Genomic DNA, 114,153 nt, shown 5'->3' with positions numbered 1-114,153 from the left:
TCGCAACCGGCCAGCGAAGCGGCCAGCGCACCGACCAGCCCGATCAGGGCCGTACGGCCCAGCCACGTTGCCCGCGTGTGGAGCATGTCTGCACCCCTTGTACGTCGAGTTCCCGTGCCGATCGGGCGCGGGGAACGTATTCATCGGCGCAGACACTAGCGCTAACCGTTCGTTCAGTTAACCACTTGAGGTCACGATCCGGCTACGGAGTGGCACAACCGTGCCGCTGTCCGGAATGGGCATACCATAGTCGGGTTGCGCGCGGGAATCCTGGATACTCGTAACTGGGAAGCAGGCAGGCCACCGCCCGCAACGCGCTACAGCGTGCGGCGGCCCGACAACGCGCGACCGAGCGTGAGCTCGTCGGCGAACTCCAGGTCCCCGCCCATCGGCAGCCCGGAGGCCAGGCGGGTGACCCGCAGCCCGGGGAAATCGCGCAGAACCCGCACGAGGTACGTCGCGGTGGCCTCCCCCTCGGTATTGGGGTCGGTGGCGATGATGACCTCGGTCACCTCGTCCGAGGAGATCCGCGCCAGGAGTTCCCGCATGCGGAGCTGATCAGGCCCGACACCGGAGAGCGGATCCAGCGCACCGCCGAGCACGTGGTAGCGGCCCTTGAACTCCCTGGTGCGCTCCACCGCGAGCACGTCCTTGGGTTCCTCTACCACGCAGATGACGCCGACTTCCCTGCGCTCGTCGCGGCAGATCCGGCACTGCTCACGTTCGGCGACATTGCCGCAGGTCTCGCAGAACTGCACGCCCTTGGCGACCTTGCCAAGCACGTCGGCGAGCCGGGTGATGTCGGCCGGATCCGAGCTGAGCAGGTGGAACGCGATTCGCTGCGCGCTCTTCGGCCCGACCCCGGGCAGCCTGCCCAGCTCGTCGATCAGGTCCTGGACGACGCCCTCGTACACTGTCCGCTCCGCTCTACCGGCGGATTACCTGGACGAACCAGGAAGGCCGGGATCGCCACCCGGCCCGGCGAGACCGCCCAGATCCATGCCGCCACCGAGGCCACCGGCCAGCGGCCCCAGCTTCTCCTCGGTAACCTTCTGCGCGGCCGACATGCCGTCCCGCACCGCGGCGACGACCAGGTCGGCGAGGGTCTCGGTGTCGTTCGGGTCAACCACGCTCGGATCGATGGTCAGGCTCTTGAGCTCCAGCCCGCCGGTGACCACGGCCTGCACCATGCCGCCACCCGATGAACCGGTCACCTCGGTCTCCGCGAGCTCGGCCTGCGCGTGCTGCAGCTGCTCCTGCATCTGCTGTGCCTGCTGCAGGATCTGCTGCATGTCCGGCATTCCACCGCCTGGCTGCACCATGATGACGCCTCGATTCTGTCGCCGTTGTCTCGCTTGCTCGCACGTCCGTCTGCCCTGCGTCCAGCCTAACGGCCGGTTCCCGAGCGGAGCCGCCCCGACTACTCCAGCGGCCGAGCCCCGAGGTGCTCGGACAGCAGCCGGTGCGCCGACGCGGCGGCACCGGCGGCACCGGCGGCACCACCGGTCCCGGCTGGGCCGCCTGGGCCACCTGGTTCGCCACCGTCTGCCTGCCCAGGGTCGACCTCCTCGGGTGGTTCCGGGGGCGGGGGGATGTCGTCCTCGGCCACCGGCATGTGATCACCAGCCGCTTCGGCGACCTGCCTCGGGGGGTGTCCTGGATTACCGGAAGGTGGTGCCTCCGACTGCCCGGGATCGCCCGCATCCGGAGCGTGGCCTCGCTCGCTGCCCGCCCCCGGCTGGGGTGCCTTGTCGGGCTGCGGTCCCTGGGACCGGCTGGGCTGCTGCGCGGGCCGTGGCTGCGCCGACGTTCGCTGCTTCCCACCACCCTGCGGTGCCGATCCGGCGTGTACGCAGCTGACCTGCCACTGGCCACCGAGCACCTGGTGCAGCGCCTCAGCGATGGCTTCGGCGTTGCGCGGCTCGGACAACCGGCGCGCCAGGGGTTCGGCCGTGTGCGAGAGCACGACCGAGCTCCCGTCGACGCTGTGCACCGTGGCGTTGGTCAACATCGCCTCGGTGCTCCTGCTGCTGGCGCGCACCGCGGCCAGCAGCTGCGACCAGATACCGCGCAGCGCTGCCGCATCGATGCTGCCAGGGGCGTTGCCCTGACCCGAGGGCGCAGGGGCAGCCTGCTCGCCCTCCCAGGCAGGCCGTTCCGGCTCCTCGGCGGGCTGTGCCGGTTCCGGTTCCGGCGCGGGTGGCTGCTCCTGTTCCGCCGCGGACCGCTGCAGGGAGGGCTCGGCCCGCACGGTCCTTTCGGCCTGCACATCCGCCTCTTCCCGCCCGTGCGGGGGCTGCCAGCGTGAGGCTTGCTCAGGCGGGGTTTGCTCGGCCGGGGCCGTGCTCGTCCCGGCGGCGATACGGCGTTCCAGCCGCTCCAGCCGCTGCAGCACGGCGCCCTCCTCGTCGGACGCCGCGGCTGGCAGCATCATGCGCGCGCAGAGCAACTCGAGCAGCAGCCGCGGAGCGGTCGCGCCGCGCATCTCGCGAAGGCCATTGTGGATGGTCTCGGCGTACCGGGTGAGGGTGGCTGGGCCGATGCGCTCGGCCTGTGCGGCCATTCTGGTCAGCTCCTCCTCGGGAGCCGCGACCAGTCCCTGCTCACCGGCATCGGGCACCGACCGCAGCAGCACCAGATCGCGCAACCGCAGCAGCAGGTCGGTCGCGAACCTCCTCGGGTCGTGCCCAGCCTCGGTGAGCCGCTCGACGGTACCGAACACGGCGGAGGCGTCCCCGGAAGCCAGACCATCGATCATCTCGTCGAGCAGCGAGGCGTCGGTGAACCCCAGCAGCGCGACGGCTCGCTCGTAGGTCACCCCATCCGGGCCCGCCCCGGCGAGCAGCTGGTCCATCACCGACTGCGCGTCACGTGCCGATCCACCGCCCGCACGGACCACCAGCGGGTACACCGCGGGCTCGACGGTGGCGCCCTCCTCGGCCACATTGCGTTCGAGCAGCTCGCGCATCGCGCCGGGCGGCACCAGTCGGAACGGGTAGTGGTGGGTCCGCGACCGGATGGTGGTCAGCACCTTGTCAGGTTCGGTCGTGGCGAAGATGAAGATCAGGTGCTCCGGCGGCTCCTCCACGATCTTGAGCAGGGCGTTGAAGCCCTGCGGGGTGACCATGTGCGCCTCATCGATCACGAACACCCGGTACCGTGACTCGGCGGGCGCGTAGAAAGCGCGGTCACGCAACTCCCGCGCGTCGTCCACACCACCGTGGCTGGCGGCGTCCAGCTCGATCACGTCGACGCTGCCCGCCCCCTCAGGGGCCAGGTTCACACAGGAATCACACTCACCACAGGGTTCGTCGGTCGGCCCGTTGGCGCAGTTCAGCGAGCGCGCCATGATGCGCGCCGACGATGTCTTGCCGCAACCACGGGGCCCGGAGAACAGATACGCGTGATTGATCCGCCCCGCGGCGAGCGCCGCCCGCAGCGGGACCGTCACGTGATCCTGTCCGACGACCTCCCCGAAAGTCGCCGGGCGGTACTTGCGGTATAGCGCGAGAGCCACGCCGCCAAGATACCGGCTCGCGTGCCGCCGGATACCGCGGCGGGGTGGAAGACAGCATAAGGAGGACCCCGCGCACCCGTCAGAGCCTGCTTATCCTTGCTGCCTTCCGGCCCTGGGGAGGTTCACAGGATGGACGCCGCGCGGGGCCCACTTTCCAGTCTAAACGCACCGACTACCCCGCCGCCCGGCGGGGCCGAGGCCCACCTACGACTGGCCGAGCAGGCTGCGGGCTTCCTGCGCGGCGGGACCGGCCGAGGCCAGGTGCCGCAGGTTCTCCGGCAGCGGCTCGCCCCGGTGGTGCTTGGTCTGGGCGTAGAGCTTGCCCGCGCGGTAGGACGAGCGCACCAACGGACCTGCCATGACGCCCGCGAAGCCGATCCGCTCCGCGGCCTCGGTGTGCTCGACGAACTCCTCGGGCTTGACCCACCGGTCCACCGGATGGTGCCGCGCCGAGGGGCGTAGGTACTGGGTGATCGTAACGATCTCGCAGCCCGCCTCGTACAGGTCCCGCAGCGCGGGCTCCACCTCGTCCGGCGTCTCGCCCATACCGAGGATCAGGTTCGACTTGGTCACCAGACCCGCCTCGCGGGCGGCGGTCAGTACCGACAGCGACCGGTCGTACCGGAAACCCGGCCGGATCGACCGGAAGATCCGTGGCACCGTCTCGGTGTTGTGCGCCAGCACCTCCGGCTCCGCGGAGAACACCTCCGCGAGCTGCTCCGGATTGGCGTTGAAGTCCGGGATCAGCAGCTCCACCCCGGTGCCCGGGTTGAGTTCGTGGATCTGTCGAACCGTCTCGGCGTACAGCCACGCCCCACCGTCGGCCAGATCGTCCCGGGCGACGCCGGTCACCGTGGAGTAGCGCAGCCCCATGGCCTGCACGCTCTCGGCGACGCGGCGTGGCTCCGTGGTGTCCAGCTCGGCGGGCTTGCCAGTGTCGATCTGGCAGAAATCGCACCGCCGGGTGCACTGGTCCCCGCCGATGAGGAAGGTGGCCTCCCTGTCTTCCCAACACTCGTAGATGTTGGGACAGCCTGCCTCCTCGCACACCGTATTCAGGCCCTCACGCCGCACCAGCCCCTTGAGTTCCTGGTACTCCGGGCCCATGCGCGCCCTGGTCTTGATCCACGAGGGTTTCCGCTCGATCGGCGTCTGGGCGTTGCGGACCTCGAGACGCAGCATCTTCCGGCCCTCAGGCGCGACACTCACGGTTGACAACCTCCAGGGACATAGCGGGGACCTGCCAGGGATCTACCTCAGGTCCGGGTACAGCGGGTGCTTCTTGGCCAGCAGCTCGACCCGCTCGGCAAGCGACTGTCGGATCGCGTCGTCGAAGTCACGGTGCAAAGCCGTGGCGATGATGTCGGACACCTCGGTGAAGTCTTCCTCACCGAAGCCCCGGGCCGCCAGGGCGGGGGTGCCGATCCGCAGCCCGGAGGTGACCATCGGCGGACGCGGGTCGAACGGCACCGCGTTGCGGTTGACGGTGATCCCGATCGAGTGCAGCCGGTCCTCGGCGTTCTTGCCGTCCAGCTCGGAGGCCACCAGGTCGACGAGCACGAGGTGGACGTCGGTACCGCCGGAGAGCACCTTGACGCCCGCCTCGGCGCAGTCCTTGGCCGACAGCCGCTCGGCGAGGATACGCGCGCCGTCGAGGACCCGCTGCTGGCGCTCCCGGAACTCCTCGCTGGCGGCGATCTTGAAGCCGACCGCCTTCGCCGCGATGACGTGCTCCAGCGGTCCACCCTGCTGGCCCGGGAACACCGTGGAATTGATCTTCTTGGCCAGGTCCTGCACGGAAAGGATGACGCCGCCTCGCGGGCCGCCGAGCGTCTTGTGAGTCGTGGTGGTCACCAGGTGGGCGTGCGGCACCGGGTTGGGGTGCAGTCCAGCGGCCACCAGACCGGCGAAGTGTGCCATGTCGACAAGCAGGTAGGCATCGATCTCATCGGCGATCCGGCGGAACTCGGCGAAGTCCAGCTGGCGCGGGTAGGCCGACCAGCCCGCGATGATCATCTTCGGGCGGTGTTCCCTGGCCAGCCGCGCGACCTCATCCATGTCGATGCGACCGGTCTCCTTCTCCACCTGGTAGGCCACCACGTTGTAGAGCCTGCCGGAGAAGTTGATTTTCATGCCGTGCGTGAGGTGACCACCGTGCGCCAGGTCGAGGCCCATGATCGTGTCACCCGGATCCAGTACCGCGGCCATGGCGGCGGCGTTGGCCTGCGCACCCGAGTGCGGCTGCACGTTGGCGTGCTCCGCGCCGAACAGCTCCTTCACCCGATCGATTGCCAGCTGCTCCACGACGTCGACGTGTTCGCAACCCCCGTAGTACCGCCTGCCGGGGTAGCCCTCCGCGTACTTGTTGGTCAGCACCGAACCCTGGGCCTCGAGCACCCCGACCGGCGCGAAGTTCTCCGAGGCGATCATCTCCAGCGTGGTCTGCTGGCGGGTCAGCTCGGCATCGATCGCCGCGGCGACCTCCGGGTCCACGGTGGCCAGCTGTGCATCAAACGAGTTCATGCTTGTCGACCTCTACTCCTCGATCGGTTCTGCGGTTGTTGACGGTTCTGCAGCCCTTTGGCCTGCGTGCGCCTGCGGCCTCCTGCGCTCACGATCGACGGTAGAAGGGCAGTGTGACAACCTCCACAGGCGCACTCTTGCCTCTGATATCGACCGCCAGCTCGGTTCCCGACTCGCTGTACTCGGTAGGGACGTAAGCCATGGCGATGGGGTAGCCGAGGGTGGGCGACAGCGCCCCGCTGGTCACTTCCCCGATCGAGGCCCCGCCGGACGGCTCGACCACGGCGTAGCCCGAGCGCGGCGCGCGCTTGCCGGTGCCGGTCAACCCGACAAGAACCTGCCGTGCCTCGGCCTCGGCGCGCGCGGCCAGCGCGTCGCGGCCCACGAAATCGCTGGGTTTGTCGAACTTCACCAACCGGCCGAGACCAGCGTCGAAGGGGGTGATGTACTCCGAGAGCTCGTTGCCGTACAGCGGCATGCCCGCCTCGAGGCGCAGCGTGTCCCGGCAGGCCAGCCCGGCCGGGAGTAGGCCGTGCTGCTGCCCGGCGTCGGTCAACGCACGCCACAGCGCGGGCGCCTCGCCAGGCGCGCAGTACAGCTCGAAGCCGTCCTCGCCGGTGTAGCCGGTGCGGGCGAGCAGGAGATCGGTGCCGGCGACCGTGGCGTCCATGCTCGCGTAGTACCGCAGCGAATCCAGGTCGGCGTCGCTGACCGCGCGAACGATCTCGGCGGCGGCGGGACCTTGGACCGCGAGCAGCGCGTACTCGGTGGAGCGTCCCGCGACCGCCACGTCGAACGAGGCGGCTCGCTCGGTCAGCGCCGTGGTGACCACCTCGGCGTTGGCGGCGTTGGCCACGACGAGGTAGCGGTCGTCGGCCAGCCGGTAGGTAACGAGGTCGTCGAGCACCCCGCCTGCCGTGTTGCACAGCATGCTGTAGCGGGCGCGCCCGACCTTCACGTTCGCCAGGTTACCGACGAACGCGTAGTCCAGCATGTCCGCCGCCTGCGGCCCGCGGACCTCGATCTCGGCCATGTGCGACAGGTCGAACAAGCCAGCGGCCTGCCGCACGGCGTGATGCTCGGCGAGCTCACTGCTGTAGCGCACGGGCATGGTCCAGCCAGCGAAATCGGTGAACGACGCACCCAGCTCGCTGTGCACCTCGTGCAAGGGGGAAGGGGTAGCCACGCCAGACCTCCTCAACGGGGCGATGACAAACGATGAGCCAGGTCGCGGACCAAGCTGAGACGGTTTCCGAGAATGCGCATAGGGAGCTCCCTTCAGTCCGTGCTGTGCGGAACTCCCCCTCTGTCATGAACCTGAGAGCTTCACCTGCGGCGCCGCTACCCGGCATGGCCGGTACGGATCACGCCGTCGAGGCTTGCACCGTGGGTGAGGCGCGCGACGCGCCTGCTTTCCAGAGTGGCCTGGCCCGAAGCGGTATCGGGTGCCTGAGAGTTTGGTGGGGAAACTTGCTCCTTCGGCGCCCCGCCTGATCGGCGAGAACTCTCCCGCTCCGGCTCGTACGGCCCTGGTATCCAGTTGTGGTCGATCACTAACTTACGCGCTCACCACAACGCAGTCCACCGCGATCCCGCCATTCGTTGGTTGGGACACACCCGGCCGCGCACGTCACGCGAGCGTGCCACCCCTGCGTGGCGCGTGTCACTCGCGCCGGGAACGCACGATCCAGGCGACCGCCAGCCCCACCGCGGCAGCCACCACGAGGACGGCCAGCGCCGGCAGCGCACGCTTGAGCACCGGGGTGCCGGCGACCTCCAGCAGGTTGATCGGCTCGGTCTCGTCCTGCCCGCCGCCCGCCTGCCCAGCGGCATGGGACGCGCCGGCGGCGCCACTGCCGACAGCGCCCGCGGCGCCGCCGTGTGAGCCGGTCGCGGTGCCGGGTCCCTCGGAGGCGCCGCCGAGGCGTTGCCCGAGGCAGTCCGCGAAGTCACCGAGCAACCTGCCGCCGACCTCGGAGATCATGCCGCGGCCGAACTGGGCGGGCCTGCCGGTGACGGTCAGATCGGTGGCGACGGTGCCCCTGGTCTCGCCGTCAACGTCACTGCCCTCGGTGAGGGTCACGGCGACCTCGGCCGAGGCGGTGCCCGCGCCACGGGTGTCCTTGCCGGAGGCTTTGATCACGAGCCGCCGTGCTGCCTCGTCTTTGTCCGTGAACGCACCCGTGCCCTTGTACTGCAGCGAGACCGGTCCCAGCTTGACCTTCATGGTCGCGCTGAACTCGTCACCGTCGACGCCGGTGAGCGTGGCCCCCGGCATGCACGGTGCCACCCGCTCTGGATCGAGCAGCGCCTGCCAAACCTCGTCGACCGGCGCGGGCACGGTGAACTCGTGGTCAAGCCGCACAGGCGGCCCTCCTTCCTGCGTGGGTGGGGGAGCTGAACGTGACATTCAGCGCTCTAGACGGCACGGACGTCACGTTCAGCTCCCCTCGAGTCAGCTACCTGCCGCCGCGCTGATCGCGCGGGAGGTGAGCACCTTGGCGAGGTGCCTGCGGTAGGCGACATCGGCATTGGCATCCGCCGTAGGGCTGGTGCCTTCCACCGCGTGCTCGGCGGCGTCCCTGATCGCCTCCGGAGTGGCCTCCCGCCCGACGAGTGCCTGCTCGACAGCGCGTGCCCGCACCGGAACCGAGGACATGTTCGTCAGCCCCACGCGGGCTTCGGCGATCATGTGGCCCTCGGTACGCACCGCGGCGGCCACCCCCACGATCGACCACGCCTGAGCGACGCGGTTGAACTTCTCGTAGTGGGCGTGCCAACCGGTGTACTTCGGTACCCGAACCTCGCACAGCAGTTCGTCGGCGGCCATCGCCGTGGTGAAGTAGTCCACGAAGAACTCCGCGGCCGGAATCGTCCGCCTGCCCCGCGGCCCAGCGACGACCATCTCAGCGTCCAGCGCCAGCACCGGTGCGGCCAGGTCACCTGCCGGGTCCGCGTGCGCCAGCGACCCGCCGAAGGTGCCGCGATGCCGCACCTGCGGGTCGGCCACCGTGTCAGTGGCCATCACGAGCAGCTTGGCGTGCTCGCCGATCAGCGGATCACGTTGCACCTCGTAGTGGGTGGTCATCGCCCCGATGACGAGCATGCCACCGTCTTCGCGGACACCACGCAGCTCGCTGATCCTGCCCAGATCGACCAGCTTGGCAGGCGCTGCCAGGCGCATCCGCAGCACCGGAAGCAGGCTGTGCCCGCCAGCCAGGATGGAGACTTCGTCGTCGGATTCGGCCAGGATCCGCACTGCCTCGTCGACCGTGGTCGGCGCCTCGTAGTCGAACGCTGCCGGGATCATCGCTCACCTCCGTGGATGGCCTGCCATACCCGCATCGGGGTGCACGGCATCTGGATGTCGGTAACACCCCTGTGTCGCACTGCGTCCACAATGGCGTTCACAACGGCCGGGGTGGAGGCGATGGTGCCCGCCTCACCGACCCCCTTGACGCCGAGCGGGTTGGTCGTTGCCGGTGTCTCGGTGCGGTCGGTGATAAACGACGGCAGGTCGGCCGCCGACGGCACCAGGTAATCCGCCAGCGTCCCGCTGGCCAGCGTTCCCGACTCGTCGTAGGTGGCTTCCTCGAACAGTGCCTGGGCGATACCCTGCGCCAGGCCGCCCTGAACCTGCCCCTCCACGATCATCGGGTTGACCACGTTGCCCACGTCGTCGACACAGACGTACGAGCGCAGCCGTACCCGGCCGGTCTCGGTGTCCACTTCGGCCGCGCACAGGTGGGTGCCGTGTGGGAAGGAGAAGTTCTCCGGGTCGAACGTCGCCTCCGAGTCCAGCGACGGCTCCACTCCCTCGGGCAGGTCGTGCGCGGCGAACACCGCCTGCGCCACTTCCTGGATGGTGGTGGCGGTGCCGGTGCCCCGCACGGTGAACCGACCGTCGGCGAACTCCACGTCGTCCTCGGCACATTCCATCATGTGCGCGGCGACCTTGCGTGCCTTGGCGATCACCTTGTCCGCCGCCTGCAGCACAGCCATGGCACCCACGGTCAACGACCGCGAACCGTACGTGTCCATACCTTTCGGCGAGGACTGGGTGTCCCCGTGCAGGATCTCGATGTGCTCGAACGGCACCCCGAGCCGATCGGCGACGATCTGGCTCCACGCCGTCTCGTGCCCCTGACCATGCGGGGAGCTGCCGGTGATCACCTCGACCTTGCCGGTGGGCAGCATCCGGATCGCGCCGTGCTCCCAGCCGCCCGCGCCGTAGGACAGCGAGCCGAGCACCCGGGAGGGCGCGAGCCCGCACATCTCGGTGTAAGTGGAGATACCGATGCCGAGCTGCACCGCGTCACCACGCCGCCGCCGCTCGGCCTGCTCGGCCCGCAGCGCGTCGTAGCCGAACAGCTCCTTGGCGCGCTCGGTGGCCGCCTCGTAGTTGCCCGAGTCGTAGGTAAGCGTGGATACCGTGGTGTACGGGAACTCGTCGTGGGCGATCCAGTTGCGCTCCCGCACCGCCATCGGATCCATGCCCAGCTCGGCGGCCAGCTCGTCCATCATCCGCTCGATCGCGAACGTGGCCTCCGGCCTGCCCGCGCCGCGGTAGGCGTCGGTCGGTGTCTTGTTGGTGAACACGTTGGTGCAGGAGAAGTGGTACGCCGGGATCTTGTAGATGGCGTTGAACATGAACGCGCCGAGGATCGGCACGCCGGGCGTGACCAGCCGAAGGTACGCGCCCATATCGGCGTACAGCTTCACCTTCAGACCGGTGACCGTGCCGTCCCGCCGCGCCGCGATGGTGAGGTGCTGGATCTGGTCACGGCCGTGATGCGCCGAGGTCAGCGACTCCGAACGCGATTCGGTGTACTTCACCGGCCTACCCAGCTTGCGCGCGATCAGGAACGTCATCACTTCCTCGGGCGTGACCTGGAGCTTGCCGCCGAAGCCGCCGCCGACATCGGGGGCGATGACCCGGACCTTGTGCTCGGGAACTCCGGTGGTCATCGCGAGCATCACGCGCAGGATGTGCGGCACCTGAGTGGCCGACCACATCGTGGTCTGCTCCCCGGTGGGGTCGACGACCACCGAGCGCGGCTCCATGAAAGCCGGGATGAGCCGCTGCTGGCGGAACGTCCGTTCCACGACCACCTCGGCGCCGGAGATCGCCTCGTCCGCGCTGCCGCCGGTTCCGGCGGCAGCCGAGTCGAACTCCCAGGTGGCACTGGCATTGCTGCCCAGGTCCGGGTGCACCAGGTCAGCCCCGTCGGCCAGCGCCTGCTCCATGTCAAGCACCACAGGAAGATCCTCGTAGTCGACCTCGATCGCTTCGAGCGCGTCGTAGGCCTCGGCCGCCGACCGTGCCACGACGGCGGCCACCGCTTCACCGGCGAAGTTCACCCCGTCGACAGCCATCGACGGCGCGTTCGGCGCCTTCATGTCCTCGGTGATCGGCCACGCGCACGGCAGGCTGCCCTGCTCGTCGGCGAGGTCGGCGCCGGTGACCACGGCTTCGACCCCGGACATCTCCCGCGCCGCGCTGGCGTCGATCCGCGCGATCCGTGCGTGCGCCATCGGGCTACGCAGGATCGCCATGTGCATCATTCCGGGGAGGGTGATGTTGTCGGTCCACCGGGTACGCCCGGTGATCAACCGCGCGTCCTCCTTACGGAGCCGCGCTTGCCCGACCTCACCTCCCATTCGAGAGTCGGCGGTCGCGGTCATGAGTGCCGTACCTCCGCCCGTGTCTCGCTGGTCATCGCGGTCTCGTCGGCCACCCGCTCGGCCTCGGGGCCCGCGCCGGGCCGCATCCGGTGCGCCGCGTCGCGCACCGCGCGCACGATGTTCTGGTATCCGGTGCAGCGGCAGAGGTTGCCTTCCAGGCCCTCGCGCACGGTCTCCTCGTCCGGGTCGCCGTTCTCGGCGAGCAGGTCGATCGACTGCATGATCATCCCCGGAGTACAGAAACCGCATTGCAGAGCGTGGTTGTCGTGGAATGCTTCCTGCACGGGATGCATCCGGCCATCACGGGCAAGCCCCTCGATCGTGGTGATCTCGCTGCCGTCCGCCTGAACGGCGAGCACCGAGCAGGACTTCACACTGTGCCCATCCATGTGGACGGTGCACGCACCGCAGTTGCTGGTGTCGCAACCGACGACGGTGCCGACCTTGCCGAGCCGCTCACGCAGGTACTGGACGAGCAACACCCGCGGCTCGACCTCGTCCGTGTACTGGGTTCCATCAACGGTGACGGTGATGCGCATGGGCCTCCAACTCCTTCACTCGGCAACGCCCGGCGGGCCGGATCGAGCTCGTCGGGTCGGAATCAGCAGGCCACCCAGATCGTGGCCGCCATCACACTACGAGGGTCCTCCCTCCGAGAGCCGCGTACAAGACCTACTGGCACGATTAACCGTTCGGGACTAATCAAGATCCCGGCCGCGCCACCCGACCACCCCGGGATGCCTGGCTCGCCCCGTTACCGGTCGGCTCCGGACCGTCACCCTGGGACGACGGATCTCGCGAAACGACTGCGCGGCCACCGGAGTGTGGACTAGATTGCGCGGTATGACCACTCCGCGAGACCCGCAGGATCCACAGGACCCCTGGAACCAGCAGCACCAACGGCCCGACCTGCCGCCTGCACCGCAGGCCAACCCCGGCGAGTACCAGGCTCTGCCGCGCCCGAAATCGGTGGACACCGCGTTCACGGCGTGGCTGGTTGGCGTGGCACTGGTGGTCGTCCAGACGCTGCTGACCCCCTTGGTGAGCGAGGACCTGATGGACGAGCTGGGGGCGCCGGAGGGATTCGCCATGGAAGGCGCCGCCGGGGCTGGCGAGACGGCCGGCCTGATCCTGACCCTGGTACTCGCGGCGATCTTCGCGGTGTTCGCCTACCTGATGCGCGGTGGCGCGAACTGGGCTCGCATCGTGCTCACCGTGCTTGGCGGCCTCGGGCTGCTGTTCGGGCTGTTCGGGTTGATCACGCTGCAGGTTTATTTCGCGATCGGGTTCCTCGGATCGCTGATCGGTGTCATGTCGCTCGCCCAGCTCGCGGTGACCATCGTGGCGATCGTGTTCATGTACCGGACCGACGCCAACGATTACTTCCGGTACAGCTGAAACCGGGAGGAACGGGACAACGGAACCGAACACAGGAACTGGGGGTGCTGTGACGACAGCGGCCAGTGCGTCCACTACTTCCGCTGCGCCTACTGCGGGGCACCGTGTCGAGGTATCCGGCCTCACCAAGGTCTTCGGCAGGGTGAAGGCCGTGAACGAGCTGAGCTTCACCGTGGAGCCCGGCACTGTGACCGGATTCCTCGGGCCGAACGGCGCGGGCAAGACCACGACGCTGCGCTGCCTGCTCGGGTTGATCAGCCCGAGCGACGGCACCGCGACCATCGGCGGCAGCCGCTACGCCGAGCTGGCAGCACCCACCCACACGGTCGGTGCGATGCTGGAAGCCTCCAGCTTCCACCCGCGGCGCACCGGCCGCGATCACCTCCGGGTGTACTGCCGGGCGGCGGGCATCGCACACTCACGTGCCGACGAGGTACTCGAGCTGGTGGGACTCGCCGCCGCGGCAGGGCGCAAGGCCGGGCAGTACTCGCTCGGCATGCGGCAGCGACTCGGGCTGGCCGCGGCCCTGCTCGGCGACCCGCCGGTACTGATCCTGGACGAACCTGCCAACGGGCTCGACCCGGAGGGCATCGCGTGGATGCGGCAGTTGCTCCGGCAACTCGCCGAGCAGGGCCGAACCGTGCTGGTATCCAGTCACCTGCTGCGGGAGATGCAGCAGATCGCCGACGACGTGGTGATTATCAATCGCGGCAGGCTGGTCAAGCAGGGGCAACTGGCCGAGCTCGCCAGGGAGCACCGGCACGCGGTGCGGGTGAGCAGCCCCGAGGCCGAGCGGCTGGCGAACGCCCTTGATGCCCACGCCGCCGTCGAGCGACTCGACGGCGAACGGCTCCGGGTGACCGGGGTGGACACGGCCACCGTCGGGCACCTCGCGTTCACTAACGGTGTGGAGCTGCACGAGCTGACCGCCGAGGCCAGCGACCTCGAGCAGATCTTCTTCACGCTTACCGAGAACGAAGCCGGAGATACCGGCACCGGTACTGGTGACGCGGAGCCTGCCCCGAGCCAGGCGGGAGGTCAGCCATGATCCGACTGGTCAGGGCCGAGTTCGACAAACTGTTCACCACCAAGCTGTGGCTGGGGTTGACGCTCGGCGGCTTGGCGCTGGCGAGCGCGTTCCTGGCGATCACTATCGGCCTCGACGGGATGGCCGAGAATCCCAACCCGCCCGTGTCGACCCCAGAGGGACAGCGCAACCTGTTCGCCACGGCCACCGGGGCGAGCACCTTCGCGCTGCTGCTCGGGATCATCGCGGTGACCGGCGAGTTCCGCCACCAGACCGCCACCCCGACCTTCCTGGCCACCCCGCGACGGGACCGGGTCATCGCGGCCAAGCTGGTCGCCTACGCGGTGGTCGGTGTCGTGTTCGGCGCACTGACCCTGCTCGTCGCGATCGCGATCGCCGCACCGTGGCTCGCGGCGATCGACACCGAGCTCTCGCTGACCCAGCACGGCGTACCAGGCACCATGGCCGGAGTGATCGCGGCCGTCGCGCTGTACACGCTGCTGGGGGTCGGTATCGGCGCGCTGGTGAGAAACCAGATCGCCGCGGTGGTCGGGGCGCTGGTGTACCTGTTCGTCATCGAGGCGTTCGTGCGGGGTCTGCCGGTGGTGCGCGACTACTACCCGTACTCCCCTGGTGGGGCAAGCGAGGCGCTCACTGCCACAACCGACCCGGTGATCGAGCACGTGCAGCCGTGGCAGGGCGGTCTGCTGCTGGCCGGCTACGCGCTGGTCTTCTGCGCGCTGGGAAGCTGGCTGTCGGTGCGCCGCGACATCGCGTGAGGGTGATCATCTTCACCGTACACAGCGCCGAGCGGGGGTTGTACGGTCGCCGTATGACCTCGCGATCGACCCGCCCGACCGGGCTGGGCCCTGGCCTGCCCGACGATCCCGCCCGCGCCACGGTCGACCGGCTGCTGGCCGCGCCGGAGCAGCACGGCCTGGCCTCGCGCGAGTTGCGCGGCAGTGGTGTCGCCGTGGTCCGCGGGTTCGACCGTGACAGCCGCGAGTTCCGCACCATGATCGCCACGGCCGTGCGCGAGCACGGCTGGTGGGTAACCGACCTGGCGGCGGCGCCTTCATTCGGGGCGATCCCCGACTCCGGCGACATTCGGCTCGTGGTGGCCGCCCGCGCGTCGGTGCTGCCGCTGGCCCGGCGCTGCGCCGCGCACTGGCAGGCCACCTTGCTCGACCCGAGTGGGGACGGCGGTGACGGCGGCGGTCACGAGCCCGCGCTCGTCGTGGATGTCGCCTACGCAGCGTCCGATACGGAGCCGGAACAACCGGCCGGTTACCGGACGACCGCTCGCGATGCGGTAGCGACCCGGCTCGCGATCTCCGGCCCGGTGAGCTACCGGATCGGCGCGGCGACCGCCGGGACAGCCGACACGCTAGCCGTGGAGCCGGTGGCCAACGGCAGCCTCGTGGAGACTGGCACCGACGGTCTCGGCACCAACCTGCGCATCGCCACCGGTGAGGTCACCGTGGAGCTCGACACCGCAACCGAGGCCACCCTCGACGGCCATCCACAGCTGCTTCCCGATGGTCAGTACACTGTGTCACTGCACGCGCACGCCTACCGCCGGCTGGAGCCCGAGGTCCCCGTGATTCCCGCCCGCTGACCCGACGACAGCAAGCAGGGCGGCAGCCGGGCGAGCCCGCCAGCCGGTCGGCCCGACCGCAGCGAGGACGGCAGATGCCGCGACACAGGGCACTGTCCAGGGAGCAGGGCGGGCGGACGCCCGGCGAACGGGCGCTCGCGGCAGGCGCGCTGCTCCCGATCGGCGTGGTGGCGCTCGCGCTGCTACTTGCCTGGCACGCGGGGGTGTTCGACGGCGAGCTGCATGACCTGCAGGTGTACCGGTTCGCGGTCGAGGCCTGGCGCGGGGGCGAGGACATCTACGGCCTGCTGCCGCCGACCAGCGCGGGAAACCACCTGCCGTTCCTCTACCCGCCCTTCGCGGTCGCGGTGTTCGCCCCTCTCGCGATGCTGCCGTGGGCTCAGGCGGTGGCCACGATCTTCGCGGTCAACGTGGTGTGCGTGGTGGCCACGCTCTACGTGGTGGCCCGGCGGGTCTGGCCGGACCTGGAGGTGCGGGCAGCGCTGGTGGTCGCCGCGGCCGCGCTCCCGCCCGCGCTGCTGCTCGAACCGCTCCGCGAGACGTTCACGTTCGGGCAGGTCAACCTGCTGCTGATGGGGCTGGTCGCGGTGGACTGCCTGGCCCGCGAACCCTGGTGGCCACGCGGGATCGGGGTGGGGTTGGCCGCGGCCATCAAGCTGACCCCCGCGGCATTCCTGCTGTTCTTCCTGCTCCGCAAGGACGCCCGCGCGTCGCTGGTCGCGGTGGCCACCATGGTGCTGGCCACCGCTGCCGGTTTCCTGGTCGATGCCGGGGCCTCGCTACGGTACTGGGGCGACGGCGCCGCGGCCACCTCGGGTTTCAGCGGCTCGCCGTTTCTGACCAACCAGACCGTCGAGGCGAGCCTGGCGCGCTACGACCTGGCCGAGCCCGCGCACACGTTGCTGTGGCTGCTGCTGGTCGCGGTGCTGCTGGCCGCGGTGGTCCTCGCAATGCGCCGGTCACCGCCGGAGCTGGCGCTGCTGCTCAACGCCGCGCTGGCGCTGCTGGCCTCGCCGACCTCCTGGTCGCATCACTGGGTGTGGGTCGCGCCTGCGGTCCTGGTCATGGCAGGCTACGCGGGCCGGTGGTGGCAGCGCGACAGCGTAGCTGCGCTACCGTGGTTGCTGGCCGCGACGGCCACCGCCACGCTATTCGTTCTCGGCCCGTTCCACCGGGTGCCCGGTGGTGACGATGCCGAGCTGGAGTGGACGCTCGCCGAGCAGCTCCTCGGTAACTCCTACACCTGGTTCACGGCGGCCCTGGTGATCGGCTATGCGGTGGCTCGAGCCCTGCGGGCCGGTAGCCGGACAGCCGGTTAGCGACGCGCTCGATCCGTTGCCGCGCCTCCACCCGCGCGATCCAACTCTCCGGCAGCGCCGCGACACCGTTGCGCGCGCCGGACAGCGCACCGGCCATCGCGGCGATCGTGTCGGTGTCGCCACCGGCCCGGATCGCGTAACGGACGGTGGCGACCGGGTCGTCCGGGGTGGTAAGGAAGGCCAGCAGCGCCAGCGGCACCGAGCCGAGCGCGGAGACGTCGTTACCGAGCGCCCTGGCCGCGTGCTCGGGGGGTGCCCCGGTCAGCAACAACTCGCCGATCCGGTCGAGCTTCTCGTGCCATTCCCGGGACCGCACCACCCTGGCCAGATCCTGCCGGAACTGGTCGGCGTCCAGCACCAGCGGCGCCGGGTCCCGCTCCAGCGCCAGGTAGCTCGCCGCGGCCTGCAGCTCGGCGCCGCGCTGGCCGTGTTCGTGGGCGTGGGTGAGCACCGCCTGGCGCCGCCCCAGCTCGGCAGCCAGGTGCAGCCCGTTGCCCGCGATCGCGACGGGAGCGGCCCGCATCGCCCCGCCGTTACCGTACGAGCCCGCGCCGCCGAACAGCGAGTAGGTGGCCTCCCGCCACGGCGCTCCTTCGCAGATGAGCTTGAAGATCAAGGCCGCACCCGAGCCGTAACCGCGCCACGGTTCACCGCGCCACGCGGCGGCGAACTCCCGCGCCAGCGCATCCTCGTCCAACGGGTCGGCCACCGCCGCACGGCCCGCGACGCGATCGGCGATGTGCTCGGCGAGCACCAGCGTGAGCGCGGTGTCGTCGGTGTGCACCAGTACCTCCGCCGAGGCCAACGGTGCGGTCGCCGCGTCGACCTCCGAGCCGTCGACGAAGGGCCGTCCCTCGAAGGCCGCGCCGAAGGCGTCGCCGAGCGCGGTGCCGAGCAGCAGGCCGAGGATCCGCTGCTCCCGACCGGTCATTCCTAGTTCACCTCGGGGTGAATCCGTCCACTCAGTTCGCTGAGCCTGCGGCCACTGCCGCCCCAGCGAAGGCCGATGATCTCTGCCGCGATGGAGACCGCGGTCTCCTCCGGGGTACGCGCACCAAGATCGAGCCCAATCGGTGAGGCCAGCCGCGCCAGCTCCCCGTCGGTCAGGCCCGCCGCCCGCAACCGCTCCACACGGTCGGCATGGGTGCGCCGGGATCCCATGGCGCCCACATAACCCAGTTTGGCACGCAGTGCCACCTCCAGCACCGGAACATCGAACTTGGGATCGTGGGTGAGCACCGCCACCGCGGTACGCTCATCCACCGCTTGCTGCTCCACCTGGGCGGACAGGTATCGGTGCGGCCAATCGACCACCACCTCGTGCGCCTCGGGGAACCGCGCCGTCGTGGCGAACACGGGCCGCGCGTCACACACCGTCACCCGGTAGCCGAGGAAGGCGCCGACGCGCGCCATCGCGCGCGCAAAATCGATCGCGCCGAACACCAGCAGGCGCGGCGCGGGTTCGAAGGAGTTGACGAACACGGTCATCCCCTCGCCCCGCCGCTGCCCATCGGGACCGTAGTGAAGGGTGCCGCTGCGGCCGTTGGCCAGGAGGCCACGTGCGTCGTCGCCGACCGCGTCGTCGGCACGCGCCGAGCCGAGGGAACCGTCGGCTCCCTGCGGCCAGACCACCATGCGGGCGCCCACACGGTCGGGATCGGGATGCTCGATCACGGTGGCCACCGCGACGGCGTGCTCTCCTGCCACCGAGTCGCACAGCTCGGCGTAGCCGGGAAACTCGCTCGCGGTGAATCGCTCCACGAAGATGTCGATGGTTCCACCGCAGGTCAGACCGACCGAGAACGCGTCGTCGTCGGAGACGCCGTACCGCTGCAGCGCGGGCCGCCCGTCGGCAAGCACCTGCTGTGCCACCTCGTAGACCGCGCCCTCGACGCAGCCGCCGGAGACACTGCCCGCGACGGTGCCGTCCTCGGTGACCAGCATCGCCGCACCCGCCGACCGTGGAGCCGACGAGAACGTCGCCACGACAGTACCGACCGCGACCGACTCGCCCGCGGCCAGGCGCTGACTGAGCTGGTCAAGTACGTCGCGCATCGCGGATCTCCTCAACGAGTCGATCGAGTGTGGCCAGGCTGTGCCCGGCCAGCAACCTGTCCACATGCGGCAGGGCGGCCGCCATCCCGCCTTGCACCGGCGCGTAGCCGTCCTTACCGGCGTGCGGATTGACCCACAGCACCGCGTGGGCGAGCCTACGTAGCCGCGCCACCTGCTCGCCGAGCGTGGCAGCGTCCCCCCGTTCCCAGCCGTCGGAGAAGACGACCGCGACCGACTGCCGGGCCACGCCACGTTGTCCCCAGCGGTCGAGGAAGGTCCGCAGGGTATCCCCCAGCCGGGTGCCTCCTGCGAAGTCCTCCACCGAACGGTTGGCGGCGGCCAGCGCGCGCTCGGGGTCGCGTTGCCGCAGTTGGCGGGATACGCGGGTGAGCCGGGTGCCGAGGGTGAACGCCTCTACGGCACCCGGGGTGCGGCGGGCCGTCGCGTGCGCGAACCGCAGCAGCGCGTCCGCGTAGGGCCGCATGGAACCGGAGATGTCGATCAGCAGCACGACCCTGCGGGGCCGTACGGCGTGCCCGCGGCGGGCCAACCGCAGTGGTTCGCCCCCTGTTGACAGCATGGCCCGCACCGTCCTGCGGGGATCGAGCGATCCGCGCCGGGCAGGCCGCAGCCGCAGCGAGCGGCGCATCGGCGGGGCAGGCCGCAACAGCGCCAGCATCCGGCGCAGGTGCTCCCGCTCGGCTTCGGTCAGCTCGCCGATATCGCGCCTGCGCAGCACTTCGGTGTCGCTGGCTGCCACGGCGTGTGCTCCGGGTTCGATCTCCGGCTCCTCCGGCTTGCCGGTACCGGTCCCGCCAAGCGGCACGAGCTCGGCATGCCGGGGCTCCTGGCGGCTGGCCCGCACCGAGCGAGCGGTGTCGGGGCCGAACCAGCGGGCGAACACGGCGTCGTAGGTGTCGAACTCGTCCGGGTTCGAACACAGCGTGGCCCGGCCTGCCCAGTACACCTGCTCGACATCGACGGCGTCCACGGCGCGCACCGCTGCGAGGTACGCGGCGGCGGCATCGGTTCCCACCGGTAGCCCCGCGCGGGCCAACGCGCGGGTGAACCCGACGAGCCCCGGCAGCACATCCGGCTGCGCGCGGTGCCCGTCGCGGTCACCGCCCCTTCCGGCACGGATGGTGGGTATGTGGGAGGCGTTCGACCGGGCCATGGCTACCCCGCGAGCAACGTGTCGATGCCTGCCGACCGCAAGCGGTCGGCGTCCTCCCGGTATTTCAGTACGGCGCCGAGGCTGCGCGTGGCGGTCTCGGCGTCCAGCACGCTGCAGTCGAGCGCCTGCAGCGCCCTTGCCCAGTCCAGCGATTCCGCTACCCCCGGCGGTTTCAGTAGCTCCATGCTCCTGATGCGCTGTACCGCGGTGGCGACCTGTCTCGCGAGGTCGTCACTGATGCCGGGCAGTCTGCTCCGCAGGATCGCGATCTCCCTGCTCAGCTCGGGATGCTCCAGCCAGTGGTAGAGGCAGCGCCGCTTCAGCGCGTCGTGCACTTCCCTCGTGCGGTTCGAGGTCAGCACCGCCAGCGGTGGCACCTCGGCGCGGATCTCACCGAGTTCGGGGATGGTGACTGCGTTCTCGTCGAGCAGCTGGAGCAGGAAAGCCTCGAACTCGTCGTCCGCCCTGTCGATCTCGTCGACCAGCAGCACACACGGCGCCTCGGTGAGCGCCCGAAGCAACGGACGTTCCAGCAGGAAGCGGCGCGTGTAGATCGACTGCTCGGCAGCATCGGCGTCGAGGCCCGTGTCGGTTGCCGCTTCCAGCGCGCGCAGGTGCAGCAGCTGCCTGGCGAAGTCCCACTCGTACAGCGCCTGCGTGGCGTCGATGCCCTCGTGGCACTGCAGCCGGATCAGTGGCAGCCCGAGCCCCTCGGCCAGCGCCGCGGCCAGCGAGGTCTTGCCGGTGCCCGGCTCGCCCTCGCAGAACAGCGGGCGTGCCATGGTGCGGGCCAGGAACGCGGCGGTGGCCAGCCCGGTATCCGGCAGGTAGCCGGTGCGTTCGAGCGCGGCCGCGAGCTCCTCCGGCGTGCTCGGCGCTGCTGTATCGACGGTCACACCATGAGCCTAGCCCGGCACGCCCGGGGTACACACTTGTCCGCGCCGTCCAACAGCGGCCGGGCCGCGTTGTCGGAACTGACGAACGCCGGTGACCCCCGGCCGTACCGGGACCAGCTCACCCGCACGGGAGGGTCGTTACGCGGCGGCCGTGCCCGTCAGCTCGTACCCGGCGTCCGCGACGGCCACGCGCACCGACTCCTCCGGCAGCGGCTGCTCACTGCTCACCGTCACCGCGCCCGACTCGACATCCACCGCGATCTCGGTGACGCCCGTGAGCGCACCGACCTCGTCGCGGACCGCCTGCGCGCAATGCCCGCAGGACATCCCGCTGACGGTGTAGGTCGTGGTGTGGCCGGCGCCTGTGCTGTTCTCGGTCATCGCAACGGCTCCTTTCCCGATGCTCACCCATACGTCGTGACGCCCACCAGTATACCCCGTACGGGTATACTGTACTCAGGTGGTGCGGCCGAGACGTACGAGCATCTTGCCGGTGTTGTCCCCCGCGAACAGCCCGAGGAAGGCATCCGGTGCGCTGCCGATACCCGAGTACACGGTCTCGCGCACGCTCACCTGGTCCGCCGCGACCCACCGCGACACCTCGGCGAGGAACTCGCCGGTGCGCTCACTGAAGTCGGTGACGATGAAGCCCCGCATGCGCAGCCGCTTGGTCACCGCGAGGAACAGGTTGCGCGGTCCCGGCGCAGGCTCGGTGTTGTTGTACTGCGTGATCGCACCGCACATCGCGATCCGCCCGAACGTCCGCAGCTGGGTCAGTGCGGCCTCGAGGTGGTCACCACCGACGTTGTCGAAGTACACGTCGATCCCGCCGGGCGCGGCCTCGGCCAGCTGCTCGCCGACGGGCCCGCTGCGGTAGTCGAACGCCGCGTCGAAGCCGAGCTCCTCGCGGAGGTAGGAGACCTTCTCCGCCGAACCAGCCGAGCCGATCACCCGCTTCGCGCCGCGCAACTTCGCGAACTGGCCTACCAGGCTGCCGACGGCGCCCGCGGCGCCGGAGACGAACACCGTGTCACCGGGTCGCATCGCCGCCACGTCCAGCAGCCCGAAGTACGCGGTCTGCCCCGGCATGCCGAGCACGCTCAAGTAACAACTGGCGGGAACCGCCGTGGTGTCCACCAGGCGGAAGTGGCGTGCCGGCCCGGACGCGTACTCCCGCCACCCGTAGTTGTGCAGCACGGTGTCGCCGACGGAGAGCTCGTCCGATCGGGAGGCGACCACAGTGCCGACCGCGCCACCGTCCATCACCTCACCCACCGCGAACGGCGGGACGTAGGACTTGACGTCGTTCATGCGCCCCCGCATGTAGGGATCCACCGAGAGGTAGTCGTTGCGCACGAGCACCTCGCCCTCACCGGGGTCGGGCACCGGGGCCTCCACCAGCGAGAAGTTCTCGCTGGTCGGCAGTCCGACCGGTCGGGATGCCAAGTGGATCTCGGTAGCTGTCGCTGGAATCGTCATACCGCGAGCCTGCCACAGCCGCGACCGGCGCGGCACGGCACTGCGCGTGGCCTCACCCGGCGAACCAACGCTGCGGCGCTGGCTCGGTGTTCTCGTAGATGTGCTTGGCCTGCTGGTACTCGGCCAGCCCTTCATGACCGAGCTCCCTGCCGATGCCGGAGCGCTTGAACCCGCCCCACTCGGCCTGCGGCAGGTAGGGGCCGAAATCGTTGATCCACACCGTGCCGTGGCGCAAGCTCCTCGCCACACGCTCGGCCCTGCCCGGATCGCTGGTCCACACCGCACCGGCGAGGCCGTAGTCGGTGTCGTTACCCAGCTCGATGGCGGCGGCCTCCTCGGTGAAGCGCTCCACCGTCACGATCGGCCCGAACGTCTCCTCCTGCACGACTCGCATATCGCTGCGGCAATCGTCGAACACCGTCGGGCGGTAGAAGTAACCGTCACGCAACCCGGGCTCGTCCGGGCGCTTACCGCCGGCGACCAGCCGCGCCCCCTCCCGGAGGCCGAGCTCGACGTAAGACTCGACCTTAGCCCGGTGCTCGGCCGAGACCAGCGGGCCGCACTCGGCGTCCGGGTCGAACCCGCTGCCCAGCCGGATCGCCTCGGCACGTTCGGCCAGCCCGGCGACGAAGTCGTCGTGCACCTCGTCGGCGACGATCAACCGGGTTCCCGCCGAGCACACCTGTCCCGCGTGGAGGAAAGCCGCGATCAGGGCGTAGTCGATCGCGGTCTCGAGATCGGCATCAGCGAAGACGATGTTGGGGTTCTTGCCACCCAGTTCGAGCGCCACCGTGGTCACGTGTTCCGCGGCGGAGCGCATGATCTGCCTTCCGGTGTCCAGACCGCCGGTGAACGACACCAGATCGACCCTGGGGTCGTCCACCAGTGCCGCACCGACCGTCGCGCCGGGACCGAGAACCAGGTTGACCACGCCAGCGGGCACGCCTGCTTCCTCGATCAGCCGCACCATGGCGATCGTGGTCAGCGGGGTGATCTCACTGGGTTTGATCACCAGCGTGTTGCCCGCGGCCAGCGCGGGCGCGACCTTCCAGGATGCCTGGAGCAGGGGATAGTTCCATGGGGTGATCAACGCGCACACCCCTACCGGCTCATGCACGACCCGGCTGCGCACGGCCGGGGTACCCGCGTCGACAAGGCGACCGGGATCGGCCTCGGCCCGGCTTGCGTAGTAACGGAACACCCCCGTCACGTCGTCGACGTCGACACGGCTTTCGACCAGGGTCTTTCCGGTGTCCAGGGTCTCCAGCCTGGCGATGTCCTCCCGGTCCCGCTGCAGCAGCTCGGCAACCCGCCGCAGCAGGTCGCCACGCCCGCGTGCGGTCCAGGTGCGCCAGTCGGCATCATCGAAGGCGGCCCGTGCGGCGAGAACCGCCGCACGGGCGTCCGCCTGGTCCCCCTCGTCCACCGTCCGGGCGACGGACCGGTCGTACGGGTTGATGACATCGCGGGTCGCGCCGCCCGAGGCGGTTACCCACGTTCCCTGGATGAACAAACTGGACATCGCGGGTCCCTTTCGGCGTCGGATCAAGGGACGGACTGCTCCGTTTGCGCCCGTTGCCTGCTCCTTCCACACTAGATAAGTCCAGCGGCACGCGCGCGGCGTAGAGGAGCGGGCATGAGCCGAGTGGAGTACGACTACATCATCGTGGGTGGCGGCTCGGCAGGCTGCGCGCTGGCGAACCGGCTGTCCGCGGACCCGCGAACCAAGGTCCTCGTGCTGGAAGCAGGCAGGCCGGATTGGACCTGGGACGTGCTGACCCACATGCCAGCCGCGCTGACCATGGTCATCGGCAACCGGCTCTACGACTGGTGCTACCTCTCCGAGCCGGAACCGTTCATGGGAGGTAGGCGGGTGAGCCACGGTCGTGGCAAGTTGCTCGGGGGATCGAGTTCCATCAACGGGATGATCTTCCAGCGTGGCAACCCGCTCGATCTCGAGCGCTGGGCAAGCGCTCCCGGGATGCAGCGCTGGGACTACGCACACTGCCTGCCCTACTTCAAGCGTATGGAGCACTGCGTGGCGGGTGCCGACGAGTGGCGCGGCCAGGGTGGTCCGCTGTGGCTGGAACGCGGCGCGGCGGCCAACCCGCTGTTCGGTGCGTTCCTCGAAGCGGCGCAGCAGGCGGGGTACCCGCTGACCGCGGATGTCAACGGCTACCGGCAGGAGGGGTTCGCTCGCTTCGACGCGACCATCCGGCGGGGGCGGCGGTGGTCGGCGGCACGCGCTTACCTCCATCCGGTCAAGCGGAGGCCGAACCTGACGGTGCGGTGCTTCTCCCAGGTCGACCAGCTGCTGTTCCAGGGCAAGCGGGCGGTGGGGGTCGCCTACCGCCGGTGGGGCAGGGCCCGGCGGGAAGCCTACGGCGGAGAGGTGATCCTGTGCGGCGGGGCGATCAACACACCCCAGTTGCTGCAGCTGTCCGGTATCGGCAACCCGGACGAGCTCGCGGCCCTCGGTATCGACACGGTGCAGCCGCTGCCGGGAGTGGGGGAGAACCTGCAGGATCACCTCGAGGTGTACATCCAGCACGCGTGCAAGCAGCCGGTTTCGTTCAACCCCTCACTCAAGCTCCGGTACCGCCCAAAGATCGGCTTGCAGTGGCTGCTGCGCCGCAGCGGCCCTGCTGCGACCAACCATTTCGAGGCAGGCGGTTTCGTACGCGGCAACGACGAGGTCGACTACCCGAACCTGATGTTCCACTTCCTGCCGATCGCGGTGCGCTACGACGGGACGCCGGTCGACGCCGAGCACGGCTACCAGGTGCACATCGGCCCGATGTACTCCGACGTCCGCGGCTCGGTGAAAATCACCTCAACCGACCCGAGGGTGCACCCGGCGTTGCGGTTCAACTACCTGTCGACGCCGCGCGACCGGAAGGAGTGGGTCGAGGCGGTTCGCGTGGCACGGGACATCCTCCGCCAACCCGCGTTCGCCGACTACGACGCCGGGGAACTCTCGCCCGGCGGCGAGGTGGAATCCGACGAGGAGATCCTGGACTGGGTGGCCGCCGACGCCGAGACCGCCTACCATCCGAGCTGCACCGCACGCATGGGAACCGATGATATGTCCGTTGTGGATCCTGACTCCATGGCCGTCCACGGAGTCGACGGCCTGCGCGTCGTCGACGCCTCGGCCATGCCCAGCATCACCAACGGCAATATCTACGCGCCGGTGATGATGCTCGCGGAAAAGGCTGCCGACCTCATCCTCGGCAACACCCCATTGCCGCCGTCCCCCGTGGACTTCTACCGGCACCGTGTCGATGAGGGGTAGTCAGGAGGGCCGTTACCGTGTCAGAGGACGATCAGCGTAGCCGCGACCAAGCGCCGGTCACGGCGAACACGTCGACCACCCCCGCGAAGCCACGCAAGCTCAAGCCGGTGGTCTTCTTCGGCTCCTCGGTGTTGATTCTCGCGATCTCGATCTGGGCGATCATTACGCCGATCGGCGCGGAGTCGGCCATCGGCACGCTCGTCGGTTGGATCTCCGAGGGATTCGGCTGGTACTACTTCCTCGTCGCGACGCTGTACCTCGGATTCGTGATCTTCTTCGCGGCGTCGCGTTACGGCAAGATCAAACTGGGCCCGCAACACTCCACCCCGGACTATGGCGTCTTCGCGTGGGCAGCCATGCTGTTCGCGGCAGGCATCGGGATCGACCTGATGTTCTTCTCCGTCGCCGGGCCGGTCACCCACTACCTCGCACCCCCTGAGGGGGACCCGGAGACCATCGAGGCCGCGCGGCAGGCCGTGGTGTGGACGCTGTTCCACTACGGCATCACGGGCTGGGCGATGTACGCGCTAATGGGTATGGTGCTCGGCTACTTCGCCTTCCGCTACCGCCTGCCGCTGGCGATCCGCTCCGCGCTGTACCCGCTGATCGGCAGGCGCATTCACGGACGTATCGGCGACGCGGTGGACCTCGCGGCCATCGTCGGCACGGTCTTCGGCATCTCGGTATCGCTCGGCATCGGCGTCGTGCAGCTCAACTACGGGCTGAACTTCCTCTTCGACATCCCGGAAGGGCTCGCCGCGCAGGTCGGTCTGATCGCCGTGGCCGCGATCGTGGCGACGATCTCCGCCGTGGCGGGTGTCGACCGGGGCATCCGGCGGCTGTCCCAACTCAACGTGCTGCTGGCGATCGTGCTGATGCTCTACGTGCTGATCTACGAGAGCCCCATCAGGCTGCTCAACGCACTCGTGCTCAACATCGGCGACTACGTCAGTCGCTTCCCGTCGATGACGCTGAACACCTTCGCCTACGACCAGCCGACCGAGTGGCTCAACGCGTGGACGCTGTTCTTCTGGGCCTGGTGGATCGCCTGGGCGCCGTTCGTGGGGTTGTTCCTCGCGCGGATCTCGCGCGGCCGCACCATCCGGCAGTTCGTCTCGGCCACGCTGATCATCCCGCTGCTATTCACGCTGACCTTCCTGTCGATCTTCGGCAACAGCGCGCTCAGCGTGGTCCGGGCGGGTGACACGGACTTCGGCGAAACCGCGATGAACGCGCCGGAGCAGGGTTTCTACTCGCTGCTCACGCAGTACCCCGCGGTCACCTTCAGCGCCGGGCTGGCGACGGTGGTGGGGCTACTGCTGTATGTCACCTCGGCGGACTCCGGCGCGCTGGTGATGAGCAACCTCAGCTCCCATCTGCGGACCCCGCTGACCGATGCCTCGCCGTGGCTACGGATCTTCTGGGCCGCGGCCACCGGCCTGCTCACGCTGGCCATGCTCATCGTCGGCGGGGTGGACGCGCTGACCAACGCCACCATCATCATGGGCCTGCCGTTCTCGTTCGTGATGCTGCTGATCATATGGGGGCTGTACCGGGCGCTGCGGATCGAGCGGTTCCGCGAGGAGGCGTTCCACACGACCCTGCCGACCTCGCTGTCGGAGCGGACCACGCTCGACCGGCCTGCCGCCGGCGGGAACTGGCGGCAGCGACTTGCCAGAGCGACGACCTTCCCTGGCAAGCGGGCGGCCATGCGCTTCGTCGACGAGTCCTGCCGCCCCGCGATCACCGAGGTCGCCGAGGAGCTGCGTGCGCAGGGCGCGGAGGCGACGGTGAACGAGGAGCTCGACGAGGAGGTCGGCATCCCGCACCTGGAGCTGAAGGTTCCGATGGATCCGGACGAGGAGTTCAGCTACCGCGTCTGGCCGATCGAGAACCCCAGGCCCGCCTTCGCGATGCGGTCGGTGACCGGGCAGGACACCTACGTGCGGTTCGAGGTCTACCTGACCGAGGGCAGCCAGGGCTACGACGTCATGGGCTACAGCAAGGAGCAGCTCATCGGCAACATCCTCGATGAGTACGAGCGCCACCTGGAGTTCCTGCGGCTGCACCGAGAGGCATCGGCGCGCTCGGCGCTACCCGACCACGGCCCCGGCACCGCCGAGGTACAACCGGCTGAGGACGAACCGGAGGGTGAGCAAGGCCGGGACGAGCGCTGAGCTACCAGCAGCCGGGGAGTGGCGCTGAACGTAACGTTCAGCGCCGTAGACGGAACCGACGCCGCGTTCAGCTCCCGCCCTCACCGGCGGAAATATCCAGCGTGAGCACTCCGACCAGTTCCGCTGACGCGCGCGACACATCCAGCACCAGGTCGGAGGCGAATAACCCGTCCTCGGCGTTGCTGGTGGCAGGCGCGTCCGCCGCCCGCTCGGCATACACCCCGCTGCCCAGCACCTCGTCGTTGAGCGCTTCGTCGAAGTACAGCTGCGAGGTCAGCACGGTGCGCTCGTCGAGGTGCACCTTCACGTGGAGGTGCGGCGTGCGACCCGGGTAACGCCCGGGGTAGATGGTGACGAACTCGGCGATGCCGTCGCCGTTGGTCACCTGCGCGCCGCGCAGGGCGCTGCCGGGGTGCTCGACGCTGCGTTCCCGGCGCCCCTGCTCCGCCGCGCTGAAGCCGGAGTACAGGCCGTCCGCGTCGGCCTGCCACAGCTCGACGACGGCATCGGGGATCGGCCCGCAGCCAGCGTCGAGGTCGCGCACCCGCAGCCCCACCCGCAGCGGCTCGCCGGGGAGCCCTTCGGTGAGGTCGCGGCGAACCAGCCCCGCTTCCAGGTAGAACGGCCCTTCGATCTGCTCGGCAGTTCGCCTGCAGGCGGTGACACGGTCGAATCGGGCGACGTCGAGGGTGACCGGTTCCCGTGGCAGGTCATCGAGCTCCGCGCCGCTGGGTAAGCCCCCGGGCTCCGACGGGTCTCCACACCCCGCCGGTACCAGGACGGCGGCCGCACCGCCGACAGCGCGCAGGAAGGTGCGCCGCGCGACCCGGCCAGCCGAGCCCTGCTCTCTCATACCGGGCATGGTAACGACCAGCCCTGGTAGCACGCCTGATGTTCGACGCAGCCCGGCTACCGGCCGAGGGCTGTCTCGGTGTCGAGCCGGGCCAGCTTGTGCGGGTTCCGAATCGACTAGATGCGGGTCATCCTCGACCCGCCCGCGCTACATGTTGATCATATGTCCGGCGAGGCCGTGGATGGCCTCCTTGACGGCCTCCGACAGGCTCGGGTGGGCGTGAACGTTGCGCGCCATCTCGTGGACCGTCAGGTCCCACTGCTGCGCGAGGGTGAGCTCCGGAAGCAGCTCGGTGACCTCGGGGCCGATCAGGTGACCGCCAAGCAGCTCGCCGTAGCGTTTGTCGCTGATGAGCTTGACGAACCCGGTCGTGTCACCGAGACCGTGCGCCTTGCCGTTGGCCATGAACGGGAACTTCGCGACCTCGATCTCGTGGCCCCGCTCCCGGGCGTGCTCCTCGGAGTAGCCGAAGCTGGCGATCTGCGGTTGGCAGTAGGTCGCGCGCGGGATCATATCGTAATCCAGCTCCATGGTTTCCGCGCCGCCGATGGTCTCCGCCGCGATCACACCCATCGCCTCGGCGGTGTGGGCGAGCATCAGCTTCGCGGTCACATCGCCGATGGCGTAGATGTTCGGTATGTTCGTGCGGCACCGGCCGTCCACATCGATCGCGCCGCGCTCGGTCAGCCGCACCCCGAGCGTGTCAAGGCCGTAGCCGTCCACCCGGGGCTGGAAGCCGATCGCCTGCAGCACCTTGTCGGTCTCGATCGTGCGCTGCTCGCCGTTCGTGGAGACAGTGACGGTGACGTTCTCGCCGGAGTCGTCGATGCCGTCGACCCTGGTGCCGGTCAGTACCTCGATCCCCATCCGCTTGTACCGGCGGGCGAGCTCCTTGGACACCTCCGCGTCCTCCAGTGGCACCATGCGGTCCAGGAACTCCACGATGGTGACCCGCACGCCGTAGTTGTGCAGCACGTAGGCGAACTCCACACCGATCGCGCCCGCACCGGCGATGACGATGCTCTCCGGTAGCTCGTCGGCCAGGATCTGCTCCTCGTAGGTCACCACCCGCTCGGACAGCGTGGTGCCGGGCAGCAGCTTGGTGGTCGAGCCGGTGGCGATGATGCAGTTGCCGAAAGTGACCGACTCGGTGCCGCCGTCGGTGGTGATGACGTCGATGCTGTTCGCGCCGGTGAAGGTTCCCCTGCCCTCGAACTGCGTGATCTTGTTCTTCTTCATCAGGTAGTGCACGCCCTTGACGCGCCCGTCGGCCACCGTACGGCTGCGCTGGTAGGCCACGCTGTAGTCGACGTTGACCGAGCCGTCCACGGAGATCCCGAACGTGGCTGCCTCGTGCTGGAACAGGTGCACCAGCTCGGCGTTGCGCAGCAACGCCTTCGAGGGAATGCACCCGACGTTGAGACACACCCCTCCCCAGTACTTCTCCTCGATGATGGCCACCGACAGTCCGAGCTGCGCCGCCCGGATCGCCGCCACATACCCACCGGGGCCTGCCCCGAGAACCACAACGTCGAAGTGCTTACTCATGGCTACCGAGCATATGGGACGGGGTTCGCGGGCCTGCACGGCCAGTGGCGGCCCCCACGTCCTACACGCATAGCCGCTGCGCGTCGTCGAACAACCGTCGCTGTGCAAGCGGCACCGCAACCGCAGCGGCCAGCGCCGCCGCGCCGAGGATCATGTACATCACCACGATCTGGTAGCGGATCGCGGTCAGCGGGTCGACCTCGGCCAGGATCATGCCGGTCATCGCCCCCGGCAGGCTGATCAGACCAACGACCTTGGTCGCGTCGATCGCGGGCAACAGCGCGGCGCGGGCAGCGGAACGCCGGTGCGGGGCGAACGCGTCCACCGCAGGCATGCCGAGCAGCAACCTGGCCTCGATCGAGCGGCGAGACTCGCCCACGTGCTCGACGAGCCGCAGCAGCACCAGACCAACTGCCTGCATGGAGTTCGCCACGATCATCCCGCCGATGGGCACGATCACCGAAGGGCGGCTGGGGAAGACGTCCAGCGCAAGCAGCGTCACCAGCGCAAGCCCGGAACCCACGCCCACCGACACCGTGGCGACGAGCCGCGCCGCTGGCACCCCGCGACCTCGACGCCCGGCGACCTGCCCCGCGATGACGACCATGAGTGCCACCCAGCCGAGCGCGCCCGGCACACCACCGTGCTCGAAGATCACCACGAGCACCGCCCCCACCGCGATGAGCTGCACGAACGCTCGTACCGCCGCGAGGACGATATCCCGGTTCAAACCGAGCCGCTGCCACGCGGCGACCGCGACCGCGACCGCGACCAGCAGCACCGAGGTGGCGACCTCCGGCCAGCCGAGCACCGTCCCGTTCACGGCTCCTCCAGATAGTGCAACTCGGTGGGCGGGCCGCTTGCGGTGACGCACCCACCCTCCAGCACCGCTGCGTGATCGGCGAGCCGAAGCACCTGCTCCACGGCGTGGCTGACCAGCAGGACGGTGACGCCGCTACGCAGCTGCGCCTCCACGGCCCGCTCGATCGCGGCCGCGCTGTGGCTGTCCAACGCGGCCGTCGGCTCGTCAAGCAGCAGCGTGTCCGGCTCCATGGCCAGCGCCCTTGCCAGGCATACCCGCTGTGCCTCACCGCTGGACAGCCCCGCCGTCCGGCGCGAGGCCATCCCGGCATCCAAGCCCACCCCGGTGACCAGCCCGGCTACCCGTTCCTCCGGCAACGGGCCGGTGCCTGCGGCGATCTCCTCGGCGACCGTGTCCGCCAGCAGGACCGGGTGCTGCGTCACCAGTTGGACCCGCCTGCGCAGGTCGAGCACGTCCCACTCCGGCAGCGGTACGCCCCGATAACGCACGCTGCCCGCCTCGGGCTCCGCCAGCCGGGTCAGCACACGCAGCAGCGTGGACTTACCCGACCCGCTCCTGCCGACCAGCGCGGTGCAGCGCCGTGCCGCCACGTCAAGCGAGACACGATCGAGCACGGCCCTGCCGCCGAGGCGGAGCAGGACCCCCTCGATCGCGAAGGCAGATTCTTCGGCCACCGAAACTTCCACCCGAGGCGTCGACTGCTGTGTCACCGCACGTCCCGGCAACGGCCATGCGGCACACACACCGTAACCACCGCCCGCTCGCCCCGCCTCCGCGCCGACCACGGCGTCCGGTACCCTCTTCCACGGAGGATTGGCCGAGCGGCCTAAGGCGCACGATTGGAAATCGTGTAGGGGTAACACCCTCACGGGTTCGAATCCCGTATCCTCCGCCAGCTGACCAGCAGAAACGCCGGGCACTCCGTGAGGGAGCTCCCGGCGTTTCTCGGTCCCGTCTCAGTTGCCCGCAGTGCTCCTGCGCTGCCTGTTCACTGCCCGCACAGGGCGGCTCGGACTACCGACCGGCGTCGCTGCCTGGGCTGTCGCCGCCGATCACCCGCGGCAGAATCGGGCGGCCGGTCTCGGGGTCCCGTTCGATCTCGCCGTCGTGCGCAGTCTCGAACAGCTGCTCGTTCTTGAGGATCTCGGCGGTGCCGCGTTCCTTCTCGTCGTCCTTGCCCGAGCCGCGCGCGGGAGCGCCCGCCGCGCCAGCCGCACCTCCGGGTCGCCCGGCTCCCGCCTGGTGCGCGGCGGCGGCCGGGCCCCCGCGCGCGACACCGTCACCCCGGCCCGCGGCACTGCCCTGCCCACTGCTTTGGCTGGGGGCTTGTCCAGTTCCGGGCACGCGCCCGTCACCTCCGGGGATCCTGCCCGCCGCGCCGCCACCGGCGCGGCCCGCTGAGCCACCGGAGCCCGGCCCGCCCGACACCCGCTGACCGGCATAGCCTCCACGCGGCGTGCCCGCCCGGGGGCCGCTCCGTGTCTGGTCCCCGCTACCGCCTGCAGCCGGGCCGCCGACCGGCATCCCCCCGGCCATGCCGGGCCTGCCCGCGGCCGCGGCGCCGCCTGCGCCACCGCCGGGCGCGGCGGATCCCGCACCAGCACCACCGACCGCACCGGCACCGGACTGCGCTCCCGGTGCCTGACCGGCTCCGGGAGCTCCCACCGCGCTCGCCCCGCCGGGGGCCATGGCCCCGGCACCACCCGTGGCGGCCGGTGCGCCGCCTGCCATGCCTCCGACCGTCGAGCTGGCCGTGGTCGCGCCCCCGGCACCACCGGCCACATCGGGCGGCGTGGCGAACGCGGGCTGCCGCGTGGCGGATTCGGTGTACCGCTGGTCCATGGTGTGCATCACCCGCGCCGCCTCCGCGTGCCGCTCCTGCGCCTCGGCCTGCTTTTGCTGGATCTCCACGTAGCGAGTGGCGGCGGCGATCGGGTTACCCGAGCTGGCTTCTTGCCGCATCGCCGTCAGTTCGGCCTGCTGATCGAAGCCGGTCGGCTCGGGCATGCTGTTCCGGGCTGTCGCGGCCGCTTCGGCCTGCTGAGCGTACTGGTTGGACATCAAGTGCGAGCCCTGGCCCGCGTCGCGCATCCAGGCCGCGCTACCCGCCATGAATCCACCGGCCTGCTCGGCGGCGGGGCCCTGCCACGCGACCGATTCGGCACCGATCGCCTCATCCGCCTCGCCTGCGACCTCCTGCAGCCAGTTTCCGATCTTGTTGACGAGCCGACCGCGGTCGTTGATGTCCTCCGGACTGAGGCCGTCATGCACCATGCCGTAGAGCTGCTCGTGGCTGAAACCCTCGTAATGCGCGTCGGTGTGCGGTGCGTCATTGCGGAACTCCTGCCCCTGCACGAGGCTACGTTCCTGCTCGGCACGATAGGCACTGGCCTGCCGACCCGACTCGACGAAGGCACGTGGCGCGTGGAACACACCGCTCATCAGCCCACCGGGCGCCGGGTTGGCAAGCCCCTCCCGCAGCGCCTGCTGGCGGATATCGGCCTCGTACTCGCGCGGGCCAGCTTCCGGCTCACCCATCAGCACTCACCCCTACTGCTCGCTACCCGGCAACTGCGGCTCCACCTGCTCGGCGATGCGTTCGACATCCTCACACGCCCCGTCGGTGTCACGGTCGATCTTCGTAACAAGGACCAGCGCACGCTCGGACTCGCCGACTTTCATCGAGATATCGCACTGGCCCCCACCACCACCTTCGAGGCTTTCCCTGATCAGTATCGCTTCACGCCCATTGACCTCGCCTTCGAACATCTTGTCCGGGTCTCCTTGCAGGACGTCAAAGGGGCCCTCCTGGAAACCAAGGGGCACATCGATCTCCCGAGGCTTGCTCACGTGGCAAGCATGGTCGCCTCGGATGTCCGGTGGCTCGCCCGGCTCGAAACCCTCACCCTCGACGGCGGCGTCCAGCACCTGGCAGGCGTCCAGTGCCAGCAGGCCGTCCTCCACCCCGGCGCCATCCTGGGCACCAGGCACCTCGGCCCGCTCAGGCTCGGCAGTCCCTTCCTCCTGACCACACCCGGCCAGCAGCAATCCCAGCACCGCCACCAGCAGCCCAATCTTCAACGATGCGCGCACGGACGGCTCACTCCCGCTCGAACCCGGTTAACGCCTGCTCGGCGGCGGCTTCGGTCTCGTCGTAGTTGCGCCGCGCGATCGCCAGCCCGTCCTTCATTTTCGGGAAACCCTCATACGTCAGCTCCAGGTTCGGGATCAGCAACCGCTCGTCCCCGGCGGCGACCTTGGCGTTGTACTCGGCGATCTGCTTGGCGAACTCGCTCGACCCCATCGGCGCCGGTTGAGCAAGCCATCGCGCTTCGGACCGCAGCTCGTCCCACCCGTCGATGTACTTGTCGCACACCCGGGTGTAGGCGCGCATGGCTTCCTCGTTGACCGCGAACTGGCCGTCGACCGCCAGCTGTTTGAAGGTCTCCGCGCCGTGATGAAACTGATCCACGCTCTGGGTGTCGAACGGGCTCACCATCCCCATGCCCCGCAGCGCCCCGCTCGCGACATCCCCACCTGAGGCGCCGACCGGTTCGTCGCTGAACCCCGTGTCCCCAGACATGCGTTGACCTCCCCGCCTGGCATCACTGCCTGTAACGACGTGTACACACCGCCTCCCAGGGTACCGGGGCCAGCCGTGCCAGTGGGACGGTTTCGCTCATCGCCCGCCGCGCCTGGCGAAGGCGACTTCCTCGTGCAGCCATCGCCGCAGGTGCGAGCCGTCCGAAGGAACGAAGTCAAGCCTGCGCCTGCCCGCCCCGAGCGGCTCGTCGTTGACGAGGTACCGGCCCTGCTCGGTGTCGAAGAACTGCATCGTGCCCACGTGCCGCAGCGCGTCCTGCTCCCGTAAGTGCAACTCGTAACCACCGCACAGCGTCACCGGCCACCGCGCGAACGCCCGTACCCCCTCCTGGTTCCGCTGGTCGTACCTGCGCGCCTGCTCGGCCAGTGAGGGAAGTTCCGGCTCATCCCCGTCGCCGACAGCCGGGGCGGTGCCGCCCACGACGACGGAGTGCGGCCGGACCGGCAGCGCCTGGTGCCGCGGCAACATGCCGACCACGTGGTCGATCAACCCGTCGGCCTTGAGCAGCTGGAACCGGATATCCTCGCCCAGCTGCTCGGAGAACACCCCGAGCTCGCCAGCCGCGGCCGCCCGGTAGAGCACGTGCGGCGGGTCGAAGTCCTGCTCGGCCCTGACCACCACCAGCACCTCAGGGACCGCCCACACCCGAAACGCGGCCTCGACGTCCGCGTCGATCCGGTCACGGTCGACCATTCCTTCGGCTCGCAACCACCGCCAGACCTCACCCGCGTAGGCGCGACGCTCGTCGACCGTGGTAGCCGCGGGCAACACGTCGAAAGGTTGCCAGCCTCGGGGAAGGCCCAACCATTCGGCGATCACGTCCACCGCCGTTGCCTCGAGCGTGAACTCCTCGAACACCGCCCACTCCTCACCGCAGCAACCAGCGCACCGACGGTCGCCAGGTTACCCGCGGCCCGCATCCCGGCAGGACGAGTGGCTCACCGACGCGCGCTGGTTACGGGCGGAACCGCGCCAGCGCCGGGTCGTGGTCGCTGACCTGGTCGGCGAACTCGGAGTTGACCCGGACCACCTCGAAGTCCACCTCGCCCGCGCCCTCGGAGAGCAGGATGTGGTCGAGCACCTGGGACCTGCCTTCGAAGACGTAGCTGTAGCGCTGCTCTGCGGGCAACGTCTCGATCAGCGCCCGCAGCGCGCCGTCTCCGGTGAGGGTGCGCACCACCGGCGAGAACGCGAAGTCGTTGAGATCACCGGCGACGGCCACGGTGGCTTCCGGGTCGGTGTCGAGGAGCCGGTCGACGAACCCGCGCACCACCTCGGCCTGCTGCCTTCGCTGGCGCTCCGAGGACCGCTCCGGTGGCTGGAACCGGCCGTGCAGCGGCTGGTCGGCGCGCTTCGAGGTGAAGTGGGTCCCCACCACGAACACCGGCTCGCCCGCGAACTCGAACTCCCCGGCGAGCGGTTTCCTGCTCGATTCCCAGGCTTCGTGCTGCGGCTCGACACGCCCCGGCGACACCGACAGGCGCGGCCGGTCCCCATCGCTGTCCACCGCAATCGGGGTAGTGGCGTCACCGCCCTCGCGGTCGACGAACGACACCCTGTCGGGGTCGAACAGGAACGCGACGCGGATGTTGCCGCCGGGCTGACCGCCGTCGGTGCCTTCCTCCGGGTTGATCTGCCGCCACTCGTAGCTCGGGCCGCCCACATCCGCCGCCGCGTCGACGAAGCGGTCCAGCGTGACATCCGCGTCCACCACGCCGTCGCCGCGACCTTCGGGCCCGGTGTTGTCCTGCACCTCGACGAGCGTGACGATGTCGGGGGAAGCCAGGTTGTCCACGACAATCTCGGCGTGCGCATCAAAGGTCGCTTGCGGATCCACACCGGACAGGTTCTCCACGTTGTACGTCGCCAGTGACAGCTCTTCCGACCGCGCAGCGCGCGCGGATTGCCGCTCGATGCCGCCAGGACGTACCTCGCCGAGCTCCGTGGCGTGCACCGTGTATCCGCCGAACCGCTCGTAGCGCACCGGCCCAGAGGTGACACCGTCGAGGGTGTCTCCGATATCCACGCTCGGGAAGGGGCGCTCGTCGAACGGGATGAGCGAACGAACCTTGAGCACCCCGGTGAGGTCGTTGCCGTATCCGGTGTAGACGGTTCCACCGCGCGGACTGGGGTACTGGTCCGGTTTCGTCGTCACGTAGAGCTCGTCGTGTTCCGTCGTGGGGCCGACGACCCCGGCGTCGGTCACCGACACCAGCATGCTCTCGCGCGATTCCCAGAAGTCCAGCACGTAGCTGTCCGGGTCCAGTTCGAGTTCCTCGATGGAGCCGCCGGGCTGCGGGGCGAGCTCGCCGGGAACCGTGTCCGGCTTGATCGGCTCGGCATCGGGCAGCGGGTTACCTGAGGAGACAACCGTCCACTCCGCATCGATCAACTCGGTGGTCGGCGGGTACGGGCCGTCGTGGTCACCGCGCGGGTAGCGTTCCTGCACCGTACCGCTGACGAGCACCTCGTCCCCCGGTGTCACCCCAGGGGTGTTGTCGGCGGTGAACACGAACAGGCCGTCGCTGCTGCGGGGGTCGCCGTCACCATCGGGGTCCTGGAACCAGAACCCCCTGGCGGAGCCGAACGGCCGCGCCGCCGTCACGATGCCGCCGACCTCGCTGACCTCCTCACCGTCGAACGGTGAGAGGCGGGTCGTGCCCTGGATGTCGGCGATCCGGACGTCGCCCTGCTCGCTGTCGGAACCCGCGGTGGTGCAGGCGGTGAACACCCCCGCGTGCGGGCTTGCCTGCAGTGCCGGTGCGCACATCCCGCTTGCCAGCATCACCGCCACCAGCAACGACCACCGTCGACCCGGCCGCCGTGTACGCATCGCACCCTCCCGTCACCACTCGCTTACCACGCGCATCCTCGCGTGCCGGGGTGAACGGCGGAAGGCGTCCGGTCGACGCGGTTGGACCGAACAGCCCAACGGTGCCACGGAGTGCGTTCAGCGGTCGCCGTGGCCGAGCCGCTTGCCTACGGCATTGGCGATCACGCGGCCCCAGCCGAGGGTTCCCGACGCCAGCACCGTCAGCCAGTCGAAGTAGTCGCGCCACAACACGATCCGGCCGTCGTCAACCTCGAAAGTGCCGCAGACCCAGAACCGCGCTCGCCAACTCCCCGCCTCCAGCACGTCGGTGCGCTCGGTGAGCACCACCGGCCCGTTGGCCGCGATGCGGTGCGTGTGCGCCTCGAACCCCGTCCCGTAACGCGCCATCAGCCGGAGCTGCTTGGCCACGGCGTTGATACCGCGGGCCGCGGGCAGCGGCACGTTCTGGTAGACGACCTCCGGGGCAAGGTAGGTCAGCGCCCGGTCCACGTCCAGGTCCTCGCAGGCGGAGAGGAACTCCTCTACGGTGACGATCTCGGGCGTGGTGCCGGTGCGTGTCGACTCGGGCATGGCGGCTCCCTCAGCGCGCTGGGGGTCACGGGCTCTCTGAGGTTACCGTGACGACGCGCCCGACACAGCGTGCTGGCGCGCCCGACACGGGGTGCCGGGGTGCCAGACACGGGGTGTGGGTCAGCCGCAGATGGCACCGTCGGCGGCGGAGCCGACCACCTTGGCGTACTTGCCGAGCACGCCGGTGGTGTAGCGGGGCTCACGGGGCTTCCAGTTCTCCTTGCGCCGCGCGAGCTCCTCCTCGTCCACCAGCAGGTCCAGCGTGCGCTGCTCGAGGTCGAGCCGGATCCGGTCGCCGTCTTCCACCAGCGCGATCGGCCCACCGTGAGCCGCTTCCGGGGCGACATGGCCGATGCACGGGCCGTGCGTGGCGCCGGAGAAGCGGCCGTCGGTCATCAGCAGCACGTCCGAGCCAAGCCCGGCACCCTTGATCGCCGCGGTCACCGCGAGCATCTCGCGCATGCCCGGCCCGCCTGCCGGGCCCTCGTAGCGGATCACGACGGCGTCGCCCGCGGAGATCCTGCCCGAGGTGACGGCGGCCATGGCGTCCGACTCGTCGTCGAAGACGCGGGCCGTGCCCTCGGTGACTCCCTTGGCCAGCGAGGCGCTCTTGACCACGGCGCCCTCCGGGGCGAGGCTGCCGCGCAGGATCGTCAGGCCCCCGGTCTCCGCAAGCGGGCTGCTGATCGCGGAGATGATCTTGCCGTCCGGGTCGGGTGGCGCGACGTCGGCGAGGTTCTCCGCCATGGTCTTGCCGGTGACCGTCAGCGCGTCACCGTGCAACAGACCCGCGTCCAGCAGCGCCTTCATCACCACCGGGATCCCGCCGATACCGTCCACATCGCTCATCACGTAGCGACCGAACGGCTTGACGTCGGCCAGCAGCGGGGTACGGTCACCGATGCGGTTGAAGTCGTCGATGTTCAGGTCCACCCGCGCCTCGCGCGCGATCGCGAGCAGGTGGAGCACCGCGTTGGTCGACCCGCCGAGCGCGGTGACCACAGTGATCGCGTTCTCGAACGCCTCCCTGGACAGCACCTGCCGCGCCGTGATGCCCTCGGCGATCAGCTCGACGACGGCGGCACCCGACTGCTGCGCGTAGTCGTCCCTGCGCCGGTCCGGAGCGGGCGGCGACGCGCTGCCCGGCAGCGACATTCCCAACGCCTCCGCGGCGGCTGCCATCGTGTTCGCGGTGAACATGCCGCCGCACGCACCTTCCCCCGGGCAGGCGTGCCGCTCGATCTCCTCCAGCTCGTGCTCGCTCATCTTGCCGATCGCGCACGCACCGACGCCCTCGAAGGCGTCCTGGATGGTGATGTCGTTATCGCCCAGCTTGCCGGGCAGTGTCGCGCCCGCGTAGAGGAACACCGAGGCGAGATCCAACCGGGCCGCCGCCATCAACATGCCGGGCAGCGACTTGTCACAGCCCGCGAGCAGCACCGTGCCGTCCAGCCGCTCGGCGTGCACCACACACTCCACCGAGTCCGCGATGACCTCGCGGCTGACCAGCGAGGCGCGCATGCCCTCGTGTCCCATCGAGATCCCGTCCGACACCGAGATGGTGCCGAATTCCATCGGGAACCCACCCGCTTCGCGTACACCGATCTTGGACTCGTCGGCCAGCCTGGCCAACGAGAGATTGCACGGGGTGATCTGGTTCCACGAGGACGCGATACCGATCTGCGACTTCTCGAAGTCGGAATCGGTCATCCCGACCGCCCGGAGCATCGCCCTCGCAGGCGTGCGCTCGTATCCGCTGGTCACCTCGGTACTTCTGGGTTTGTTTCCCCGCGCGGCCCGAGTTGCTTCGCCGTTGCCCATCAGTTCATCGACTCCGGTAGTTCGTGCGGCGTACGCGCGACATCGTGTGCTGTCTGAAACGAGATAACCTACTGATCGTAACGCCGGTGGTATCGCGCGCGCTCGCCACCCGGCACATCACACAACACGGACGCCGTCGCACCCGAATTCTCGGGCACGACGGCGTCCGTACGCTATTGCGCTGTGCGGTAGCGGTGGGATTCGAACCCACGGACGGGGTTAACCGTCACTCGCTTTCGAGGCGAGCTCCTTAGGCCGCTCGGACACGCTACCGTGCACCAGGCTAACGGCCGCCTCCCGAGAAGCGAGAAAGGGGGGTCCCGCCGGGGATGAGCCTGCACAGGACCAGGTGACGGGCTCATCGCCACCGGCTACCGCGCGGATTACTTCTTGTCGTCGTCGAAGGCGTCCTTCGCGTCGGCAACCGCGCCCTGCGCCTTGTCCTTGGCCTCGTCCTTCAGCTCGTGCGCGGTTTCGGCGACGTCACCGGAGACGCGGTCGGCCTTGCCGGATTCCTGCAGGTCCTCGTTGCCGGTGACCTCGCCAGCCTTCTCCTTGGCACTACCAGTGGCTTTCTCGGCCTTACTCTTGATCTTATCCAGAATTCCCATGCCGTGCTCCCTCATGTCGCGACCCGAACGGTGATCCGGGTCCTGCCACCACCATCACGCCTGAGCGGGCAGGTTTCACGGCGAGTCGGCTATCTTCACTCCGCAGAGGGAACATCACGGTGCGTGGCGAAAAAGTTCTCCAACAACGCCGCGCACTCGTTCTCGAGCACCCCGCCGACGACTTCGGGACGGTGGTTCAGCCTGCGATCACGCACCACGTCCCACAACGAGCCCACCGCACCGGTCTTGGGCTGCCACGCGCCGAAGACCAGCCGGGACACCCTGGCGAGCACCAGCGCACCGGCGCACATGGTGCACGGCTCCACCGTCACCGCGAGGGTGCAGCCGGACAGCCGCCACCCGTCACCCAAGCACGTAGCGGCGGCGCGCATGGCCAGCATCTCTGCGTGGGCGGTCGGGTCGCCGAGCGCCTCGCGGGCGTTATGCGCCCTGGCCAGCTCCGTTCCGTCCGGGCCGAACACCACCGCCCCGATCGGCACGTCCGGTCCGGCGGCTGCCCCCTCCGCGGCTTCAAGGGCCGAGCGCACCGCCGTTGCCGGTTCGACTGGCATCTCCGACTTCGCTCAGTCCTGATCCAGCAACTCGGTGAACTCCTCCCCGAAGCCGCAGCGCTGGGCGATCATCTGCAGCTGCTCGTCGGGATAGAGGTCGATCTCGCCCGCGATCAGCTCCAGCTCATCGGCAGGCAGACCGAAATCCGCCAGGATCTCCAGGTCGCCCTCGGACCACACTTCGTCGTCGTCCTCGCTGGGGGTCGGCACCCGTAGCACGTCGAGGACGTCGGCGGCGATGTCGTAGTCCAACGCCGCGGCCGCGTCGGAAAGCAGCAGTGAGATCTTGCTCGGCGCAGGCCGGATCACGATGAAGAACTCGTCGTCGACGGCCAGCAGGCCCAGCACAGCCCCGCTGCTGCGCACCTTGCGTAGCTCGGTCAGCGCGGCATCCAGTTCGGTCAGCGCGCTGGCATCCAGCGCGCTGCACTGCCAGTTGCCGTCTTCCCGCACAGCCGCGACCGCCAGCCCGGCGATCGGCTCTCGCTCCGCCATGCGCATACCGTATTCCCCCGAGCCTCTTCCCGCATACCGTTCGGCGCAGATGTCACGCCTTTCTTCACCGAGTGGCTGATGCCCGCGGGTGGACCGTTCGGCGACGAATAGTCCCCGTGGCAACGGCGAACGTGCCAAGATCACCCACCATGAATCCTACTGCGAACCCGGACCCCACCACACGGTTCGACGGCTTGCTCGCCGACGCCACCGCGCTGCGACAACGGACCGTGGCGTTGCGTCGCACCATCCACCGCAACCCCGAGCTCGGCCTGGAACTACCCGATACCCAGCGGGCCGTACTGGCCGAGCTCGACGACCTACCGATGGAGATCACCCGAGGCGAAAACACCAGCGGGATCACTGCCGTGCTGCGCGGCGACGCCGCCGGACCGGCCGTGCTGCTGCGCGGGGACATGGACGCGTTGCCGCTGCAGGAGGAAACCGGGCTGGAGTACGCCTCCGAGCGCGACGGGGTGATGCACGCCTGCGGGCACGACACACATGTCGCGATGCTCGCCACGGCGGCGCGGCTGCTCGCCGCGAGGCGCGACCAGCTCGCCGGCTCGGTCGTGCTGATGTTCCAGCCGGGCGAGGAGGGCCATCACGGGGCGCGATACATGCTCGACGAGGGGGTGCTCGACGCCGCAGGTGAGCCCGTGAGCGAGGCCTTCGCGCTGCACATCCACGGCAACACCACGTCGGGGCTGGTCTTCACCCGGCAGGGGCCGATCCTGGCCGCCGCCGACCAGTTCCACGTTCAGGTGACGGGCAGGGGCGGTCACGGCTCTGCCCCGCACGACGCCTGCGATCCGGTCCCGGCAGCCGCCGAGATGGTCGGTGCGCTACAGACCAACCTCACAAGGAAGGTCAGCGTGTTCGACCCGGCCGTGCTGAGCGTGACCCGCATCGCCGCGGGGACCACGTCGAACATCATCCCGGAACGCGCCGAACTGGAAGGCACCATCCGCACCTTGTCGGCAGGCAACCGTACGGTGGTGCGCGAGATGCTGCACCGCGTCTGCTCCGGAGTGGCCGCCGCGCACGGCTGCGAGGTCGACGTGACCGTCACACCCGGCTACGCGCCGACGGTCAACGCGGCCGCACCGGCCCAGCGCGCACTCGACCTCGCGGCAGGGGTGCTCGGACAGCGCTACAGCGAGGCAGTGGACCAGCCCATCATGGGCGCCGAGGACTTCTCCTACGTGCTCGACCGCGTACCCGGCGCGCTCGCGTTCCTCGGCGCCTGCCCACCCGATCTCGATCCGGCGCACGCGCCGTCGAACCACTCCAACCGGGTCGTGTTCGACGAGGCGGCGCTGCCGCACGGCGCGGCGATGTACGCCGCGTTCGCACTCGACGCACTCCGATAGGGCAGGATGGCCCGCGTGCGAAACGTATGCGTTGTCGGGCTCGGGTTGATCGGCGGCTCGGTGCTACGTGCGGCCTGCCGTGCGGGCCGCACGGCATGGGGCGCGGCCGCCTCGACCGAGGACGTCGCGGCCGCGGCCGCCGAAGGGTTCGAGGTGGGTGAAGACCTCGGGGCGGCGCTGCGCAAGGCGGCAGAGCGGGACGCCCTCGTGGTGCTCGCCGTGCCCCTCACGGCGCTGGATGGTGTCCTGGCCGCGGTGCGGGAGCACGCGCCCCGGTGCCTGCTCACCGACGTCATCAGCGTCAAGCGGCCGGTGGTCGACCGGGTGGCGGAGCTGGCTCCGCAGGCCCGCTACGTCGCCGGTCACCCCATGGCGGGTGCCGCCCGTTCGGGGTGGCACGCCGCGCACGCCGGGCTGTTCGACGGCGCGGTCTGGGTGGTGTGCGTCGAGCGGCACACCAACCTCGAGCTGTGGGCCGAGGTGGCGGGCCTGGCGCTGGAGGCGGGGGCCGAGGTGGTGCCTGCCTCGGCTACCGAGCACGACGCCGCGGTGGCGCGCGTATCTCACCTGCCGCACCTGCTGGCGGCCGTGCTCGCCACAGTCGGAGCCAAGGGCGGGCCGCTGGCGCTGGCGTTGGGCGCGGGATCGTTCACCGACGGCACCCGCGTCGCAGCCAGCAGGCCTGAGTTGACCAGGGCGATGACCGAGGGGAACCGGGAAGCGTTGCTGACCGCGCTGGACGAGGCGCTCGGCCTGCTCGGGGCCGCACGCGGTGCGCTGGCCTCCACCGGGTCGTTGCGCGCCACCATCGAGGCAGGGCACGAGGGCGCCATGGCGTTCAGCGCGGCGCGTTCCGCGGAACGTGCGGGCTTGCGGATCGACCTCACCGCCCCGGACGCCGTCACCGCCCTGCAGGGCCTGGCACAGCAGGGTGGCCGGATCACCGCGGTGGATGGCACCGGCGCCACGGGATCGCTCTGAGGAGGCGAGTCGCGCAGGCCGTGCTCAAGGGACGGCGCTACTGGCCGTCTCTGTAGTCGGCGCCGCGCAGTGCCTCGAACACCGACTCGACACGCTCGCTGACCCCGGCCAGCGCGGGGTTCTCCGGTAGCGGCACCCGTTCGGGCCTGGTGCCCCGGCGTGCGGCCGCGGCGAGCTCGTCCATGGCCCAGGTGAGCCGGGCGATGTCGATCTCCGGCGGCGGCACGTTCGCCTGCGGTGTTTCCCCGGCTTCCCCGGCTTCCTCTCCGGACTCGCGGGAAGCCACCGCCTCGGGGGGCGTGGCTGCCGCGCCGACCGTGCTGCCCTGCTCGGCGTGGACGCACACCTCGGTCACCGCGTCGGCGACGCGCTCCAGCCCCACAGCCACCGACCACAGCAATAGCGCCTGGCGACCTGCCGCCGAGGGCTCCACCAGCACCTGACCGAGCGCCGCGCGCAGGTCCGCCAGCGCGCGGTAGGCCTGCCGCCTGGCGCGCCGCCGCGCGACCCGGTCCGCGTCCGGCCGGGCGTTACGCAACCCGACGTCGATGTAGTCGCGTACCGCCTCGACCGACGCGGCCACTGTGGTGCCCGCACCGGGGCGCAGGCTCCCCGGCCACAGCCAGTATCCGAACACCAGCACCACCGCGCAGCCGAGCAGCGTGTGCGTCAGCCGCTCGGCGAGCAACACCGGCTCGCCGAGGTTCTGCACATCGAGCTGGATGATGATCAACGGCGTCATGCAGGCACTCAGGATGCCGTAGTTGAGCGCCTTGCCGATCGCCACACCACCGGCGAAGATCGCCGCGAGCGCGGCGAGGATCAGCCCGTGCGGGTAGGCGAGCAGCAGGGGCGCTGCCAGCCCGACACCCGCGACGGTACCGATGGCGCGCAGCACCGCCCTGCCGAACACCGATCCCAGTTCGGGTTTGAGCACCAGCGCCACGGTGAGCGGGATCCAGTGCGCATGCCCGAGCGGCATGAGCAGGCTCAGCGCTTCCGCGATCGCCATGCACAGCGCGAGCCGTGCCGACGCGCGCCAGGTCGCGCGGTCGCCGATGGTGCCCAGCCCGCCGCCGGGGCGCTCCGATGACCGCAGCCACCGCCACAACCACCGCCACGGGCTCAGCGGGCGGGGACGCGGTTGCTCGCCGGGGTCACCGAGCCTGGCCAGCCCGGAGTACAGCGCGCTCATCGCGGGCGAGGCGCTTGGGCCCTCGGTTTGTTGCGTGAACCGGGGGAGCTCGGCGTCACCGAGTACGGCCGTGGCGACGTCCATCAGGTGGTCGACGACGGGCCGGGGCGCCCGCCGCCCCCTGGCAACCATCGCCACGGCCGCTTCCACGACCGGGGTCGCCTGGGTCAGCAGCGTCAGCAGTCGCCGGTGGGTGGCGTCCCTGGCCGGTACCCACGCCCTGGCGTGCAGCAGTTGGTCGTACGCGGTGTTCATGGCCACCGTGAGCTGGTGCCGCGCCGCGCGGGCGGTGCGCTCGTCGGTGACCGACAGCAGGACCGCCAGCTCCACGAATACCTGCGCCACCGCCGCGCGTTCCGGGTCGGTGCCGCGCACCACCCAGCCAGCCAGCGTCACCGCGAGCCCCCACGCGCTACCGAGCACGAAGAGCAAGAACAGCGCCGCCCCACTCACTCCCTCCAGGTACTGGCCCGCACCAAGCACCCCGAACACCAACATGAGCATGCCCGCGATAGAGGCGTCCTCGCCCGCGGCGCTGATGTGCACCGACAGCACGGCGAGCAGCACGATCACCGCCGCGGCCAGCACGGGCATGCCCATGGTCAACAGCCCGACGCCGTAGCCAGCCGTCGCCGCGGCCGTGGCGGCGGCCATGCGCAACGCGCGCTGCCGGTACGGTCCGCCGTGCTCGGCGAGTACCACGGGAAGCGCGCCGATCGAAACCAGCACACCGTATTCCGGACGGTCGGCGGTGAATCCCACGGCCAGCGGCAGCGCCAGCGCGAGCGCGGCGCGGGCCGCCCGAGCCCACGGCACCGGGACCGGGCTGCGCCGCAGCAGCTGCACCAGCCACAGCGGGGGACCACGGCGGCGCGAGGTTTGCGCTGGGGGCGTTGCCGGCATGGGGGCATCGTCACACGACACCCGACGTGCCGGTGCCGCGACGCCCCGCCGGGTATACGGCGCGTACGCTGCAACACGAGGCGTGTCGCAGGGAAGCTCGTCACGGGGAGGTGCCCATGGCCGCACGGCGGTTCTCGTACGAGGTCGAACGTACGAGCAGTGCGGATGCCGCGACGCTGTTCGCGATGCTCAGCGACGGTTCTCGCTGGTCGGAGTGGGCTTCGCCGATCGTGCCGAGCTCGACGCTGCTCACCGAGGGCGATCCCGCACCGGGCGGTGTCGGCGCCATCCGCAAGCTCGGCGTCGGCCCGCTCGGCCTGCGCGAGCAGACCGTCGCCTACGAGCAGGACCGGCTACACGGGTACGTGATCACTTCGCCGACGCCGATGCGTGACTACCGGGCGGAGGTCCGGCTGACACCGCGGTCCGACGGCGGGACCGACATTCACTGGAGCGGCGGTTTCGCCGAACTGATCCCCGGAAGCGGCGCGGTGCTCGCCAAGGCACTGGAGTCGATGATCGGCCGGTTGGCGAGCAAGCTGGTCGCAGCCGCCGAGAAGTAGCGCGCAGCAGGCTACCCGCTACCGAGTCCCGCGATCTCGTCAGCTCGCGTCGTCGCGCAGCTGCGGGAAGACGTCGCCGATCAGGTGGGTCAGTTGCCTGCTGAGCACGAGGTGTACCTGCTCCCTCGTCAATGTCTGCTTGGTGATCCATTCCCGGCCCGCGGCCTTGACCATGCCGCCGAAGGCGCGGATCAACGCGCGCAGCTCCTCCCCGTGGGACTCGATGTCGCCTGGACCGACCACCTGCACGACGTACTCCGCGGCCCGCTCGTCAGCCTCGGCCAGGATGCGTTCCACCTCGGGATCGTCGCCGACGCCCTCGGCGCCGATCACCGCGACCCAGGTCTTGCCGTGCGCGCTGATCGCTTCGAGGAGCCAGTCGACCACGGACTCGACCTTCTGCCGCATCGAGCCTTCCGGCCGCGGCAGGTTGTGGTCGGACACCATGACCATGCGCCGCACCACCTCGAGGTAGAGGCCGCGCTTCGAGCCGAAGTAGTGGTTGATCAGACCGCGCGCGACCCCGGCCTCGCGGGCGACGTCGCTGGTGGACACCGCGGCGTACGGCCGCTCGCCGAATAGCCGGATCGCGCACGTCAGGATCTGCTCACGCCGCTCGTCCGGCTCGAGCCTGCGCCACCGTGGAACGGTCTCTGTGCTCATGAACTGCCATTTTGCCTTATGTGGGCGGATGGTCCCCGCCGCGCCATGGCAGCCACCCGGGCACGTCCTTGCTGACCGTCCCGGTGAACTCGGGGGACCTGCGTTCAAGGAAGGACATGATGCCCTCGACCGCATCCGGGCTGGTCGCGCATTCGGCGATCAGCCGCGAGTCGACACGGTGCACCGGATCGGGCGAGTCGAGGGGAGTGAGCCGGAACAGCATCTGGCGGATCACCGCGACCGACACCGGGGCCGTGTTGGCCGCCAGATCCCTGGCCAGTTCGTAAGCCGCGTCGAGAAGCTCGTCGGGCTCGTGCAGCCGGTGCACCAGCCCGGCCGCGGCGGCTTCTTCCGCGCCGAAGACCCTTCCGGAGATCATCCAGTCCATCGCGGCGCCGAGCCCGACCAGCCGGGGAAGGAACCAGGTGGACGCCCCTTCGGGATAGATACCCCTGCGGGAGAACACGAAACCGAACCGTGCGTCGGTGGCGGCCAGCCGGTAGTCGGCGGGCAGGATGATGGTCGACCCGGCACCGACGGCCGCGCCCCGTATCGCGGCGATGACCGGCTTACTGCTGTCGAAGATCCGGCGGGTGCAGCGCCCGGCGGGCTCCTGCCACTCCTGCTGATCCGCGACCTGTCCCGCGTCGTCGGCGGCATTCAGTGAACCGCTCGACAGGTCGGCGCCGACGCAGAAGTCGGATCCCTGGCCGGTGAACACCACGACCCGGACCTCGTCGTCGGCATCGGCGCGGGAGAAGGCATCCGCCAGTTCGTCCGACATCCGGATCGTGTAGCCGTTACGCGCCTCCGGCCGGTTCAGCGCGATCGTCGCGATTCGGTCGGCGACCGAGTAGGAGACCTCCGTGTAGTCCATGGCACAACGATGACGCCGTATTGACATATTGTCAATTATTCGTTGCGGGGTCGTTGCCGGGGCGCATCCCCGCCTGGGCGACAATGCTGAGCTGGCCCGGAAACACAGCCGAGAGGACGGATCACGAGCGTGGCGACACCCTCGATTCATCAGCGGATCGCAGACGAGCTTGGCGTGACCGAACGGCAGGTGGCCGCTGCCGCGGCACTCCTCGACGACGGGGCGACCGTGCCCTTCGTCGCCCGTTACCGCAAGGAAGCCACCGGGTCACTGGACGACACCCAGCTGCGCGCCCTCGACGAGCGGTTGCGCTACCTGCGTGAACTGGAGGACCGCCGCGCCACGATCCTGGAGTCCATCCGGGAGCAGGGCAAGCTTGACGAGGAGCTGGAAGCCCGCATCAACGCGGCCGAGACCAAGGCACGGCTGGAGGACATCTACCTGCCGTACAAGCCGAAGCGGCGCACCAAGGGCCAGATCGCTCGGGAAGCCGGGCTGGAGCCGCTGGCCGATGCGCTGCTGTCCGACCCGGAGCAGGATCCAGAGACCACCGCACAGGCATACGTCGACGCCGAGGCCGGGGTGGCCGAGGCCAAGGCCGCGCTCGACGGCGCCCGCGCGATCCTCGTGGAACGCTTCGCCGAGGACGCCGACCTCATCGGCGCGCTGCGCGAGCGCATGTGGCAGCGAGGGCACCTGGTGGCCAAAGTGCGCGACGGCAAGCAGGAGTCCGGCGCGAAGTTCGCCGACTACTTCGACTACTCGGAGGCGTTCACCCAGCTGCCCTCGCACCGGACGCTGGCGCTGTTCCGCGGTGAGAAGGAGGAGGTCCTCGATCTCATCATGGCGCCGGACGCGCCTGGTGAGGAACCCGAGACCGGCGTGACCGACTACGAGACCGCCATCGCCGCCCGCTTCGGCATCGACGACCGCGGCAGGCCCGCTGACGCGTGGCTCGCGCAGACGGTGCGCTGGACATGGCGCACCAAGATCCTGCTGCACCTGGGTATCGACCTGCGCACGCGGCTACGGCAGGCTGCCGAGGAGGAAGCTGTGCGGGTGTTCGCGGGCAACCTGCGGGACCTGCTGCTGGCGGCGCCGGCTGGCACGCGTACCACCATCGGGCTCGACCCCGGCTACCGCACGGGGGTCAAGGTGGCGGTCGTGGACTCCACCGGCAAGGTCGTCGACACCGGCACGATCTACCCCCACCAGCCGCAAAACCGGTGGGATGAAGCGATCGCGACGTTGGAAGGGCTGGCGCGGGCGCATGCCGCCGAGCTGGTCGCGGTCGGCAACGGCACCGCATCGCGAGAGACCGACCGGCTGGTGACCGAGCTGATCAAGCGGCACCCGGAGCGGGGGCTGACCAAGGCGATGGTCTCCGAAGCGGGCGCCTCGGTGTACTCGGCCTCGTCGGTGGCCGCGGGCGAGCTTGGCGAGCTGGACGTGTCGCTGCGTGGCGCGGTATCGATCGCTCGCAGGCTACAGGACCCGCTTGCCGAGCTGGTCAAGATCGAGCCGAAGTCGATCGGTGTCGGTCAGTACCAGCACGACCTGCCGGAGGCCTCGCTGTCGCGGTCGCTGGATGCCGTGGTGGAGGACTGTGTGAACGCCGTCGGCGTCGACCTCAACACCGCGTCGGTGCCGCTACTCGCCCGGGTGTCGGGTATCGGCACCTCGCTGGCGGAGAACATCGTCGCCCACCGTGACCGGAACGGGCCGTTCCGGTCACGCACCGAACTGACCGACGTGTCCCGGCTCGGCCCAAAGGCCTTCGAGCAGTGCGCGGGCTTCCTGCGCATCTCGGGCGGGGACAACCCGCTCGACGCCTCCAGCGTGCACCCGGAGGCCTACCCGGTGGTGCGACGGATCCTGGATGCGACGGGGGTGGGCATCCGCGAGCTCATCGGTGACGGGACCAAGCTGAACTCGCTCAACCCGAATGACTTCGTCGACGAGCGGTTCGGGCTGCCCACGGTCACCGACATTCTCCGCGAGCTGCACAAGCCGGGACGCGACCCGCGGCCCGCGTTCGCCACGGCGCGTTTCGCCGAGGGCGTCGAGAAGATCACCGACCTCGAACCGGGGATGGTACTCGAAGGGGTGGTCACCAACGTCGCCAAGTTCGGCGCGTTCGTCGACGTCGGTGTCCACCAGGACGGGCTGGTGCACATCTCGGCGATGTCCACCGAGTTCGTCGACGACCCGCGCGATGTCGTGAAATCCGGGGATGTCGTGCGGGTGAAGGTGCTCGATGTGGACGTCGAGCGCAAGCGCATCTCGCTGACGATGCTGCTGGACGAGGGAGCAGGCGGGCAGTCCCGCTCCGGCAAACAAGGCGGCGGCAACCGGAAGGGCAAGCAGGGCCAGCAGTCCAAGCAGGGCCAGCAGGGCCAGCAGGGCCAGCAGGGCAAGGGCGGGCGTGGCAGGCAGGGCAAGCGTCAGGAACAGCCGCAGGGCTCGATGGCCGAGGCGCTACGCAGGGCAGGGCTGGGGTAGTCACCGGACAGGATGCCGCGCGAGCTCCCTGGTGACCGTGTCGACCACGTCGGAGTCGGTGAGCATGCTGCGTTCCGGGATGAGGTTGCGCTCCACGATCTGCACGGCGACGACCTCCTTGTCGACCAGCATCGCCGCGGCAGCGCGACCGTGATCCTCGTGGAACGAGCGCAGGTGCAGCACGGTGAGCTCGCTGAACGACGCGGCTAGGTAGCGCAACGCGCGGATGGTGAACGAGTCGGCGAGTAACCCGACCGGCCGGTCGACCGTGCCCGGTGCCGTCGGGGAGTGCAGTTCGAGCGGAGTGTGGAACCGCGAGTCGACCGCCCGGGTGCGGTCGCGCTCCCCGTCGGGACGCAGCGCATAGTACCGCCCGCGCACCTCGCCGGACTGCCCCATCAACGGCGGCAAATCAGCGGGCACGGACCACTCCGCCGCGGGATCGACCTCCCAGCCGTAACTGATCCCGGGATGCACCGCCTCAGCGAGAGCGGTGGTCATGGCGATCCCGCCCTCGTCCGTCCAATGGGTATCCAGCGGCGGGTAAACCGGCGCCCCACGCCGCTCACCCCAAGCCACGAGGTCACCGCGGAGATCCACGATGTACTCAGAAACCCGCACATGTTCCCAGAACTTCGCGGATACCTCGGTAACGCAGTCCCGGTCCGCGTGCCGCGCAGGCAGGTGTTCCGGGACCATCGTGGCCTTGTCCGGGGCGACGACGAGCACGAACTCACGACCGCTCGCCTCCACTCCCTCCTTGAGCCGGTGCAGCGAGGCGAACGTGTCGGCCAGGTCGTTCGGCACCTCGCAGCGGTTCTCGATCTCCTCGCCGAGGTAGAGCCAGCCGTCGGTACCCTCGACGACCTGTGGCACCGACGGTGGCTCGCCCGCTTGGCCATCGGGCTGGTCCTCCGGCAACGGATCGGTCCCGCCCGGGCCCTCCCCGAGCGCCGGGGGTTCCCGGAACACGCCACGGCTGACAGCGTCGGCCAGCGTGATGGCCTCCTCGCGCAACGGCAGGTGATCGACGGCCCAGGGCGTCAGGCCGGTGAAAAACCCCCAGCCCTCGGTAGGGCTCGGGAACGGTTCGAGGGGCCGGTTCTCGATCTCCGCCGCCCGCGCGCCGAGTACCTGCGCCAGCAGCGGGGTCACGAAGAACACCACGGCGCACACCAGTGCCAACCACTGCCGGCTGCCGTGCCGTGGCCGGTACAGCGCGTGCTGGCGCGGCAACCACGACTCGTGGACGGGCGGTGGCCCGCTGTTCGACCCGCTGCTCACGGACAGTCAGCGTAACGGTCGATGCGGCCGACGCGTGGGCCGAGCGGTTCGGTTCAGTAGCCCACACCGCCGTCGTCGTCTTCGGGCATCTCCTCGATGGGGCTTCCCTCGGGGGTGACAACCCACCAGACGTCGTTGACGCCTTGGCCGTTCAGCTCACCTGGCGCTGCGTCATCGGCGTAGTAGTACAGCGGCCAGTCGTTGTACGTGGCCTGGGTCGTGCCGTCCGGCCGCTCGATGGTGCCGAGCAGGTCCGGATCGACCTCACCAGCCGCCTCGACATCGCCGCCCACGGCGGGCCAGGCCTCGAGGCACTCGTCCACGCACGTGCTCGTGCCCGGCGAGTCCTCGGTGAAAAGGTAGAGCGTACGGCCCTCGGCGTCGGCGAGAATGGTGCCGAGTTCGGAGTCGGTGGTCTGCACGGCGGGACCGTCGACGTCCAGCTCGTCGACGCCGTTGTCCCCGCACGCGCCGAGGGCACCCGCCACCATCAGCGCGGACAGCGCCGACCCGACACGCAGCGTGCCTTGCTTCATCGCTACTTCCTCCTGTCATGAATGTGATGATCAACTGGTTTCGAGTCACAGGCCGAGTGCAGCGAGCAGCACGAGAACCACCGTGGCGACCGCGCCGATGCCGTGACCGGCCACCAGTGCCACGGGGAAGTGACTCTCGGCGGGCTGCCGCGCCGCTGCCGCGTCCCCGCTACCTGTGCCGCTGACGGCGGACGTACGCGCCCGGTAGCCCGGTAGCCAGCGCGCGAACAGGACGAACCCGCCGAGCGCGACCAGCACCAGCGCCGCGAAGGCCAGCCAGGCCCATGCGGCATCACCGAGGATCATGTACACGATCCACAGCACCAGGCCGATCACGGCGAGTCCGACGTGGGCGAACAGCACGGGTACGGAAAACCGGGTGGCGTCCTGCTGTGCCCCGGCACCGCCTCTGGCAAACCAGATGCCCGTCATGATGCCGCCGCCCACGGCCACGGCGATCCACACGATCAATGCTGCAACAGCCATGCGATCACTCCTTGCGAAATCAGGCTTCGTGCCGCCGGGAAGTGCACCGGCACCGCCGGAGCTCTACGATGCATCGGCACATCGCTGATATCCCTGCGCCTGCGTGCGCTCGGCCGCCACCCGCACGCCGTATCGGAAAGCCAACGTTGCGCCCAGATAGCCGACCACGACCAGGACGGCAAGGCCGGCCACGGATAACCCCAGCATCCAGCCGGTCACCGGCTGCGAGGTTCCCGCGACGACGAATCGCAGCGCGAAGCTCACCCCGTAGGTGGCAGTGACCAGCATGGCGAGACTCATGTGCACCACGGCCATCCGGAACACCGGTGTGCCGGTGGGTATGGCCGCCAGGTCGACGACGCCGACCAGCGATGCCGCCACGGCGCCGAGGATCCCGATGCCGATCAGCCACATCGAACCGTGCGCGAGTGCGCCCGGTTCGGCGGTGAACCGGGAGGCGATGTCAAAGATCAGGCTCGCGACCCATGCTCCGATCGGCACCGTGACCAGGATGGGGTGGAACGGATGCCCGTACGGTCCCGCCAGGGCCGCACTCACCGGCCACTTGGCGCGCTCGGCGGGATCCATCTCGCCACCTCCACTGAATTTAACCAACGCTTGTTAGCGATATGATGATAGTAGCGGCGAGAGCGTGGCGTGCCAACCGCGCGCGGCCGACGCATCCGTGACGATCCGGTAGCCTGCTGGAAAGGTAGAGTGTGGTGACCGCATCATCTGACGAGCGCTACGCCGCCGTGGCGGCCCTGACCGACGGCTCGCGACGGGCGCTGTTCGACTACATCTGCCGCGCGGACCACCCCGTCGATCGCGATGAGGCGGCCTCCGCCGTGGGGATCTCCCGCAAGCTGGCGGCCTTCCACCTGGACAAGCTCGTCGAGGTCGGCCTTCTCCGCGCAGCGCGGCAGTCACGGCCGCCACGCCGCACGGTAGGGCGGCCACCCAAGGTCTACGAGCCCGGCGACGCCGAGATCCAGCTGTCCATCCCGCACCGCGAGCACACGCTGCTGGCGGGCATCCTCCTCGACGCGATAGACACCGCCACCGCAGGGGCGAGTCCGCGCGACCACGCGCTGCGTGTGGCTCACGAACACGGAAACGCCATCGGTCAGGCTGAGCGCCGATCCGACCACGGCAATTCCGACGACAGTTCCGTGGCAGGTGAGGCCGCGCTGCGGACCGTCGAGAGCCTCCTCGGACGGTTCGGCTTCGAGCCACAACGCCGGGAACGCGACACGATCTGGTTGCGCAACTGCCCCTTCACGCCGCTGGCGGACAGGTCGGCCGAGCTGGTATGCGGCATCAACCACGCCCTGCTCAGCGGACTCCTCGACGGGCTGGGCATGGACACGATCAGGGCGGTCCTGGCCCCCGAGCCCGGCCATTGCTGTGTACGGTTCGACGCCGTCACACACTCGCCCGGCTGACCCCACGGGATGGGACGCCGAGACGTCCGGCCCCGGTCGCTCCCGCGTACTAGCTCGTTCCGGGCTCCAGATGTGAACAGGCCGTCGTGTCACGGGAAAGTGTGGAACATGTGTTCGATTGCGGTGGTAGGATGGGGGTGTGAGCAGCGGAGTTGTTGTTGATCGTCAGGATCCTGGGGTGGCCGGTGAGGCCGCCGGGATCTGGGCGTTGATGACTTCGGAGGTGGCCTATGCGTGGTCGCCGCAGGACGTGTTGGCTTTCGCCACTGGCGATGGGCAGCTGGATTGGCAGCATCTGGGCACCGATGCGGTGGTGGAGCACATCGCCGCCTGCCAGCGGCTGCTCGCCCAGGTCCAGGCCAGCCAGCTGGCGGCGGTGGCCGAGCTGGCCGCCCGGCGCGGGGATGAGCGCGCCACCGCTGACGAGGTCGCGCTGGAAACGGCGGTGGGCAAGCATGCCGCCGACCGCCAGGTCGACCTGGCGCGCCAGCTGTGCGAGCGGTTTCCGAAACTGCACGCGGCCATGGCGCGCGGCGAGCTGGATGCCACCAAGGCCTCGCGGGTCTGCGACACCGCCGCCGCCCTGCCCGATGAGCAGGCCGGGCAGCTCGACGAGTTCCTCCACACCCGGGTAGCCGGCCGCACCGCCGGGGCGATCCAGCAATCCGCCCGCTACCAGGTCGACCGGCTCGACCCCGACGGCGCGGCCCGCCGCGCCGAACACCGCCGCCGGGACCGCCGGGTCGAACTGCTGCCCGGCGACGACGGCATGGCCGAACTCTGCGCCGACCTACCCGCCGAGATTGCGAGCGCGGCGTATACCCGCATCGACACGCTGGCCCGCGCGTGCCAGACCACCGCCGACGAGCGGACGCTGGACCAGGTGCGCGCCGACGTGCTGGCCGAGCTCCTGCTCGGGCACAACCACTCCGGCCGCCGCATCGACATCCAGGTCACCGTGCCGGCCGACACCCTGCTCGGCACCGCCGACCTGCCCGGCATGCTCGGCGGCTACGGCCCCCTGCCCGCCCCCGTGGTACGGGAGCTGGCCGCCGACCCCACCAGCACCTGGCGACGGCTACTGACCGACCCCGCCAGCGGACACATCATCGACGTCGGCCGCACCCGCTACCGCCCCCCAGCCTCCATGGCCCGCTACGTCCGCACCCGAGACCAGCACTGCCGCTTCCCCGGCTGCCACCGACCCGCACAACACTGCGACTTGGACCACAACACCGCCTGGCAACACGGCGGCACCACCACCGCAGCCGGACTCACCACCCTCTGCCGCCGACACCACCAACTCAAAGACCAACCCGGATGGCACTACCACCACACCCCCACCGGCGACCTCATCATCACCACCCCCAGCCGACGCCACCACACCAGCCAACCCCCACCAGCAGCCGAACCCCAACCCGAACCCTCACCGCCACAACCCCACCCCAACAACGACCCACCACCCTTCTGAGCGGATCACCTCACGGGGGAAGGACTCGATTCACTCCGCCGTCGCGTTTGGACCAGCGGCACCGCGCCGAGCCAGCTCGACGAAGTAGACACCGGGGATCATAGGGAACATGGCGCGGAACTCGTCCGGCGAAGCATCGCTCGGCAGCTCCACGACCTCCATCACGCGACGCACGCCATCCAGGTTCATGAGGTCATGGACCTGATCCTCCGTCAACTTCGCCGAGCTGATGAAACCACCAACCACATCGTCATCTCCGACGGCGTCGTCGTCATGGGCCTCCTGCGGAGAGAGGTTCTTCTCGTACACCACAGGAACCATCTCGCGGAACTCCGCAGGCGAAACATCGATCGGCAACCCCGCAAGCTCCGTGATCCGCCGGACCTCGGCGTCGCGCATCACGTCACGAATTTGCTCGTCAGTCAAGGTGTCGGTTTCGATCTCATCCGGCCTCGGCGCACGGTCGTCACTCCCGTATGCGGCCAACGCCTCCTTAATGTGCAGCAACCGGGCAGCGAGATCGTTCACCTCGGCACCCTGAGCCACCGAGTGCAGGATCCCGTTGTACACCAGATCCCACATCTTGCGATCATGCTGGTAATCCTGTAATCCAAGATCCACAGCACCACCATGCTTGTCGAACAACGCCAGATGAAACCCTGACGTCGCCCCCGTCAGCTCCACCTTGGAAAGCTCGTACAACCGCACCACACGATGGGCCGTTCGCACACCCCACCGATACAGGTGCATCTGAAACCAATCCGGCCCCACCGAATCAACCCGAAACGTAAACGGCGCCGAGATCAAATAAGTGCCAGCCAACACGATCAGCCAGATTTGCCACATCGCCATCCAGCCGAACGGGTCCCCCCAACGAAACAAACCACCCAACGACATCCCAACGACCATGACACCGAAGGCCGAGACAACCATCACCAGCTTGCCTCGGGTGCTCTCCCTATGCCAGGACAGCACCGGCCCCATACCCTTCGGCGGCTTCGGCTTATGCGACAGCCGAAGCTCACGACCCGGATCCTCCTCCGGAGCACGATCCGACCCCCGAAACGCCAACCCCGGAGGCGGCAACGGCTCACCCGTACTCGAATCCGGCCGCGGCGGCAAACTCGCCAACGGGTCACGCTCCTGCCCAGCGGTCATAGGCTCTTCCCGAAATCACGCGGATACCGTGAGGCCTCGTCGTAATGCTCCATCGGCTCGAAGTACTCATCGGCAGCGCTGGGGATGAACGAATCCAACACACGGTCGGCGCCGATTCCGCCGGCGATACCGCCACCGACGAGGCCGACGAGGGCACCCTTCCAGCCGAACCGCCAGCCCAACTTCGCACCTTCCTTGCCCACAGCCCACGAACTCGCCAGGATACCCCCGGAACGCGCCCCAGCTTGAGTCCACGTCTGCTCGCCCTTGGCTGCCCCTATCGCTTCGTTTCCCATCACGCTCAGGCTCGCTGCGTACGGCAAGCCCTTGAGTACCGAAGCTGCGCGACCACTCCCCGGTGGGTGTTGAGACTTGCCCGGGTAGTGCGCAATGGACTTGACTGCGCCTTCAGGCAGCTTCTCGGTCAACCTGCCGAATTCCTGGACCCGCTGACGCAGCGCGGCCTCGCCGGGGCCTGCCTTCGAGGCCGAACGATTCATCAGTCCGCGGTCGCCTTCGGTCATGCTCGTCATGGTCCCTGCCGCGAACTTCTGGTAGACGTTCGCGTTGCTGCGCAGGTTTTCGAGTTTCGTCAGCGCCGCGTGGCGTTCGTTCTCCACGCTCGCGATCGAGTTGAGCACGGTGGCGGCGGTGGTCAGCCCGAGCTGCCACCCGTCGATGTCGAAGTCATCCGGTGCGGCGAGCACGGACCGCAGCTCGTCGTGCGCCCCGTCCTCCTTCCGTCTGGCGTCCCTCACGATCTCCTGGCACTCGTTGAATACATCAACCTCGCGGTTGACGGCACGAACCACCTCGTTGTATGCCGCTGCCTTGTCGGCGAACTGCGGATCGCCACGTTCCGGCGGCTCGCCCGGCCCTTCCGGTGGGTGGATGTACGGCCCTTCGACCCGCAGGCCGCCGTCGGTAGCGATCTGCCGGGCTTCTTGCATCCGATCGATGACCTTGTCAAGCGCGTCGGCGAAGTCCCGCAGCGCGTTCTCGTACTGCCGCGCGGTGTAGTCGAGGTTGTCGATCTCCCGGCCCACACCCCGCAGCGAATCGGAAAACGCATCGTGGGCGGGGCCTTCCCAGCCAGATTCGGCCACGCCGGTGGCACGGTAGTACCAGCCGCCCGTGGCTTCGGCCTGCCCGGCGAGCTCCGCGAGCCAGTCCGCGGCCTCGCGGCAGGTTCCGGAGGAACCGTTGACGGTGAGGTTCAACGGCATCGCCATCGTGGATCACCCTCCCATCCGGCCCGGCGCGTTCTGCCAGCGATCCTCGCCGTCATCGCTGTCCCACTGCGCGGATTCCTGCTCGGCCAGTTCCGGTGCGGGTGCCCTACCGTCACGGTTCGGGCCGCGCTCCTCGATCGGGGCCTGCTCCAGCGGCGAGTCCCGCTCGGCTTCGATCCGTGCCTGAGTATTCATTCTGGGATTGCGAGCAGGCTCCTCGGGAGCGAGCTCCTCGTACCGCAGCTTGCCCTCGTGGGTGTTCTCGATCTCGGCGTACGACCCCTCGGCAGCGTCCACCTGGTCAGCCGTGTTGTCCATGTGCTGGGCCAGCACGATCCCGACCTGCTGAAGCCGGGCGAGAGCGTCGGCCACGATGTCCGAGGACATCCCGGCATCCACGGCCGACACCTCCACACCGGTCGCCCGGTCCAGGGTGTCGGCGGCCAGCCGCAACCTATCCCTGGTTAACCGCAGCGCATGCTCCTCGGCGCTGAACCCATCTCCTGCCACCGCAGCGCTCCCTCCGCGACGTCAGCACAACCCACAACTCGGTCCTTACGGGGCACCCGTATGCCGGGCATGCTCCGCGAGCACCGGCTCGTACGCGATCTCGACAGCGCCGGACTCCCGCGCGACGTCCTCCATCTCGGCCACGTCGATCGCCACCGCCGCCTGGTACGGCCCGCACGCCTCCTGCAACGCATCCAGCGAGGAGTACACGCAGAGCAACGGCTCATCCGGCCGCTGGGCGTGCAGCTCGACCTCCACCTGCCGGTCGCCCCGGCGCGGCGGGCGCGCCGGTACCCACACTCTCCCCTCGGCTGGTACTTCCGGCCAGTGCGCGAGCTCGGGCACCTCACGTGGATCCGGTTCCGGGTAGCGATGCCCCTCGGGCAGCCATACGTCCAGTGCCACCACGACGGTGCGACGCAACCGCTCCAACACCGGTTCCAGCTCGGCCGCGTGCAGCTGCGCGTACGGTTGCCCGACCCCGCAGGAGGTGACCAGCGATGCGTAGCTGGTGAACGCCACCACCAGGCATTCGTTGCGCTGTGTATCGCGCAGCTCCAGCTCACCCTCCGGCGTCGTCAGCACGAACAGCTCGCCGAGCTGGCAACGCCCCAGGTCATCGAGCAGGATCAGCTCAGCCTGAGCGAGCGATCGCAATGTGGCACCAGCATCCATGTACAGCTCCCCCTCGGTTCCCGCTCCCCATCAGTCGACGTCGCGCGTCACGAGCGAAACACACACGACCACCCAAGGCAACCGATGCTCTGGTCACCGGCAAGCGTGCTGCTGGCGCACCATCCTTCGGGAAGTCGGATAATCCGACAGTAAGAGTGTTGCACTCTCCGACTTTAGGACATACGCTGGTCGTAGGCGTTTCCGATGATTACGGGAGGCGCGCGGGAGGTAGCGGCGATGTCAACACACCCCCAGCGTCGACGGGCGACGGTACGGAAGAAGGGGCAGATCACCCTGCCGCCTGAGGTGCGGGCCGCGCTCTACGTCGACGAAGGCGACGAAGTGGAGTTCACCATGTCCGAGTCAGGCGAGGTCCTCCTGCGCGGCCTGACCACCATCCCGGCGGATCAGCGGTGGTTCTGGACCGAGGAGTGGCAGGCAGGCGAGCGGGAAGCGAGCGCCGAGATCGCGGCGGGCTCGATGGAGGTTCACGAGGATATCGAGACCATGCTCGACGACCTCGCGCGCTGAGCCGCGGAGCGAGCCGTGCCCACGTTCAGCTTCACCACGCGCGCAAAACGCGACTTCCAAGCACTCACCACCACCGAGCAGCAGCGGTTCCGGCAGGTGGTGGTCCACCAGTTCGTTCCCGGCCTGAAGGCCGGTTCGTTCCGCCCGGGCTTGCGCGTCAAGGGCATCCAAGGAGCCCGGGGAATCTACGAGATGACCTGGGCGCCGGACGGCCGCGCCACCTGGCAGTACGGCAAGCAGCAACGACCGGGCGAAGCGCACATCATCTGGCGCCGCATCGGCGGGCACCGCATCTTCAGCGGTCCGTGACCGCCGACGAAGGGCTCAGTCCCGTCCACCGTCCGCGCCTCTCGGGTACCAGCCGGGCGTGTGGCTCAGTGCCGGGCGAGCACGGTGAGGAAGGCGCGCCAGGCCGGAACGTCCACGGCCAGCGCACCGCCGGCACGGTCCTTGGAGTCACGCACCAGCGCCAGGTCCATCCGCCGCCAGCCAACCTCGACGCACGCAGCGCCATTACCGCTGTAGCTGCTCGTCCGCCAGGTCACGTCGCTGGAGCTTCCCAGCTCAGCCAGGGTGATCATCGGTCTCTCCATCCGCGTAGAGTTCCGTCGCCACAGAGGCTATGAACTCCTTCGATTGTCTCTCACCCAGCGCGGTGCCCTCCAGCGTGGCCAGGATATTACGGTACGCATCGATCTCGACCGGAAGCTCCAGGAACAGGCTCGACGTCTCGCTGTCCAGGTACACGATCGGCTTGAAGTCGGCAACGTCAAGCAGCGTGAACGGACCCGACATGCCGGCGTGGGCACCAATCTCGGCTGGAAGCACTCGCAGCGTTACGTTCGGTCGCACCGCGATACGCAGCAAGTGGTGGAGCTGATCGGACATCACCGCAGCACCGCCTACTGGCGTACGCAGCACGAATTCGTGCAGGAAGTAGGTGAATCGCGGCGGGATACGGCGACTCAACAAATTCTGGCGACCCAACCGTGCCGCGACGCGATCATCGACTTCGTCGGCAGGCACGTTCACATTGCGGCTAATCACAGCTCGCGCGTAGTCCCCGGTTTGCAGAAGCCCAGGAACCAGCGTGATCTGAAACTCGTCGATCGACAGGGCTTTGGTTTCATGGTCAATCATCGTCCGCACCTGCTTCGGCAGGACCGGGCCGTGTTGCTGGAACCAGCCCTTCTTGTCCTGGTCAACGGTCAGCGCCATCAGCCGGTCGCGCTCGGCGCCCTTCACCCCGCACACCGCGAGGAACGCCGACACGTCGTAGCCGGTGCCGCCACGTTTCCCGGACAGCAGCCGGGATACCCTGCTCGGTGACCAGTCGAGCTGCCGCGCGATTTCGCTGGCGTGGTACCCGGCGTAGGTCATCGCGTCACGCAGCCCCTCGCCGAGCTCCTTGCTGCGGATGGTGGGTTCCCGATCCTCCATGCACCAGCACTGTAGCGATACGGCAGCTTGTGTCCGTCGGACAAAAGCCACATTTCACCCGAGAAGAGGACTGCGGTGTCCCGGGGTCACCGGGTGAGCTGGTGCCATGTCCGACACAGCACCCGCCCGCAACGACGCGTTCCACCTGCTACGCCAGGACCTCTACGGCCACCTCGACGAGGCCGAGTTTCTGGCCATGAAGTGCGTCGGCTGGTCCGATCGCGACGCCGATATCGCCCGCGAGCTGATCCCCGAGCTTGTCGACACCATCCGGCAGATAGTCCTCCTGCACAGCACGGCACCGACCGGAATCTGCGATTGCGGAGAGGACTGGCCCTGCCGCACCGTGTCGGTCATCCGCGCCGAACTCAAGGAACCTGACAGCACCATCCGCGCGCTCTACATTGCCGCCGAGGAAGAACGGGCGCAGCCCTGACCGCGCAGCGTCCGCCTGCCCACTACCTCACGTTCCATAACGATTGCATCGTTCCTGTAGCGCATCACCTCGCTCGGGCGTTACGCCGGTTGTGGGCACGGTCGTGCTCCACGCGCTGCAAGAGTGAGGAGCGAGGCGATGGCGGACTCCCCGGCCACATCCACGCCACGGCCCCGCCGGGGACGCCGGTTACTGGTGATCACGCTGGTCACACTGCTCGTACTCGGCGGCGGCGCGGTCGCGGGACTGTACCTGGTCAGCAACCACCTGGCGGGCAACGTGGAGCGGGTTCCGTCGGTGTTCGAGCCACTGGACGAAGCGGAGCGCCCCGAGCCACCCGCTGGCGAGCAGCAGGAGGCACGCACGTTCCTGCTTGTCGGCACCGACTCAAGGGCCGAGGAGCCCACCACCGGGGCCGACGCCGAGAACAGCACCGTCGAAGACGGCGGCGTCCGCAGCGACGTGATCATGTTGCTTCGGCTGTCCGCCGACAGGGAGAGCGCTGCCGTGGTCTCGGTCCCGCGCGACTCCTGGGTGCACGTGCCGGGCCACGGCATGGCCAAGGTCAACGCCGCCTACGCCTTCGGCGGGGCGAGCCTACTGGTGCACACCCTCGAATCCCTCACCGACATCCGGATCGACCACTTCGCCGTGATCGACTTCGCAGGCTTCGAGTCGCTAACCGACGCCGTCGGCGGGATTACCGTGAACGTGGCCGAGACGACCAGCCACGAGGGTGTGACGTTCGAGGAGGGGCAGAACCACCTCGACGGCGAGGAAGCGCTGGTCTACGTGCGGCAGCGGTACGAGTTGCCTCGTGGTGACCTCGACCGGGTGCAGCGTCATCAGGCCGTGATGCGCGAACTGCTTGGCGAGGCCCTGTCCGAGGACACCATGCGCAGCCCTCGGCGGGCATACACGCTGGTCGACACCGCGACCGACTGGGTAAGCGTCGACGACACGCTGAGCAACGGCGACATGCGCTCGCTGGCCTGGGGCATGCGGTCCATGCGAACGGGCGATGTCACGTTCCTGACCGCTCCAGTGTCAGGGCTCGGCAGGGAGGGGGCTCAATCGGTGGTGTACCTGGACGAGGCCAGGGCGGCCCAGCTCTGGGAAGCGCTCAACGACGGCGAAGTCGAGCGATACGCGGCGGAGAACGAAGACGATGTGCTCGGCGACGATGTCCGGTGACAGGCCGACCGCGACATCCGAGCGACGACGTTCGGTGCTGATCAGCGCCGATCCGGGTGCGGAACGGATCGCGGCGTGGGACCGGCTGGTGGACGCCACGCCCGGCAGCGATGTGACACAGCTGTCGGCGTGGGCACGTTTCCGGCGGCACTACGGCTTCGATTCGCTGTACCTGGTGGTCCGTGACGGAAGCCGCCTCGTCGCAGGGGCCCAGGTGCTGCACCGGCGAATCCGTCCGATCGGCACGATCGGCTACGTACCGTTCGGACCGATCGTCGACCCCGACGTCGCCGACCACGCCCACATCGCCGCGCTTCTCGCCCGCGAGCTGACCGCGCTCGCCTGCGGCTGGTTCCGGATGCTGATCGTGCAGCCGCCCAACGCCGCGGCAGGCATCGGTGAGCGGCTCCTCCAGCAGGGCTTCCGGCGGTCGACCGATCCACTGGTCATGGCTGGCTCGGTACAGGTCGACCTCACCGCGAGCGAGGAACGGCTGCGGAGGAACCTTTCCAAGAGCGTCCGGCGGTGGACCAACAAGTGGGCCGAGGCAGGGGTCACCGTACGCACCGGCGACCACCGGGACCTGCCGCTGCTGGCCGACCTGATGGCCCGCTCCGCCGAGCATCAAGGCTTCACCCCGCTGTCGGAGGAGTACATCACCACGCTGTATCGCCAGCTGGCCCCCGAGCACGTGGTGCTGTTCGTGGGAGAGGTCCATGGCATACCGCGCGCAGCGGAGATGCACACGCTGTGCGGTGGGGTCGCGAAAGCCCGCCTGACCGGGATCGACCGGTCGAGTGACGCCGCGAAGCTCCAGCTGACCGCCGCCATCACCTGGACTGCCATCCGGTGGGCCAGGGATGCCTGCTTCCTGCGGTTCGATCTGGGTGGACTCGGCGAAGGCCCGCTCAGCGGCCTCGTCGACGGGGCTGCCCACCAGGAATCGGACTGGGATGGCGGCGACCGGTTCAAACTCAAGTTCGGCGGGACCGCCTTCCGCTATCCCGCCACGGTCGAGCTGATCCGGCCGTGGCCCGCGCGCCGCGCCTACGAGCTCGCGCGTCACTCCCAGCGCGGGCGGCGGCTTGTCGAGCGAACGGCGCGCAGGCTTCGCGGTGGACGTACCTAACCGAGCGCGACGACGAGCTCGCTCGGGTATAGCTCCAGCACTCCGTGTCCGTACGAGCGCTACCGGCGAACGCCCGATGCGACGTGCACTCGCGTGAGGGAGCAACACCGCCGTTTTCGGTTCGTTACCCGAGAAATCATCATTCGATGTAATAGATCCGCGCGGAGGAGCGACAAGCAGGGCAATACGGACTAGTCCTGTACAGCGCACAAAGATCGTAAAGTCCCCCGCATCGTCCGTTACCCACAGTACCTACTCGCTCCCTCGCTCCTCCTGCCCGAGGTGTTTATGATCGCGCCCGATTCCCTTCACATCGCCGTTGTCGGCTACGGGTACTGGGGGTCCAAACACGTCCGCGTCCTGTCCAGCAAGCCGGAGGTCGCGGTCACCGTGGTCGAGACCAACGAGCTGTTACTCGCCGAAGCTCGCGCCACCTACCCTTCGGTACACGGTGCGACGTCGCTGGTGCAGGTCCTCTCGGAGGTCGATGCCGTCGTCGTCGCCACCCCACCAGCCAGTCACGCCGCGATCGCGCTGGAAGCGTTGCGGGCAGGCAAGCACGTACTGGTGGAAAAGCCGCTGGCGACCTCATCGCACGAAGCCGAGCTGTTGATACGGACCGCTGCGACCAACCACGTCCACCTCATGGTCGGCCACACCTTCGAGTACAACGCCGCCGTGTGGAAGCTGAAGCAGCTCATCGATTCCGGAGAGCTCGGTGACGTGCACTACCTGCACACCGCCCGGCTCGGACTCGGCAGGTACCAGTCGGACTGCAACGTCATCTGGGATCTGGCCCCGCACGATATCTCGATCATCTCGTACCTGCTCGACGAGACGCCGCACACCGTGGGGGTCTGGGCGCAGCGCTACATCGGCCAGGACCACGCAGACGTCGCCTACCTGCGCATGGACTTCAGCGAGACCAACACGCAGGCATTCGTGCACGTCAGCTGGCTCGACCCGCGCCGGGTCCGGCAGGTCACCGTGGTCGGCGAGCGCAAGATGGCCGTCTACGACGACACCTCCGACGAGCGCATCCGCGTCTACGACGTCGGCGTCGACGTGTTCCCCGCCAACCGGCTCAACGGCCCGCACGCGATGCCGGTCAGCTATCGCACCGGGGACATCGTCTCGCCGTACATCCCGTTCACCGAACCGCTGTCCGTCCAGGCAGGCCACTTCATCGAGTGCATCCGCACCGGCAGCCGCCCCAACACCCCAGGGGAACGGGGACTGGACGTCGTCCGGGTCCTCGAAGCCACCGACCGCGCCGACGGCCACCACGCCGTGGTCGGCTCTCCGCGCCAAGCCGGGGTACACGTTGCCGGGCTCGGCGGCGAGGTGGCCGTATGAACGGGAACCACCGGCCGATCCCGTTCCTCGATCTCGCCGGGATCCACGACGCGATCGCTGACGATCTCGACCTGGTGTGGCACAGCGTACGCAAGCACGGGTACTACACCGGCGGCCCCGAGGTCGACGACTTCGAGACCGCCTTCGCCACGTACTGCGAGGCCAGTCACTGCATCGGGGTCGGCAACGGGACCGACGCCCTCGAGCTGATCCTCACCGGGCTCGGCATCGGCAGAGGAGACGAGGTGATCGTGCCCGCCAACACCTTCGTCGCCACCGCGGAAGCGGTGTGCGCCGCGGGCGCGAGGCCGAGCTTCGTGGACGTGAACGCCGCGACACTGCTGCTCGACCCGGCAGCCGCCGCAGCGGCGATCACGCGGGCGACGGCGGCGATCATCGGTGTGCACCTCTACGGCCAGATGGCCGATGTGGATGCGCTGGTCGCGCTGGCCCGCAGGCACGGGCTCGCGTTCATCGAGGACGCGGCGCAGGCCCACGGGGCCCGGTTCGGCTCGACGCGCGCCGGTAGCGCAGGGATCGCCGCGGCATTCAGCTTCTACCCCGGCAAGAACCTCGGCGCGTTCGGCGATGGCGGCTCGGTCGTCACCAGCGACCCCCAGCTGGCCGAGCGGGTCAGGACCATCGCCAACCACGGCCGCGCGGTCACCGACCGGCACCGGCACGAACTGGCCGGGCGCAACAGCAGGCTGGACACCCTACAGGCAGGGGTTCTCGCCACCAAACTCCCGCTGCTCGACGAGAGCAACGCGAGGCGGGCTGCGGCCATGGCGTGCTACCGCACGCTGCTGCCCGACGGCTACGAACCGCTCGCCGAGCACCCGTACGCCGAATCCGTGCACCACCTGGCGGTCGTTCGCACCGGCGCTCGCGACCGCGCTACCGCCGCGCTGACCGGAGCAGGCATCGGGTGGGGGATCCACTACCCGGTGCCGTGCCACCAGCAACCCGCGTTCGAGCGGTTCCCAGCTCAAGCCCCGGTCGCTGAGCAGGCGGCCGGGCACATCCTGTCGCTGCCGATGTCGCCGACGTTGGGCGAGGGCGACATCGCCAGGATCTGTGCCGTGCTGCGAGGTGTCAGGACATGAATTTCAGGGCACACCCGGCAGGCGAACCCGCGCTACCGGCCACCTACGAGGAAGGCGGGGCGCGTAACGGGCAGGGCGATTCGGGGCCACAGGGGAGTCCCGAATCGCCCACCGCCCAGCGAGCGGCAGGCAGGCGACTGCCGCTGCGACTCACGCTGCTCGCGCTTGCCATCGTGTTCGCCGGAGCGGGCGCGGGGGTGGGGACGGCGTTCCTCGTCCCGCCCACCCACGCTGCCCGCGCCGAGATCCTGTACCCGATCACGGAGGAACAACCCACCGGTTTTCTCCGTGAGGACCGCAACCTCACCACCCAGCTGGTCTACCTCCGCAGTCATGCCGTGCTCGGCCCCGTTGCGCAGGAGCGCGGCATGTCGGTCAACGAGCTGGAGCGCAACGTCACGGTTTCGCTGCTGGACAGCAGCGAGCTGATCCGGATCGAGGTGACCGATCGCTCGCATCGCCGGGCGCTCGGTGCACTGACCAGCATCGTGTCCACCTACCTGGCCAACGACAGGCAAGCCCCGGAGTCGGAGGCACTGGACTACGTGGAGTCGGAGCTCTCCGACGTGCGCGCCGAGCTCGACCAGCTCACCAGCGAGTTGGACGAGCTACGTGAGGAGCGCGCCGGCGGCGCCGACGTGGCTGCCGAGATCGCCGGGATCGCCGCGGAACGGGAAGCCAAGATCGAACGCGAGCAGTCCCTGCGCTCCGAGCTCGACTCGATCCGGCTGGTACGGCTTTCCGGACCGTACGCCGAGCTGACCACCGAGCCGTACGCGCTGCCCGACCCGGTCAGCCCCGGACCGGTGACGCTCGCCGCTACCGGGGCACTGACCGGCTCGGTGATCGCCGCCGGAGTCGTCGCCCTGGTCCTGCGGCGACGGGCGCGGACATGACGGAGCGCCATGTCGCAGCCCGCCGCTGATCCGACCACCAGGGGGGCGAGCCGCGCCGCCCGGCCGACCAGCACGGCACGGGATTCGGCGACGGTCGCGGGATGGACGCTGGTCAGCCGGATCACCGGGCTGTTGCGGGTGCTGGCGATCGGCGCCGTGCTCGGGCCCACCTACTTCGCCAACACCTTCCAGGCCGGGTACGTGGTCCCCAACCTGATCTACAGCCTCATCGCGGGTCAGATACTGGCGATGGTGCTCGTGCCCGGCATCGTCCGCACCATCGGTGACCACGGGATCGACAGGGCGCGGCAGCTGCTCGGCAGGGTGGCCGGGGTGCTGCTGGTCATCTCCGGGGCGCTGGCGGCGCTACTCGTGCTGGCCGCCCCGCTGGTGGCATGGAGCCTCACCTTCGACATCCCCGACGCCGAGCTGCGCGCCAGGGCCCAGCAACTCACCGTGCTCATCGTGTTGTTCGTCGCCCCCCAGGTGGTGCTGTACACGGTCGCCGCGTGGCACACCGCGGCGCAGCACGCACGCGGCCGGTTCGCGTTGGCTGCGGCGGCACCGTGCACCGAGAACCTCGGCGTGATCGCGACGATGACAATCGCCGCGCTCGCATACGGCGGCGGGACGGAAGCCGACAGCGTGCCGATCGGCCTCGTCGTCTTGCTCGGCGCAGGCGCGACGGCCTCCGTCGCAGTGCACGCCTGCCTGCAGGTGCTCGGCGCGGCGCGGGCCGGAGTGCTCGCGCGTCCCTCGCTGCGGTGGCGTTCCGACCAGGAAGCCGTCGACACGCTGCGCAGGCTGCGCCGTTCGGTGCGTGTCGCGGCCTGCCCGGCAGCGGCGATCTATCTGGTGCTCGCCCTCGCGGCCACCGTGCCCGGTGGCGTCTTCGTGCTGCAGGTGGCCTACGCGGTGCACAACGCGGTGATCGCGCTCAGCGCTCACGCGGTGTCCACCGCCGTGCTTCCCCGGCTCGCCGAAGCCGCACGGCGGCACGATCCCGCGCCGTTCGCTGAGCACTGGCGACGCGGGATCAGCTACACGGCGATGGCGAGCGTGCCCGCGCTGGTGCTGCTGGCCGCGTTCGCTCGCCCGGCCGCGGAGCTGCTCACCAGGGGCGAGGTCGCGGCAGGCCCGATCGTCAGCTCGCTGGCGGCCTGTCTGGCGGTGGTCGCAGCGACCCAGCTGGCAGGCGGGCTGCACAACCTCGGCAGGCAAGCCCTCTACGCCAGGCTCGACGACAGGGGCCCCCGGCTGGCAGCAGCCATCGAGTTACTGGTCACCGCGGCGGTCGGCGTGCTGGCGCTGTTGCAGCTGCCCACCGGCCTCCCGCTGCTCGTCGGGTTGGTGGTCGCGGTGCTGTGCGGCGAGGCGGCGGGAGCCGGGATCGTGCTCACCCGGCTGCGGGGCACGATGCGCGCCGGGCGGTTTCTACCCGGACGCCCCCTGGCCGGCATCGCCGCCGCAGTGGCCGCCATGCTTCCCGTCGTCGCGGTCGGCGCAGGCGTGCTTCCCACCAGCGGCACTGGCAGCCTTGCCGAGCTGGGCCTGCTGGCGTTGTTCGGCACCGCGGCACTCGGCTGCTACGCATCCGTGCTCCGCGCGCTGAGCACCCGTGGGTGGGGGTGAGCGGATGAGCCCGGAGCCGCGCGCGCCGGAACGCCTACCCGTGGCATCGTCCCGAGCCGCACGGTGGCGGGGGCCGGCAACGCTCGGTCTGGTGACCGCGGTGTGCGCCGGGTCGCTCGGCGCGGCACTCGGGCCGGTGGCCGCGGTGGTGGCAGTCGCGGCCGTGGTGCTGCTCGCCGCCTGCGCCCACCACCCGATCCTGGCCACCTACCTCTATCTCGGCACGTTACCGATCATCGCCGGGATCGATCGTGGCGAGGCGATCCCGCTCGCCCGACCTAACGAGGCACTGCTGGTCCTGCTGCTGGCCGGGGCCGCGCTCGGGGGGTACCTCCGCCTCGCGCGCGGTGATGCCGTCCCGTGGCGCCCGCACCCGGTCGACGTGCCGCTCGGGCTGTTTCTGGTGCTGTCCACCGTGTGGCCGATCGCCGCGCAGCTGCTGCGGCAACGCGACGTGGGTGTGGACGAGGCCGTCGCGGTGCTGCCCGTCGCCAAGCTCGTGGTGCTGTTCCTGCTCGTTCGGCTGACGGTCACGCGGCAGGAGCAAGTGCTGCGCTGTATCCGGCTTGTCATCTGGCCAGCGGCGGCGCTGGCCGTCGTGGCGATCCTGCAAACGCTCCAGTTCGGACCCGTGATCACGGCGTTGACGGTTGTGTGGGGCCTCGAGGAGAGCGCGGAAGGGCCCTCGATGAGGGGGTCGTCGACGCTCGGCAGCTCGATCGCCACCGGGGACTACATCCTCATCGCGCTCACGCTGATCGTCTGCTGCGCCGCGCGCGGGCTACTGCGTCGCTGGGAACGCTGGGGAACCGGGCTGGTGCTGGCTGCCGGGGCACTCGCCGCGGGTCAGTTCTCCACCTGGATCTCGGCGATCGTGGTGGCTGCCCTGCTCGTCTGGCGCTACCCGTGGCTGATGCGCAGCGCACGCCGCTTCTGGCCGCTCGGCCTCGTGGCGCTCGCCGCGGGCGCCCCCGCGCTGATCAACCGGCTGGCGAGCTTCGGCGAGGGTTTCGGCGTGCCACGGAGCTGGCTCGGCCGGTGGGACAACCTCGTCAACCTCTACTGGCCCCAGTTCGACCCGCCGAGCGTGCTGCTCGGCGTTCACCCCGACCCGGTGCTGCGAGCGCCGGAGACGTGGCGGGACGTGGTGTACCTGGAGTCCGGCTACCTCCAGTTCGTGTGGATCGGCGGGCTGCCGCTGCTGCTGGCCTTCCTGTGGCTGGCGGTCACGGTGCTGCGCGGGGCGGCGATCGCCAGCCACAACTCCACGGCCGCGGGCGCCTGCGCCTCGGCACTGCTCATCGCGTGGTGTTTCGTCCTCGTCCTTTCGGTGATCGACGCGCACCTAACGCTGCGCGGCGCGGGGGACTTGCTGTTCCTGCTGCTTGGGATCTTGACCGCATCACATACCTCGAGGAGGAGAACCCATGACACGGCCGGTTAGCACGCCCGCTGTCGCTGACACCGCGCAACGCGTCGCAGACACCGTCCTCGCCGCCGTCGCGCTGCTCGTGTTCGCGGTACCGATACTCGCGATCGCCGTCGCCATCCGGCTCACCAGCAGCGGGCCCGCGCTGTTCCGGCAGCGCAGGCTGGGCCGCGACCGTCAGGAGTTCACGATGCTCAAGTTCCGCACGATGCGGCGGGGCGGCGACGATGGCTCGCTCCGCGAGCTGATCGCGCGGGAGCTGCGCGGCGAGGACACCACCGTGGCGGGCAGCTGCAAGCTCGACGACGACCCGCGCATCACCCGCATCGGGGCACTGCTGCGTGCCACCAGCCTCGACGAACTACCGCAGCTGATCAACGTGCTGCGCGGCGAGATGAGCCTCGTGGGCCCGCGCCCCTGCCTGCCGTGGGAAGCCGCGATGTTCCCCGTCGAGTTCGACGCACGCTTCGCGGTACGTCCAGGGATCACCGGCCTGTGGCAGGTCAGCGGGCGCAGCACGATCGGCACGCTCGGCATGCTGCATCTCGATGTGGACTACGTCCACAGCAGGACCATGCGCGGCTACCTGCACATCCTCTGGCGAACCATCGGCACACTGGCCAGAAAGGACGGTGCGCGGTGACCCCCACGACCACCACGCTCTACGTCGCCACAACCGGCGGGCACCTCGCGCAGCTGCGGGCGTTCGCCGACCGGATCCCGGCAGGCGGCCCGCAGCTGTGGGTCACCCACGAGAACGAGCAGAGCAGGTCGCTGCTGGCCGACCGGGCTGTCGAGTTCGTACCGTACGTCGGTGTCGGGGACGTCGCGGGCGTCCTGCGCTGCGTGCCACACGCCCATCGGCTGTGGCGCAAGCACCGGATCGGCTGCGCGGTGTCGACCGGCTCCGGTATCGCTCTCGGATACCTGCCCTACCTGGCCGCGCGCGGCGTCGCCTGCCACTACATCGAAAGCGCTGCCCGTACCTGCGGACCGTCACGAACCGGTCGGGTACTGCGCTGGACCCCAGGGGTCGCGATGTACTCGCAGTACGACAGGTGGGCGCGGCCGCCGTGGCGCTACAACGGGAACTGGTTCGACGGGTACGAAGCGGCGAGCGAGCGCCGCGTGCTCGGCAGGCGGCTGCTGGTGGTGGTCACCGTCGGCACCGCGGAGGAGTTCCCGTTCCGGCGGTTGTTCACCACCCTGGTTCCCCTGCTGGCGCCCGGCGGCCCTGTGGCCACGGCGCTCGGGCGGCCGGTCACGGTGCTGTGGCAGACCGGCGGCACGCCGGTGACGGACCTACCGATCCACGCGCGGCCCTTCCTGCCGGAGACCGAGCTCCGCGCGGCGCTGCGCGCGGCGGACATCGTGGTGTGCCACGCCGGGACGGGGTCGATGCGGGCGGCGCTGGATGCAGGCCACCTGCCGGTGGTGGCACCACGCCTCGCCTCGGCAGGCGAGGCAGGCGATGACCACCAGCGCGAGCTCGCCGCCGAACTCGCGCGACGCGGCCTGGCCATGGTCGCCGAAGCCGACGCGATCACCCCGGAAGACCTGCTGGGCACCCTCGGCGTCGCCGTCCGGCGGACCCCGGTCCTGCCTTCGTTCGACCTGGTGCGGTGATCGCATGCGATGTGTCGATGTCGACCCGCGATCGGATGCCTGCTGGGCGAAGCTCGCCGCCTGCCAAGCGGGCTGCCTGTTCACCTCACCACCATGGCTCGAGGCGATCTGCGGGACGTTCGGGCTCCCCGCCGAAGCACGGCTGGCACTCGACGCGAGCGACCGCCCGGTGGCCGGGTTCGCCTGGGTTCCGGTGAACGACCTGCGGGGTACGCGCTACTCGGCGCTGCCGTTCAGCGATCGCGCCGACCCCATGGTCACCGACGTCGCCACCTGGCAGGCGCTCAGCGCCGACGCACTCAGTGCCGGGGTGCCGCTGACCGTGCGCTGCTGGGAAGACGCGGCTCCGGCGCGCGATTCCCGGATGGTCACCGTAGGCGGTCTCGCCTGGCACGGCACGCCGCTCGACGCCCCGCTCGACGAGCTGTACCGCAGGCTGTCCGGAACCGCGCGGCGCAATATCGCACGCGCGCGACGAGCGGGGGTACGCGTCGTTGCGACAGCGGAGCAGGACGCGATGCACGCGTTCCATCGCCTGCACCTGCGATTACGCAAGCGCAAGTACCGGCTGCTCGCGCAACCACCGGAGCTGTTCGACCGGATCTGGCAATCCTTCGCCCCGCGCGATGCCGTCGTCACCCTGCTTGCCTACGAGCAGCACACGCTGATCGCAGGGGCGGTATTCCTGGTCTGGAACGACGTGCTGTACTACAAGTTCGGCGCCTCGCTGCACGAGCACCTCGCGCTACGTCCCAACGACGCGCTGTTCTGGGCGGGCATCGAATGGGGTGCGCGCAGGAACCTCGCATGGGTCGACTGGGGATGCAGTGACGACGACCAGCCCGGCCTGATCGCGTACAAGCGCAAGTGGGCAAGCGAACAACGACGCATCGTCACGCTCCGACAGGCCGAGGCACGGTCACCAGGCCACCATGAAGCCGACGCGCTGCTCGGCGAGCTGACCGCATTGCTGACCGAGGAGTCGGTTCCCGACCATGTCACAGCCAGAGCTGGCAGGTTGCTGTACCGGTACTTCTGCTGAGCGCCGCGCTACCGACGTAGCCCGGGCAGCCCGGGCAATCGGAAGCGCTCGTAGCCGGGCAGCTGCTTCCATGTCTGGCCGTTCCAGTGCCGGAAGACACGCTCGACGTAGGCCCGGCCTGCCTGGTCCTTCCAACTCCCGGAGAAGTGCTGGCCGAGGCAGCCTTCGAAATCACCGGCACGGTAGTCCTCCGGGAAGAACCCGACCCACCCCTCGTAACACGCCCGCATCAGCCCGAGCGAGTAATCGACGTTGAACGCGGTGCTCTCCCTCGAGTGCGGGTACGTTCCCGGGTGGAAGAAGTGCTTGATCTGGAGCAACCCGAAACTGGTCGGGCAGGGAGCCCGATCACCCGGCACGCACTTGCGCTGATCGTCGACCTCGTCACCGGCTTTCGACTGCACCCACGAGCTCTCCGCCATGGCCTGCGCGCGCACCAGATCCGGGTTGATACCCCACTTGCACGCTGCCCACTCGATGATCTCGTCGGTCGTCCCGCGGAAGTCCCCGTCGATGCGGGGCAAGAACCGCGCGTTGGCCTCCGGGTCATACCCCTGCCACGGGGGAAGGGACAGCTCACTCGGCACGTGGTTGTTCGCCTCGGAGTTCCCCGGGATCGGTTCCCACCCTGACCGAGAGTTCCACCTTGCGCACAGCTGCCCGGAAGGCAGCGGCGTGCCCGGCGGGGTGGCGAGCGGTTCCCGCTCCTGAACCGGCACCGCGGCCTGCGACGGGATGACCGTCAGGCTGACCGCGAGCAGCAGGAACGTGGCGAGCACCGTCACGAGCCGGACCATGGCGTCCACCACCGATCTCGCAGCCACGGCGCAGCCAGAACCGTGCCGTCGCGGACAGTCAACCAGAGTATGGGGTTAGTCGTACGGCGCGACGGAAACGTTAGCGGCACGGGCAACCGGGCAGGCGCGCCGGAACATCACGCCTGTCCGCGCGGATCCCGCGCCCGCGCCAGCCGGTGACCGGCTCGACCACCGCCATCGAGCAGCGTCCCTTGCGTGAGCTACGACAGCTCCAGCTTCGCCGCCGACCGCAGCGTGGCAGGCGAGACGCGGGAGAGCAGGTAGGTCACCTTCGCCTCCGGCGTGACCGGGACTACCGGCCGCTGGCGCTCCACCGCGCGCACGATCTCGGTGGCCACCCGCCTCGGCGTGAAGTTCCTCCTGCCGTACAGCTTGGTGGCCCGATCGCGCTTGGCCTGCTGACCTGCGTCGTCCACCCCGGTGAACCGTGCCGTCCTGGTGATGTTGGTGGCGACGACGCCGGGGCAGATCGTGGACACCCCGATGCCGTGACCGTCCAGCTCCGCCCGCAAGCAGTCGGACAGCATGAACACGGCGGCCTTCGTGGTGGCGTAGGCCGGTAGCTCCCTGGTCGGCAGGTACGCGGCCATCGAGGCGACGTTGACGATATAGCCACCCTCGCCGCGGGCGACCAGCTGCTCGCCGAACGCGCGGCACCCGTGGATCACGCCCCACAGGTTCACGTCCAGCACCTGATGCCAGTCCTTCGCGGTGGTTTCGAGGAACGGCCCGGAGAGCCCGATCCCGGCATTGTTGATCACGATGTCCGCACCGCCGTGCCGATCGGCGACCGCGCTAGCGAACCGGAACACATCGGACTCGTCCGTCACGTCGACCCGGTAACCGTGCCCCGGCACCCCGACCACCCCGGCGAGATCGGCCGTGCGGTGCGCCGCGTCACCGTCGATGTCGGCTGCGACCACTTCGGCACCGGCTTCCGCGAACGCCAGCGCCGTCTCGCGGCCGATACCGCTGCCTGCTCCGGTCACCACAACCAGATGGTCGGCGAACCGGGGCCGGGCCGTGCCGACCTCGGCGCGGCGCAGCGCGCGGGAAGCGGCCCCGCCCGCAGCGTGGCGCGCGAACTCGTCGACCATCCGGGCGACCGCCTCGGGGTGGGTCAACGGCGCCCAGTGCCTGGCATGCAAACTCCGCCGCCACAACCGCGTGACCCAGCGCTCCACGCCTTCGGTCAGCGGCGGAGTCGCGTAGCGGTCCCCGGTCGGCTGGATGATCTGCACCGGAACCTCGGTGCGCCGCTCGCGAGGCGCCTTGCCGATCCGCTTGAACATGTTCGCCCGGTACAGCGCGATACCCCGCACGGCGTCCGAAGCCAACGTCGGCGCGGGGTGGTTCGGGATGGTGGCCGGTACCCCCTCGAGCCGCTCCAGCAGCCCCGACCAGCGCCGGGCGAGCACCAGCCGCCACACCGCAGGAGCCACCACCGGCACCTGGAACGCCGCGATGTACCAGGAGTGCAGCAGCTGCGAAACGACCTTGCGCAGGTTACGCGGTGTGGGCCGCGCCAGCCGGTCCCGCATCAGGTGCCCAACGTGATCGAGGCACGGGCCGGAGATCGAGGTGAACGAGGCGATACGCCGGTGCGCGCCGGGCTCGGTCACCGCCTCCCAGGACTGGATCGATCCCCAGTCGTGCGCGACGAGGTGCACCGGCTCGGTGGGGCTGACCGCGTCGACGACCGCGAACAGGTCAGCTGCCAGCAGCTCCATGCGGTAGCTGCCGGTTCCCTTCGGCGCGGAGGAGCGTCCCGCTCCCCGCACGTCGTAGCGGACCACGTGGTACGACCCGGCGAGAATGCCTGCCACGCCATCCCAGACGGTGGCCGCATCCGGGTAGCCGTGCACCAGCACCACCGTCGGGTTGCCCGGGTCGCCGCTTTCGTACACGGCGAGCCGGACGCCGGAGGAGTCGACGAAGCGGGTGGGTTCGGGAACGGTCATGCGTCCTCCATCCGTTGCCATCGCCGCACGTGCGGCAGGTCATCGTCGAGCCAGTAGGCGGGGTTGCCTGGGTCGCCGGTCACGACCAGCAACTCCTCGAACTTGATGCCGACATCGCGGAACGCGATGTGCGGCTCCACCGCCCACAGACCCGGCGTGGGTGCGTGTGCCGAGGCACGCTTGTCCGCCCACAGCGGGGAACGGCCGTGCAACCGCTCTGTGATCAACTCGCGGCCCAGCGTCTGCAGCGTGCGGATGCCGAACCCGAACACGGTCACGCCCTTCGGGCCGATGGCATGCTGCCTTGTCACCTGGTGGCCGATCACCCTGCCGGGATACACCTGGTGGCGGTTGCAGAACCCGTGTCGGTCGATGAGCTCGTCCACCCGCTTGTAGATCTCGTCCAGCGTGTGGCCCTGGCGTACCTGCCGCAGGATGAAGTCGCGGTACTCGCGCAGGTCGGCGCACAGCCGCTGCCAGACGCGGTTGGCACCGATCACGCCTCCGTAACCGATATCGGCGGTGTAACCGTCGACGATCGGCGCGCAGTCGAGCACGAACGGCATGCCCTCGCGCAGCTGCCGGTTGCCGGGGAAGAACTGGAACGGAACCCGGAAGTTCCGGAAGGCGGTGCGGTCACCGAACCACGCGAACGGCACGTGGAAGAAGTCCTCCACACCGCCCGCGATGAGCCTGCGACGCAGCTCGTCCGCTGCCTGCCGCTCGGTGACGCCCGGCTCGAGCCACTGCGCGGTTTCCTCGGCGCACCGGTAGGCGAGCTGCTGCACCTCCCGGAACCGCTCCAGGTCGCGCTCGGAGAAACTCAGCGCCGCTCCCGTGGCCGCACTCCCAACCATCAGCGCCTCACAGCGTCGTCGGGTGCTCGCGGCCACGTCCGGCGCTCTAGTGCAGAACTGACCGCGAGTAACATACTGATGGTATGCTAGCCCTGCCCGACGCGCACTGTCGAGACTCACCCAGCTGAGGCGCAGCAGACGGTGGATCGCTGAACGTGACGTTCAGCGCCAACCCCCACCGGTCAGAAGCGCGGGTGGGAGCCACGGAGGACGGCGCTGTCGCCGTCGGAGTCGTCGGTGGGGCGGATGTCGCCGAGGACCCAGGCGGGAACGTGGCGTGCGGTGAGTACCGCGAGGGCGCGATCGACGTCCTCGGCCGCGATGACGGCCACCATGCCAACACCCATGTTGAAGGTGCGCTCCATCTCGTCCTGGTCGATCCGGCCTCGATGGGCGATCATGCCGAACACCGGTTGCGGGGTCCAGCTGTCGCGTTCCAGGATCGCCACCAGGCCCTTGGGAATCACCCGCGCCAGGTTCGATACGAGCCCGCCGCCGGTGACGTGCGCGAAGGTGCGGACGTTGGTCTCGGCGATCAGCGAGAGGCACTCCCGCGCGTACACTTTGGTTGGTTCGAGCAGCTCCTCGCCAAGCGTGCGGCCGAACTCCTCCACGTGCCCGTCCAGCGGCATCCTGGCATCGGACAGCAACACCTTGCGCGCGAGCGAGTACCCGTTGGAGTGCAGCCCGGTCGAGCCCATCGCGATCGCCACATCACCCGGCCGCACCCGCTCAGGACCGAGTACATCGGCTGCCTCCACCACGCCGACGCCGGTCGCGGAGATATCGTAGTCGTCCTCGGCCATCATGCCGGGATGCTCGGCGGTCTCCCCACCGAGCAGTGCGCATCCCGCCTGCACGCACCCCTCCGCGATACCGCCGACGATGCAGGCGACCTTGGCCGGGTCGACCTTGCCGATCGCGATGTAGTCCTGCAGGAAAAGCGGCTCGGCCCCGGTCACCACCAGATCATCGGCGACCATGGCCACCAGATCGATACCGATGGTGTCGTGCTTGTCCATCGCCTTGGCGACCATGATCTTGGTGCCCACACCGTCGGTGGACGAGGCGAGCACGGGTTCGGTCCACCGGTCGAGCTTGAGCGAGAACAGCCCGGCGAAACCGCCGACACTCCCGTGCACCTCGGGACGGCTGGCCCGCTGCGCGTGCGATTTGATCAGTTCGACGGCCTGTTCGCCTGCCTCGATGTCGACACCGGCTGCGGCGTAGGTTGCCTTGTTCGGCGGGGTGGTCACGATGCTCCGTTCCGTTCCACGACGCGCTACGAATCGCTACGGACGCTGCATGGCGTCGTGCGCACCGTAGCCCTCTTGCGTGCTGGTGGGTGACGCGCCGGATGCCGGTTCGATCCCTTCCAGCACGTGCTTTCCGATCAGCTCGTCCTCCGGTAGCGGGATCGGGTACTGACCGTCGAAACAGGCCGCGCACAACCGAGAACGGGGTTGCTCGGAGGCCGCGATCAGCCCGTCGAGAGAGACGTATCCCAGCGAGTCCGCGCCGATCGAGCGGCGGATGCCTTCCATGTCCAGCCCGTTGCCGATCAGCTCGGCGCGGGAGGCGAAATCGATCCCGTAGAAGCAAGGCCAGCGCACCGGCGGCGAGGCGATGCGGACGTGCACCTCGACGGCGCCTGCCTCGCGCAACATCCGCACCAGAGCGCGCTGGGTGTTGCCGCGCACGATCGAGTCGTCCACGACGATCAGCCGCTTGCCCCTGATGATTTCCTTGAGCGGGTTGAGCTTGAGCCTGATACCGAGCTGCCGGATCGTCTGCGAGGGCTCGATAAAGGTGCGGCCCACGTAGGCGTTCTTCACCAGGCCTGAACCGTACGGGACGCCCGAGGCCTGCGCGTAGCCGATCGCGGCGGGCGTGCCCGACTCGGGAACCGGGATGACGACGTCGCCGTCGGCCGGGTGCTCCTCGGCCAGCCTGCGGCCGATCTCCACCCTCGTGGCGTGCACGCTCCGCCCGGCAATGGTGGTGTCCGGCCTGGCGAGGTAGACGTACTCGAACACGCATCCCTTGGGCTCCTGTGGCGCGAACCGCGAGGAGCGCAGGCCGCTGGCGTCGATGGCGAGCAGTTCACCCGGCTCGACCTCGCGCACGAACGACGCGCCCACGATGTCCAGGCCCGCCGTCTCGCTGGCGACCACCCAGCCACGCTCCAGCCTGCCGAGCACCAGCGGGCGAACGCCGTACGGGTCGCGTGCCGCGTACAGCGTGTTCTCGTCGGAGAACACCAGGCAGAACGCCCCACGTACGGTCGGCAACAGCTCGAGGGCGGCCTCCTCCAGCCCCTTGTCCGTCGACGCGTGCGCCAGCAGCGAGGTCAGTACCCCGGAGTCGGTCGTCGACGAATCCCTGCCGAACAGCCCCAACGAACGGGCGCGGTCGGCCAGCTCGGCGGTGTTGACCAGGTTGCCGTTGTGGCCGAGCACGATGCCGGTACCGGCCTCGGTGGTGCAAAACGTCGGCTGCGCGTTCTGCCAACTCCCGCCGCCTGTGGTGGAGTAGCGGCAGTGCCCGACGGCGACGTGCCCGCTGAGCGAACACAGCACCTGCTCGTCGAACACCTGATTGACCAGGCCGAGGTCTTTGTACACCACGATCTGCGAGCCATCGGAGACCGAGATCCCTGCCGCCTCCTGGCCGCGGTGCTGCAGTGCGTACAGGCCGTAATAGGCGAGCTTGGCGACTTCCTCGCCCGGCGCCCACGCACCGAAAACCCCGCATTCCTCACGTGGTTCGCGGTCGAGACCCAGCTCGTCAGGGTCGGTTTGTGACACCGAAGGGCTCCCGAGAGAACGACGAATGGCTAGTGCCAGTGTAGCCCTAACGGTGTCACTCACCCCGCCGTAGGAGGCGACGATCTCACCCTGACGAGCGCATCCAGGTCATGCGGCCGGTATCGACCGGCACCCAGCAGCCGTTGACGTCGCCGATCGGCTCGGTGCCGTTCGCGGCGGCCACACCGCCGGGAATGCGATCATCAGGCAGCGCGAGCAGCTCGTCCAGCACATGCTGGGCGGTGCCCGTGACCTGCCACAGCACCGTGGTCGGCGCCAGGATGTCGGATTCGTCACCCGGCACGCGCTCAGCCTGCACGTCGTTCTCGGCTCGTAACGTGACGACATCCACGACGTTGTCGTGGACCCGTACGCCCACCACCGCGAGGAGTACCCCGTTCGCATCGGTGGGATGAACGAACTGGAAGCCCCGCTCGATCAGCTGTTGCAGCGCGGAGTCGATATCGGCCTGCTCGTCCGGTGCGGTGGTGGTGCCTGGCTCACGCGACGACGTCATCGAACTCGCCGTCCTTCGCCCCCACCACGAAGGCCGCGACCTCGTCGCGGGTATAGATCAGCGCGGGACCGTCCGGGTGGCGCGAGTTTCGTACCGCGATCTCCCCCGAGTCCAGTCTGGCGATCTCCACGCAGTTGCCCTGGGCTCCGCTACGCGAACTCTTACGCCATTCCACCCCAGCCAGTTGCGCGGCATCCATGCCGTTGACAACGGTCGTCATCACTAACCCCACTTTCCCCGACTCGAACGTGCTTCTGCACGTGCATTGCTCTCGCGGCGAGACCGTAGCAGTTGACCATGCACGTGTGAATGCACGTGCACACGCCGGTGCCGCACCAACCGATAAATCACTAACTCAGGCGACAAAGTCCGGAGATCTGCCTACTCACCGTGCGCTATTCGCCAGCACGGGACGCCAGCACGGCCAGACGGGTGACGTCAGAACTCGTTGCGCACCTTCGCCAGCCACTCCCTGGTCCTGATCGGGGTCTCGGCGTCGACCGCCAGACGGTCCAACGCCCGGCCGTACCGCTCGAGCTCGTCGGCGCGATCCAGGTAGAGCGCTCCGTGCAGGTACTCCACATAGACGATGTTGGTCAGCTCCGGTTCACGGAACCGGAGGATGGAGAACGAGCCCTCCACCGCGTGGCCGCTCCGGTCGTAAGGCAGCACCTGCACGGTGATATGCGGCATCTCGCTCTGCTCGAGCACCGCGTCGATCTGCTTACGCAGTACGGCCCGGCCACCGACGGGCCGGTGCAGTACCGATTCGTCGATGATGCACCAGAAGCGCGGCGATTCCGGATGAGCGAGCAGCTTCTGACGCTGCATGCGCAACGCGACGCGTTCCTCGATCTGCTCGGTGGACATGCCGACCCCGAATTGCGACACCACGGCACGCGTGTAGTCCTCCGTCTGCAGCAGCCCGGGCATGAACTGCAACTCGAAGGCCTGGATACGCCACGAGACCTCTTCAAGGCCGACGAACTCGTTGAACCAGCCCGGAATGACACCCTCGTACCGCTGCCACCAGCCAGGCTCGTTGCACTCTGCCGCGAGATCAAGGTACTCCTGCCGTTGTTCGGAGTCGTGCACCCCGTACATGGTGAGCAGGTCGTGAATGTCCCGCTCCTTGAAACCGACCCGACCCAGCTCCAGCCTGCTCATCTTGGACTCGGAACCCCGGATAGCGTTACCGGCGGCCGCGCGGCTGATTCCCTCGCGCTCCCGTAGCCTGCGCAGCCGCGCCCCCAGGATCATGCGCCGCGCCGAAGGCGCTCCGATCTGCTCGTTTCCCGAATCTCCGCGTGCCCACGTCGCCATTGCCGCATCCTCGTGTCGGTATCGGTGGATGTGCGTGCCCCGTGATCCCGCGGCGCGTCCGGCAACCATCACCGCGGGCCGGACACGGAACTCGGGACAGTTTACTATGCGCAACGCAGTCGCCCAATCACGAACCGTTGGTCGATCCGTGCGACAGGGGTCCCATGCAGGTGCATGTTGCACGTAGGCTTGCCCTCACTACCCTACGCGTGACATGACCCACGTCACGACGTCCAGCTGATACCTGCGAGGTGTGCGATGACCGGTGCGACAACCCGGAACGAGGAGCGCGCCCCAGTGGGGGTGGATCCGACGCGAGCGAGCATCGCGCGCGTCTACGACGCCTTCCTGGGGGGTAAGGACAACTACGAGATCGACAGGCAGGTGTTCGAGGGGGTGAAGGCCAAGGCCCCCGAAGCGCAGGAGCTGGCACTGGACAACAGAGCGTTCCTGATCAGGGTGTGCCGCTTCCTCGCAGGCCAGGCCGAGATGGACCAGTTCCTCGACTGCGGCTCCGGCCTGCCGACCGCCGAGAACATCCACCAGGTCGTGCAGCGTCTCCAGCCGGAGGCGCGGGTGGTCTACATCGACAACGATCCCGTCGTGCTCGCCCACGGGCGCGCACTGCTCGAGGAGAACGACCGGACACACTTCTCCCCGGCAGACATCTACGACCCGCAGGCCGTGCTGGCCGACGAAGTCGTGGCCACCCACATCGACTTCACCGAGCCCCTCGCCTTCCTACAGCTCGGCACGCTGCACCACTTCGAGGGCCCGAAGAACCGCCCGCAGGAAATCATGCGCGAGTACATCGACGCGCTACCCTCCGGCTCCTACGTGGCGATCAGCCACTTCCTGGATCCGGAGAACGAACACAGCACCGTGGCGCGCAAGATGGAGGAGGTCTTCCGGCACAGCCCGATGGGCTCCGGCACCTTCCGCACCGCCGCCGAGATCGAGGACCTGTTCTGCGGGCTCGAACTCGTCGAGCCCGGCGTGGTCAAGTGCGCCGAATGGTGGCCGGACGGCCCGCGACTCAAGCCGCTCAGCCAAGTCTCCCACTGCATCGCGGGCGGGGTGGCCTACAAGCCGTAGCGGGCAAGCCCCGACGAACGCACCGGTCAATCGACCGGAAGCCAGTCGGACAGGTCGGCCCGCGTGCCGGATACGCTGATCCGGCCACCATCGACGGCTTCTGCCCACCGCATCCGGCCGCAAGCCAGCTCGAGCCAGGTGCGCGGGTCGGCCTCCACGACGTTCGGCGGGTTACCGCGCGTGTGCTGCGGCCCCGCGATGCACTGCACCGCGGCGAACGGCGGGACACGGACCTCCACGCTGCTTCCCGGGGCGCGGTGCTGCAACGCGCGCAACGTCAGCCGCACCGCAGTGGCGAGCTCGGCACGCGCCGGTTTCCCGGCCTGTCCATCCAGCCAGGCCGTCACGGCGGCGAGGGCGTCACGCACCTCACCGGGATCGGGAGCACGCCGGGACGCAACCACGCCACCCAGCGTACGACGCACCGGCCGGTATACCGTGAACCCCGGCCAACAGCCTGCCCAGTCAGGCAGGCATAGGATGATCACGTAACCGAAATCACGAGCCGAGCGATGGAATGCCGATGGCGAGTCCGGACGAGTCAGGCAAGGTGCGGCAGCAGCGCATCCAGCCGACACCCCCGATCACCGAATCCATGCGAGCGCATGCGCGCCGGAACCCCGGCACCTGGCTCCACGTGATCGACGAAGCCTACGACCCGGACGGTGACGTGCCGCAGTTCGCGGTGGTCGGCTCGTACCCCGTTGACACCAACGGGGACGTGGTGGAGTCGTTCCACCCCAACGAGGACTACCTGCCATCACCGAAGGCGCTCGGATACCCGGAGCCGACCTCGGAGCTCGAAGAGCTGCTCCAGCTGGTGGACGCCCAGCACCGGCCCGTGTCCGACCTGCCACCTGTGGTGCTGCGGTCGATACTGTACGTCTACGCCGTCTCGCCGAGGCAGAACAACCTCACCGGCTTCTACGACCGCACCGGTCGCATCGTGGTACCCGCCTACACCAGCCGCACCATGGTGCCCGCCGACTGGCCCGGTGCGCGTGAACTCACCGGGCGGCAGCTGCTGCCGTTCCTGGCAGGCCATCCACTGGCGATCAACCCCCACGAGATGGTGACCGCGGTGATTCCCGCGCGTCACCTGGAAATCGCCGCTCGCGGGCAGCGGTAGCACCCGCACACCCGCCCTCGCGCGGTCTCACTCGACCAGGTGACGCTCGATGTGTGGAGCGCCCGTGATCGGGTGATGATGGTGCGGCAGATGTCGATCAGCTGCCGGAACGCACGTCCCGACCTTATCCCTGCCCTCGTCTTGCGCTCGTCACGGCGAGGCGGTTGGCGCTGGTGCCGTCCGGACAGCAGCGATCGGCACCGCAGACCTGCACCCGGTGGGAGGAGAACTCCGTGCGCTCCACATTCAGGACGCGACTCAACGCCACGACCGTCCATCTCGTATCGGGCATGCTGCTGCTCGGCTCGGTGATACCCGCCGCAGCGTCCACCGACTCCAGGAAAGGTGATCGGGACGGCCACCCGCACCACGCCCACGGAGCGTCGATGGGATCCCAGATCGCACGAGTCGAGGGCTCGCCCAGCCCGAGAACCGGAACGGGCGAGCGCGAACGCTCCAACACACGCTCCGATGTGCGCGGTATCGACGTCAGCGGATGGCAGCGGGAGGTCGACTGGGAGTACTGGTGGGACGAGGGCAAGCGCTTCGCCTACGTCAAGGCCACCGAGGGCACCGGCTTCCGCAACTCGTACTTCACCCAGCAGTACAACGGTTCCTACGACGTCGGCATGATCCGCGGCGCGTACCATTTCGCGCTTCCCGACAGGTCCAGCGGCGCGGCTCAGGCGGAGTACTTCGTCAACAACGGCGGGGGGTGGAGCGACGACGGCAGGACCCTGCCCGGTGTGGCCGATCTCGAGTACAACCCGTACGGCGAGTACTGCTACGACAAGTCCAAGCCGGAGATGGTGTCGTGGATCGAGGACTTCCACGATACCTACAAGGACATGACCGGACGCTACCCCGTGTTCTACACCTCCACCTCCTGGTGGAAGCTGTGCGTCGGCGACGATCACGACTTCGGCGAAACGGTTCCACTGTGGATCGCGCGGTACGCGGACCAGCCGGGCCACCTGCCTCCCGGGTGGCACTACTACACGTTCTGGCAGTACACCGACGATCCCATCGACAAGAACGAGTTCAACGGCACCATCAGCCAGCTCGAAGCCATCGCCTCCGGCTGATCCGAACGGAGTGTGTGGTGCGGGCTCCCCGTTGGCCCCGACTCGCGTGGCGAGCCGGCTCGGGCGGTGCCCGGTGCACCGGTGTGCGCGTCGAGGCGGCACAATACGCCGCGAGTGTCACGCACCGGCACGTCACGTGGAACCGCGTCACCGCAAGGCACGTCGTAGCGCGTGAGCACCAGGCGGACGCACCGAGATGGGGAGGGCCACACCATGACCGAGCCACCGCAACCAGGGGGACACCCGGGCCAGGGGGACCCGTACCAGCAGCCGCAGCCCGGCGGTTATCCCCAGCAGGGCGGTTATCCCCAGCAGGGCGGTTATCCCCAGCAGGGCGGTTATCCGGGAGCGTACGGCCAGTACGGGCCAGGCCCGTACCCGCCAGCCGGTGGCATGCCCCCCGGTGGTCCGCCGCCGGGTGTGATGCCGCCCGGCGGCTTCGATCCCGGCCACGGTGGCGGCAACGGCAAGCGCACCGGCCTGTGGATCGGACTCGGCGCGGGCGGTGCGGGCGTACTCGCCGTAGCGGCTGTGCTGATCACCGGGTTCGTCACCCCCGGTTTCTTCCACGGCGGCAACGACCCGGACGAGGTGGCCGCGACGTTCGTGGACGGCTGGAACGAGCGCGACGCGAGCACGATGACGGCTGTGGTGTGCGAGCAGTCCACCATGGCGGACGAGGACAGGCTGCCTACCCAAGAGGACCTGAACGTGTCCGAGGAGATCAAGGAGACCGTCACGATCGCCGGACCCGCTACCGAGGAGTCCGACGACCTCGCCACCGTGCCGATCGAGCTGACCAGTGAGTACGGTGAGCTGGCCGGTGAGAACGGCGAGCTGACGATGACGCTCGAACTCACCAACGAGGACGGCTCCTGGTGCGTCGACAACGCCATGTTCGACGAGGACGTCTTCCCCGGTCAGGGCGATCCGGACATGCCGGGAGAGGACCCTGGCCAGACCATGCCCGAGGGTGAACTCGGCACCGAGGCCAGGGACTTCCTCGACGAGTTCGTCAAAGCCATCAACGACGGTGACGAGGACGCCGCGACCGGGGTGCTCTGTGGGGACGCGCCCGACATAGTCGGTGACAGCATCGAGGCCGCGATCGACGCCGATGTCGAGATCTCCTCGACCGACCCCGGAATGGAGTTCGACAGCTGGTTCAGCGCCGAACTCGAAGGCAGCGGCGAGCCGGGCGAGATGAGCGGGTTGCTGATCGTCGATTCCGAGAACGACGACTGGTGCGTGGAGAGCTTCAGCCTCCACTGAGGCAGCTGCCACCGGCATCCCGGGCTCCGGCTACCGGATCGAGGCGTCACCTTCCGGGCATCCCTCACAAGAATGATGTCGACCTGACATACTGCTCACCTCCGTACCTTGCCGCCTCGATGCTCGTGTCCCGGCCAGCACCGAGGCGAGCCCGGACATCCCTGGAGGGAACCCGTGACCGACGCTAGCCACGACCCAGAATCGCACGAGGCGAACGAAGCGGCCGACGAGAACAGCCCGTCGCACGCCGCCGGACGCAGGAGGTGGCGGATCGGACTCGCCGCCACCGCACTGCTTACCGCCGTCGTCCTGGTCACTGGCTTTGTCGCTCCCGGATTCTTTCTCGACGACGAGGTGGCGGGTCAGGCCGATGGTGTGGGCACGGTGGCGCAAGACGAATCGGAGGAGCCCGGTGGCGAGGACGCAGGCGATCAGGACACGGTAAGCGACGACGAGGGTAGCGAGGACGCCGGAACCGGCGGGGATGGTGATGTTTCCGGGGGAGACGGCGCGCGGGTGATCGAGGAGTTTGTCGCCGCCATCAACGGGGGCGAGGTCGACGTGGCGACCGGAATGCTCTGCGAGGAAGAGGATGTCGAACAGATGAACCGGACCAACATCGAGCACGCCGTCAATGAGAGCGCTCAGATCGAGTCGGTCAGCGTCGAGGAAGACCACGCGACCATGGCCAACGCCGAGATCTCCGGAACCCTCACCGGCAACGAGGCCGACGGTAGCGTGTACTCCACGCTCGTCGACGACAGCTGGTGCGTGCAGCTGTTCCTGTTCCTCTGACGGCCTCCCGGCGGTCAGCCGAACAGCGCTGGGAGGGTGCCCTCCCAGGCCTGGCGGAGCTCGTCGAGGGTGAAGGACGCGATGTCCTGGATCTCCAGCCTGCCGGACTCCGGGTCACTCACCCCGGCCTTGCGCCAGGGCAGGCCGCGCGCTGAGCACAGCTCGGTGAACCGCAGTTCCTCGGTGCGTGGCACCGCCACCAGCACCCGGCCCGCGGACTCCGAGAACAACTGCACGAACGGGTCCTGGTCCTCGTCGAGCAGCACACGGGCGCCGGTCTGTCCGATCAGCACGGTCTCCACCAGCGTCTGCGCCAGGCCGCCGCCGGAGACGTCGTGCGCGGCCGAGATCATGCCGTCGCGCGAACCAGCAACCAGGATCTCGGCGAGTAGCTTCTCGCGCCGCAAGTCCACAGCGGGCGGAAGTCCACCGAGGTGGCCGTGGATCACGTCCGCCCAGTCGGAGCCGCCGAACTCGTCGGCGGTCTCGCCGAGCAGCAGCAGCGTCTCGCCCGGCTCGGCACCGATACCGGTCGGGATGCGACGGCGCACATCGTCGATCACCCCGATCACCCCGACCACCGGTGTCGGCAGGATCGCGGTGTCCCCGGTCTGGTTGTAGAAGCTGACGTTGCCGCCGGTTACCGGGATGCCCAGCTCCCGGCAGCCCTCGGCCAGCCCGCGCACCGCCTGCTCGAACTGCCACATCACGCCGGGATCGGTGGCCGAGCCGAAGTTCAGGCAGTTGGTGACCGCCAGCGGCATGGCACCGCCGGTGGCCACGTTGCGGTAGGCCTCGGCCAGCGCCAGCTGCGTACCGGCGTAGGGGTCGAGCTTGACGTAGCGGCCGTTGCAGTCCGTCGCGGCGGCCACGCCACGGCCGGTCTCCTCGTCGATCCGGATCATGCCAGCGTCGGCGGGCTGCGCCAGCACCGTGCCACCACGCACGTAGCGGTCGTACTGATCGGTCACCCAGCTCCGCGAACACAGGTTCGGTGAGGCGATCATGCGCAGCACCGTGTCCCGCAGCTCGGCCGGACCGCTCGGACGCGGCAGTGCGTCCGGGGTGTCGGCCCGCAACGCGTCCTGGGTGGCCGGACGCGCGATCGGTCGGTGGTATTCCGGCCCCTCGTGCGCCAGCGAACCCGGCGGCACGTCCACAACGGTCTCGCCGTGCCAGGTGATCTCCAGCCGCTCGCCGTCGGTGACCTCACCGATCTCGGTCGCCTGCACGTCCCACTTGGCGCACACCCGCAGGAAGGCGTCCATATCCTCCGGCCGGACCACGGCACACATCCGCTCTTGCGATTCGCTGGAGAGCACCTCGGCCGGGGTCATACCCTCGGCCCGCAGCGGCACCCGGTCCAGCGCCACACGCATTCCGCCGTCACCCGCGGAGGCGAGCTCGCTTGTCGCGCAGGACAGCCCGGCACCGCCCAGGTCCTGGATGCCCACGACGAGCTCCTCACGGAACAGTTCGCGGCAGCACTCGATGAGCAGCTTCTCGGTGAACGGATCACCCACCTGCACCGAGGGCAGCTTCTTGCGCCCGGCGCCGGACTCGTCACCGCTGAAGGTCTCCGAGGCCAGCACCGACACCCCGCCGATACCGTCCAGGCCGGTGCGCGCGCCGAACAGCACGACCTTGTTGCCCGTCCCGGATGCGTGGGCCAAATGCAGGTCCTGAGCTCGCATCGCCCCGATACACATCGCGTTGACCAGCGGGTTGCCCTGGTACGAGGGGTCGAAGACGACCTCGCCGCCGATGTTCGGTAGGCCAAGGCAGTTGCCGTAGCCGCTGATACCCGCGACCACGCCGGGCAGCACCCGCTTGGTGTCGGTGGCCTCGGCCGCGCCGAAACGCAGCGAATCCATGATCGCGAGCGGGCGTGCCCCCATCGCAATGATGTCCCGGACGATCCCGCCGACGCCGGTCGCCGCGCCCTGGTATGGCTCCACATAGGACGGATGGTTGTGTGACTCGATCTTGAAGGTGACGGCCCAGCCGTCCCCGATGTCCACCACACCCGCGTTCTCACCGATACCGGCGAGCATCTTGGCCCGCATTTCCTCGGTGGTGTTCTCCTTCCAGTGACGCCAGTGCACCTTGGAGGACTTGTAGGAGCAGTGCTCGCTCCACATCACCGAGTACATCGCCAGCTCCGCCTCGGTCGGCCTGCGACCGAGGATGTCGCGGATGCGTTCGTACTCGTCGTCGGCCAGGCCGAGCTCGGCGTACGGCTGAGGCGCATCCGGGGTCGCCGCAGCGTGGGAGACCGTCTCGACGTGCGGCTGGGTGGAGGTCATGCCGCTCCCTTGACGAAGCTGTCCATGGCGGAAAGAAATATGCCGAGCCCGTCGTCGCTCGGGCCGGTCAGCGCGTCGACGGCGTGCTCGGGATGGGGCATCAGGCCCACGATCCGGCCGGTGTCATCGCAGATCCCCGCGATGTCGCGTCGGGATCCGTTGGGGTTCTCCTCGAGGTACCGGAAGACCACACGCCCCTCGCCTTCCAGCTCGTCGAGCTCCCGCTCGGCGGCCATGTAGGCGCCCTCACCGTTCTTGACCGGCACGAGGATCTCCGCACCGGGCTCGTAGCGGCCGGTCCACGCCGTGGTGGCGCGTTCTACCCGCAGCCACTGGTCGCGGCAGACGAAGTGCAGTTTGTGGTTGCGCACCAGCGCACCGGGCAGCAGCCCTGCCTCGCAGAGGACCTGGAAACCGTTGCAGATCCCCAGTACCGGCATGCCGCCGCGCGCGGCCTCGATGACCCGCTCCATCACCGGCGCGAACCGGGCGATCGCGCCCGCACGCAGGTAGTCGCCGTACGAGAAGCCGCCGGGAAGGATGACGGCGTCGACGCCACGCAGATCGGCGTCGCCATGCCACAGTTCCACGGCCTCGGCGCCCGCGTGTCGGATGGCGCGCACCGTGTCCACGTCGTCCAGGGTGCCGGGGAAGGTGACCGCGCCGATCCTCACGGCTCCACCCGCCGTACCACGTAATCCTCGATCACCGGGTTGGACAGGAAGCCTTCGGCGATCTTGTCGAGCGTGTCGTCGTCGACGGAGTCGTCGACATCGAGCTCGAAGTGCTTCCCCTGGCGGACGTCACGCACACCGCCGAAGCCGAGGCGCGGCAGCGCGTTGGCCACAGCCTGCCCCTGGGGGTCGAGGATCTCCGGTTTGGGCATGACGTCGACGACGACTCTGGCCACGTACTCTCCTGCGTTGTTCGCGGTCGTTCGCGGGATCGGTCACCGGCGGTGCGAACGCGGGCCGGAAACACCGTCAGCCTACCCGAGCTGCATGTTCGCCCTGTGCGAGAGTCGTCGACACGGCGATCTGGATCACGGCAGGGTGACCCGTATGCGACTACTGGTACTGGGTGGGACCGGCTTTCTCGGCGGGGCCGTGGCGCGAGAGGCGACTCGGCGGGGGTACGAGGTGACCTGCACGGCACGGGGCGTGACGGGGGACGCTCCTGCCGGAGCGCGCATGGTCCGGGTCGACAGGAACGAGCCCGGCGCGCTGGCGCCGCTGACCGAGCAGACCTTCGACGCCGTGGTGGACGTGGCGAGCGGATCGTACCCGTGGGTCCGGGAGGCACTTGACGAGCTCGGCGCGCGCACCGGCCACTGGACCTACGTCTCCACGATCAACGTCTACGCGGACACTGCCACGCCCGGCCAATCGCCGGGAGCGGAGGTGCACGCACCGCTGCACGGCACGGCGGCAGCTGCCGACGGCGACCCCAACGCCTACGGCCGGGTGAACGTCGCCTGCGAGGACGAGGTGCGTAACCAGCTCGGTGACCGTGCCTTCGTCGTCCGGCCGGGCCTGATCACGGGCCCCGGGGACACGATGGACCGGTTCGGCTACTGGCCCGCGCGGTTCGCCAGGGGCGGGCGCGTGGTCGTCCCGGATTCCCCCGGGCAGCCCATCCAGTACATCGACGTGCGCGACCTCGCCGCGTGGATCCTCGACGCGGCGCGGTCGGGCCTGGCGGGCACCTTCGACGCGGTCGGGCCGACGATGGCGCTGCTCGACCTGCTCGAAGGGGTCGCCGGTGCCGTCGGCGTGCCCGCCGAGCTGGTCGCGGTGCCGCCTGATGTCCTGGAGCAGGCAGGCATCCAGCCGTGGGGCGGTCCGCGCTCCCTCCCGCTGTGGCTGCCACCCACCCACTACGGGCTGGCCGCCCACGATCCGGCCCCCGCCCGAGAGGCGGGTCTGGCAGTCCGCCCACTCGCCGACGCGGCCACGGCCGCGCTGGACCACGAACGCGCACTCGGCATCGACCGCGAACGGATCGCGGGCATCACCGCCGAGGACGAGCGTGCGGTGCTGGAGGCGCTGGATCGGAGTTCGTGACCGCACGCCACCTCATGCTGCGTGCCGCAGGGCGCGGCGGACCGTTGTGGCGGTCCGGCGGGCCTGGCGCCGCAGCTAAACGAAGCGGCCGGTCACGGTCGGCTGGAAACCGAGATAACCGTCGAACTACAACAAACCCGTCAACCGCATCGCGTTGCGAGCGGTCTCGTCGGCGATGTTCGCGGCCTTCTCCGCACCTTCCGCTAAGATACGATCAAGGTAGGAACGGTCCGCCCGGATCTCGTTATAGCGCTCCTGGATCGCGCTCACATGCTCGATCACGACCTCAGCGAGGGCCTTCTTGAGCACCCCGTAGCCTTTTCCCTCGAACTCGGCGAGCGAGTCTTCGCGGGTGGTATCAGTGAGCGCCTCGTGCAGCACCAGCAGGTTCTCGACACCCGCCCCCAGACCGTCGCCCCGCACCTCGGTCCCGGAGTCGGTGACCGAACGCATGATCGTCTTACGGATCTTGTTCGGTGGATCGAGCAGGCCGACCGCGTGGCCGTCACGGCTTTCGGCGAGACTCTTGCTCATCTTGACGTTCGGGTCATCCAACCCCATGATCCGGGCGCCGCTCGTGCGGATCATGGGCTCAGGAATGCTGAAAGCTTCCCCGAACATACTGTTGAATCGCTGCGCGATGTTACGCGTCAGTTCGATGTGCTGGCGCTGGTCGTCGCCAACCGGGACGAAGTCCGGCTGGTAGAGAAGAATGTCAGCAGCCATCAGGCTGGGGTAGGTGAGCAGACCGGCGCTGGGGTTGGCACGGTCTGACTTCGACTTGTACTGCGTCATCCGTTCGAGCCAGCCGATCGGCGTCACGCAGTTGAATATCCAGGCCAGTGAGGCGTGCGCCGGTACTCGCGACTGGAGGAACAGCACGGACTTGTCGACGTCGAGACCGCACGCCACGTACAGCGCCACGATCTCGGTAACACGTTCACGCAGCGCATCGGGCTGAATGTTCTCCGGGATCGTCAGCGCGTGCAGGTCGGCAATGAAGAAGTAGTTCTCGAATCGGTCCTGTTCCCGCGCCCAAACACTCAGCGCGCCGATGTAGTTACCGATGTGCAGCTTGCCTGTCGCTGTGATGCCGGACAGGACACGCGGCCTCGTCGCGGCGGCTTCCGATGACATGTGATCCTCAAAGTTACGAGCGGTGTGCCTACTACTCCCACCGCAGCTTAGCGGGCAGGGTCCGGAGACAACCGCTGGCCTTCCGTTGGTGCAGCCATGGCCGCGGCGATGGCCTCCTCCGTCACGTCGAAGCGGCGCGCGAGGTCGGCGTAGGCGCCGACACAGCTCGGGCGGCCTTCCCTCGTCCTCGTCACGATCATCTCCAAGACACTCGTTCCTATCTCTTCCGGTGTCTCGCTGCGATACCACGTCACGGCGACCAACCCCACACGTCGGCCACGGCGCGTCGTTCCTCGGAGGCTTCGGCGGCGTATCTCTGATCTTCCTCGCGCCATTCATCCCAACCCGTGTGTGCGGTTGTGAAACCCGTGTTCTGCCGCGTAAGTATCTGGTCGTCATCCCCGAGCAGTCGCATCAGACGGCGGTCGTGCATACGTCGTGCGGTCTCGAGGAGCGCACGACAGTTCGGGCCATCGAAGGTGTCGTGGCGCGATCCCATGCACGACAGTGTGTAGCTTACGCCGAGGAAGCGTCGCTCATCCTCGGAAACATTATGTGTTCCGGAGTGAAGCAGATTGTTATGTATTACGACCACGTCACCAGGAGAACACGAGACAATCCGCTCCTGCGAATGCGGCTCGGTGAGTTCAGTCGTCGCTATCTCGACCGGATTCCGGTGACTTCCCGGAATCACCCTCAACGGTCCTGTCTTGAGATCCATATCTTGTAAGTAGACAAAGACGATCACCGCAAGCGGACGCGTGAAAGTTCCGACGGGAAACGAGCCGAATCGATCGCGATGCCAGCAGACGACGCCATTATAGTATTCCGGCGATCGAGGCTCACTCGTGTGGAGCACGACACTATCGAGCTGCACGAACGGTCCCAGGATCGAATCCGCCAGTCCGAGGATCGCCCGATGTGCGACGACTTTGAGGATGGCACGAGGATATCGCTCCAACAGATCTCCGACCACGACGGGGCGCTCGGTGCTCCCGTTAACGAAACACCAGTCGCGCTCAGCGTCGTCTCGTAGCTGACGGAAATTCGCGATCTCCTCGCGACTGAACACGCCACGGATAATGTGGTAGCCGTCACGAATGAACGTTCCAGGTGCACCGCTCATGGCTTCCTGCCATCGTACTTGATTGCGCCCGTGGTTCCGTCGACCTCAACCGGTTGACCATCATCGACGCATCCGAGCCCTTCGACACCGACGACACACGGGAGCGCGTAGTCGCGGGCGAGGGAGGCAAGGTGGCCGAAGGGGCTTCCGGTAGCGATGATAAAACCGCTGGCTGCTGGTGCGGCATAGCTCCAGACGGCTCCGCTGCCTGCCGCGAGAACGACGTCGCCGGGCTCAACGTTAGCCAGGTCGGCCTGTCGTTCTACGCGCCGAAGTGGTCCCCGTCCCGCGCCCGGCGATGCGGGGCATCCCACACTACGGCCCTCACCGTCATCGCCGTTGCAAGCGCTTGAAGTGAAGACACGCCGCATGCGCCGGGCCACGGGGCCGTCTCCAAGCGGGTCGTTGTCGCTCGTAGGGTTCGTGGCCATGTTCGGTTGGAGGTCGAACTCGGCACACTCCGCTCGGCGCTGTTGCGTGCGGTCGTCGTCGCGGTCGTGGTTCCGCACCTCGTGCGGTCGTAGATACAACAAGTCTTCCGGGGCGGCGAGCAGGCCTCGATCGACAAGACGCGAGCCCAGTCGATGAACCAACTGGCGCATGGCGTGCGGCAATCGTGCGTGTATTAACGGTGCGTGATCCTCGGTCAACCGCACGGCCTGTCGAGCGCGATCATGTAACTCATTGAATCTTTCGAGGACGGCAACAGGCTTGCGCGCGAGGGTTCGCTTGATGCGATTCCATCTGCGTCCGCGACGTCGAGATGATTGGACGACCAGTTCTCGAGGGCTACGGCCGCACCGAGCGTACAGTTCGGCCAACAACCTTGGGACTTGTTGGCTCTCCAACCAGCCTGGACATGCCAAACCGTAGCCCTCGCCTTCCTGCGCTAAGGGCGGAAGATCACACTTGTTCGAACGATAGTCCCACAAGCGCGTCGCGATACGGGTAGTGGCGTTGCTTCGGCCCGCCAGTAATGTCAACGCCTCCAACTCGGAGCCCGTGATGTCCTCGGCGGTCGCGAACTCGCAGAACTCCACTATGGCCAGACGTGCTGGCAGTATCAACGTGTGATGTTGAAACGTCACGGTCGTCATGCGCGCCGTCGTCGCTCGGAGTACGTCAGATACGCCGCCTGGGGTCACCGCGTCTGCCGCGCTGAAGAACTGTTCGTATCGCAGCGCGGTTGGTCGTACGCGACGACGCCAATCGACCCGAAGCTCTGTGTGCATCCATTGGCCGACCTCCTCTGGCATGTCGGGAGCAGTCGTCATAACGCTGTCCAGCCGTCCGTTTCGCGAACGAACCGCCACACGGATATGTCGTCCAAGCATGCTGGACAGCGCTTGACCGAAGCCGTCAGCGAACGAACACGCCTGGAGGTCAAATTCCAGCGGCGTTATCGGTAGTGGCATCGTGTTCGTTTCCCAGCCTGCCACTTCGTGTACCGACGGCGGGTAAATCAACTCAACGGAGCAGTCAGAATCGACTTCGCGTTGGGCTCCTCGGTCCATCAGTCCTCATGAAGCACTGGGTCCGGTGCGGTGATGCCGCTTACCACAGTGTGGTACTCAAGCGAGAGGTTCGTCTCCTCGGCATCGAGTACGTTGATGAAGGACTTCCGGACCTGGTTTGTCGCGCAGCAAGTCCAATCGGCGTTCCGGTCGTCATCCAGTGGCGTGTAACGACCCTCGACGCCTACCGGGATGATTTCGCCGGACGCGGACGTGAACGTCGTGGACGAGTAGGAACGGACCTCGTGGCGCCCGACCGGCACCATCATCTCGGTAAAACCATCGTCCACACCGACGATCTCGGGTAGTCCGACTGTTCCGTCGACCACGCCCGTGGCGGTCATCGTGCCCGTCGTCTCATCCAACCGGATCTCGTAGTTGTAGTCGTACGCCCCGTAAGGGCCGAATGTGAAACGCCGTGCGCATCGGTAGCGCCCGCCCGAGAGAGTGAGCATGTTGACTCCTCCGTCCTGCTCGATAGCGAACGTCGGTGTCGAACAACAACCGGTCCAAAGCGCCGCGCAGTAAACGGTGAAACCGTCGGGGATCGTGGAGAAGTTGAAGTTCATTGCCAGCGTTCCCCGGTCGAACGAACCGAGTCCACCACCCGACACCGTGACAATCTCACCGTTGATCATCCCCGCACAGCTGATGGTCAGGTTGACCTCGTTCATACAAGCATCCTTCCCCACAGTGAGCTACTAGTAGTAGTATTTACATTACTGAACGAAGTGGCGATTTGTCGACGGCCACAATCCGCATGGAGCAACGCCGCAGTCGCGATCGCTCGACGATGCCCCGCGTCACGGAACTCCGTGAGAGTAGCCAGCCGGACACATCTCAACTCTCGTCCGCAGCCGAATCGTCCAGTTCCGGGGTGGCGGCGTCCGGGTCGAACCAGACCAGCCGCGCGGTGATGTGACTGCCGAAGCCGAACCCGCGCAACGCCTCCTCGGGCGTGTTGAGCTTCATCCGCAGTGCACCGTCGATACTGACGACCTCGGCGCGCTCGGCGAAGGCCAGGCCCCAACCGGCGATGCGGGCATCCACCCGCCGCCCGTACTCCTCCACCACCGCGAACAGGCGCGGGGCCTCGTCGGCGACGATGCTGGCCAGGATCTCGGCGAACCTCTCCTCGTCACACAGCGGCGGCTTCCCGGACGGGTCCGGCACGAGCACATCGAGCGGGTGCGCCCCAGCATTCATCGCGTCCGTGGACTCGGCCATCACAGCACCCTTCCCTCTCGATCGGCGTGTTGGTGCCAGCATACACCGGAAATTCCGATAGCAATGTCACTAATATAAAGTTCACTCTCGTGGGGCAGCGTTGGTGTCAGCACTTCCGATAGGGCAGACTGTGCGCCGTGACCGACACAGACCCGGGACCGGTCGTACAGCGCATCCTGCTCGGCGCGGAAATCCGCGACGCCAGGGAACGCGCGGGCCTGTCCACCTCAGCGGCCACCAAGCAACTCGGGTGGTACACCGGAAAGCTCTCCAAGGTCGAGCAGGGCGATAAGGGTGTCACCGACCGGGACCTGGCCAAGCTCGTGTCCGTCTTCGGCATCGAGGCGGACCGCGCGAGCGTGCTCAAGAAGCTCGCCACCGAGGCGCGGCGCAAGCTCCCACCAGCCCGCGTGCCCGAGTGGGCCACCAAGTACGTCAACCTCGAAGCCGCCGCGACCGAGGTCAAGATCTTCCTCGCCGACAGCTTCCCTGGCACGGTGCAGACGGTCGACTATGCCCGCGCGATGCTGAGCAGTGCGGTCGGCACGGCGCGATCCGAGGTGGAACCCCGGGCCGAGGAGCGGGCCGCACGGATCGAGAGGCTGATGCGCGGGGAACCGACGCGACTCTGGGTGGTCGTCGGCGAGGAGGCGCTGCACCGCGAGATCGGCGGCAGGGCCGTACTGCGCGGGCAGCTGGAGCACGTCCGGGCGCTGGCGGGCGAGCCCAACGTCACCGTGCAGGTCGTGCCCTTCGACGGCGGCGCCTACCCCAGCCACGGAGTCTGCTTCACGATCGTCACGTTGCTCGAGGGTCGGCCGGGCATCGTCTACATCGAGGCGCTGACCGGCAGCGACTACCTCGGCCGCGAGCACGTGCGGGTCTACGACCTCGCCTATGACACACTACGGGCGGCCGCGTTGAGCCCGCAGCGCACGCTGGAACTGCTCGACCGGCGCATCAAGGAGCTGTCCATGTAGGCGTGGGAAGGGCGACGACGTGCTGATGCCGGAGCCGAAAGACCTGCGGTGGCGGAAGTCCAGCTTCAGCGAGGGAGCCCAAACCTGTGTCGAGGTGGCCTTCGCGGCGGACGGTGGACGCTGGCTCCGGGACACCAAGGACCGTCACGGCGGCGCGCACCACATCACCGCCGAGCAGTGGGACGCCTTGCTGGCGGGCATGCGCCACGGCCGACTCGCCTGATCCGTCCCCACCCGACGCACTCCGCCCGCAGGCGGGCCGCCAGTGCGCGGTCGCGGAAAATCCGTTGAGGCGTCCGGCACGCTACGAGTAGCTTCCGGAGCATGAGCACATCCGGGTTCGTTTGACCCATGCGCCGCCCGGCCAGCAGCAGGACCGAGGACAACGGTCGTCGCTTCCGGTTGCGTACGCCGCTGCGCACCCGACCATGGCTGGCCACCACCTCGGCGATCGCCGGTGCCTTCACGCTGCTGCCGGGCGCGGCCCTGCCCTTCGTCGTCGGCGTGGCCATCGACGACGGCATCGCCGCTGGGGATGCCCAGACGCTGGGGATGTGGATCGCCGTGGTCGCGGCACTCGCCCTGCTCCAGGCCTGCGCCACTGGCGTGTCCGCCTGGGCCTCGCACACCATGTGGGTGCACGGCTCGGCCAGCGCGCAGCACGCGCTGGTCACAGCGGTGACCGAACTGGGGGCGGACCTGCCCCGGCAGGTGCCGACGGGTGACGTCGTCGCCATGGGCTCCGAGGACGTCTACCAGACCGGTAACGCCATGGAGCTGTTCGGACGAGCGGCAGGGGCGGTGATCACCTTCGGCGCGCTCGGCGCCGCACTCATCACGATCTCCCCGCTGCTCGGCACCGTCGCGATGGTGGGTGTTCCGCTCGCCGTGGTAGGTATCGGCCCGCTGATGCGGCCGCTGGTGCGCAGGAAGGAAGCCCAGCGCGAGCGAGCGGCCGAGGTCAACGCCATGGGAGCCGACATCGTGTCGGGGCTGCGCATCCTGCGCGGGATCGGCGGGGAAGCGCCATTCCGCGAACGGTTCGTCCGCACCAGCCGCGAGGTGCTCCGCGCCGGGCTGCGCGTCGGCAAGGTGCAGTCCTGGCTGGCCTCGGCCGAGGTCGCGCTGCCCGGTCTGGTAACCGTCGCGGTGACCTGGCTGGGCGCGCGGCTGGCGCTGGACGGCACCATCTCCACCGGCGAGCTGATCGCCTTCTACGGGGCGTCAGCGTTCCTCGTCGTGCCGGTGAAGGCCGCCACGGAAGCGGCGGAGGAGTTCGCCTCGGCGATCGTGGCGGTCCGCAAGGTCGACAGCCTCGTCCGGCGAAGCCGATCACACGGCGAACCTGCCGACCCGCTCCCACTGCCACCGGGGCCGCTGGCTGTGACCGACGAGCATGATCACCTGCCTGCGGGCAGGTTGAGCGTGCTGCCGCCCGACCGGGCTCGCGCGGAACGGCTCGCGGGCGTCGAACCGGGCGCGGTGCGCATCGGCGGGATCGACATCGCCCGCGTGCGCCACCACGAGCTGCGCCGCCGCGTCGTCCTGGTGCTCGGCGACGACCTGTGGTTCTCCGGCCCGGTCGGTACCGAACTGGCCGCGGGCGACCGCGTGGACGTGGCGCGGGCCGTCGCCGCCGCAGACGCGACCGACATCATCGACGCGTTCCCCGACGGCTACGCCGAGATCGTCAGCGAGCGCGGCCGGTCGGTGTCCGGAGGTCAGCGACAACGCCTGATCCTGGCGCGGGCGCTCACGCTCGACCCGGACGTGTTGATCCTCGACGAGCCCACCTCCGCGGTGGACGCGCACAGCGAGGCCCGCATCGCCGAGCGGGTGGCGCAGCTGCGGAGCGGGCGCACCACCGTGGTGCTCACCGGAAGCGAGCTGTGGCGGCAGGCGGCAGCGCACGCCCCGAACGCTCCCGCCAACGACCGGGAGGTGAGCCGATGATCCCGGCACCGCTGCCGCTGGCGAACAGCAGGGACGTGCGGCGGTGGCTGCGCGGCGTCGCGCGTGCCCACCGGCGGCTGTTCGTCACCATGCTCACCTGGTTCATCCTCGCCGCCACCTGCGGATTGGCGGGACCCCAGATACTCGGGCTGATCGTCGACACCGTCGCGGGTGAGACCGAGCTGCCCGTCGACGCGCTCGCGCTCGCCTTCCTCGGCATCCTGATCGTGCAGGCTGTGCTGAGCAAGATGGCGCACATGCGGGCCGCCACGTTCGGCGAGCACGTGCTCGCGACCGCCCGCGAGGAGTTCGTCGGGCGCGCGCTGGCCATGCCGGTCGGCACGATCGAAGCCGCAGGCACGGGCGACCTGCTCAGCAGGGCGACCACCGACGTGGACCGCATCGAGTACGCCGCGCGCTACGCGGCGCCGCAGATCCTCACCTCGACCGTCACCGTCACGCTGACCGCCGGCGCCGTGATCGCCACCTCGCCGCTGCTCGCGGTCGGGATGCTGGTCGCGATCCCGGTCATCGTGTTGACTACCCGCTGGTACCTGCCGCGCGCGCTGCCCGTCGTCGAGCAGCTCCTGTCCGGCTGGGGCGCCGTGCAGGCCAGCACCACCGAATCGGTGCACGGTGCGCGCACCATCGAGACGCTAGGCCAGGCGGCGCGACGGGCCGAGCTCAACCGGCGCGCCGTCGCGGCGGCACGCGACGAGGAGTACGCCCACCGGGGCCTGCTCATACGCTGGCTGTCCTGTCTGGAGCTGTCCTACCTGCTGCCGGTCGTGGTGATCCTGCCGCTCGGCGGGTGGGCCTACGATGCCGGGCACGTCAGCCTCGGCACGATCACCACGGTGGTGCTCTACCTGCTGGCGATGGGCGGCCCGCTGAACGAGCTACTGCTCTGGGTGGAGGAGCTGCAAATCGGCAACACCGCGCTGCGCAGGATTCTTGGTGTGCGGCAGACCCCTGCCCCCGCCGGCCATCCAGACGGCAACCCGCACGGCGAGGACAGCGACAAGGGCACAGCTACGGCACCCGGTTGCCACGACCTGCTCCTGCACGAGGTGCGGTTCTCCTACCGTCCCGGTCACGAGGTGCTGCACGGCATCACGCTGGCGGTGCCGAAAGGCGAGCACCTGGCGGTGGTCGGGCCGTCCGGATCCGGCAAGTCCACGCTGGCCCGGCTGCTGGCGGGCCTGGCCGAGCCGGACTCGGGAACGGTGTGTATCGGCGGCTCCGGTATCGACGGGTGGTCGCGCGAGGCTCTGCGGCGCGAGCTGGTGCTGCTGACCCAGGAGCATCACGTGTTCGCCGCAAGCCTGCGGGACAACCTCGCCCTCACCGACCGCGAGTGCCCCGATGAGCGGCTGCTGGCAGCGCTCGAGGTGGTCAGCGCGGGCGAGTGGGTCACCACGCTGCCGCACGGGCTGGACACGGTGCTCGGCCCCGGGGCGCACCCGGTGACGCCGGACCTGGCGCAGCGGATCGCGCTGGCCCGTGTGGTGCTGGCCGACCCGCCGATCGTGGTGCTCGACGAAGCCATGGCCGCACTCGGCAACGGGGACAGCCGCGAGCTGGAGCGGTCGCTTGGCGCCGCGCTCGCCAGGCGCACCATCATTTCCATCACGCACCGGCTGGCCACCGCGCGCGAGGCCGACCGCATCCTGGTGCTGCACGACGGCGAGGTCGCCGAACTCGGCAGCCACGCCGAGCTCATGGCCGCAGGCGGCTCCTACGCCAGGCTGGTCGACGCCGCGGGGTGAGCGGCCCGCCTGCCGCAGCGGTCACTTCCTACCGTGCAGGTACGACATCACCTTGGAGACCAGCTGCTCGGTCTTCTCGGTGCGGGTGAAGCTGGTCAGCGGGATCGGCGCGGGGAAGCGCTGCCTGGCGATCGCCTTGGGGCGCGCGAACTCGCGCAGGCCCTCCGGACCGTGGATCCGCCCGAAACCGGAATCGCCGAGCCCGCCGAACGGCAGCGAAGCGATACCCGCGAAGCTCAGCGGCGCGTTGATGGCGGTGGCGCCGGTGCGCAGCTTCCTCGCGATCTCGGTGCCCCGCGACCGCGAGAAGACCGTCGAGCCGAGACCGTAGCTGGAATCGTTGGCCTTGGCCACCGCCTCGTCCATGTCGCGCACCTTCGCGACCGTCACCGTCGGGCCGAACGTCTCCTCCCGCACCGCCGACGAGTCCTCCGGCACCTCCACGAGCACGGTCGGTTGCACGCACCGATCACCGATAGCTTCCATGCCGCCGGTCAGTGCCCGGCCGCCCCTGGCGAGCGCGTCGGCGATGTGCTTGCGGATCACCTCGATCTGCGAGCGCATCGTCATCGGCCCGTACTGCGCCCGCGAGTCGGCGCCACCCCTGACCTGCTTGGTCTTCTCCAGCACCCGAGCGAGGTACTCGTCGTAGACCTGCTCGTGCACGTACGCCCGCTCGATCCCGACACAGGTCTGGCCCGCGTTGGCGAAGGCGCCCCACACGGTGGCGTCGGCGGCCGCGTCGACGTCCGCGTCGGCGTCGACCAGGATCGGGTCCTTGCCGCCTCCCTCGATCAGCACCGGGGTGAGCCGTTCGGCAGCGGCCGCCATGATCTTCTTTCCGGTGGCGGCGGATCCGGTGAACGCGATCTTGTCGACACCACCCCGGACCAGCGCATCCCCGGTCTCGCCGAAGCCGGTGATCAGTTGCAGTACGGGGTGCTCCGGCACGACCTCGGCGAAGGCCTCGACCAGCCAACGGCCGACCCCCGGTGTGTACTCGCTCGGTTTGAACACCACGGCGTTGCCCGCCGCCAGCGCGTAGGTGACCGAGCCGAGCGGGGTGTAGACGGGGTAGTTCCACGGGCCGATGATGCCGACCACCCCGTACGGCTGGTACTCCACCGTCGCGTCGTTGTTGGACAGCAGCAGCCCCGGCGCGCGGTGCTTGCGGCCGAGCACCCTACGGGCGTTGCGGGCGGCCCAATCAATGTGCTCGATGGCCAGCACGGCCTCCAGCTGGGCGTCGCCGAGCGGTTTGCCGGTCTCGGCGCGCACCACCTCGGCCAGCTCATCCATGCGGCGGGTGAGCACACCCTTCCAGCGGCGCAGCCGTTCCCCCCTGCCCGCGTAGCCGAGGGCGTCCCACCAGACGGCGGCATCGCGTGCCCTGGAGATCGCGGCGCGCACGTCCTCGGGGGTGTGCATCGGATAGGTGCCCACCACATCGTCGGTGGCCGGGTTCAACGAGTCGAACGTCTCGGCCACCGTGCCCTGTTCAGCTGCCATGCTGGTCATCTGCTGCCTCCGTCAGCTCGGCTCGCTTCAAGCCTACGCACCTGCTGGCATATCGCCAACAGCGGTGGCTCCCGCGCGGGAATCCTGGGGTGAGTCGCATCGTAACCGCGATCCCGGTCGTCTGCCGGTGGCACGTGCGGCGCCTTGGCGCCGCCCGGGCCTGCCCGTAGGCTCGGACCAGACGTCACTCCAGCCGAAGCCGCCCGGCCCGCGAGGGGAGCAAGTGATGCGCATCGTTCACTATCGCCACGCGTGCGTGCTCGTCGAGACCGCATCGGCCCGCATCCTGATCGACCCGGGCGCGTTCTCCGCAGGCTACGAGCAGGAACGCAATCTCGACGCGGTACTGATCACGCACCAGCACTACGACCACATCGACGCCGACTCGCTGCCGTCGCTGCTCGAGGCGAACCCCGGCGCGCGGCTGATCACCGACCCCGGCACCAAGGACACGGTCGCCAAGCTCGGGTTGACCTCGGAAACCGCCAATCCCGGCGACCGGCTGCAGATCGCAGGCAGCACCGTGGCCGTCACCGGAGGCCAGCACGCCGTGATCCACCCCGACATCCCAGGCATCACCAACGTCGGGTACCTCGTCGACGGCGGCGCCTTCTACCACCCCGGCGACGCGTTCCACGTGCCGTCCGAAAGTGTCGACGTGCTCGGGCTCCCGACGGCTGCCCCGTGGTTGAAAGCCGCCGAGGCAGTGGACTTCCTCCGCGCGGTGGCCCCCCGCATCGCGGTACCGATCCACGAGGCTGTGCTGGCCTATCCCGCGATGCACTACGGCCTATTCACCAACCTCGCCCCCGACGGCACCGAGGTGCGGGTACTGGAGGACGGCACGGGCCTCACGGTGTAGTCAGGTCACCAGCGCTCGTCAGCGCACTCGGGCATGCTCGTCACCCGGACTGCGCCGGTTGCGTTCGATGTCGGCCTCGATCGCGGCCCGGAGCTTGCGCTCCTCTCGCATCGAGCGCAGCGCAGCGGCGATCGCGGTGATCCACAGCGCGAGGACCGCGACGTAGGCGGCCAGCGATGCGGCAGTACCGACCTCGAGCGCTCCGCTCAGCAGCCACGTGTTGGTGAGCACGATCATGCCGCCTGCCAGCGCGCCGAGCAGCCGCGGCGGCACCCGCTGCGCCAACCAGGCGGCGACAGGGGCGGCGAGCACGCCACCGATCAGCAGCCCGACAACGGACCGGAAATCGATGCCGCCCGCACCGAGCACCACGAGGAACGCCGCGCTGCCCGCCACGGCAACGGACAGCTCGGCCGCGCTGACCGAACCGATCACCTTGCGCGGCTCCAGGCGGCCGCTGGACAGCAGCGTGGAGGTGGCGATGGGGCCCCAGCCACCGCCACCGGTGGCGTTGGTGAACCCCGCGATGAGGCCGAGGGGTCCGAAGAATCGCCCGTCCGGTCGCTTCTCGGTGATCAGCTTGCCCAGCTTGAGGAACGAGAACCGGATCAGCACGTACAGCCCGAGCAGGCAGAGGATGGACGCGATCCACACCGTGGCGGCGTCCAGCGAGAACTCCGAAAGCGCCACGAGCGCATACGCTCCTGCCGCTGCCCCCACGCCACCGGCCAGCGCCAGGATGCCGACCGTACGCCAGTCGATGTTGCGGAACTTCCAGTGCGACACCCCGGAGGCCAGCGCGATCCCGACCTGCGAGTAGTGCACCGCCGCCGAGGCGGGCGCGGGTGGCACGCCGACGGCGAGCAAGCCCGTGGTGGACAGCGCGCCGTAGCCCATACCGAGGCTGCCGTTGACCAGCTGAGCGAGGAAACCGGCCAGAACGAAAAGCAACAGGGATTCCATGACGACCTTCGTGTGATTGCCGACCGCGCTGCCCGCGCCGAGCGGCGGCCGAGCGAGGACGTACCGGGAGGCAGTGGACCGAACACGATGGCGCGGATGCCCGGTAGCCTGCCCGTCGAGGGCCTACCGGCTGCCTGCCGAGACAGACCGCGCGCCGGATGTCACAGACGGCAGAGCGCGGACTTCACACGGAGAAGGTCGATGTGGCGACGCTGGACCAAGGCGATCGCTTCTGCGGCGACCGCGGCGGAGTCCACGTCGCCTGCTGCAGGATGATCGTCCGAAGTCACGCTATGATCCTGACAGAGCCGGGCGGTTCGATCCAGCCGCTCTTAGATATTGAGAAGTACGCAACAAGCGGGGCGCGAACACGGGGAGGGCCGTGCGCTACGAGTGGATCTCTTTCACCACCGACTACGGCTTGACCGACCCGTTTGTCGGGATCTGCCACGGGGTCATCGGGCGTATCGCCCCGCACGCCAGGGTGATCGACATTACGCACGGCGTGCCCGCCGGGGCGATACGGCACGGCGCGCACACCCTTGCCCAGTCCGTGGCCTACCTCCCCGGCTGCGTGCACTGCGCGGTGGTCGACCCCGGTGTGGGCACCGCACGCCGCGGCATCGCGCTGGTGGCAGACGGCGGCCTGCTAGTGGGGCCGGACAACGGCCTGCTGCTGCCCGCCGCCGAGGCGCTCGGCGGGGCGCGCGAGGCTTACGAGCTCACCGCCGCTGAGTACCGGCTCGGCGAGGTATCGGCCACCTTCCACGGCAGGGACATCTTCGCCCCGGCCGCCGCGCATCTGGCCACCGGCGTGGCTCCCGCCGCGCTCGGCCCCGCCGTGCGGCCCGGCGAGCTCGAACTGCTCCCCGAGCCACATGTGCGGGTGCGGGACGGGACGCTGACCGCTGAGGTGCTGACCGTGGACGCGTTCGGCAACGTACAACTCGCCGCCACCGAGGCCGATCTGGCCGACGCGGGCCTTGCCCGCGACCCGGTGCGGGTGGACGCGGGCACCGGCGACCACACCGGTGATCACATCGCCACGCCCGGCAGGACCTTCGCCGACGTCGAGCCGGGACGGCTGGTGCTGCTTGTCGACTCGGCCGGATGGGTGGCGCTGGCGGTGAACCGGGGGTCGGCCGCCGCTCAACTCGGCCTGACAGCCTTGCCGCGGTCACCCTCCGGCAGCCAGGAGCGCACCGTCACGCTGTCGCCGAGCGCGACTTCCCCCGGGGCGAGCACCGCGTAGTTGGCCGCGAACGTCACCCCGCCATCGGCGGCACGGCGGTAGGTGGCCAGCGTCCGGATGGGCTCGGGCCCGGCCTTGCGCCCGGTGTCCTGGTCGACAAGCGGGATGGTGCAGCGCACGCACTCCCGTTCGAAGCCGAGCTCGGCGCCGCCGTTCCCGCCGATGGCTAGGCGGTCAACCCGATCCTCGAGGTGCGGTGCCGCCCAGCCCGACACGACGATGTTCGGCCGGAAACGGGTCATCGGCACCGGTTCGCCGCCGCGCTCACCGAGCCGCGCGATCAGCTCGTCCAGCGAGGCCTGCGAGGCCACCAGCACCGGGTAGGCATCGGCGAAGTGGCTCCAGCTGCCGTACCGACCCGCGCGGTGTCGCCGGATGTCCGCGGGGGCAGCGACCAGCCGCACGGGTGTGCCGAGCACGTCACCGAGCCAAGCGGCAACGCTGTCCCCCTGGTCAACACCAATGCCCTCCCAGGAGTGCACGGTGACGGCACGCCGAGGGCCCTCGGGATCGACGTCGACTGTGACTGGCTCGTGGCCGGGCGCGGACAGCGTCAGCCCTGTCAGCCCCGTAACCCCGGGCCCGCAGGGGATCACCTCCGGTTGGATGCACGCCATCGCGGGGTAGGTGCGTTGGCTCAGGAAGGTCCCGCTGGCGGCATCGACGATCACGAACCGGCGGTCGTGCTCCAGCCCGGTGGGCAGCACCCTGGCACTGGCCACCGGCACCCCCGCACAGCTCTTCACCGGGTAACACACCAGCTCGGCCACGACCGCGTCCACGGGCCGGAGGCTAGCAGCGCCGGAGCGGCCACCTCAGCACTTCGCCGGACCCCGGCAGGTGACGTGACGCACAAAGTCGCGCATCACGGGGCTCACAGGATGGGGGCGGGCTTGTAGTGCGCCGCCTCCGGGTAGCGCTCAACGACGCTGCCGACCTTGCGTGTCACATCGGCCACCTGCGCGGTCGCCAGCCCGGTGAACGACACGGGGTCGGCGAGCAGCCCGTCCAGCTCGGTGCGGTCGAGCGGGATCCGCTCATCGGCGGCCAGCCGGTCGAGCAGGTCGTTCCCCGCGATGCCCTGCTCTCGCATGGCCAGCGCGGCCGCCACCGCGTTCTCCTTGATCGCCTCGTGCGCGGTCTCCCTGCCCACTCCGGCGCGAACGGCAGCCATGAGCACCTTGGTGGTGGCCAGAAACGGCAGGTAACGGGCCAGCTCGGCATCGATGACGGCGGGGAACGGACCGAATTCGTCCAGCACCGTCAAGAAGGTCTCCAGCAGCCCATCGATGGCGAAGAACGCGTCCGGCAGCGCCACCCGGCGCACCACCGAGTCCGAGACATCGCCCTCGTTCCACTGGTGACCGGCCAGTTCGCCGAGCATCGAGGTGTAGCCGCGCAGCAGGACCGCGAACCCATTGACGCGCTCGCAGGAGCGAGTGTTCATCTTGTGCGGCATCGCCGAGGAGCCCACCTGGCCCGGCTGGAACCCCTCGGTGGCCAGCTCGTGGCCTGCCATCAGCCGGATCGTGGTGGCCAAGCTGGACGGCGCGGCCGCGAGCTGCACCACGGCCGAGGCCACCTCGTAGTCCAACGATCTCGGGTACACCTGGCCGACGCTGGTCAGCACCCGCTCGAAGCCGAGATGCCGCGCGACGGCCTGCTCCAGCTCGTCGACGGTGTACCGGTCGCCGACGAGATCGAGCATGTCCTGCGCGGTACCGACAGGTCCCTTGATGCCACGCAGCGGGTAGCGCGCGATCAGCTCCTCGAGACGGCCGAAGGCGACGAGCAGCTCGTCGGCGGCGCTGGCGAAGCGCTTGCCGAGCGTGGTCGCCTGCGCGGCCACGTTGTGCGAGCGGCCCGCGAGCACCAGCCTGTCGTGCTCGGCGGCCAGCGCCGCCAGTCTGCCGAGCACTGCCACGGCGCGGTTGCGCACCAGTTCCAGCGAGCGCCGGACCTGTAGTTGCTCCACGTTCTCGGTCAGGTCTCGGGAGGTCATGCCCATGTGCACGTGCTGGTGACCCGCGAGCGCGTTGAACTCCTCGATGCGTGCCTTCACATCGTGCCGGGTGACACGTTCCCGCTCGGCGATGGAAGCGAGGTCGACCCGGTCCAGCACCCGCTCGTAGTCGGCGATCACTCCCTCGGGCACTTCCACCCCGAGCTCGGCCTGCGCCCGCAGCACGGCCAGCCAGAGCTCACGCTCGGCGGCGACCTTCTGCTCCGGCGACCACACCGCTGCCAGCTCGGCGGAGGCGTAGCGGGTGGCGAGGACGTTCGGGATGCGGCTGCTGTCTGCTGCGGTCACGTCTGACGAGGGTAATCGGCGGTGTATGGGGCGGGTAGCGGCGGTCAGCGCGGGGTGGTGTCGGGCTCGTTGCCGACGCCGGGCGCACCGTGGGCTGGTGACCCTTCCAGCGCCGCGTGCAGCATGCGCTCGGCCGCGGCGCGGGGATCGGGGTCGATCTCGATCAGCGCGTTAACCACCGCGCCGTCGACGAGCGCGATGATGCGTTCCAGCTCGGCCGGGCTGACGGGCCTGCCGGAGCGATCGAAGATCTCGGAAAGCAGTGACCGCAGCTCCGCTGCCAGCGTGCGCATCAGCGGCCGCAAATGCGGCCTGCGACCGGTGGCCACGAGGCGCTCGTAGCGCACGAGCACCGCTTCCGCATCGGCGTCGCCTGCGGCTCTGCGCGGGCCAAGCAGCATGTCCAGCACGAGCTCGATCAGCGCCGCCGTGGACCGTTCGCAGGTGTCCAGCTCGGCCAGCCGCTGCCTACCGCGGTCCAGATCGGCACGGGCGTGACGCTCGACGACCGCGGCCACCAGGTCGTCGAGGGAGCTGAAGTAGTAGGTGGTCGAGGCGAGCGGCAGTCCTGCCCGCTCAGCGACGGCGCGGTGCCGCACCGCATCGAAGCCGCCCTCCACGAGGAGCCCGACGCCCGCGTCGAGCAGCGCCGCGCGGCGACGTTCCCCCTTCGGCGTACTTCCGGTCATGGTGGGTCATCCTGCCACCGACCCACGCCTGGGGCAGGAAACCGGTTGACAACCAGGGGCGGGGCGACAGAACAAGCAGAAGACGGCGCCGGGGAGCTCACCAGCGAGGGTATTGGCAAGCTCCCCGGCACCTAGACCGCACCTGGGAGGTGCGTCGACATTCCCGCGCTTCGGTGGCCACGCCACCCCCCTGCATGGACGACATGGCCTGCGTGGAAACGCCGACACCCTTACAGACGCACAGCCCCCCTCGTGGGTTGCGTCGGCACGGCAGCGAAAGTTCTCGAATCCGCATCGGGCTCCCCAACGGGGAGCGGACGCACCCTTTGCCCCACTGGTGACCGAAGGCGTGTTACGCCGTGTACGCGTACTCCGCTCCAGCTCGGGCCGGATTCGGATGGTTCCCAGCCGGGTTCATTCATTAGAATTGTCTTGAGCGTTGATATCGATGACGGTGTGTGATGTGATCGAACCGTGACCTTCGCGCAACGTTCCCTGATCGATCTCCGCTCAGACACGTTGACCAGTCCGGACGAGCGGATGCGGGCCACAATGGCCGCGGCCGAGGTCGGCGACAACGTGCTGGATGTCGATCCCACCGTCCGTGAGCTGGAGGAGCGGACGGCCGCCTTACTCGGCAAAGAAGACGCGTTGTGGACGCCGAGCGGGACGATGGCCAATCTCATCGCGCTGTGCCAGCACCTACAGCGGGGCGACCGCTTCCTCGCCCCACGTGATGCGCACGTGCTGAACAACGAGCTGGGATCCGCCGCGTGGCTGGCTGGCGGCATGCCGGAGGCACTGGAAACCGATGCGGGCCCCGGCCGCCCGTCGCTTCGGGGACTCGCCCGCGCCATCAGCAACGGGGCGAGCACCTCGTACTTGGCGATGCGCACCACGCTGCTGTGCCTGGAGAACACCCACAACGCGGCAGGCGGGGCGATCGTCCCAGCCGACGAGCACGCCCAGCTGGTCGCCATGGCGCGCGACGCGGGCATCGCCGTTCACCTGGACGGCGCGCGGTTGTGGAACGCGGCCGTCGCGCTCCAGCTACCTCCCGGCGCGCTGACCGTCGGAGCGGACAGCGTGAGCGTCTGCTTCAGCAAGGCGCTCGGCGCGCCGGTCGGTTCCGCGCTGGCGGGCAGCGCGGAGTTCATCGAGCAGGCCCGCCGCACCCGGCAGATGCTCGGGGGCGGGGTACGCCAGGGCGGTGTCCTCGCCGCGGCGTCCCTGCACGCCCTCGACCGGATGAACGAGCTCGCCACCGACCACGCCAATGCCGCCCGGCTCGCAGCCGGGCTCGCAGAACTGGGCTGGGACGTGCGAACCCCGCAGACGAACATCGTGCTCGCCGCCGTCGCCGACGTGGAACGAACTCTGCACTCGCTCCGCGAGCTGGGCATCCTCGCGCTACCGCTGGCCGGACGCGTGCGGTTCGTCACGCATCGCGGGATCACCGCCGACGACATCGACACGGTGCTGGAGCGCGTCACCTCGGAGACCGCCCGGCAGCAGGCGCGGGGACCGGCGAGCGCCAGCCCGCGAATGCGGCTGTGAGAACCCCGGGCGGTGAGCGTCCTGGCGCGCGCTACCCGCGGATCTGCTTGGGCTGGCCCTTGCTCTTGATCGCGCCGTACGCGGCGGTGGCGGCCAGCAGCAACCCGCCGATCACGGCGATCCACAACAACCCGGTCAGGATCGGCCCCAGTACCGTAACCGCTAGCCAGATGACCAGCAGCACCCCGATGATCTTCCAGAGCATTGCCGTTCCTCCCTCGTGTCGGTGACAAAGCTCGTCGCTACTCTCCAGCTTGCCAGCTTCCGCCCCTGATGGCTGCCACTCGGCGACGACTTCAGGGTTTTCTCCGGGGAACCCTGGCGGGTCGGACGACCGACAGGCACGCCAGCACCCGCGGGAGCCGAGTGGCCGGGCGCTACAGCCAGCTTCCCAACCTGCGCAGGCACTCGCCGACGTCCCACTCGGAACCCGCGTAGGAGAACCGCACGAACTTGCCACCGTCGACCGGATCGAAATCGATCCCCGGCGTGATCGCTAACCCGGTATCGTCGAGCAGCCGCCTGCACCAGCTCAAGCTGTCCGATGTGTACTCCGAGACATCGGCGTAGGCGTAGAACGCGCCGTCGGCCGGGGCGACCCTGCCGATACCGACCTCCCCCAAGCCAGCGAGCAACGTGTCCCGGTTGTCCCGGTAACGCCGCACGTGCTCGTCCAGCTCGGCGTAGGAATCCTCGGTGAACGCCGCGACCGCCGCGTACTGCGCCAGCGCGGGAGCGCAGATATTCAGGTTCCCGGTCAGCACATCCACCGCCCGGTGTAGCCGTTCCGGAACGAGCATCCACCCCAATCGCCACCCGGTCATCCCGAAGTACTTCGAGAACGAGCCGAGCACCACCGCCTCGGTACTGGACTGCCACGCGGTGGCCTCCCTGGCATCGCCGGTGAAGCAGATGCCGTGGTAAATTTCGTCGCTGATCAGCTGCACCCCGTTGGCTGCGCACCATCCCGCGATCGCCGCAAGCTCGCCAGGAGCGAGCATCGTGCCGGTCGGGTTGTCGGGGCTGGCGATCACCAGCCCGTCCACGGGACCGAGCTCGTCAAGCAACTCGGTGGTCGGCTGGAACCGCGTTTCGGCGCCGACCGGGAACTCGACGACCTCGCACCCCAGCGTGCGGAGCAGGTTGCGGTAGGCGGGATAGCCGGGCCGCGGCATTGCCACCCGGTGCCCGTGTTCGAAGGCCGCCATGAACGCCAACAAGAAGCCGCCTGACGAGCCGGTCGTGACGATGACCTCCTCCTGGTCGACGGTCACCCCGTACCGGTTGGCGTAGTGCCCGGCGATCGCCTCACGCAGCTCGGGGATCCCCAGCTGGCCGGTGTAGCCCAGATCACCCTCGGCGAGGGCGCGCGCCGCCGCGTCCAACACCGGCTTCGGCGCACCGGCAGCGGGTTGCCCCGCGCACATCGAGACCACATCGCCGTGGCTTCGCTGCCGGGCCTTGGCTGCGGAGAGCACCTCCATCACGTGGAACGGCGGCACATCGGCGCGCGTGGACGGCCCGGGGAACGAGGTGGTGTCGGCCATGGCGGACAGGGTAGTGCGCCGGTCACGGAATACCAGGAACCACCGGTACACCTGTCATGATCAGGTTACGATGCCCGCGTGCTGTCTGTCCGAGAGCTGACCAAGAGCTACAACGGGGCGCGCGCGGTCGACCAGGTCTCGTTCGACCTCCAGCCCGGCACCGTTACCGCATTTCTGGGGCCCAACGGGGCGGGCAAGTCGACCACACTGCGGATGATCACCGGGCTGACCCCGCCGTCGGCGGGTGGGGCGTGGATCGCGGGACGGCCGTTCGTGCGCTGGCCCAACCCGTCGCACGTGGCCGGGGTGTTGCTGGACGCCTCCGCGGTACACCCCGGCAGGACAGGGCGATCACACCTGCGTAACGCGGCGCGCCTGGCGAAGGTGCCACTGGATCGCGCCGACGCGACACTGGCCGAGGTCGGCCTCGCCGATGCGGCGACCCGCAGGATCGGCAAGTACAGCCTCGGCATGCGCCAACGGCTCGGCCTGGCCCAGGCACTGCTCACCCGGCCCCCGGTGCTGATCCTCGACGAGCCCATCAACGGGTTGGATCCCGAGGGGATCCGCGCCATGCGGTCGCTGCTCCGCAACCATGCCGCGCAAGGTGGCACGGTGCTGCTGTCCAGCCACGTGCTCGCCGAGGTCGACCAGACCGCGGACCGGCTGCTGGTAATCGGACGTGGCCGGATCCTGGCGGACGGAGCGTTGCGTGACCTGGTCACCTCACAGCAGTCCGTGGTGAGCGGCCCGGACATGCCCGCCCTGGCGAACGCCCTACAGCGCGCGGGGGTGGCGATCCGGCAGGGCTCCAACGGCGCCATCCTCGCAGGCGCCACCACCGACCGCGTCTCCGAGATCGCGTTCCAGGCAGGAGTGCGCATCCACAGCATCACCGAACATCAGCTGAACCTGGAAGACCTCTTCTTCCGGCTCACAGGGGGACCCCAGCAATGAACCAGCCCACTCCGGGGTACGGGCAACCAGCACAGCACGGCATACTGCCCACGCCCGCTGCCGCCCAGCCCGAGGCCCAGCCAGCAGGGCAACAGGCGATGGCCGGACCGCCGGTCGCACCTCAGCAGCAAGAATCCGTCCCGCCATGGATGCAACGCGCGCGGGCACGGACCCCGCTGCACACCCTGATCGGCGTCGAGCTCCGCAAGCTCGCCGGAACTATCAGCGACCGGATCCTGCTCATCACCGGGCCGCTGGTGCTCGTCGGGCTCGGCACCGTCGGCGTCTTCCTCGGTCCCGTCGGCTACTACACGGCGGAATCCCAGATCGGGCCGACCGTCTGGCTCATCACGTTCTCCGCGATCGTCATCCACGCCGCGGTGATCAAGCTCGTCGCCGGGGAATGGCAACACCGCAGCGCCCAACCGACGCTGCTGCAACAGCCGTCACGAGCCCGGTACTTCCTCGCGCAGGCGTGCGTGGTGCTGCTGGTGTGGCTGGTCGCCGCCGCACTGCAGGTCGGCACCACGCTCGTTGCCACGCCCATCGCCGTCGACCAGGCAGGCAGCGGGTACCTCCTCGGGTACCGGCTCGGCTGGGTCATCGGCGTGATCGCGCTGGGCTCGCTCCTCACCATCCTCACCGCCCTGATCGTGGCGATGCTGATCCCCAACGCGGCCGGGGCGCTGGCGCTGTACTGCGCGGTGGTGCCCGCGCTGCTCATCCTCACCGGCAGCCTGCCCGAGTACTTCGTGTGGATCGCACCGGCAGCGGCCGCGTTCGAGCTCGCCGGTACCTCACCGGTCGACCACGCAGGGCCGGTGATCACCTCGCTGACGCTGTGGGCCACGCTGCTCGTACTCGCGATCTGGCGCGTGTCCCGGCGCGACCTCGCCTGAGGCCTCGGGATCACTCCGCCAGCTCGGTGGCCAGCGACCCGCCCTCCGGGTCGATCGCCTCGTCCAGGAGCACCTCGGCGGCCTTGCTGACCACCGTGCACTGCTCGGCCGCGAACGCGTCCAGCGCCTCGCGGTCCTTCGGTTCGCTGGTGAACTGGTCCTCGAACAACTCGTCGTGTTTCTGGCGGCTCGCTTCCTCCTCCAGGTAACCGACGAACTCCAACGCGGGGAGCGAGCCGGTGTCCACGGCGACGGTGCAGTTGACGTAGCCGTTCTCGTTGTCGACCCGGGTCACGGCAT

113 protein-coding genes, 2 tRNA genes, 1 other RNA gene and 1 riboswitch (2 of these 117 running past the window's edge) are annotated in these 114,153 nt (G+C 69.0%); of the genes, 42 read left to right on the top strand and 74 right to left on the bottom strand.

Annotation, left to right across the window (positions count from 1 at the left end; genetic code table 11):
- From F8178_RS02190 to F8178_RS02135, 12 genes are all read right to left on the bottom strand, one after another.
- A protein-coding gene (locus F8178_RS02190) for an ABC transporter substrate-binding protein (RefSeq protein WP_317492884.1) crosses the window boundary here: on the bottom strand, positions 1-86 show its 5' portion. 1,588 nt of this gene lie to the left of the window's left edge; 86 of the gene's 1,674 nt are visible here — the first part of the coding sequence; its start codon is at positions 84-86; its stop codon lies off the left edge, out of view.
- Positions 87-317: 231 nt separating this feature from the next.
- Positions 318-914, bottom strand: a complete 597-nt coding sequence (gene recR / locus F8178_RS02185) for a recombination mediator RecR (protein ID WP_317492883.1) — start codon at positions 912-914, stop codon at positions 318-320.
- Between the two features lie 24 nt (positions 915-938).
- Positions 939-1,322, bottom strand: coding sequence for a YbaB/EbfC family nucleoid-associated protein (locus F8178_RS02180; RefSeq protein ID WP_317492882.1), 384 nt, complete (start codon positions 1,320-1,322; stop codon positions 939-941).
- A gap of 98 nt (positions 1,323-1,420) precedes the next feature.
- Entirely contained in the window at positions 1,421-3,517 is a 2,097-nt protein-coding gene (locus F8178_RS02175; protein WP_317492881.1) for a DNA polymerase III subunit gamma and tau, read from the bottom strand.
- Between the two features lie 57 nt (positions 3,518-3,574).
- An RNA gene (gene ffs / locus F8178_RS02170) (signal recognition particle sRNA small type) lies at positions 3,575-3,669 on the bottom strand.
- Positions 3,670-3,721: 52 nt separating this feature from the next.
- Positions 3,722-4,726, bottom strand: a complete 1,005-nt coding sequence (gene lipA, locus F8178_RS02165; protein WP_317492880.1) for a lipoyl synthase — start codon at positions 4,724-4,726, stop codon at positions 3,722-3,724.
- A 42-nt stretch (positions 4,727-4,768) separates the two neighbouring features.
- Positions 4,769-6,040 carry a serine hydroxymethyltransferase gene (gene glyA / locus F8178_RS02160; RefSeq protein ID WP_317492879.1) on the bottom strand — a complete coding sequence of 424 codons (1,272 nt, stop codon included), beginning with the start codon at positions 6,038-6,040 and terminating at the stop codon, positions 4,769-4,771.
- Positions 6,041-6,128: 88 nt separating this feature from the next.
- Positions 6,129-7,226, bottom strand: coding sequence for a glycine cleavage system aminomethyltransferase GcvT (gene gcvT / locus F8178_RS02155; RefSeq protein ID WP_317492878.1), 1,098 nt, complete (start codon positions 7,224-7,226; stop codon positions 6,129-6,131).
- Positions 7,227-7,466: 240 nt separating this feature from the next.
- A riboswitch (glycine riboswitch) is annotated at positions 7,467-7,562 on the bottom strand.
- Positions 7,563-7,703: 141 nt separating this feature from the next.
- On the bottom strand, positions 7,704-8,405 hold the full coding sequence (locus F8178_RS02150) for an SRPBCC family protein (RefSeq protein WP_317492877.1): 702 nt from the start codon (positions 8,403-8,405) through the stop codon (positions 7,704-7,706).
- 90 nt (positions 8,406-8,495) lie between these two features.
- Positions 8,496-9,350, bottom strand: a complete 855-nt coding sequence (locus tag F8178_RS02145; protein WP_317492876.1) for a xanthine dehydrogenase family protein subunit M — start codon at positions 9,348-9,350, stop codon at positions 8,496-8,498.
- The gene (locus F8178_RS02140; RefSeq protein ID WP_317492875.1) at positions 9,347-11,725 is read right to left on the bottom strand and encodes a xanthine dehydrogenase family protein molybdopterin-binding subunit; all 2,379 of its coding nucleotides are present in this window, start codon (positions 11,723-11,725) and stop codon (positions 9,347-9,349) included. Before F8178_RS02140 ends, F8178_RS02145 begins: the two co-directional genes overlap by 4 nt.
- Positions 11,722-12,264: a 2Fe-2S iron-sulfur cluster-binding protein gene (locus F8178_RS02135; RefSeq protein ID WP_317492874.1), complete on the bottom strand. Its 543-nt coding sequence runs from the start codon at positions 12,262-12,264 to the stop codon at positions 11,722-11,724. Before F8178_RS02135 ends, F8178_RS02140 begins: the two co-directional genes overlap by 4 nt.
- A gap of 304 nt (positions 12,265-12,568) precedes the next feature.
- Here F8178_RS02135 and F8178_RS02130 point away from each other — a divergent pair, with 304 nt between their 5' ends.
- From F8178_RS02130 to F8178_RS02110, 5 genes are all read left to right on the top strand, one after another.
- The gene (locus F8178_RS02130) at positions 12,569-13,123 is read left to right on the top strand and encodes a hypothetical protein (RefSeq protein ID WP_317492873.1); all 555 of its coding nucleotides are present in this window, start codon (positions 12,569-12,571) and stop codon (positions 13,121-13,123) included.
- Between the two features lie 151 nt (positions 13,124-13,274).
- Positions 13,275-14,171, top strand: coding sequence for an ABC transporter ATP-binding protein (locus F8178_RS02125; protein ID WP_317492872.1), 897 nt, complete (start codon positions 13,275-13,277; stop codon positions 14,169-14,171).
- Positions 14,168-14,929, top strand: a complete 762-nt coding sequence (locus tag F8178_RS02120) for a hypothetical protein (protein WP_317492871.1) — start codon at positions 14,168-14,170, stop codon at positions 14,927-14,929. The genes F8178_RS02125 and F8178_RS02120 overlap by 4 nt, the downstream gene beginning before the upstream one ends.
- Before the next feature lie 53 nt (positions 14,930-14,982).
- A complete protein-coding gene (locus F8178_RS02115) occupies positions 14,983-15,768 on the top strand; it encodes a hypothetical protein (protein ID WP_317492870.1) in 786 nt (261 codons plus the stop codon).
- 74 nt (positions 15,769-15,842) lie between these two features.
- Entirely contained in the window at positions 15,843-17,087 is a 1,245-nt protein-coding gene (locus F8178_RS02110) for a glycosyltransferase family 87 protein (protein ID WP_317492869.1), read from the top strand.
- Here F8178_RS02110 and F8178_RS02105 read toward each other — a convergent pair.
- From F8178_RS02105 to F8178_RS02075, 7 genes are all read right to left on the bottom strand, one after another.
- Positions 17,017-18,018, bottom strand: coding sequence for an ADP-ribosylglycohydrolase family protein (locus F8178_RS02105; RefSeq protein WP_317492868.1), 1,002 nt, complete (start codon positions 18,016-18,018; stop codon positions 17,017-17,019). The two genes, F8178_RS02110 and F8178_RS02105, sit on opposite strands and share 71 nt — an antisense overlap.
- Before the next feature lie 2 nt (positions 18,019-18,020).
- Positions 18,021-19,142, bottom strand: a complete 1,122-nt coding sequence (locus F8178_RS02100; RefSeq protein ID WP_317492867.1) for an XdhC/CoxI family protein — start codon at positions 19,140-19,142, stop codon at positions 18,021-18,023.
- Positions 19,126-20,316: a VWA domain-containing protein gene (locus F8178_RS02095; protein ID WP_317492865.1), complete on the bottom strand. Its 1,191-nt coding sequence runs from the start codon at positions 20,314-20,316 to the stop codon at positions 19,126-19,128. Before F8178_RS02095 ends, F8178_RS02100 begins: the two co-directional genes overlap by 17 nt.
- A 2-nt stretch (positions 20,317-20,318) precedes the next feature.
- Complete coding sequence (locus F8178_RS02090; protein ID WP_317492864.1) at positions 20,319-21,212, bottom strand: MoxR family ATPase; 894 nt, start codon at positions 21,210-21,212, stop codon at positions 20,319-20,321.
- A gap of 138 nt (positions 21,213-21,350) precedes the next feature.
- Entirely contained in the window at positions 21,351-21,593 is a 243-nt protein-coding gene (locus F8178_RS02085; protein ID WP_317492863.1) for a heavy-metal-associated domain-containing protein, read from the bottom strand.
- A 75-nt stretch (positions 21,594-21,668) separates the two neighbouring features.
- Positions 21,669-22,691, bottom strand: coding sequence for an NADP-dependent oxidoreductase (locus tag F8178_RS02080; protein ID WP_317492862.1), 1,023 nt, complete (start codon positions 22,689-22,691; stop codon positions 21,669-21,671).
- A gap of 52 nt (positions 22,692-22,743) precedes the next feature.
- Positions 22,744-24,213 (bottom strand): aldehyde dehydrogenase family protein, encoded by a 1,470-nt coding sequence (locus F8178_RS02075; protein WP_317492861.1) that lies wholly within the window; start codon positions 24,211-24,213, stop codon positions 22,744-22,746.
- A gap of 114 nt (positions 24,214-24,327) precedes the next feature.
- On the opposite strand from F8178_RS02075, the gene betA reads away from it, so the two are divergent.
- Positions 24,328-25,986, top strand: a complete 1,659-nt coding sequence (betA, locus tag F8178_RS02070) for a choline dehydrogenase (RefSeq protein ID WP_317492860.1) — start codon at positions 24,328-24,330, stop codon at positions 25,984-25,986.
- A 107-nt stretch (positions 25,987-26,093) separates the two neighbouring features.
- Positions 26,094-28,163: a choline BCCT transporter BetT gene (gene betT, locus F8178_RS02065; RefSeq protein ID WP_396344959.1), complete on the top strand. Its 2,070-nt coding sequence runs from the start codon at positions 26,094-26,096 to the stop codon at positions 28,161-28,163.
- Positions 28,164-28,230: 67 nt separating this feature from the next.
- On the opposite strand, the gene F8178_RS02060 is transcribed toward betT, so the two are convergent.
- The 4 genes from F8178_RS02060 to F8178_RS02045 all read right to left on the bottom strand — a co-directional run bounded on the left by F8178_RS02060 (position 28,231) and on the right by F8178_RS02045 (position 32,061).
- The gene (locus F8178_RS02060) at positions 28,231-29,016 is read right to left on the bottom strand and encodes a hypothetical protein (protein ID WP_317492858.1); all 786 of its coding nucleotides are present in this window, start codon (positions 29,014-29,016) and stop codon (positions 28,231-28,233) included.
- Between the two features lie 147 nt (positions 29,017-29,163).
- The gene (lpdA, locus tag F8178_RS02055) at positions 29,164-30,564 is read right to left on the bottom strand and encodes a dihydrolipoyl dehydrogenase (RefSeq protein WP_317492857.1); all 1,401 of its coding nucleotides are present in this window, start codon (positions 30,562-30,564) and stop codon (positions 29,164-29,166) included.
- A 61-nt stretch (positions 30,565-30,625) separates the two neighbouring features.
- Entirely contained in the window at positions 30,626-31,387 is a 762-nt protein-coding gene (locus F8178_RS02050) for an ABC transporter permease (protein WP_317492856.1), read from the bottom strand.
- Entirely contained in the window at positions 31,384-32,061 is a 678-nt protein-coding gene (locus F8178_RS02045; protein WP_317492855.1) for an ATP-binding cassette domain-containing protein, read from the bottom strand. Before F8178_RS02045 ends, F8178_RS02050 begins: the two co-directional genes overlap by 4 nt.
- A gap of 133 nt (positions 32,062-32,194) precedes the next feature.
- Between F8178_RS02045 and F8178_RS02040 the strand changes: the two genes are divergently transcribed.
- Positions 32,195-32,282 (top strand) — tRNA-Ser (locus F8178_RS02040).
- Positions 32,283-32,401: 119 nt separating this feature from the next.
- Here F8178_RS02040 and F8178_RS02035 read toward each other — a convergent pair.
- The 11 genes from F8178_RS02035 to F8178_RS01985 all read right to left on the bottom strand — a co-directional run bounded on the left by F8178_RS02035 (position 32,402) and on the right by F8178_RS01985 (position 41,893).
- Positions 32,402-33,925 (bottom strand): hypothetical protein, encoded by a 1,524-nt coding sequence (locus F8178_RS02035; protein ID WP_317492854.1) that lies wholly within the window; start codon positions 33,923-33,925, stop codon positions 32,402-32,404.
- 12 nt (positions 33,926-33,937) lie between these two features.
- A complete protein-coding gene (locus tag F8178_RS02030; protein ID WP_317492853.1) occupies positions 33,938-34,480 on the bottom strand; it encodes a hypothetical protein in 543 nt (180 codons plus the stop codon).
- Between the two features lie 7 nt (positions 34,481-34,487).
- Positions 34,488-34,970: a hypothetical protein gene (locus tag F8178_RS02025; RefSeq protein ID WP_317492852.1), complete on the bottom strand. Its 483-nt coding sequence runs from the start codon at positions 34,968-34,970 to the stop codon at positions 34,488-34,490.
- A gap of 96 nt (positions 34,971-35,066) precedes the next feature.
- A complete protein-coding gene (locus F8178_RS02020) occupies positions 35,067-35,849 on the bottom strand; it encodes an ESX secretion-associated protein EspG (RefSeq protein ID WP_317492851.1) in 783 nt (260 codons plus the stop codon).
- Positions 35,850-35,946: 97 nt separating this feature from the next.
- Positions 35,947-37,824, bottom strand: a complete 1,878-nt coding sequence (locus F8178_RS02015) for an endonuclease/exonuclease/phosphatase family protein (RefSeq protein WP_317492850.1) — start codon at positions 37,822-37,824, stop codon at positions 35,947-35,949.
- Positions 37,825-37,941: 117 nt separating this feature from the next.
- Positions 37,942-38,394, bottom strand: coding sequence for a limonene-1,2-epoxide hydrolase family protein (locus tag F8178_RS02010; protein WP_317492849.1), 453 nt, complete (start codon positions 38,392-38,394; stop codon positions 37,942-37,944).
- Between the two features lie 120 nt (positions 38,395-38,514).
- Complete coding sequence (ilvD, locus tag F8178_RS02005; protein ID WP_317492848.1) at positions 38,515-40,215, bottom strand: dihydroxy-acid dehydratase; 1,701 nt, start codon at positions 40,213-40,215, stop codon at positions 38,515-38,517.
- Between the two features lie 186 nt (positions 40,216-40,401).
- A tRNA-Ser gene (locus F8178_RS02000) sits at positions 40,402-40,488 on the bottom strand.
- A 110-nt stretch (positions 40,489-40,598) separates the two neighbouring features.
- Positions 40,599-40,826, bottom strand: coding sequence for a CsbD family protein (locus tag F8178_RS01995; protein ID WP_317492847.1), 228 nt, complete (start codon positions 40,824-40,826; stop codon positions 40,599-40,601).
- 95 nt (positions 40,827-40,921) lie between these two features.
- The gene (locus F8178_RS01990; protein WP_317492846.1) at positions 40,922-41,398 is read right to left on the bottom strand and encodes a nucleoside deaminase; all 477 of its coding nucleotides are present in this window, start codon (positions 41,396-41,398) and stop codon (positions 40,922-40,924) included.
- Between the two features lie 12 nt (positions 41,399-41,410).
- Positions 41,411-41,893 (bottom strand): tRNA adenosine deaminase-associated protein, encoded by a 483-nt coding sequence (locus tag F8178_RS01985; protein WP_317492845.1) that lies wholly within the window; start codon positions 41,891-41,893, stop codon positions 41,411-41,413.
- A gap of 149 nt (positions 41,894-42,042) precedes the next feature.
- On the opposite strand from F8178_RS01985, the gene F8178_RS01980 reads away from it, so the two are divergent.
- On the top strand, positions 42,043-43,266 hold the full coding sequence (locus tag F8178_RS01980; RefSeq protein ID WP_317492844.1) for a M20 family metallopeptidase: 1,224 nt from the start codon (positions 42,043-42,045) through the stop codon (positions 43,264-43,266).
- A gap of 6 nt (positions 43,267-43,272) precedes the next feature.
- Positions 43,273-44,247 carry a prephenate dehydrogenase gene (locus F8178_RS01975; RefSeq protein ID WP_317492843.1) on the top strand — a complete coding sequence of 325 codons (975 nt, stop codon included), beginning with the start codon at positions 43,273-43,275 and terminating at the stop codon, positions 44,245-44,247.
- 37 nt (positions 44,248-44,284) lie between these two features.
- Here F8178_RS01975 and F8178_RS01970 read toward each other — a convergent pair whose 3' ends face one another.
- Positions 44,285-46,345, bottom strand: coding sequence for an FUSC family protein (locus F8178_RS01970; RefSeq protein ID WP_317492842.1), 2,061 nt, complete (start codon positions 46,343-46,345; stop codon positions 44,285-44,287).
- A gap of 116 nt (positions 46,346-46,461) precedes the next feature.
- Between F8178_RS01970 and F8178_RS01965 the strand changes: the two genes are divergently transcribed.
- Positions 46,462-46,908, top strand: coding sequence for an SRPBCC family protein (locus tag F8178_RS01965; protein ID WP_317492841.1), 447 nt, complete (start codon positions 46,462-46,464; stop codon positions 46,906-46,908).
- 39 nt (positions 46,909-46,947) lie between these two features.
- Here F8178_RS01965 and F8178_RS01960 read toward each other — a convergent pair whose 3' ends face one another.
- Together F8178_RS01960 and F8178_RS01955 are read right to left on the bottom strand one after the other, a co-directional pair.
- Positions 46,948-47,571: a helix-turn-helix domain-containing protein gene (locus F8178_RS01960; RefSeq protein ID WP_317492840.1), complete on the bottom strand. Its 624-nt coding sequence runs from the start codon at positions 47,569-47,571 to the stop codon at positions 46,948-46,950.
- A gap of 16 nt (positions 47,572-47,587) precedes the next feature.
- A complete protein-coding gene (locus F8178_RS01955; RefSeq protein WP_317492839.1) occupies positions 47,588-48,448 on the bottom strand; it encodes an enoyl-CoA hydratase-related protein in 861 nt (286 codons plus the stop codon).
- 129 nt (positions 48,449-48,577) lie between these two features.
- On the opposite strand from F8178_RS01955, the gene F8178_RS01950 reads away from it, so the two are divergent.
- A complete protein-coding gene (locus tag F8178_RS01950; protein ID WP_317492838.1) occupies positions 48,578-50,950 on the top strand; it encodes a Tex family protein in 2,373 nt (790 codons plus the stop codon).
- Here F8178_RS01950 and F8178_RS01945 read toward each other — a convergent pair whose 3' ends face one another.
- The 4 genes from F8178_RS01945 to F8178_RS01930 form a co-directional block, all read right to left on the bottom strand.
- The gene (locus tag F8178_RS01945) at positions 50,951-52,234 is read right to left on the bottom strand and encodes an alginate O-acetyltransferase AlgX-related protein (protein WP_317492837.1); all 1,284 of its coding nucleotides are present in this window, start codon (positions 52,232-52,234) and stop codon (positions 50,951-50,953) included.
- A gap of 53 nt (positions 52,235-52,287) precedes the next feature.
- Positions 52,288-52,770 carry a hypothetical protein gene (locus tag F8178_RS01940; protein ID WP_317492836.1) on the bottom strand — a complete coding sequence of 161 codons (483 nt, stop codon included), beginning with the start codon at positions 52,768-52,770 and terminating at the stop codon, positions 52,288-52,290.
- Between the two features lie 45 nt (positions 52,771-52,815).
- On the bottom strand, positions 52,816-53,256 hold the full coding sequence (locus F8178_RS01935; RefSeq protein ID WP_317492835.1) for a hypothetical protein: 441 nt from the start codon (positions 53,254-53,256) through the stop codon (positions 52,816-52,818).
- Positions 53,257-53,319: 63 nt separating this feature from the next.
- A complete protein-coding gene (locus tag F8178_RS01930; RefSeq protein WP_317492834.1) occupies positions 53,320-53,844 on the bottom strand; it encodes a DUF2231 domain-containing protein in 525 nt (174 codons plus the stop codon).
- 134 nt (positions 53,845-53,978) lie between these two features.
- Here F8178_RS01930 and F8178_RS01925 point away from each other — a divergent pair, with 134 nt between their 5' ends.
- A complete protein-coding gene (locus F8178_RS01925; RefSeq protein WP_317492833.1) occupies positions 53,979-54,701 on the top strand; it encodes a transcriptional regulator in 723 nt (240 codons plus the stop codon).
- Between the two features lie 139 nt (positions 54,702-54,840).
- Positions 54,841-56,172, top strand: coding sequence for a DUF222 domain-containing protein (locus tag F8178_RS01920; protein WP_317492832.1), 1,332 nt, complete (start codon positions 54,841-54,843; stop codon positions 56,170-56,172).
- Positions 56,173-56,202: 30 nt separating this feature from the next.
- On the opposite strand, the gene F8178_RS01915 is transcribed toward F8178_RS01920, so the two are convergent.
- The 4 genes from F8178_RS01915 to F8178_RS01900 form a co-directional block, all read right to left on the bottom strand.
- Entirely contained in the window at positions 56,203-57,147 is a 945-nt protein-coding gene (locus tag F8178_RS01915; RefSeq protein ID WP_317492831.1) for a hypothetical protein, read from the bottom strand.
- 179 nt (positions 57,148-57,326) lie between these two features.
- The gene (locus F8178_RS01910) at positions 57,327-58,562 is read right to left on the bottom strand and encodes a hypothetical protein (RefSeq protein ID WP_317492830.1); all 1,236 of its coding nucleotides are present in this window, start codon (positions 58,560-58,562) and stop codon (positions 57,327-57,329) included.
- A 6-nt stretch (positions 58,563-58,568) separates the two neighbouring features.
- On the bottom strand, positions 58,569-59,072 hold the full coding sequence (locus tag F8178_RS01905) for a hypothetical protein (RefSeq protein WP_317492829.1): 504 nt from the start codon (positions 59,070-59,072) through the stop codon (positions 58,569-58,571).
- Between the two features lie 45 nt (positions 59,073-59,117).
- On the bottom strand, positions 59,118-59,747 hold the full coding sequence (locus tag F8178_RS01900) for an SAV_915 family protein (protein ID WP_317492828.1): 630 nt from the start codon (positions 59,745-59,747) through the stop codon (positions 59,118-59,120).
- Positions 59,748-59,984: 237 nt separating this feature from the next.
- On the opposite strand from F8178_RS01900, the gene F8178_RS01895 reads away from it, so the two are divergent.
- On the top strand, positions 59,985-60,278 hold the full coding sequence (locus F8178_RS01895; RefSeq protein ID WP_317492827.1) for an AbrB/MazE/SpoVT family DNA-binding domain-containing protein: 294 nt from the start codon (positions 59,985-59,987) through the stop codon (positions 60,276-60,278).
- Positions 60,279-60,293: 15 nt separating this feature from the next.
- Entirely contained in the window at positions 60,294-60,587 is a 294-nt protein-coding gene (locus F8178_RS01890) for a hypothetical protein (protein ID WP_317492826.1), read from the top strand.
- 65 nt (positions 60,588-60,652) lie between these two features.
- On the opposite strand, the gene F8178_RS01885 is transcribed toward F8178_RS01890, so the two are convergent.
- Together F8178_RS01885 and F8178_RS01880 are read right to left on the bottom strand one after the other, a co-directional pair.
- Positions 60,653-60,859: a DUF397 domain-containing protein gene (locus F8178_RS01885; protein WP_317492825.1), complete on the bottom strand. Its 207-nt coding sequence runs from the start codon at positions 60,857-60,859 to the stop codon at positions 60,653-60,655.
- Positions 60,843-61,718 (bottom strand): helix-turn-helix transcriptional regulator, encoded by an 876-nt coding sequence (locus F8178_RS01880; protein WP_317492824.1) that lies wholly within the window; start codon positions 61,716-61,718, stop codon positions 60,843-60,845. Before F8178_RS01880 ends, F8178_RS01885 begins: the two co-directional genes overlap by 17 nt.
- A gap of 106 nt (positions 61,719-61,824) precedes the next feature.
- Here F8178_RS01880 and F8178_RS01875 point away from each other — a divergent pair, with 106 nt between their 5' ends.
- From F8178_RS01875 to F8178_RS01825, 11 genes are all read left to right on the top strand, one after another.
- A complete protein-coding gene (locus F8178_RS01875) occupies positions 61,825-62,154 on the top strand; it encodes a hypothetical protein (RefSeq protein WP_317492823.1) in 330 nt (109 codons plus the stop codon).
- A 138-nt stretch (positions 62,155-62,292) separates the two neighbouring features.
- Entirely contained in the window at positions 62,293-63,348 is a 1,056-nt protein-coding gene (locus F8178_RS01870; protein WP_317492822.1) for an LCP family protein, read from the top strand.
- Positions 63,338-64,477, top strand: coding sequence for a peptidoglycan bridge formation glycyltransferase FemA/FemB family protein (locus F8178_RS01865; protein ID WP_317492821.1), 1,140 nt, complete (start codon positions 63,338-63,340; stop codon positions 64,475-64,477). Before F8178_RS01870 ends, F8178_RS01865 begins: the two co-directional genes overlap by 11 nt.
- Before the next feature lie 288 nt (positions 64,478-64,765).
- Positions 64,766-65,833 carry a Gfo/Idh/MocA family oxidoreductase gene (locus F8178_RS01860; RefSeq protein WP_317492820.1) on the top strand — a complete coding sequence of 356 codons (1,068 nt, stop codon included), beginning with the start codon at positions 64,766-64,768 and terminating at the stop codon, positions 65,831-65,833.
- Positions 65,830-66,939, top strand: coding sequence for a DegT/DnrJ/EryC1/StrS family aminotransferase (locus tag F8178_RS01855; protein WP_317492819.1), 1,110 nt, complete (start codon positions 65,830-65,832; stop codon positions 66,937-66,939). Before F8178_RS01860 ends, F8178_RS01855 begins: the two co-directional genes overlap by 4 nt.
- Positions 66,936-67,835, top strand: coding sequence for a hypothetical protein (locus tag F8178_RS01850; protein ID WP_317492818.1), 900 nt, complete (start codon positions 66,936-66,938; stop codon positions 67,833-67,835). The genes F8178_RS01855 and F8178_RS01850 overlap by 4 nt, the downstream gene beginning before the upstream one ends.
- Positions 67,836-67,844: 9 nt before the next feature.
- Entirely contained in the window at positions 67,845-69,467 is a 1,623-nt protein-coding gene (murJ, locus tag F8178_RS01845; RefSeq protein WP_317492817.1) for a lipid II flippase MurJ, read from the top strand.
- Positions 69,468-69,471: 4 nt separating this feature from the next.
- Positions 69,472-70,911: a hypothetical protein gene (locus F8178_RS01840; protein ID WP_317492816.1), complete on the top strand. Its 1,440-nt coding sequence runs from the start codon at positions 69,472-69,474 to the stop codon at positions 70,909-70,911.
- Complete coding sequence (locus F8178_RS01835; protein WP_317492815.1) at positions 70,895-71,539, top strand: sugar transferase; 645 nt, start codon at positions 70,895-70,897, stop codon at positions 71,537-71,539. Before F8178_RS01840 ends, F8178_RS01835 begins: the two co-directional genes overlap by 17 nt.
- Positions 71,536-72,522, top strand: coding sequence for a glycosyltransferase (locus tag F8178_RS01830; RefSeq protein WP_317492814.1), 987 nt, complete (start codon positions 71,536-71,538; stop codon positions 72,520-72,522). Before F8178_RS01835 ends, F8178_RS01830 begins: the two co-directional genes overlap by 4 nt.
- 4 nt (positions 72,523-72,526) lie before the next feature.
- On the top strand, positions 72,527-73,564 hold the full coding sequence (locus F8178_RS01825) for a GNAT family N-acetyltransferase (protein ID WP_317492813.1): 1,038 nt from the start codon (positions 72,527-72,529) through the stop codon (positions 73,562-73,564).
- Positions 73,565-73,572: 8 nt separating this feature from the next.
- On the opposite strand, the gene F8178_RS01820 is transcribed toward F8178_RS01825, so the two are convergent.
- From F8178_RS01820 to F8178_RS01785, 8 genes are all read right to left on the bottom strand, one after another.
- Positions 73,573-74,388 (bottom strand): hypothetical protein, encoded by an 816-nt coding sequence (locus tag F8178_RS01820; protein WP_317492812.1) that lies wholly within the window; start codon positions 74,386-74,388, stop codon positions 73,573-73,575.
- Between the two features lie 194 nt (positions 74,389-74,582).
- On the bottom strand, positions 74,583-76,343 hold the full coding sequence (locus tag F8178_RS01815) for an SDR family oxidoreductase (protein ID WP_317492811.1): 1,761 nt from the start codon (positions 76,341-76,343) through the stop codon (positions 74,583-74,585).
- Positions 76,340-77,200 carry a M24 family metallopeptidase gene (locus F8178_RS01810; protein ID WP_317492810.1) on the bottom strand — a complete coding sequence of 287 codons (861 nt, stop codon included), beginning with the start codon at positions 77,198-77,200 and terminating at the stop codon, positions 76,340-76,342. The genes F8178_RS01815 and F8178_RS01810 overlap by 4 nt, the downstream gene beginning before the upstream one ends.
- Before the next feature lie 182 nt (positions 77,201-77,382).
- The gene (gene purM / locus F8178_RS01805; protein WP_317492809.1) at positions 77,383-78,456 is read right to left on the bottom strand and encodes a phosphoribosylformylglycinamidine cyclo-ligase; all 1,074 of its coding nucleotides are present in this window, start codon (positions 78,454-78,456) and stop codon (positions 77,383-77,385) included.
- 36 nt (positions 78,457-78,492) lie between these two features.
- Positions 78,493-80,007 carry an amidophosphoribosyltransferase gene (purF, locus tag F8178_RS01800; RefSeq protein ID WP_317492808.1) on the bottom strand — a complete coding sequence of 505 codons (1,515 nt, stop codon included), beginning with the start codon at positions 80,005-80,007 and terminating at the stop codon, positions 78,493-78,495.
- Positions 80,008-80,092: 85 nt separating this feature from the next.
- Complete coding sequence (locus F8178_RS01795) at positions 80,093-80,524, bottom strand: hypothetical protein (protein WP_317492807.1); 432 nt, start codon at positions 80,522-80,524, stop codon at positions 80,093-80,095.
- Positions 80,508-80,744 carry a DUF397 domain-containing protein gene (locus F8178_RS01790; RefSeq protein WP_317492806.1) on the bottom strand — a complete coding sequence of 79 codons (237 nt, stop codon included), beginning with the start codon at positions 80,742-80,744 and terminating at the stop codon, positions 80,508-80,510. The genes F8178_RS01795 and F8178_RS01790 overlap by 17 nt, the downstream gene beginning before the upstream one ends.
- A gap of 218 nt (positions 80,745-80,962) precedes the next feature.
- The gene (locus tag F8178_RS01785) at positions 80,963-81,847 is read right to left on the bottom strand and encodes a DUF5753 domain-containing protein (protein ID WP_317492805.1); all 885 of its coding nucleotides are present in this window, start codon (positions 81,845-81,847) and stop codon (positions 80,963-80,965) included.
- 258 nt (positions 81,848-82,105) lie between these two features.
- Between F8178_RS01785 and F8178_RS01780 the strand changes: the two genes are divergently transcribed.
- Positions 82,106-82,942 (top strand): SAM-dependent methyltransferase, encoded by an 837-nt coding sequence (locus tag F8178_RS01780; protein ID WP_317492804.1) that lies wholly within the window; start codon positions 82,106-82,108, stop codon positions 82,940-82,942.
- Positions 82,943-82,968: 26 nt separating this feature from the next.
- Here the strand turns inward: F8178_RS01780 and F8178_RS01775 are convergent, their stop codons facing one another.
- Complete coding sequence (locus tag F8178_RS01775) at positions 82,969-83,346, bottom strand: sterol carrier family protein (RefSeq protein ID WP_317492803.1); 378 nt, start codon at positions 83,344-83,346, stop codon at positions 82,969-82,971.
- A gap of 119 nt (positions 83,347-83,465) precedes the next feature.
- Between F8178_RS01775 and F8178_RS01770 the strand changes: the two genes are divergently transcribed.
- The 4 genes from F8178_RS01770 to F8178_RS01755 all read left to right on the top strand — a co-directional run bounded on the left by F8178_RS01770 (position 83,466) and on the right by F8178_RS01755 (position 87,223).
- Positions 83,466-84,071 carry a type VII secretion system-associated protein gene (locus F8178_RS01770; protein ID WP_396344952.1) on the top strand — a complete coding sequence of 202 codons (606 nt, stop codon included), beginning with the start codon at positions 83,466-83,468 and terminating at the stop codon, positions 84,069-84,071.
- 290 nt (positions 84,072-84,361) lie between these two features.
- On the top strand, positions 84,362-85,156 hold the full coding sequence (locus F8178_RS01765) for a lysozyme (RefSeq protein ID WP_317493058.1): 795 nt from the start codon (positions 84,362-84,364) through the stop codon (positions 85,154-85,156).
- 213 nt (positions 85,157-85,369) lie between these two features.
- Entirely contained in the window at positions 85,370-86,428 is a 1,059-nt protein-coding gene (locus tag F8178_RS01760) for a hypothetical protein (RefSeq protein WP_317492800.1), read from the top strand.
- 174 nt (positions 86,429-86,602) lie between these two features.
- On the top strand, positions 86,603-87,223 hold the full coding sequence (locus F8178_RS01755) for a hypothetical protein (RefSeq protein ID WP_317492799.1): 621 nt from the start codon (positions 86,603-86,605) through the stop codon (positions 87,221-87,223).
- 14 nt (positions 87,224-87,237) lie between these two features.
- Here F8178_RS01755 and purL read toward each other — a convergent pair whose 3' ends face one another.
- From purL to purS, 3 genes are read right to left on the bottom strand one after another with little or no spacing between them, the layout of a single operon-like run.
- Positions 87,238-89,529 (bottom strand): phosphoribosylformylglycinamidine synthase subunit PurL, encoded by a 2,292-nt coding sequence (gene purL / locus F8178_RS01750; protein ID WP_317492798.1) that lies wholly within the window; start codon positions 89,527-89,529, stop codon positions 87,238-87,240.
- Positions 89,526-90,203: a phosphoribosylformylglycinamidine synthase subunit PurQ gene (gene purQ, locus F8178_RS01745; RefSeq protein ID WP_317492797.1), complete on the bottom strand. Its 678-nt coding sequence runs from the start codon at positions 90,201-90,203 to the stop codon at positions 89,526-89,528. The genes purL and purQ overlap by 4 nt, the downstream gene beginning before the upstream one ends.
- A complete protein-coding gene (purS, locus tag F8178_RS01740) occupies positions 90,200-90,439 on the bottom strand; it encodes a phosphoribosylformylglycinamidine synthase subunit PurS (RefSeq protein ID WP_317492796.1) in 240 nt (79 codons plus the stop codon). The genes purQ and purS overlap by 4 nt, the downstream gene beginning before the upstream one ends.
- Before the next feature lie 151 nt (positions 90,440-90,590).
- On the opposite strand from purS, the gene F8178_RS01735 reads away from it, so the two are divergent.
- Positions 90,591-91,592, top strand: a complete 1,002-nt coding sequence (locus tag F8178_RS01735; protein ID WP_317492795.1) for an NAD-dependent epimerase/dehydratase family protein — start codon at positions 90,591-90,593, stop codon at positions 91,590-91,592.
- A 126-nt stretch (positions 91,593-91,718) separates the two neighbouring features.
- Here F8178_RS01735 and trpS read toward each other — a convergent pair whose 3' ends face one another.
- The 6 genes from trpS to F8178_RS01705 form a co-directional block, all read right to left on the bottom strand.
- Entirely contained in the window at positions 91,719-92,729 is a 1,011-nt protein-coding gene (trpS, locus tag F8178_RS01730; RefSeq protein ID WP_317492794.1) for a tryptophan--tRNA ligase, read from the bottom strand.
- A 47-nt stretch (positions 92,730-92,776) separates the two neighbouring features.
- A complete protein-coding gene (locus tag F8178_RS01725; RefSeq protein ID WP_317492793.1) occupies positions 92,777-92,923 on the bottom strand; it encodes a hypothetical protein in 147 nt (48 codons plus the stop codon).
- 56 nt (positions 92,924-92,979) lie between these two features.
- Entirely contained in the window at positions 92,980-93,855 is an 876-nt protein-coding gene (locus F8178_RS01720) for a phytanoyl-CoA dioxygenase family protein (RefSeq protein WP_317492792.1), read from the bottom strand.
- Positions 93,852-95,369, bottom strand: a complete 1,518-nt coding sequence (locus F8178_RS01715; protein WP_317492791.1) for a PEP-utilizing enzyme — start codon at positions 95,367-95,369, stop codon at positions 93,852-93,854. The genes F8178_RS01720 and F8178_RS01715 overlap by 4 nt, the downstream gene beginning before the upstream one ends.
- Complete coding sequence (locus F8178_RS01710; protein WP_317492790.1) at positions 95,369-96,043, bottom strand: hypothetical protein; 675 nt, start codon at positions 96,041-96,043, stop codon at positions 95,369-95,371. Before F8178_RS01710 ends, F8178_RS01715 begins: the two co-directional genes overlap by 1 nt.
- A 166-nt stretch (positions 96,044-96,209) precedes the next feature.
- Complete coding sequence (locus F8178_RS01705; RefSeq protein ID WP_317492789.1) at positions 96,210-96,596, bottom strand: hypothetical protein; 387 nt, start codon at positions 96,594-96,596, stop codon at positions 96,210-96,212.
- Positions 96,597-96,733: 137 nt separating this feature from the next.
- Here F8178_RS01705 and F8178_RS01700 point away from each other — a divergent pair, with 137 nt between their 5' ends.
- The 4 genes from F8178_RS01700 to F8178_RS01685 all read left to right on the top strand — a co-directional run bounded on the left by F8178_RS01700 (position 96,734) and on the right by F8178_RS01685 (position 101,298).
- Positions 96,734-97,576 (top strand): helix-turn-helix transcriptional regulator, encoded by an 843-nt coding sequence (locus F8178_RS01700; protein WP_317492788.1) that lies wholly within the window; start codon positions 96,734-96,736, stop codon positions 97,574-97,576.
- 25 nt (positions 97,577-97,601) lie between these two features.
- Positions 97,602-97,799: a DUF397 domain-containing protein gene (locus F8178_RS01695; protein WP_317492787.1), complete on the top strand. Its 198-nt coding sequence runs from the start codon at positions 97,602-97,604 to the stop codon at positions 97,797-97,799.
- Positions 97,800-97,927: 128 nt separating this feature from the next.
- Positions 97,928-99,529, top strand: coding sequence for an ABC transporter ATP-binding protein (locus F8178_RS01690; protein WP_317492786.1), 1,602 nt, complete (start codon positions 97,928-97,930; stop codon positions 99,527-99,529).
- On the top strand, positions 99,526-101,298 hold the full coding sequence (locus F8178_RS01685; protein WP_317492785.1) for an ABC transporter ATP-binding protein: 1,773 nt from the start codon (positions 99,526-99,528) through the stop codon (positions 101,296-101,298). The genes F8178_RS01690 and F8178_RS01685 overlap by 4 nt, the downstream gene beginning before the upstream one ends.
- Before the next feature lie 21 nt (positions 101,299-101,319).
- On the opposite strand, the gene F8178_RS01680 is transcribed toward F8178_RS01685, so the two are convergent.
- Positions 101,320-102,816 carry an aldehyde dehydrogenase family protein gene (locus F8178_RS01680; protein WP_317492784.1) on the bottom strand — a complete coding sequence of 499 codons (1,497 nt, stop codon included), beginning with the start codon at positions 102,814-102,816 and terminating at the stop codon, positions 101,320-101,322.
- A 226-nt stretch (positions 102,817-103,042) separates the two neighbouring features.
- Between F8178_RS01680 and F8178_RS01675 the strand changes: the two genes are divergently transcribed.
- Positions 103,043-103,678, top strand: coding sequence for an MBL fold metallo-hydrolase (locus tag F8178_RS01675; RefSeq protein WP_317492783.1), 636 nt, complete (start codon positions 103,043-103,045; stop codon positions 103,676-103,678).
- Between the two features lie 18 nt (positions 103,679-103,696).
- Here the strand turns inward: F8178_RS01675 and F8178_RS01670 are convergent, their stop codons facing one another.
- Positions 103,697-104,641, bottom strand: coding sequence for a sulfite exporter TauE/SafE family protein (locus tag F8178_RS01670; RefSeq protein ID WP_317492782.1), 945 nt, complete (start codon positions 104,639-104,641; stop codon positions 103,697-103,699).
- Positions 104,642-104,802: 161 nt separating this feature from the next.
- Complete coding sequence (locus F8178_RS20380; protein ID WP_396344958.1) at positions 104,803-104,898, bottom strand: putative leader peptide; 96 nt, start codon at positions 104,896-104,898, stop codon at positions 104,803-104,805.
- Positions 104,899-105,023: 125 nt separating this feature from the next.
- Here F8178_RS20380 and F8178_RS01665 point away from each other — a divergent pair, with 125 nt between their 5' ends.
- The gene (locus F8178_RS01665) at positions 105,024-105,893 is read left to right on the top strand and encodes an SAM-dependent chlorinase/fluorinase (protein WP_317492781.1); all 870 of its coding nucleotides are present in this window, start codon (positions 105,024-105,026) and stop codon (positions 105,891-105,893) included.
- On the opposite strand, the gene F8178_RS01660 is transcribed toward F8178_RS01665, so the two are convergent.
- From F8178_RS01660 to F8178_RS01650, 3 genes are all read right to left on the bottom strand, one after another.
- On the bottom strand, positions 105,791-106,675 hold the full coding sequence (locus F8178_RS01660) for an MOSC N-terminal beta barrel domain-containing protein (protein WP_317492780.1): 885 nt from the start codon (positions 106,673-106,675) through the stop codon (positions 105,791-105,793). The two genes, F8178_RS01665 and F8178_RS01660, sit on opposite strands and share 103 nt — an antisense overlap.
- 92 nt (positions 106,676-106,767) lie before the next feature.
- Positions 106,768-108,204: an adenylosuccinate lyase gene (purB, locus tag F8178_RS01655; RefSeq protein ID WP_317492779.1), complete on the bottom strand. Its 1,437-nt coding sequence runs from the start codon at positions 108,202-108,204 to the stop codon at positions 106,768-106,770.
- A gap of 44 nt (positions 108,205-108,248) precedes the next feature.
- Entirely contained in the window at positions 108,249-108,893 is a 645-nt protein-coding gene (locus F8178_RS01650) for a TetR family transcriptional regulator C-terminal domain-containing protein (protein WP_317492778.1), read from the bottom strand.
- Between the two features lie 474 nt (positions 108,894-109,367).
- Here F8178_RS01650 and F8178_RS01645 point away from each other — a divergent pair, with 474 nt between their 5' ends.
- Entirely contained in the window at positions 109,368-110,450 is a 1,083-nt protein-coding gene (locus F8178_RS01645) for a GntG family PLP-dependent aldolase (RefSeq protein ID WP_317492777.1), read from the top strand.
- Between the two features lie 31 nt (positions 110,451-110,481).
- On the opposite strand, the gene F8178_RS01640 is transcribed toward F8178_RS01645, so the two are convergent.
- Together F8178_RS01640 and F8178_RS01635 are read right to left on the bottom strand one after the other, a co-directional pair.
- Positions 110,482-110,655, bottom strand: a complete 174-nt coding sequence (locus F8178_RS01640; RefSeq protein WP_317492776.1) for a hypothetical protein — start codon at positions 110,653-110,655, stop codon at positions 110,482-110,484.
- Between the two features lie 172 nt (positions 110,656-110,827).
- Positions 110,828-111,997: an aminotransferase class I/II-fold pyridoxal phosphate-dependent enzyme gene (locus F8178_RS01635; protein WP_317492775.1), complete on the bottom strand. Its 1,170-nt coding sequence runs from the start codon at positions 111,995-111,997 to the stop codon at positions 110,828-110,830.
- A gap of 78 nt (positions 111,998-112,075) precedes the next feature.
- On the opposite strand from F8178_RS01635, the gene F8178_RS01630 reads away from it, so the two are divergent.
- On the top strand, positions 112,076-112,954 hold the full coding sequence (locus tag F8178_RS01630) for an ATP-binding cassette domain-containing protein (RefSeq protein WP_317492774.1): 879 nt from the start codon (positions 112,076-112,078) through the stop codon (positions 112,952-112,954).
- Positions 112,951-113,853: a hypothetical protein gene (locus F8178_RS01625; RefSeq protein WP_317492773.1), complete on the top strand. Its 903-nt coding sequence runs from the start codon at positions 112,951-112,953 to the stop codon at positions 113,851-113,853. The genes F8178_RS01630 and F8178_RS01625 overlap by 4 nt, the downstream gene beginning before the upstream one ends.
- 10 nt (positions 113,854-113,863) lie before the next feature.
- Here the strand turns inward: F8178_RS01625 and F8178_RS01620 are convergent, their stop codons facing one another.
- Positions 113,864-114,153 carry the end of a hypothetical protein gene (locus F8178_RS01620; RefSeq protein ID WP_317492772.1) on the bottom strand. Its footprint extends 418 nt past the window's final position, so 290 of the gene's 708 nt are visible here — the last part of the coding sequence; the start codon falls outside the window, past its right edge — the gene reads right to left on this strand; the stop codon is at positions 113,864-113,866.

Source organism: Haloechinothrix sp. LS1_15, assembly GCF_033042135.1.
Taxonomy (GTDB): domain Bacteria; phylum Actinomycetota; class Actinomycetes; order Mycobacteriales; family Pseudonocardiaceae; genus Haloechinothrix.
Note: the sequence above shows the minus strand (reverse complement) of the source record. Positions and strands in the feature narration are given on the sequence as shown.

Coding starts and splice junctions, on each gene's coding strand:
- lpdA (WP_317492857.1), bottom strand. CDS start 30,564: ATGAGTAAGCACTTCGACGTTGTGGTTCTCGGGGCAGGCCCCGGTGGG.
- F8178_RS01635 (WP_317492775.1), bottom strand. CDS start 111,997: ATGGCCGACACCACCTCGTTCCCCGGGCCGTCCACGCGCGCCGATGTG.
- F8178_RS01625 (WP_317492773.1), top strand. CDS start 112,951: ATGAACCAGCCCACTCCGGGGTACGGGCAACCAGCACAGCACGGCATA.
- F8178_RS01670 (WP_317492782.1), bottom strand. CDS start 104,641: ATGGAATCCCTGTTGCTTTTCGTTCTGGCCGGTTTCCTCGCTCAGCTG.
- F8178_RS01840 (WP_317492816.1), top strand. CDS start 69,472: ATGAGCCCGGAGCCGCGCGCGCCGGAACGCCTACCCGTGGCATCGTCC.
- F8178_RS02140 (WP_317492875.1), bottom strand. CDS start 11,725: ATGACCGCGACCGCCGACTCTCGAATGGGAGGTGAGGTCGGGCAAGCG.
- F8178_RS02115 (WP_317492870.1), top strand. CDS start 14,983: ATGACCTCGCGATCGACCCGCCCGACCGGGCTGGGCCCTGGCCTGCCC.
- F8178_RS01865 (WP_317492821.1), top strand. CDS start 63,338: ATGTCCGGTGACAGGCCGACCGCGACATCCGAGCGACGACGTTCGGTG.
- F8178_RS02085 (WP_317492863.1), bottom strand. CDS start 21,593: ATGACCGAGAACAGCACAGGCGCCGGCCACACCACGACCTACACCGTC.
- F8178_RS01965 (WP_317492841.1), top strand. CDS start 46,462: ATGGCCGCACGGCGGTTCTCGTACGAGGTCGAACGTACGAGCAGTGCG.
- F8178_RS01910 (WP_317492830.1), bottom strand. CDS start 58,562: ATGGCGATGCCGTTGAACCTCACCGTCAACGGTTCCTCCGGAACCTGC.
- F8178_RS01855 (WP_317492819.1), top strand. CDS start 65,830: ATGAACGGGAACCACCGGCCGATCCCGTTCCTCGATCTCGCCGGGATC.
- F8178_RS01790 (WP_317492806.1), bottom strand. CDS start 80,744: ATGACGACCGTTGTCAACGGCATGGATGCCGCGCAACTGGCTGGGGTG.
- purL (WP_317492798.1), bottom strand. CDS start 89,529: ATGACCTCCACCCAGCCGCACGTCGAGACGGTCTCCCACGCTGCGGCG.
- F8178_RS01715 (WP_317492791.1), bottom strand. CDS start 95,369: ATGGACCGAGGAGCCCAACGCGAAGTCGATTCTGACTGCTCCGTTGAG.
- F8178_RS01895 (WP_317492827.1), top strand. CDS start 59,985: ATGTCAACACACCCCCAGCGTCGACGGGCGACGGTACGGAAGAAGGGG.
- F8178_RS01810 (WP_317492810.1), bottom strand. CDS start 77,200: ATGGTTGGGAGTGCGGCCACGGGAGCGGCGCTGAGTTTCTCCGAGCGC.
- glyA (WP_317492879.1), bottom strand. CDS start 6,040: ATGAACTCGTTTGATGCACAGCTGGCCACCGTGGACCCGGAGGTCGCC.
- F8178_RS01760 (WP_317492800.1), top strand. CDS start 85,370: ATGACCGAGCCACCGCAACCAGGGGGACACCCGGGCCAGGGGGACCCG.
- F8178_RS02060 (WP_317492858.1), bottom strand. CDS start 29,016: ATGAGAGAGCAGGGCTCGGCTGGCCGGGTCGCGCGGCGCACCTTCCTG.
- F8178_RS02110 (WP_317492869.1), top strand. CDS start 15,843: ATGCCGCGACACAGGGCACTGTCCAGGGAGCAGGGCGGGCGGACGCCC.
- F8178_RS02035 (WP_317492854.1), bottom strand. CDS start 33,925: ATGGGTGAGCCGGAAGCTGGCCCGCGCGAGTACGAGGCCGATATCCGC.
- F8178_RS02105 (WP_317492868.1), bottom strand. CDS start 18,018: ATGACCGGTCGGGAGCAGCGGATCCTCGGCCTGCTGCTCGGCACCGCG.
- F8178_RS01795 (WP_317492807.1), bottom strand. CDS start 80,524: ATGACGTCGTCGCGTGAGCCAGGCACCACCACCGCACCGGACGAGCAG.
- betA (WP_317492860.1), top strand. CDS start 24,328: ATGAGCCGAGTGGAGTACGACTACATCATCGTGGGTGGCGGCTCGGCA.
- F8178_RS02180 (WP_317492882.1), bottom strand. CDS start 1,322: ATGGTGCAGCCAGGCGGTGGAATGCCGGACATGCAGCAGATCCTGCAG.
- F8178_RS01970 (WP_317492842.1), bottom strand. CDS start 46,345: ATGCCGGCAACGCCCCCAGCGCAAACCTCGCGCCGCCGTGGTCCCCCG.
- F8178_RS01935 (WP_317492835.1), bottom strand. CDS start 53,256: ATGGCTGTTGCAGCATTGATCGTGTGGATCGCCGTGGCCGTGGGCGGC.
- F8178_RS01995 (WP_317492847.1), bottom strand. CDS start 40,826: ATGGGAATTCTGGATAAGATCAAGAGTAAGGCCGAGAAAGCCACTGGT.
- F8178_RS01735 (WP_317492795.1), top strand. CDS start 90,591: ATGCGACTACTGGTACTGGGTGGGACCGGCTTTCTCGGCGGGGCCGTG.
- F8178_RS01875 (WP_317492823.1), top strand. CDS start 61,825: ATGTCCGACACAGCACCCGCCCGCAACGACGCGTTCCACCTGCTACGC.
- F8178_RS02100 (WP_317492867.1), bottom strand. CDS start 19,142: ATGCGCGACGTACTTGACCAGCTCAGTCAGCGCCTGGCCGCGGGCGAG.
- F8178_RS02010 (WP_317492849.1), bottom strand. CDS start 38,394: ATGCCCGAGTCGACACGCACCGGCACCACGCCCGAGATCGTCACCGTA.
- F8178_RS01870 (WP_317492822.1), top strand. CDS start 62,293: ATGGCGGACTCCCCGGCCACATCCACGCCACGGCCCCGCCGGGGACGC.
- F8178_RS02015 (WP_317492850.1), bottom strand. CDS start 37,824: ATGCGTACACGGCGGCCGGGTCGACGGTGGTCGTTGCTGGTGGCGGTG.
- F8178_RS01980 (WP_317492844.1), top strand. CDS start 42,043: ATGAATCCTACTGCGAACCCGGACCCCACCACACGGTTCGACGGCTTG.
- F8178_RS01955 (WP_317492839.1), bottom strand. CDS start 48,448: ATGGACTACACGGAGGTCTCCTACTCGGTCGCCGACCGAATCGCGACG.
- F8178_RS01990 (WP_317492846.1), bottom strand. CDS start 41,398: ATGCCAGTCGAACCGGCAACGGCGGTGCGCTCGGCCCTTGAAGCCGCG.
- F8178_RS01975 (WP_317492843.1), top strand. CDS start 43,273: ATGGCCCGCGTGCGAAACGTATGCGTTGTCGGGCTCGGGTTGATCGGC.
- F8178_RS01690 (WP_317492786.1), top strand. CDS start 97,928: ATGCGCCGCCCGGCCAGCAGCAGGACCGAGGACAACGGTCGTCGCTTC.
- F8178_RS02080 (WP_317492862.1), bottom strand. CDS start 22,691: ATGACGATTCCAGCGACAGCTACCGAGATCCACTTGGCATCCCGACCG.
- F8178_RS01640 (WP_317492776.1), bottom strand. CDS start 110,655: ATGCTCTGGAAGATCATCGGGGTGCTGCTGGTCATCTGGCTAGCGGTT.
- murJ (WP_317492817.1), top strand. CDS start 67,845: ATGTCGCAGCCCGCCGCTGATCCGACCACCAGGGGGGCGAGCCGCGCC.
- F8178_RS01785 (WP_317492805.1), bottom strand. CDS start 81,847: ATGGCGACGTGGGCACGCGGAGATTCGGGAAACGAGCAGATCGGAGCG.
- F8178_RS01850 (WP_317492818.1), top strand. CDS start 66,936: ATGAATTTCAGGGCACACCCGGCAGGCGAACCCGCGCTACCGGCCACC.
- F8178_RS01695 (WP_317492787.1), top strand. CDS start 97,602: ATGCCGGAGCCGAAAGACCTGCGGTGGCGGAAGTCCAGCTTCAGCGAG.
- ilvD (WP_317492848.1), bottom strand. CDS start 40,215: ATGGGCAACGGCGAAGCAACTCGGGCCGCGCGGGGAAACAAACCCAGA.
- F8178_RS01720 (WP_317492792.1), bottom strand. CDS start 93,855: ATGAGCGGTGCACCTGGAACGTTCATTCGTGACGGCTACCACATTATC.
- F8178_RS01705 (WP_317492789.1), bottom strand. CDS start 96,596: ATGGCCGAGTCCACGGACGCGATGAATGCTGGGGCGCACCCGCTCGAT.
- F8178_RS01675 (WP_317492783.1), top strand. CDS start 103,043: ATGCGCATCGTTCACTATCGCCACGCGTGCGTGCTCGTCGAGACCGCA.
- F8178_RS01900 (WP_317492828.1), bottom strand. CDS start 59,747: ATGGATGCTGGTGCCACATTGCGATCGCTCGCTCAGGCTGAGCTGATC.
- F8178_RS01765 (WP_317493058.1), top strand. CDS start 84,362: ATGCTGCTGCTCGGCTCGGTGATACCCGCCGCAGCGTCCACCGACTCC.
- F8178_RS01815 (WP_317492811.1), bottom strand. CDS start 76,343: ATGACCGTTCCCGAACCCACCCGCTTCGTCGACTCCTCCGGCGTCCGG.
- F8178_RS01985 (WP_317492845.1), bottom strand. CDS start 41,893: ATGGCGGAGCGAGAGCCGATCGCCGGGCTGGCGGTCGCGGCTGTGCGG.
- F8178_RS02145 (WP_317492876.1), bottom strand. CDS start 9,350: ATGATCCCGGCAGCGTTCGACTACGAGGCGCCGACCACGGTCGACGAG.
- F8178_RS02135 (WP_317492874.1), bottom strand. CDS start 12,264: ATGCGCATCACCGTCACCGTTGATGGAACCCAGTACACGGACGAGGTC.
- F8178_RS02025 (WP_317492852.1), bottom strand. CDS start 34,970: ATGTCTGGGGACACGGGGTTCAGCGACGAACCGGTCGGCGCCTCAGGT.
- F8178_RS01685 (WP_317492785.1), top strand. CDS start 99,526: ATGATCCCGGCACCGCTGCCGCTGGCGAACAGCAGGGACGTGCGGCGG.
- trpS (WP_317492794.1), bottom strand. CDS start 92,729: ATGTCATCGGAAGCCGCCGCGACGAGGCCGCGTGTCCTGTCCGGCATC.
- F8178_RS01860 (WP_317492820.1), top strand. CDS start 64,766: ATGATCGCGCCCGATTCCCTTCACATCGCCGTTGTCGGCTACGGGTAC.
- F8178_RS01650 (WP_317492778.1), bottom strand. CDS start 108,893: ATGACCGGAAGTACGCCGAAGGGGGAACGTCGCCGCGCGGCGCTGCTC.
- F8178_RS01770 (WP_396344952.1), top strand. CDS start 83,466: ATGGCGAGTCCGGACGAGTCAGGCAAGGTGCGGCAGCAGCGCATCCAG.
- F8178_RS01710 (WP_317492790.1), bottom strand. CDS start 96,043: ATGAACGAGGTCAACCTGACCATCAGCTGTGCGGGGATGATCAACGGT.
- F8178_RS01780 (WP_317492804.1), top strand. CDS start 82,106: ATGACCGGTGCGACAACCCGGAACGAGGAGCGCGCCCCAGTGGGGGTG.
- F8178_RS01930 (WP_317492834.1), bottom strand. CDS start 53,844: ATGGATCCCGCCGAGCGCGCCAAGTGGCCGGTGAGTGCGGCCCTGGCG.
- F8178_RS01680 (WP_317492784.1), bottom strand. CDS start 102,816: ATGACCAGCATGGCAGCTGAACAGGGCACGGTGGCCGAGACGTTCGAC.
- F8178_RS01880 (WP_317492824.1), bottom strand. CDS start 61,718: ATGGAGGATCGGGAACCCACCATCCGCAGCAAGGAGCTCGGCGAGGGG.
- F8178_RS02120 (WP_317492871.1), top strand. CDS start 14,168: ATGATCCGACTGGTCAGGGCCGAGTTCGACAAACTGTTCACCACCAAG.
- F8178_RS01885 (WP_317492825.1), bottom strand. CDS start 60,859: ATGATCACCCTGGCTGAGCTGGGAAGCTCCAGCGACGTGACCTGGCGG.
- F8178_RS01835 (WP_317492815.1), top strand. CDS start 70,895: ATGACACGGCCGGTTAGCACGCCCGCTGTCGCTGACACCGCGCAACGC.
- F8178_RS01960 (WP_317492840.1), bottom strand. CDS start 47,571: ATGAGCACAGAGACCGTTCCACGGTGGCGCAGGCTCGAGCCGGACGAG.
- F8178_RS01940 (WP_317492836.1), bottom strand. CDS start 52,770: ATGAAGCAAGGCACGCTGCGTGTCGGGTCGGCGCTGTCCGCGCTGATG.
- F8178_RS01825 (WP_317492813.1), top strand. CDS start 72,527: ATGCGATGTGTCGATGTCGACCCGCGATCGGATGCCTGCTGGGCGAAG.
- F8178_RS02075 (WP_317492861.1), bottom strand. CDS start 24,213: ATGTCCAGTTTGTTCATCCAGGGAACGTGGGTAACCGCCTCGGGCGGC.
- F8178_RS02130 (WP_317492873.1), top strand. CDS start 12,569: ATGACCACTCCGCGAGACCCGCAGGATCCACAGGACCCCTGGAACCAG.
- F8178_RS02095 (WP_317492865.1), bottom strand. CDS start 20,316: ATGGCCCGGTCGAACGCCTCCCACATACCCACCATCCGTGCCGGAAGG.